Here is a 111332-nt window from a genome sequence, read left to right on the forward strand (position 1 = left end):
CAGTTCTTATGCGGTGCCAAGGACCACGCCACACCGCATCGCGCCTGTGATCGCAGGTCGTGCTCCACATAAAACGACGCTCGAGATAATGCGCCAAGCAGCCGGCCTCGGTGACACCGAGCTCGAAGCAGGCCTTGTAGCCCGAGAAGTCATCGCACACCAGGGTGCCGCGCCAGCCGTTCTCGCCGCCAAGCCCAAGGAAGGCCCGGGCGTGCTGCCCGCCGCGGCTGTCGGCGAAGTCGAACACCACTGCGGACAGTGCGTCGTAGGCCGTCGTGCAGTAGCTCCAGAGGTACGCCCGGTGCGTCTTGCCGTGGCCGGGCTTGAGCATGGCCACGGGGGTCTCGTCCGCATGGAGCACCTGGCTGCGAAGCATCTCGCTCCTGAGCGCATCCACCAGCGGCTGCAGGTGAACGCCGCACTGGCCCACCCAAGCGGCCAGCGTCGAGCGAGGGATCGCGAGGCCCGCTCGGCCGAAGATGGCTTCCTGCCTGTACAGCGGCAGGTGATCAAGGTACTTCGCCACCAGCACCTGCGCGAGTAGCCCGGCTGTCGGAATGCCCTTGTCGATGATGTGGGGCGCCACCGGCGCCTGGATCAGTGTCTCGCATCGGGCACACAACTTGCCCTACGACCCTCATAAGGAACTTCTGCCGATTTCCGAATTCGCGGCTGCGCCCTTCGTCTGGATCGTCAATGCGCAAGTGCCAGTGAAGACATTTCCGGAACTCGTGGCGTATGCGAAGTCACAGCCCGGCAAGCTCGCGATGGGCGCCACCGGGTTTGCGTCTGCAGCCTACCTCGGGTCGCAACTCCTGGCCTACCAGACCGGCGCGGAGGTTCTGCCGGTGAACTACGCCGGCAATTTCAGCGCCGACCTGATCTCCAACGTGGTCCAGCTGTCGATGAGTCCTGCCGCGCAGGTGCCCGCCTTGGTGGCGAGCGGCAAGGTTCGTGCTCTGGCGCAGACGGGCAAGCGGAGGGCAGAGGGACTGAAGGACATTCCGACTGTCAGCGAGACCGTGCCTGGCTATGTCGTCGATGCCTGGTACGGCGTCTGGGCGCCGGCTGGGACACCAAAAGACATCGTTGCGACCTTGACCGAAGCCTGGCGCTCCGTTGCTTCGAAGCCGGAGATCAGAGAGCGCCTCGCGGCCCTGTCGGCCGTCGCCGTCGGCAGCACGGCCGAAGAACTCGACGCGCTGATCCGCAATGAGACGAAGATGTGGGGCGACGTCGTCAAGGCCCGGAAGATCACGCCTGCGCAGTAAGCCCAGACGCACCGCGAACCCACCGATCAAGAAAGCAACAAAGCCCACGGATTTCCAGAAGGAAATCGCGTGGGCAAACCCATGGCTAGCCCAAGACGCCCCGCGTATCACTCGAGCCGAATGTTCGATCTCTGTACCACCGCCTTCCATTTCGCAGACTCGCTCGCCATGAACCGGCGCATTTCCTCGGGGGTGCTGCCCCAAGGGTCGATGTCGAACTCAAGAAGCCGGCGGCGGGTTTCGTCGCCCTTCGCGATTGTCGCGACGGCTCGTGACAGCCGGCTGATGATCGCCGCGTCCGTTGACTTCGGCGCCACCAGCCCGAACCATACGAGAACTTCGATGTCCTTGAACCCCTCTTCTGCAAGCGTCGGCACCTGAGGAAACAGTGCGCTGCGCCGCGCGCCCGTCACCGCCAGCGCCCGGATCGTGCCCGCGCGGGCGTGCTGCACCGCGGTCGTGGTGTTGTCGAACATTGCAGAGATGCGCCCCGAAAGAAGGTCCGTGTACGCGGGCGCCGTTCCGCGATAGGGAACGTGAAGCATCTCCGCACCAGTCCGGTACTTGAACAGCTCCCCTGCCAGATGAAGGGGCGACCCCGCACCGGCGGATGCATACGAATACTGCCCCGGCGACGACCGCAGAAGTTGCACGAACTCCGCCACATTCCTGGCAGGCACCTTGCTGTTCACCACGAGCACCAGCGACGAACCGCCCACAACGCTGATCGGCTCGAAGTCGCGCTGTGGGTCGTAGCGCAGATTCGGGTAGACGCTCTGGTTGATGGCGAGGCTCGCCGTGTTGCCCAGCAGAAGCGTGTACCCGTCTGGCCTTGCAGCGGCTACCGCCTGCGCTCCTACCGAGCCCGCCGCGCCGCCGGCGCGATTGTCGATCACGAAATTGCCTGGCATTCGCTCGCCAAGGCTCTGAGCCATCACGCGCGCAAGGAGGTCGTTGGTGCCGCCTGGTGGAAACGGCACGACAATCTGAACGGATTTTGACGGGTAACTTTCGGCACGAGCGACCGGCTCGAAGGCCGACCAGGCGCAAAGCGCGCCTGCTTGGAGGAGGTGGCGCCGCCTCATGCCGAATGCACCGTGTCGGCGAGGTCAAGCCCGAGGACCCGTGCGGCGTTTTTCCAGGCAAGCTTCTCTCGCAGGGCACCGCGCAGATCGAGCGCATTGAAGAACCTGGTGCCGACCGCATTGGACTCATACGGCCAGTCCACCGAGAACAGGATGTTGTCTTCGCCCATGATGTCGAGCGCACACTGGAAGGCCGGCGCGGAGAATGCGCCGCTCGTAGTGATCAGGAGGTTCTCGCGGAAGCAATCGCGCGGACTCTTCTTCAGGCCACGGCGACTAACGACATAGGGCGTGTGATCCTCCATCCGTTCGAAGCCGAAGGGCAAACCTTCGCCCATGTGTCCCAGGATGATTCGCAAGCGCGGGAACTCGTCGAAGACGCCCCCAAATAGCATTCGCAGGAAATGCATACTCGCATCCATCGCGAATCCCCATGCCGGTCGCGCCAGGTCCTCGTAACCCTTGAAGTAGCTTCCCATCAGCCCGGGGTGTGGCGTGCCGGGATGCACGTAGATGGGAACGTCGCGCGACTGCGCCATGTCCAGCAGCGGCCACAAGGCTTTGTCATCGAGGAAGCGCCCCGACGTGTGCCCATTGATCATCGCCCCAACGAATCCTTGGTCGAGGCGGGTCTCGAACTCTGTGAGGGCAGCGCGTATGTCCGCCGTCGGCAAGGCGGCAAACGCACGGAAGCGATCAGGATGCGCGGCGACGGCTGCAGCCATTCTGTCGTTCGCGTCCCTCGCCATCGAGATCGCCTGATCGCCGGCGAAGGCCTGGCACCCTGGGGTGGTCAGCGACAGAACCTGCAGGCTGATGCCGGTCGCGTCCATGCTCGCCAAGCGGCTGCTACCGACATCGAGCAGTTCCCTCTCGATGTCGTGGCCCACATGGGCGCTACGAGCAGCGTACCAAGTCTGGCGCACCGCATCGAAGGACGCATCCTTGTGCATGGGGGTTGTGATGTGCTCCTCGAGGGTGATGACTCTCATCTTTTTGTCTCCTTTTGATGCGCAATTAGGCCGTTGTGCAGTGGAGCCGGTAAAGTTCAACTTTTCGAATGTTTCTTCAGAAATCTTGATGACGCGGATCAAGCTTCGGCAGCTGTGCTGCTTTCTCGAGGTGTTTCAGCGCAGGAAGATCGCCCTGGCTGCCGAGCAGTTGCACATGACCCAGTCGGCGGTCAGCATGAGTCTCAAGCAGCTGGAGGAATCGGTCGGCGCGCCGCTGTTCGACCGGACCACACGTTCGTTGGTGCCGACCCTGGCGGCTATCGAACTTGCACCGGTCGCAGAACGCATGCTGCGGGACAGCCGCCACATGGAGAACATGTTCCGACACACACAGGCACGCGGCGGCAGGCTGTCGATCGTGACCACCCCAACGCTGGCCCAGACCTTGCTGCCCAGTCTCATCGCAGGCTTTGCGGCGTCATACAAAGAGGTCCGCGTCGATGTCATCGACGTGACGCCGGAGCACTTCGCCGTGACGCTCGCTTCGGGGCAGGCAGACATTGGCTTCGGCTTCCTCGGCCATGACGACACCGAATTCAAGCAGCATCGCGTCTTCGAGGATCAGCTGTGCCTCGTCATGCCATCGACGATGCCCGGGATCGAGCGTGATCACGTGACCTGGCGGGGTCTGCAGCGCATCCCGGTGGCACTCACGCGCCCGGGCTACGGCATCCGAGAGATCATCGACAAGACGACGCTTGCCGCCGGCATCTCGCTGCAGCTCTCCCATGAGGTTGGACTGCTGACTACCGCGCTCGCCCTGACCTCGCAGGGGCTCACCAACACGATTGCCCCTCGCCAAATTGCCCGCCTGCCATTCTTCGCAGGTTTGTCGGTGTGCCGCATCCGGGCACCAGTGGTACGGCGGGATGTGAGCGTCGTGTTCCAGGCGCGTCGCACCCCTTCCCCCGCGGCACAGAGATTTCTCGACTATGCGATGGAGTTCTCGAAAACTGCTAAATCCGGAGACGACCTGCGGAAGGTCTGAACGAGCCCGCAAATCATGCTGGGGGATGTTGTATCGAGCAAAGGAATCTGGACAATCCGGACGATGAGCAACTGAGCTTCTCGGACGCGGCGTCCACCTGCAAGAGGAAGAAGACGAGAAGCCATTTGCGTCTGAGACGTTGACCAATTCCTCATCGCTCGCTGCCAACAAGCAGACTTCCATTCTGGACGCTGCAACGGTATGTCTCCTACACTCTTGATCAAGGACACCAATAGGCGTCCTAACAATAAGAGACGCTGTGGCCAACATTGACGGTACCGGCGTTCCAGCCGTGGACACGGCTGGGGCGCGCAGGCAGGATTCAAGGTGACCTGGTAAGCCCCGGAGTATCCGGACGGAGGTTGAGAGAGCATCGCATGAAGCCCTATTCGCCACGCTGGGCTTCGGTGGTGACCACCGCGCGGTTCGGAGACCGGCGTTGGCGTACCTGCGCGTGTCCTAACCTTTTAGAGACCAGTGACTGTGATTGAATCGCCCCGGGATTCGCGGAGGCCGTTTGGTTTAAGGCTACGCTGAAGTAGCCACCCTTTTTCGGCATTGAGCGTGCTGCAGGCTTTGCATTGCGCTGATCGTCATTCAGGATGGCGGGGTTTCCCCTTTGTTGCGCATCGGCGGGCCGCGTTGCGAGGCCCCGGACGTTTCACGGGCGCACGCGCACCAGCAGCAGCCCTCGGCTCATGTAGATGTTGGCCAGCGCAAGGGCCGTGAATGCCCTGGTCGCGTTCTTGTGAAGTCCACGATACCGGACCTTGCTGAAGCCCCACAGCCTCTTGATGACACCGAACACGTGCTCGACCTGCGCGCGCACCTTGGACTTCTTGCGGTTGCTCAGCCGCTGGCTCTCATCGGGCTCGCCATCGACCTTGCGCATACGCTCGTTGGTGCAGTCCAGCGCCGCAGGCGCCTTGCTGGTGATCAACTCCTGCTGGCCCGCATAGGCGCAATCTCCGTAGACCTTCAACTCTTCGCCGTGCAGCAGTTCGGGCAACGGGTGCTTGTCGTGCACGTTGGCCGCCGTGACCACCGCGCTGTGGGCCAGCCCCGTGCGGCTGTCCACGCCAATGTGCAGCTTCATGCCGAAGAACCAGTTCTTGCCCTTGGCCACCTGGTGCATCTCTGGATCTCGCTTCTTGTCAGCGTTCTTCGTGGAACTGGGCGCGCTGATGATCGTCACATCTACGATCGTGCCGGTGCCTACCTTCAGCCCTTGGCCTTGCAACACTTCGCCCACCTTGGCGAACAGCGCCTGCCCAAGGTGGTGCTTCTCGAGCAATCGGCGAAATCTCAGCAGCGTCGTTGCATCGGGAACACGCTCACGGCCCAGGTCGATGCCCACGAAGCTGCGCAGGCTTGCACTGTCATACAACGCCTCTTCGCACGCCTCGTCCGCCAGATTGAACCAATGCTGCACGAACAACATGCGCAGCATCCGCTCCAGTCCGACGGGCGGGCGCCCGCCTTCGCCCTTGGGGTAGTGCGGCTGCACCACCGCGCAAAGCTCCTGCCAGGGCAGGATCTTGTCCATCATGTTGAGGAACACGTCCCGCTTCGTCGGGCGGCGGAATTGCTCAAAGCCTTTGTCTGCAGCCATCGCCAAGGTCTGTTGCTTCATGTTCGGATCAACGAATCAGCCGAGGTGGCCGTGGACCTTTTTCAGCGTAGCCTTAAGTCAGGCCACCACGTCGGTGTTCTGACTGGCGAGTTGCCGGTAGTAGTTTGCCTCGGCTTCTGCTGGCGGGATATACCTGATGGGTTCGAGCAGGCGATGGTGGTTGAACCACGACACCCATTCGAGCGTTGCGAACTCCACGGCCTCCTTGGTTTTCCAGCGCGCTCGACGATGAATTAGTTCGGCCTTGTAGAGCCCGTTGATGGTCTCGGCCAAGGCGTTGTCATAGCTGTCGCCCGTGCTGCCCACCGACGGCTCGATACCTGCTTCTGCAAGCCGCTCGGTGTAACGAATGCTGACGTACTGCGAGCCCCTGTCGGAGTGACAGACCAGTCCTCCATCGCGTTCGGGCTGCCGGGCGTACAGAGCTTGCTCCAGCGCATCGAGCACGAAGTCTGTTCGCATCGAACTGCTCACCCGCCGGCCGACGATGCGCCTGGCAAACACATCGATGACGAAGGCCACGTACAGCCAACCCTGCCAGGTCGAGACGTACGTGAAGTCGCTGACCCACAACTGGTTCGGCCGCTCGGCACAGAACTGCCGGTTGACCCGGTCCAGCGGGCATGGCGCCTTCGCATCACCGACCGTAGTGCGCACGATCTTGCCGCGCATCGCACCACGCAGGCCCAGCCTAGGCATCAGTCGCTCGACCGTGCAGCGGGTCACGACAACGCCTTCGCGTGCCAGTTGCCGCCACACCTTGTCGGCGCCGTAGACCTGCATATTGGCCTGCCAGACACGTTCAATCTGCGGCATCAGCATCTCGTCGCGATGAGCCCGGACGCAGCGCTTGTGGGGCTCTCGAAGCAGCACCGCATGCCTTCGATATGCCGATGGGGCGACCTGCAAGACCTTGCAGAGCGGCTCGACCCCGAAGGCATCGCGATGCTTGTCGATGAAGTCCTTCAGGACTTGAGCCGGCGGTCGAGCTCCGCCTGGGCGAAAAACGCGCTGGCCAGCTTCAGTATCTCGTCGGCTCAGCGCAGTTCCTTGTTCTCGCGCTCCAGTTCCTTCATCCGCTGAGCCTCACTGGTCGTGACGCCTTCGCGTACGCCGGCATCGACTTCGGCACGCTTGACCCATTCGTTCAAGGTCTGGGGAACGCATCCAATCTTCGGCGCGATGGACTCGATGGCGGCCGTTGTCTAGCAGCGTGCGTGCCTAGTTTCGGGCGTAGAACAGGGCCAGAGGCGCGAATCCGCGCTGATTTGCTGTGAGAACAGACGTGCGAGGGAGCAACAACGCCGCTGAGGCGCAGACTCATACAGATAGTTCAGGCTTTCGTATGGTCGCGCACGATTTTCACAAACTCAGTGACTAAGGCGCTAACGTTTCGCTGTTCGAGGATGCGATCGTCGCTACCTTGTTCGCCGATTTCGTGGAAAGCGCAAAACTGCGCAGGCCCCTCCTTCTCGAAGCCCTCAATGCCCTGTTCGTCGCAGAATTTCCTCTCCAAGGCTCGTAGGCCTTGCTCTAGGGCCTCGTGGTGCTTGCCCTCTTTCAGTCGATCGGCATATTGCACGGCCAGCTTCTCGGTCGAGTCCGCATAGCGCATCACGTGGACGAGATCCGCGGCGTCCTTGTTCGTCTTCCTGTCATCGAAAGCGAGTGCCTTCAGCAGGATGAACGCCACAGCATCGGCATAACGGATCTGGACCTTTGTCTTGCCGTTGCCGTCCGGTAGTTCGACGATGACTTCCCGCTCGAGGTACATTTCGTGGACCACGCCAGCGTGCAGGATCTGCATCGCCGAGACACCTTCGTCGACAACCGATTCCGCGCGCGCATTCTTGGCGGGGTCGTCGGTGTGCTGGAGGAACTCCACGACGATTGTTTGCCCGTCGACCTTCCTCTCCCAGCGCCAGGAACTGGGATTGCCATCCTTGTTGAGCACGCGCGAAAACCCGTTGGCCTTCAGTTGCGCGCTCAGTTTGTTGTACTTGCCCTTCTCGGCGAGAACCTCGATTGCCAGGACGATGTCGACGTCAGTCGTGCCTGCGTGCTTAGGCACGTCCGGTGGTGCTTCAGGTGTGAGGTAGCGCGGCACAAGTCCGCCGACCAGGCGCAAAGTCGACGCGAGCGTGCCGAAGGCACGCAGCAACATTCCCAAGGCCGCCTCGCAGGCGCGCGTCAGCTCGTCATCGTACTCCGCGAACGTCTTGTGCTTCATGCTCACGCCTTCGCGCCCATGTGCAGTGCGCGATGCCGAAATTCTTCCGCCAGTTCCTTGTCACGCCCATAGCCGCTCAGCAGGTCCAGGTATTGGATGAACCTGCTGGCAAATCGCGAGCCGAGTCGCTCGGCGTGGCTTTCAAGAAACATGAGCGAGGCGCCCTCGCGTTCAATGAAAACCACGTTCGCCCCTTTCTCGGCATGCTTGAACTGCAGTTGGTCCGCCCAGGTCTGGGCTTGGCCAGGGGGCACGATCACCTGCACGCGGTCCACCGATGTCAGGTGCGGCACGGCTGCGTTGGCGGCGGCCGCACCAGTGAGTGCCCAGCCATCGTAGTCCTGCAGTTTGGAGAGCACCGTATCGACCGGGTTCGATCGAGCCAGCACATACCAACGCGACCGCTTTTCTTTGCGAGAAACCCAGTCGTCGGCCCAGGCGTCAAGAAGCCCTTCGGGTTTAACGAGCCGCCGTCGAAGGTGTGGGCCGGCGCCTATCGTCTCGACCCATCCCTCCCGTTCGAGTTCTTGCATCGTGGTCGACACCGTGTACGTCGACGCCTCCGCTTCGATCGAAAGGTCTGCCCCGGTGGGAAGTTCACCGCTCTCCGTCCTGCGCCACTGCTCCAGCAGCGCATGCACGACCTTTTCACGAGCCCCGGAGAACAGACGAACCGGCCGCCGGGGCTTGTGCTGCGTGCCGATCATCTCTCGCACCACCATGTACGTTCTGTGTCGGAAGTACATGGAGCCGGAAGCGTCGAAATAATTGATGCCGGCGTGCTTCAGGTCCTGCCTTGCGCCCGGGCTGATGTGTTCCGCCACGACGGCGAGTTCGACGGGTTGGGGGCCACCGGACGCCACCTCCCTATACGTTCTCAGCTGGTGTACGGCCTGCAGGATATCCCGGGGGTAGGCCTGACCAAGAACTTCGATCGCCACATCGACTTTGCCCCCGATTGGCAGTTGCAGGCGAACAAGAGCATCGAGTCGAGGGCGCCGTAACTGATCGCCGAAAGGAACCTCCTCTTTCAGGAAAAGCTCTTCCGCGCCCGTAAGGATTACGAGCTCGTCAATGAACGACCGGAGCGGTTGAGAAGAGATATTTGGCCTATAGAGGATATTAGCTGCGCAGCTAGTTTAGCTCATTTTCGGGCTATTTTCTCTTATTTGCTGTACAGCAAATAAACCAATAATACAAAATATTGGACCGTCCGCGAGTACCTCGCAACGGCGCATCGAGGCCGACGGCTGGGTCCCGGGCACCGTGGGCAGCTCGCTGCCTACATCGCGCGGCGCGAGCCGAACAGGCGCGGCTTCTCGGCCCAGAATCTGTGGCGCATGCGGCAGTTCTTCCAAGCCTATCCGCCGGACTCGAAACTCTCAACGCTGTTGAGAGAAGTCTCCTAGTCGTCGCACCTGCACATCCTCAGCCGCGCCAAACGCGAGGAGGAGCGCGAGTTTTACCTGCGCATGACGGCGCAACAGGGCTGGCCGGTGCGCGAGTTGGCCCGGCAAATCGAAAGCGGCCTGTTCGAGCGCGCCCTGCTGCACCCGCCCCGGCGGCAGCACCAGCACCAGCACCAGCACCAGCACCAGCAACGGCAACGGCAACGGCAACGGCAACGGCAACGGGCAACGAAACGAGGGCGTGCCTTTCATAACTCCGGCGCACCTCATTTCGCCTCGTGCCACAGGAGTCGTCAGGCCGCGATTTCAGCCTCCACGCCGCGGCCTATCCCGCCTTCCCCGAAATAGAAAGACTGAATGTCCGCGCGCTGCTGCAGCACCTGCGCGTCGCCACTCAATACCGTGCGCCCCGCCTCGAGCACGGTCGCGCGGTCGGCGTACTGCAGTGCAACGGTCGAGTTCTGCTCCGCAACGAGGATCGACAGCCCCTCTTCCCGATTGAGCTGCCGCAGCTGCTCGAAGATGTCGCGCACTACCAGCGGCGCGAGCCCCATCGAGGGCTCGTCAAGCACCAGCAGCCGTGGCCGCGACATCAGCGCACGGCCGATGGCCGCCATCTGCTGCTCGCCGCCCGAGCACAGGCCGGCGAGCGTGCGCCGCCTGTCCTTGAGCTTCGGAAAAATCCCATAGACCCGCGCGAGGTCCCCGGCGATCTCAGCGCGCCGTGCACCGCGGCCAAGTGCGCCGGTCAGCAGGTTCTCTTCCACGGTGAGCGCACGGAAACAGTGGCGGCCCTCCAGCACCTGCACCAGGCCCAGGCGGACGAGATCGGCCGGGCTGGTGCGCCCCGTGTCGTGCCCGTCGAAGACGATGCGCCCGGCCGTCACCTGCCCGCGCTCGGCCGGCAGCAGATTCGACACCGCCTTGAGCGTCGTCGACTTGCCCGCGCCGTTGGCGCCGAGCAGCGCATGGATCTCGCCCGCGCGCACGTCCAGGCTCACGCCATGCAGCGCGACGATGGAGCCCTGGTACGCCGCCTCGACCGCCTCGACGCGCAGCAAGGGTGTCGTCATCGCCTCAGCTCCAGGCGTGGAACGGCGGCTTCACGCCGTTGAGGAAGTAGTTTCCGACGATGGCGTACTTCCAGCGCACCGGGTCGTGCAGCGTGTGCGTGCGTGCATTGCGCCAGTGCCGGTCGAGGTTGTACTGGCCCAGCGTCGAGCGCGTGCCCGCCAGCTCGAAGAGCTTGTTGGTCGCGAAGATCGCGATCTCGGTGGAGAGCACCTTGGCTTCCGCCGTCGCGATCTGCGCCGCGGCCACGCTGTCGGCATCGGGCGCGGCCACCGCGCGGTCGATGGCGCGGCCGGCGCGCTCCAGCAGCGCCTCGCTCGCATGAAGGCGGATCTGCAGGTCGCCCACTGCCTGGATCGAGTACGGGTCTTCCCACGCATGGTCGCGCTGGCTGTCGATCCAGGGGCGCGTCTTGGTGCGGATGAAGTCGACCGTCTCCGCGATGGTGCCACGCGCGATACCCACGTCGACCGCCGCCTGAATGATCTGGAAGATCGCGCCGTCGGCCGAGGGCGCGTCGTAGCCCTTGTAGGCCGGGATCAGGTGGGTCTTCAGCACCTTCACGCGATCGATGATCACCGTGCCGCTGAGCGTGGTGCGCTGGCCGAAGGCCGACCAGTCGTCGATCACCGTGAGGCCCGGCGCATTGCGCTCGGCCACCACGTACCAGGTCCTGCCCTGCTCGTCGTTGGCCACGATGGGCACGTAGTGCGCAAGCAGCGCGCCGGTCGAATAGAACTTCTTGCCAGTCACCACCACGTGGTCGCCCGCATCGGTGAAGCGCGTCTCGAAGTCGGCCGCGCGCTTGGAACCCGACTCCGAGAACGCATTGCCCCAGCGCACGCCGCGCAGGAAGTCCGCGAAGAAGAGCTTCTGCTGCGCGGCATCGGACACCGTGCGCACCGCGGCGACGAAGCCCAGGTGGTTCTGGGTGATCTGCCCGAGCGAGGGATCGGCCGCCGAGATGATCGCGATCACCTCGGCCAGGGTGGCATACGACACCTCGGCGCCGCCGAAGGCCTTCGGCACGTTGATGGCCCACAGGCCGCTCTGCGAATAGGCATCGATCTCCTCGACCGGCCAGCGGCGCAGGCGGTCGCGCTCGGAGGCGCCGACGATCAGCCTGGCGGCCAATGCGTGCGCCACGGCAATGGCTTCGGCATCGTCGCGGATCACGTGCGCGGGTCGAGCCGGCAGCGGCAGGCCGGGCACGGGGTCGTTGGCGGCCGACTGGATGGATACGGGCGGTTGAGGAACGGCGGACATGGACGTGGCTTTCAAATCTTGGTCGGTGGGGTATCAAGCCAGGAACACCGCGGAACCGGCTTTGCCGGGCCGCTGGTGTTGCCCCCGGCAGGGGGTTGGCGAAGACACGGAGTGCGTAGCCTGGGGGGCGAGCCAGGTTCTAGTCGTCGATGCTCTTGCGCACCTTCACGTTCTTCTCCTTGGCATAGGCCAGCGAAGACTTCTCGATGATCGGTCGTAGCAGCTTCCAGTCGGGCGCGATCCAGTCGGACACCACGTTCCACTTGCTGCCGTCCCACTGCTGAAAGGCCACGCGGCCATCGCCTTCGTGGTTGTCCCAGGTCACGTTGATCGAATGGAACAGGCCCTTGGCGCCAAGCGCGGCCGCGCGCGCCTCGTCGATCTTCAGGTTCTCCAGGCCCCAGCGAACTTCGTCGCCGGTGAGCGTGCGCTTGCCGAACTTGGCCTGCGCGATACGGATGGCCTCCACGTTCAGGATGCCGTTGAGCACGCCGAGGTTGTGATAGACGCTGCCGATGCGCTTGGGGTCCTGCAGGTTGCCCTTGCCCGCGCCGTAGACGGTCTTGGTGATCTCTTGCAGCACCGGGTACTGGGCGCCCGCGGCCACGGTGGTGATGGCCACGTAGCCCTTGGCGGCATCGCCCGCGGGGATCACGTCTTCCTCGGAGTTGGACCAGACGTTGCCCACGATGTGGTCGACCGGAAAGCCCGTCTTCTGCGCGGTCTTCAGCGCCACCGGGTTCATCACGCCCCAGCCGCGCAGCACCACGTAGTCGGGCTTGGCGCGGCGGATGGCGAGCCACTGCGACTGCTGCTCGTTGCCGGGGTGCGGCACCTCGATCTGCTGCAGCGAGAAGCCGTATTTCTTGGACAGCAGTTCATAGATCGGGATGGTCTCCTTGCCGTAGGGCGAGCCGTGGTAGAGCACCACGATCTTCTTGCCCTTGAGCTTGTCGACACCGCCCTCCTTGCCCGCGATGTAGTTCACGATGCCGGAGGTCTCGCTGTACGGGTTCAGCAGTAGCGGGAAGATGTACTTGAACACGCGCCCGTCGGTGGTGTCGGTGCGGCCGTGGTTGATGGTGAGCAGCGGCACCTTGTCGGCGGTGACGCGGTCGATCAGCGCGTAAGCGATGCCGACCGACAGCGGGTTCCAGGCCGCGATGCCGGGGCGCTGCTTGAGGCGCTCATACACCTCCACGCCGCGCTCCACCTCGTACTGCGTCTCGCCCTCCTCCCAGGTCAGCTTCACGCCGCCCACGCCGCCGTCGCGTGTGTTCACCAGGTTCAGATAGTCGATGAAGCCGCCGAAGAAGCCAGTACCGCCCGCCGCATAGGGGCCGACGCGATAACTCTGCAGCGGGAAGAACTGCTCGTTCGCGTCGGCATGCGCGAGCTGCAGGCCGCTCGCGGCCAGGGTGACGGCCACGGCCGCGGTTTTCAGGTGCTTGATGAAGGACATGTGATGAAGGCTCTCGGGGTGCGAAGGAAAAGAAAAAGTTGTCGTGCGCTCAGGCTGCGGAAGGGCCCGCCAGCCGCCTGCGCGTGCGGTCCCACAGGGCGGCCAGTCCCTGCGGTTCCACGACGAGGAAGAAGATGATCAAGGCGCCCAGCACGATGCGCTGGCTCATGTCGAGCACGCCGGAGTCAAACCAGCCGCCGAACAGGAGGCTGCCCGCACGCGAAAGCAGCAGCGGAAACACCACGATCAGCGCAGCGCCGAGAAAGGCGCCGCGGATCGTCGCGAGCCCGCCGATGATCACGATGAAGAGGATCTGGAACGAACGGTCGAGGTTGAAGCCCGCGGGCTCCACCGTGCGCAGGTAGACGAAGCCCCACAGCACGCCGGCCACGCCGACGATGAACGACGACACCGCGAACGCCAGCAGCTTGGTGCGCAGCACCGGCACGCCGATCACGCGCGCCGCCAGTTCGTTGTCGCGCACGGCGATGAAGTGGTGGCCCGTCTGCGTGCGCACCAGCCGCCATGCCAGCAGGGTGAGCACCGTCACCACGCCCAGCGAGAAGATGTAGCGCCGCACGGGCGTGTCGAACACGATCCCCGCCACTTCGAGCACCGGCGCATCGATCACGCCCGAAGGGTTGTCGTTGCTGAACCAGCCGAACTTGGTCAGCGCCCATTGCACGAAGAACTGCGCGGCCAGCGTCGACACCGCCAGGTAGAAGCCGCGCAGCCGCAGGCTCGGCAGGCCGAACACCAGCCCGACGACGGTGGCGGCAAGGCCCGCGAGCCCGATGCTCGCGAGCAGCGGCAAGCCTTCGATGCGCAGGTTGAAGTTGTAGGCGGCGAAGGCACCGACCGCCATGAAGGCGGCCGTGCCCAGCGACAGCTGGCCCGCATAGCCGGTCAGCAGGTTGAGCCCCACCGCGGCCAGCGACAGCGCCAAGAACGGGATCAGCAGTGCATCGAACACATAGCCGGACGCGACGAACGGCACGATGCCGAAGGCGAAGACGAGCGCGGCCAGCGGCCAGGTCCAGAGAGGTACGGAAACATTGCGCATGGCTCAGGCACGCTCCACCAGTTTCTGCCCGAACAGCCCGCTGGGCCTGATCAGCAGGAAGGCCAGCGCCGCAACATAGGCGAACCAGCTCTCGATGCCGCCGCCCACGAAGGGGCCGATGTACACCTCGGCCAGCTTCTCGAGCGCGCCGATCACCAGTCCGCCGACGATCGCGCCGAGGATCGAGTCGAAGCCGCCGAGCACCAGCACCGGCAAAGCCTTGAGCACCACGAGCGAGAGCGAGAACTGCACGCCCAGTCGTGCGCCCCAGAGCAGGCCGGCCACCAGCGCGATGACGCCGGCCGCGGCCCACACGGTGGCCCAGATCCGCGGCAGCCGCAGGCCGACCGCGATGGCCGCGTAAGTGTCGTCCGCCACCGCACGGAACGCCAGGCCCACACGGGTGTAGCGGAAGAAGGCCGAGAGCAGCGCGACCATCACGGCGGCCGTGGCGGCGGCGAACAGGTCGAAGGTCGAGACCATGATGCCCAGGAACTGCAGCGGCTCGTCGGCGATGCCCAGCTCCAGCGCGTGCACCTGCGTGCCCCACACCAGCTGCGCCACGCCCTCGATCACGTAGGACAGGCCCAGCGTCGCCATGAACAGCGTGATCGGCGGCTGGTTCACCAGCGGGCGCAGCACCGTGCGCTCGATGACCAGCCCCAGCGCCACCATGAGCGCGAAGGTCAGCAGCAGCGCCAGCGCGAAAGGCACGCCGCGCTCGACCAGGCTCACGAAGGTGAGCGCCGCGAACAGCAGCTGCGCGCCCTGCGCGAAGTTCAGAACGCCCGATGTCTTGTAGATCAGCACGAAGCCGATGGCCACCAGCGAATACATCACGCCCGAGAGCAGGCCGCCGAGGAGGACTTCGGCGAAGAAACCGGCGTCGAAACCGTCCATCAGGCTGCCCCCTCGATGTCGTCGCCGTGTGCCACGCCAAGGTAGGCGTCGATCACCGCCGGGTCGCTGCGCACCTCGGCGGGCGTGCCGTCGGCGATCTTGCGGCCGTGGTCGAACACCGCCACGTGGTCCGACAGGCCCAGCACCACGCCGATGTCGTGCTCGATCAGCAGGATCGTGGTGCCGAACTCGTCGCGGGCGGCGCGCACGAAATGCGCGAGCTCGCTCTTCTCGGTGACCGTCATGCCGGCCATTGGCTCGTCGAGCAGCAGCAGTCGAGGCGATGCCACCAGCGCACGCGCCAGCTCGACACGCTTCTGCAGGCCGTAGGCCAGCGTGCCCGCGAGCCGCTCGCTCACGGCACCCAGCCCGAGGAAACCGATGATCGCGTCGGCCCGGGCACGCGCATCCTCGCGTTCCCGCCGTGCGCGGCCCAGCCCGATGAGCTGCTCGACGAAGGTGGAGCGTGCCGCATCGACGCGGCCGAGCACGATGTTGTCGCGCACGCTCAGGCCCTTGAAGAGCGCCAGGTTCTGGAAGGTGCGCGCGACGCCCAGCCGTGCCAGCCGCGCTGTAGGCACATGGCCGAAGCTGCGTCCGCCGATCCACACGCGCCCGCGGTCGGGCCGGTACAACCCGCTGATGACATTGACCAGCGAACTCTTGCCAGCTCCGTTGGGACCGATGACGGCGCGGATCTCCCCCTTGGCGATCGACAGGTCCACACCCGACAGCGCGGTCACGCCGCCGAAGGACAGATCGATGCCCTCCAGCCGCAGCACCGCCGACGTCGTGGCGTCTTCCCTCGCCGACGCGGTGCGGCCTGCGGGCACGAAAGCCACCGGGTCGACGCCCAATGGACCCGGTCCGGCCTCGAAGAAAAGATCGGGCATCACGGCGAGGCTCACGCCACGGCTTCCAGTGCCGCCTTGGCGGGCTGGCCTGCACGCGCGGCCTGCTCCGCTTCGAGCTTGCGCACCAGCGGCAGCACCTTCTCGCCGAAGTACTCCACCTCCTCGATGAAGTGCAGGAAGCCCGTGAGGATCAGGTCCACGCCGATGGCCTTGAGCGCCACGATGCGCTCGGCGATCTGCTGCGGCGTTCCGATGAGGTTGGTGCGGAAGCCATCGTTGTATTGCACCAGGTCCTCGAAGGTCGACTTGGCCCAGTTGCCCTCGCCCTCGGGCGATGCCTTGCCGGCCTGCTTGACTGCATCGCCGAAGGCATGTACCGCCTCGACGTGCGCGTGCTTGATGATGTCCGCCAGCACCGCCTTGGCTTCTTCCTCCGTGTCGCGGGCGATGACGAAGGCGTTCACGCCGATGCGCACCGTGTGGCCGTTCTGTGCCGCCTTGGCCTGGATGTCGTCGATCTGCGCCTTCAGGCCCTCGGGCGTGTTGCCGTTGGTGAAGTACCAGTCCGACACGCTGGCCGCGTTGTCGCGCGCGGCGCGCGAGCTGCCGCCCTGGAAGATCTCCGGGTGCGGCTTCTGCACCGGCTTCGGACTCAGCGTGTAGTCGCTGAAGCGGTAGAAGTCGCCCTTGAAGGTGAAGTTGTCCTGAGTCCAGATGCCCTTGAGCGCGCGGATGAATTCGTTCGAGCGGCGATAGCGCTCGTCGTGCTCGAGCCAGGGCTCGCCGATGGCCTGGAACTCGCCCTTGAACCAGCCGCTGACCACGTTGATGGCGATGCGGCCGTTGGAGATGTGGTCGATGGTGGCGATCTGCTTGGCGACCACGGCGGGGTTCCACGGTCCGGGCAGGATCGCGGCGAGCACCTTGAGCTTCGTGGTGGCATGCAGCAGCGCCTGGCTGAAGGACACCGACTCGTGCTGGTATTCCGCGCCATAGCCGGCCGTGAAGCGGATCTGGCTCAGCGCGTACTCGAAGCCGGCCTTCTCGGCCGCGACCGCGAGGCGCTGGTTGTATTCCAGGCTCCAGTCGGTGCGCTGCTCGATGGTGCTGACCACGAGGCCGCCGCTGACGTTGGGCACCCAGTAGGCGAACTTGACGGGGGCGGCGGTGGAGGACGACGGTTGGCTCATGGCAGGTTTCTCTCTGTGGGGACGATCGATCGGAACGAAGGCTTCTTCAGGCGGCCAGCGCGACCGGCGCGGGCTTGCGGATGGCGGGCGCGGTCGGTGTGGTGGACGTGGCGGCCGGCGAGGCATCGCGCAGCTGGGGCACGGCACGCGCCACGGTCAATGCGATGCGTTCACGCAGCGCGGGGCTGGCGATCTCGTAGCCTTCGAAGTCCTTCTCCACCGCATAGACGCCGATGGGCAGCGTGAGCGCCTGGAAGAAGCTGAAGAGCGGGCGCAGCTGGTGGTCGATGACCAGCGCATGGCGGTCGCTGCCGCCCGTGGCCGCGAGCAGCACCGGCTTGTCGATGAGTGCCTCGTGATGTACGAAGTCGAAGAGGTGCTTGAAGAGGCCGGTGTACGAGCCGCGATAGACCGGGCTCGCCACCAGCAGCAGGTCGGCCGACTCGATGGCCGCGATGCTTTCCTCGACCGCGGCGGGCAGCTGGTTGCGGTAGAGCACGCCGGCGAACTGCGGGCCGATGTCGCCCAGCGAGATCACGCGCGACTCGATGGCGATCTGCTCGCCAAGTGCGGCCAGGAGTTGATCGACCAGCACCAGCGTGCGCGACGGACGTTGCAGGCTGCCGGAGACGGCGACGACTTTCAGTTTTCGACTCATGTTGATATGACCTCTGTTTGGAAGCCACGAGCGATTCGCGGCACGCCTGATATATGCGAATGGCGTGCCACTTCCTTTTTCCTTATGAATCAATGAGTTAGAGCGAAATGGCTATTCGCGTGCGTGCTGAATTCGAAACAGGCTGCGGGTGAGCTGCTGATCAGCCAGCAGCTTTGCAGCCATAGTCGTTTGAGGCAGATCGGTATGCGGGCATCGAATGAACGCCAGGCAGCAACTGCTCGATGCAACTGCTTCCTGCGCAGCAGCGCGGAACAGCGGGAGCAGCGCTGAAAAGTACAACGGGCCTGCGACGCGAAGCCGCAGGCCCGTTGCATGGCGATGGCAGGTTCAGGAATAGAAGCTTGGTTGCGGCAGGCGCGCATTGAGCGCCCAGTGGCCCAGCTCGCGCACCTTGTAGTCCACAGGATCGTGCAGCGTGTGCACGCGCAGGTTGCGCCAGTAGCGGTCGAGGCGCAGCGCGGCGGTGGTGGCTCGCGCGCCTGTCACTTCGAACATGCGGTGCGCCACCTCGAGGCTTGCACGCGTGCTCGCGACCTTGGCCGCGGCGACGGCAATGGCCACCTCGCCACGCTCCTGCTCGTCGAGCGAAGTGCCGCGCAGCCATGCCTGATCGAAGGCCGCGGCGGCCTGGTCGAGCAGCAGTCGCGCGCCTTGCAGCGCGAGCCAGAAATCACCGTAATGCGTGAGCACGTACGGGTCTTCGTTCGCGGCCGGGGCCGTCGAGAACAGCCAGGGCCGGCTCTGCTGCAGCGTGAAGGCCTTCGCCTCCTCGAGCGCGCCCTCGCCCAGGCCCAGGTAGATGTTCGCGAGGATCAGCTGCGCCAACAGCGGGCGCAGGCAGGCGAACGGCGTCGACAGCGGGCCGGGATCGAGCAGCAGCTCGGTCGCCCCGACGCGCACGCCGTCGAACAGCACACTGCCGCTGTCGGTCTGGCGCTGCCCCATGTTGTCCCAGTCGCCGAGCACCGTGATGCCCGCGCGCCGCGTGGGCACGACGCCGATCAGCAGGCGGTCGTTCGCGTCGAGGGCCGAGGCGACCAGCATGTCCGAATCGCTGGCGCCGGAGCAGAAGCTCTTGCGGCCCGAGAACACATACCCGCCGTCGAAGGCTTCGGCGCGCGTGGACTTGTCGAGCGGGTTCAGCGCATTGCCCCAGAACCAGCGATGCGCGCCAGTCTGCTCGATCCACGGCTGCCACTGCGCGCGCTGCGCGAAGAGCTGCGTGGTTGCGAGCAGCAGGTGGTGGAAGGCGAAGAGGTGCGCCACCGAGCTGTCGACGCGCGCGAAGCCGCGCACCACGTCGAGTGTCTGCCGCCAGCTCGCGCCCAGGCCGCCGAGCTCGGCCGGCACGCTGAGCATCAGAAGGCCGCTGTCGCGCAGCAGGTCTCGCTCGGCCTTCGGCGTACCGCCGAGCTGGTCGCGTTCGACGGCGGTGCGGACCAGGGCCTGCGCAACGCGCTGCGCACTCGCATGCCACGGCACGACCTCGTCGCCGGCCTCCGCGGAGAAATGCTTCATGCGGCCGCCTTCTCGCGCGGGGCTCCCGGCGAAGCCTGCACGACCTGTGCAGAAGGCGGCACGATGTCATTGGCGATGACTTCGCCGAAGGGCCCGGTGATGTTGGCTTGCCCTGGCGGGCGCACATGGTCGAGCGGCAGCAGCGGAAACAGCAGCTCGGCCACGCGGTACGCCTCTTCGAGATGCGGGTAGCCCGAGAAGATGAAGGTCTCCACGCCGAGCGCCGCGTATTCCTCGATGCGCGCCGCCACCTCCTCGGGGCTGCCCACGAGCGCAGTACCCGCGCCGCCGCGCACGAGGCCCACGCCCGCCCACAGGTTGGGCGACACCTCGAGCCTGTCGCGCCGCCCGCCATGGAGCGCGGCCATGCGCTGCTGGCCCACGGAGTCGAAGCGAGAGAAGGCTTTCTGCGCGGCTGCGATGGTGTCGTCGGTCACGTAGGAAATGAGTTCGTCGGCGGCGCGCCAAGCCGCCTCGCTGGTCTCGCGCACGATCACATGCAGCCGGATGCCGAAGCGCAGCATGCGGCCATGCTTCGCCGCCGCGGCGCGGGCCTTCGCGATCTTTTCGGCCACGTCGGCCGGCGGCTCGCCCCAGGTGAGGTACACGTCGACCTGCTCGCCCGCGAGTGCGATCGCGGCGTCCGACGAGCCGCCGAACCACAGCGGCGGATAGGGCTTCTGCACCGGTGGATAGAGCGTCTTCGCGTTCTCCACGCGCAGGTGCCTGCCCGAGAAATTCACGGTCTCGCCGGCGGCCACGCCGCGCCAGATGCGCAGGAATTCATCGGTGACTTCATAGCGCTCGGCGTGCGTGAGGAAGCTGCCGTCGCCATGCTGTTCATCGGGATCGCCGCCGGTCACCACGTTGATGAGCAGTCGGCCGTCGGAGAAACGGTCGAGCGTCGCGGCCTGGCGCGCGGAGACCGTGGGCGAGATGATGCCGGGGCGGATCGCGACCAGGAACTTGAGCCGCTCGGTCTGCGCCGCGAGCGACGACGCGACCACCCACGAGTCCTCGCAGGAGCGCCCCGTCGGGATCAGCACGCCTTCGTAGCCCAGTTCGTCGGCGGCCTGCGCTACCTGCCGCAGATATCGATGGCTCACGGTACGCGCGCCGCGCGAGGTGCCGAGGTAGCGGCTGTCGCCGTGCGTGGGAAGAAACCAGAAAAGTTGCATGAGGCGATTCAGCAGTTAGCGTGCCAGTCGCCCTGCCTGCGCAAACGCGCCGAAGCACGCGATTTCTGCTGCTCCAGCAGCAGCCGAGCACCAGACCTGCTGCGTTCGGCGCATCGGCCTGGCTGCGCTGCTGCCATGGAAGCAAAACAAGGATCGATATACGGATCGCATCGTTGGCGGCGCGCAAGGCAGCCTCCAACATGCTGCTGGCGCAGCAACCCTGCTGCCTGCACATCACCGAGGGTCTGCGTGAGTTCAGTTCTTTCCATTCCGGTTTCCGAATCGCCTCGCGACATTGCCCGCGACCTGATGCAGCGCTTCGCGGCGACCGCCGTCGAGCGCGACGAGCGCGGCGGCACGCCCAAGGCCGAGCGGGATGCACTGCGCGAGAGCGGCCTGCTCGCGCTGAGCATTCCGCGCGAATTCGGCGGCGGCGGTGCGGACTGGCGGGAGACGCTCGACGTCGTGCGCCTGCTCGCGCAGGCCGACAGCTCGCTCGCGCACGTGTTCGGCTTCCATCACCTGATGCTTGCCACGGTGCGGCTCTTCGCGCGGCCCACGCAATGGCAGCCGTGGTTCGAGCAGACCGCGCGGCGGCGGTGGTTCTGGGGCAATGCGCTCAATCCGCTGGACGACCGCACGGTGTCGAGCGCGCACGAGGGCTGGCGCGAATTCACCGGGCAGAAGAGCTTCTGCTCGGGCGCGCTCGACTCCGAGATGCTGATCGCGTCGGCGCGCGAGGAAGGCAGCGGCGCCTTCATCGTCGCGGCAGTGCCCACCGGCCGCTCGGGCATCTTCGTCGCGCCCGATTGGAACAACATCGGGCAGCGCCAGACCGACAGCGGCAGCGTGACCTTCGAGAAGGTGCGCGTCGAGCATCACGAGGTGCTGGCCGATCCGGGCCCGCTCTCGACGCCATTCGCCTGCCTGCGGCCGCTGGTGTCGCAGCTCGTGCTGGCCAACATCTACCTCGGCATTGCGGAAGGAGCCTTCGACGATGCGAAGCACTACACGCTGCACGAGTCGCGCCCCTGGCATGCGGCCAAGGTGGCGCAGATGCACGAGGACCCCTACGTGCTCGGCCACTACGGCGACTTCTGGGTCGGCCTGGAGAGCGTGCGCGCGCTGGCCGATCGCGCGGCCGACCGGCTCGATGCGGCCTGGCGGCGTGGCCCCGCGCTGACCGAACCCGAGCGCGGCGAAGTCGCGGTGGCCGTGGCCACCGCCAAGGTCGCAGCGACGAACACGGGCCTGGACATCTGTACGCGCATGTTCGACGTGGCCGGCGCGCGCGCCACGCACGGCGGCCTGCGGCTGGACCGCCACTGGCGCAACCTGCGCACCCAGTCCCTGCACGACCCCGTGGCCTACAAGCTGCGCGAGCTCGGCGAATGGGCCCTCAAGCAGCAATACCCCGTACCGACCTTCTATTCATGACCGCCTACACCCGCCCTCTCGCAGTGCTGCCGCCGGCCGACGCATCCCCGGGCGAGGACTGGGATCCCACCGCGCCGTCCGCACCGTCCACGCTGCTCACGCTGCCCAACCCCCGCAAGCTCACCACCTCGATCCGCGCCACCGCTCAGGTGTTCCAGGACCCGCGCTCGGCCGCGCTGCTCGAACGCATCCGCATGGTGGCGCCCAGCGACGCCAACGTGCTCATCATCGGAGAGACAGGGACCGGCAAGGAACTGATCGCGCGGCACGTGCACGACCTCAGCCGGCGCAGCGGAAAGCCCTTCGTGGCCGTGAACTGCGGCGCCTTCTCCGAAAGCCTGGTCGAGAGCGAGCTCTTCGGCCACGAGAAGGGCGCGTTCACCGGCGCGTTCTCGGCCAAGGCGGGATGGTTCGAGGCCGCCAACGGCGGCACGCTCTTCCTCGACGAGATCGGCGACCTGCCGCTGTCGATCCAGGTGAAGCTGCTGCGCGTGCTGCAGGAACGCGAGGTGGTTCGGCTGGGCTCGCGCAGGAGCGTACCCATCGACGTCCGCGTGGTGGCCGCCACCAACGTGCGGCTGCAGGACGCGGTGGCCGCTGGCAACTTCCGCGAAGACCTGTTCTACCGGCTGCACGTGGTGCACCTCGCGCTGCCGACGCTGCGCGAGCGGCCCGGCGACATCCTGCCGCTGGCGCGGCACTTCATCGAGGAATACCGCCAGCGCCTGGGCTACGGACCGGTGCGCCTCGACGCGAGCGCCGAGCAGAAGCTGGGCGAACACGGCTGGCCCGGCAACATCCGCGAACTGGAGAACGTGATCCACCACGCGCTGCTGATCTGCCAGAACGGCGTGCTGGGTGCGGAGCATCTGCACCTGTCCTCGCTGAACATCCAGCGGCGCCCGCCCGACGACGAGCCCCCGGCGAGCGCCACGCCGCAGCAGGCGCTGGAGGCGGTGCTGCGAGACCTCTTCAACGAGCCGAACGAGCAGATGTTCGAACAGATCGAGGAGACCGTGATGCGCACCGCCTTCGAGTTCTGCCACCGCAACCAGGTGCAGGCTGCCAAGCTGCTGGGCATCAGCCGCAATGTGCTGCGCTCGCGGCTCATCAAGAGCCGGGAGATTTCAGCGTTGAAGTAGCCTCGGCGGATTCGCTGGCCGTCGTGCGCACAGGGCATCGCGAGGCCGCCAAGACGCGGTCCGCGGTGCCTTGTGCTGCCGAAGCGTCAGGGTCCCCTGTTGGCGGTAGCACCGTCGACTTCGGCCCTGGTCAGCTTCCCCCCGCTTCAGGCGCGGCGCGATTCGCTGTCCAGGCTCGCCATCTGTGCTGCGGCATAGCGGTCGCCGGCGGCGGCGCCCTTCGGCACCGCACGCTCGATGGCCGCGAAATCGTCGGGCCCCAGCTTCACGTTCAGCGCGCCGAGCGCCTCGTCAAGCCGCGAGCGCCGCCGCGCGCCGACCAGCGGCACGATATCGTCGCCCTGCGCGGCCACCCATGCGATGGCGATCTGCGCCACGGTCACGCCCTTCGCCTCGGCGATCTTGCGCAGCGCCTCGACTAGCGCGAGGTTGCGCTCCACGTTCTCGCCCTGGAAGCGCGGGCTGTGCGCGCGGAAATCCTTCTCGCCCGCGGCGTCCTTCTGCCAGTGCCCGCTGATCAGGCCGCGCGACAGCACGCCGTATGCGGTGATGCCGATGCCCAGCTCGCGGCAGGTCGCGAGGATGTCGTCCTCGATCCCGCGCGAGATCAGCGAATACTCGATCTGCAGGTCGCAGATCGGGTGTACCGCCGCCGCCTTGCGGATGTTGATCGAACCCACTTCCGAGAGGCCGATGTGACGCACGTAGCCCGCCTTCACCAGGTCGGCGATGGCGCCCACCGTCTCCTCGATCGGCACGTTCGGATCGAGCCGCGCGGGACGGTAGATGTCGATGTGGTCCACGCCCAGGCGTTGCAGCGAGTAGGTCGCGAAGTTCTTCACTGCCGCCGGCCGCGCGTCATAGCCGACCCAGCCGCCGGCCGGATCGCGCATGGCGCCGAACTTCACGCTGAGCAGCGCCGCGTCGCGCTGCGAGGGCTTCAGGCCCCTGAGCGCTTCGCCGATCAGCATCTCGTTATGGCCGCTGCCGTAGAAGTCGCCGGTATCGAGCAGCGTGATGCCCGCGTCCATGGCAGCGTGGATGGTGGCGATGCTTTCCACGCGGTCGGAGGGGCCGTACATGCCCGACATGCCCATGCAGCCGAGGCCGATGGCGGAAACCTTGGGGCCGGTGGCGCCGAGTTGGAGTGTGTTCATTGGTGCTGTCCTTTCAGGAGAGCCGGACGCGATGGCGAACGGCATGGCGGTAGTCTGGAAGCAAACGACCCGTTCGATAATCCGTCCTCCACCGCACGGGTTGTGCGGAAAACCGCACAATCTGGTGATGACCGAACCCGATCTCTCCGACCTGGGGGCCTTCGTGGCCGTCACCCGTGCGCGCGGTTTCCGGGGCGCGGCCGCCCTGCGAGGCGTGTCGCCCTCCTCGCTCAGCGAGGCGATGCGGCGGCTCGAAGCGCAACTGGGTGTGCGCCTGCTGAACCGCACCACGCGCAGCGTGACGCCGACCGAAGCGGGCCAGCGCCTGCTCGACCGCATCTCGCCCGCGCTGGACGACATCGCCGGTGCGCTCGACACGCTCAACAGCTTTCGCGACAGCCCCACCGGCACCCTGCGGCTCAACGTGCCGACCATCGTGGCCCAGCGCGTGCTGCCGCCGCTGGCCAGCCGCTTCCTGCGCGCGCACCCGGGCATCACGCTGGAGATCACGACCAACGACACCTTCATCGACGTGCTCGCGGCAGGCTTCGACGCGGGCGTGCGCTACGACGAGAGCATCGCCCGCGACATGATCGCCGTGCCCCTGGGCCCGCGCACGCAGCGCTTCGTGGCCGCGGCATCGCCGGGCTACCTCGCCGCGCACGGCGTGCCGAAGCACCCGACCGACCTGCTGCAGCACGCCTGCATCGGCCATCGCTTTCCGAGCGGCGTGCTCGCGGCCTGGGGCTTCGTGCGCAAAGGAAAGGCGGTGAAGATCACGCCGAGCGGACCGCTGATCGCGTCGATGCTCGACCTGGAACTGCACGCCGCCGAGTCGGGCCTGGGCGTGATCTACACCTTCGACGAGTACCTGCGCCCTTCCATCGAACGGGGCACGCTGGCGCCTGTTCTGGAGGACTGGTGGCAGAGCTTTTCGGGGCCGTTCCTGTACTACCCGAGCCGCACGCACATGCCGGCGCCGCTGCGAGCCTTTGTCGATTTTCTGAAGAGCGAGAGCCAGTCCACCTGATGTCCGCCTGATATGTGCCAGCGGATCGTGCCCCGAGAAACTGCGCAGAGCGCTTCATCACGCAGCAGGAAAAGTAGAGGCGAGCGAGCTCAGGCGGCCCCTCAGAACGAATCTTCAGGCGAGCGGCACAACGCCAGCACCATCCCGCGCAGCCATCGATGCGCGGGGTCCCGGTCGAGGCGCGGGTGCCACATCTGCGAGATGGTGATCTGCTCCGCCGGCACGGGCAGCGGGAACGAACGCAGCGTGCTCTGCGCTCTCAGGCGCTCGAAGTACGAGGCCGGTATCAGCGCGACCAGATCGGTCGCCGCCGCGATCGACAACGCGGTGCCGAAGCTGGGCACGACCACCGCGGCGTTGCGCGCCAGTCCCATTGCCGCGAGAGCCACGTCTACGGGGCCCTCCGTGCGGCCATGGCGGGAAGTGACCACGTGGTCGCAGGCGGCGTAGCGCTCGGGGGTGATCTCGGCTTCGGCCAGCAGAGGATGGCCTTCGCGCACCGCCGCGATGAACCGGTCCCGGTAGAGCGCCTGGATGCGAACCTCCGGCCCCGACTCGCCCAGGACACCGACATCGAGATCGATCAGCCCCTCCCGCAACGGGCGCACGTCCTTGTCGGGCTTGGGCGCGAAGCGCAGGCGGACGCCCGGAGCCTCCTGTGCGATGCGTGCCACCAGCACATGGGCGAAGGCTTCGATGAAACCGTCGTTGGCCCGTATGGTGAAGAGGCGCTGGAGCGAGCGCGGGTCCACGCTCGCATCGGCGGGTTGGAGGACCGCATGCGACTCCTGCACCAGCTCCCTCACACGGTCGCGCAATGCGAGCGCATGCGGCGTGGGTACCATGCCGCGCCCCGCCCGCACCAGCAATTGATCCCCGGTCGCATCCCTCAGCCGCGCCAGGGTGCGGCTCATGGCCGATTCGCTCAGGCCCATGCGCTCGGCGGCCTTGGCGACGTTGCCTTCGGAAAGCAGTGCGTTCAACGCGGTCAGCAGGTTGAGGTCGGCGTCCGGCATGCCTGACGCTAGCACAGCCGCCCACACCCGAACAGGCGCGGCGTGCAGGAACAACCTGCGCGCGGCGCTCTGGGCCGATGCGTCATGGCGTCCTATTCTGAGCCGACGCAATCGAGCGTCTCTTCAGGCCACTCCCATGTTGCTCTCACCTCCTCTCCGCGCCAGCCAATCCTCTTCCATCGACCCGCGCTCCGCCGGACCCGATGCCGCGAACGATGCCGATGGCCTGCCGTTGCGGCAGCGCATCGCAGCCATCGCCGCCATCCTGGGTGCGGGTACTCTCGTCGTGCTCGACGGCGCGATCGCCAACGTCGCGCTGCCGAGCATCTCCCGGCAATTGCATGCGACGCCCGCAGATGCGGTGTGGATCATCACGGCCTATCAGCTGGCGGTCGTGATGTTTCTCCTGCCCGCCTCGGCCATCGGAGCAAGGCTGGGCTATCACCGCGTGTTCGCCGGAGGCGTCGCGCTGTTCACCGCGGCATCGGTGCTGTGCGCGCTGTCCCCATCGCTGCCGTGGCTCGTGGCCGCGAGATGCCTTCAGGGGCTGGGCGCCGCGGCGGTGATGCCGCTTGGCCTGGCGCTGCTGCGCTTCACCTATCCACGCCGGCTGCTGGCGCGCGCGATTGGCTGGAACGCGCTCACGATCGCAGGTGCCACCGCGGCGGGCCCCTCCGTGGGCGCCTTCATCCTCTCCACATCGAGCTGGCCGTGGCTCTTCGCGGTAAACCTTCCGATCGGCATCCTCGTGCTGGCGGCCTGCGCGAAATTGCCGCGCCCTGCACCGTCCCAGGACCGCATCGACCTCTGGAGCATCGCCCTCAACGCGATCATGTTCGCTTCCTTCGTGCTCGGAAGCGACCGGCTGCCTTCGAACCTGTTGCACGGCGGCGCGCTGCTCGGGCTGTCCATCGCCTGCATGCTGCTTCTGGTGCGCCGCGAGATGACGAAGAAGGCGCCCCTCGTACCGCTCGACCTGCTGCGCGTGCACTCCTTCCGCATCTCGGTCATCGCCTCTGTCTGCTGCTTCACCGGCCAGATGGCGAGCTACGTGGCACTGCCCTTCTACATCCAGCACGAGCTGGGTCAGAGCACCGCGACCACCGGCCTCCTGTTGACCCCCTGGCCCCTTGCTGTGATGCTGGCCGCACCACTGTCCGCGCGCCTGGCCCAGCGAGTACCGACGGCCTGGCTCTGCGCGGCCGGGGGCGCGTTCCTCGCGACCGGCTTGGCACTGTGCGCGCTGTGGCCGATCCACGGCAACCCCGCCCTGCCTATCGCGGTCTTCACGAGCCTCGCTGGCTTCGGCTTCGGACTCTTCCAGACACCCAACAACCAGAACATGCTGCTTTCAGCGCCCAAGGAGCGCAGCGGCGCAGCCGGCGGCGCGCAAGGGACAGCGCGGCTCACGGGGCTGACGCTCGGCAGCCTGGCGATGAGCCTGATGTTCGGGCTGCTGCCCTCGCACAGCGCCGTGCATCTTGGACTGGCAATGGCTGCGTTGGCGGCCATGGTTGGGAGCGTGGTGAGCCTGCTCAGGAGTCCGGGCAGGACCGCGGCTGTGTGATCGTCCGCAGGAGGGAGCCGGTGCGTCGGCCACGCGCTGCCTTGGTTGAGCCATAGTTCATGGAAATCGAGCCATATCGCCGAGCGCACTCCACCGCACCGATCAGCCGGCCCGCAATGTGTCGAGCGATTGCGGTCACCGCCGGCCCGCCCTGCTCGCGTGCTAGCTCTTCCTGGCCCAGGCGCTGCACCAGCCCTTCGCATTCACCTGTTTTCCGGCAAACAACGCGCAGTTTCCCTGCGCGTCCGCCGGCCTGGATTGCCAGAGTGCGCAGCCGTTGCACAGCTGTGCGTTCTCGTGCTTCGGGTACTTCTTTGCATCGGCCCTGGTCGAGTCGGCGACATAGCCGAGGGCCGCAGCCTGCGGATCCTTTTCATCGAGCACGGCCTGCGCGAAGGAACTGGAAACGCAAGCGGCAGCGCCGGAGGCGGCAAGGGTCAGCATGAAGATGCGACGGTTGGATTTCATCGTGGGTCTTTCATTGTTTGCGAGGTGGAGACCGAACTCCGGGACGCCGCATCGCGCTCGTTCAGACCCGCCAGCACGAGGACGACGGTGGCAAGAAGCGTCGCGATGCAGAAGCCAAGAACTTGCAAGACCGCGTTCGATGTGATGTTCATGGAAGCCTCGTGGGGATGGTTGGGACGGCCCGAAGTCATTCTTGAACGATCGGCTGCCCACGCCCTTGCGCAATATCAATTGCGCAAGATCCGCATGAACCAGGTGCCGCGTCGACAGGCCCGACTTCGTACAACAACTGCCCGTGAATGCCGGCCAGCGAAAGCGACTGCGTCAGCACCGCGACGAGGCTGGGCGCGCAGAGCTTCGGCAATTGCTCGAAGCAGGCCCAGCGGAATCCGTCCATCTCGGGCCGCCGCCGTCCATGCCGGTCGGTGTAGAAGCTGGAGCACACACAGGTCTTCGGCTCGAAGTGCCGCACCAGCACCGCGAAGAGCCGGAGCTTCTTGCCCTTGCGATACGGAAACAAACCGAGTTCCCTCAACTGCCCCGGCGACAGCGCAAGACCGCATTCCTCGGCGGCCTCTCGAGCCGCTGCCTGTGCCGCCTGCTCCAGCCCTTCCATCGCGCCCTTGGGGATGTCCCAGTAGCGGCTGTCGCTTGCGTGGCAGAGCAGCAGTTGCCCTGCCGTATCGAACACCAGGACGCCGCAACTGGTCGACTCGTTCATCATCACGGCAGCCTCAAGGAGTCGGCACGGCTTCATCGCCTGCGCGCCGAGCAACCGGGGCACGCGGCGCACTGCGCGGGAGAATCGGCACGTAGCTTCGAGCCGAACCGCGCAAGACCAGCAGCGCCACGGTGTCGCTCTCCCGCACGGAGCGGATCGCCGCGTCGAAGTCCGCCAGGCTGGCCACTTCCACGTCGTTGACCGCGATCAGCATGTCGCCATATCGCAGCCCCGCCAGCTGGGCCGAGCCCGAGACCGACTGCACGTAGAGTCCCGGAGAAGGCAGGCTGATGCCCAGCACCCCCTTGCGTTCCGCGAGTTCCAGTCCGAAGCGCGTTTCCTGCGCGGCGGAACGCCCGGCCGGCCTGGGCGAGACATCGGGTGGGTTCTCGGCCACGTCCACCTGCACCATCAGCGGCGCCCTGTGACGCCAGACCTTCAGCGTGATGCGGTTGCCCTTGTGCGCTGCCGCCACGTGGTTCTGTATGTCGGCGTAGCCCATTGGGACGTCGGCCCCGACGGCCAGCACCACGTCGCCGCTGCGAAGCCCCGCCTCCGCGGCCGGGCTGCCCGGGTCGACTCGTACAACCAACGCTCCCTGGGTGGAAGCAAGGCCGAAAGCCGGTGCCAGCTCTGGAGTCAGAGGCTGGGTACGGGCGCCAATGTGTCCCCGCCTCACGTGCCCGGTCGCGCGAAGTTCGTTGGCGACACGCATCACCGTATCGATGGGCAGGCTGAACGACATGCCGAAATACCCCCCGCCAGGGGAGTAGATCATCGAGTTCATGCCCACCACTTCACCCCGTTCGTCGAAAAGCGGCCCGCCCGAGTTGCCTGGATTGAGGGCCACATCGGTCTGGATCAACGGCACTCCGCTTCCCCCGGGTATGTAGCGTGGATTGGCGCTCACCACGCCGGCCGTCACGCTGCGCTCGAAGCCGAACGGTGCCCCCATCGCGGCCACCCGCTCGCCGGGACACAGGTCGCTGCCGCGGCCCAGGACGACGACCGGTAGGCCGGAAGCAGGGACTTTCAGCAAGGCAACATCGCTGACCCGATCGACTCCCACCACCTCGCCGTCGAAGCGACGCTGGTCGGCGGTGACGACGGAGATGGCCTGGGCGCCGGCCACGGCGTGCGCACTGGTCAGGATGTATCCGTCGTTGCCAATGATGAACCCCGACGCGAAGCCCCGCCCCCAACCTCTTTCCCATGGCATGGAAGGCCGCATCTCGCCGGCGACCGGCCGCTCGCTGCCGTTCTCCGTGACCATGATGCTCACCACCGCCGGCGACTGCCGCGCCGCGGCGGCCGCGAAATCGGCGGCCTGCGGCGCGGTCTGCACCCGCTCCAGGCATGACCGCGCCTGCGACCACGCCCCCGTTCCGCTGGCGAGCGCGAACGCGCCGAGGACGGCTGCGATCGCACTCCGCGTGACGGCGGCTTTCATCAGCCCACCAGCAAAACCGGCACGGAGCACGCCGCCAGCACCTTGGTGGCGACCGATCCCAGCACCAGGCTTGCCAGGGCGCCCTGGCCTCTCGATCCCATGATGACGAGATCAAACTGCCCCTTCTGCGCGAGCGAGGCGATTTCCTCCGCCGGATGTCCTACCCGGTGCTCGAAGTGCGCCTGGATGCCGTTGCGGGTCAGCAGCTCGCGCACGGGCTCGAGCACCATCCGCGCATCGTCTTCGTAGTAGCCATGCACGACCTCCGGTCCCGCGAAGGCCGCGGCGCGGTGCGGCACAGGCAGCACCGCGTGGAAGACCGTGAAGGCGTGGCCCGCATTCGACCATGCCTTGTGCGTGGTCAGGTAGGTCAGCATGCGGTCGGTGTAGTCGCTGCCGTCGACAGCGAGCAGGATCTTCATGATGGGTTCCTTCGGCGGGACGTTTCCCCCGTGCCCCGATGCTCGCCCCGACCTCCGTCCCCGCCCTTGATGCAGCGCAAGGCCGCGCCGGCCTAGAGGGCCGGCCCCAGCCCGATGGGCGCCGGAACGACGTTGACGATGCGCGTGAAGAGCGCGCTGTACTCGAGGTCCGGCACATGCCCGGTCATCGGATCACGGTTCTGCGCGAAGGCCTCGTCCAGGTCGCGCCAGTCGTCTTCCGTCAGCACGCGCTCGGCCAGCGGCAGGATCTCCCGCTCCTCCTGCGCCATGTGGTCCAGGTAGAAGTCGACGTACTCCTCCACCGTGCGCTCGAAGTCCTCGCGCCTCGATTCGCCGAGCATCTCGAACGCGAGCAGCGCGTGCTCCACGTTGCGGATCCTGCGCTCGCCTTTGGCATGGTCGCCGTCGAGCTTGTCGAGCAGGTCGCGCGAGATCGGCGTCCTGGCGCGCAGCTTCGGAAACAGCAACTCCGTTTCCTTGCGGTGATGGCGCTTCTCGGGAAATTCGTCCACGTAGAAGAGCATGGCCCTGAGCGTCGCGAAGTCGGGCAGCGTGCCTTTCCTGCGGTGCTGCTCGAGCAGCATGACGATGGAACGCAGCATGGCGGCGAGCGCCGCATGCTCCTGGCGGATGATGCGGATGGTGGCGTGGGGCATGAGGGTCTTCCTGTGCATGCACCGAGGGTCGCTCTTTCATGGCGCGCGGCCTTGTTCCAGATCAAACCCCAGCCAGCCACGGCTTGCGGGTTTGATCAATGTCAAGCCGCGCGCGCCGGCCCTCCGGATACTGGAGCGATCCAATCAACAGACCGGAGTCGTGCCATGTACCAGCGAATTCTTGTGCCCATCGACGGCAGTTCCACGTCCGCGCGCGGCCTGGCCGAGGCCATCGAGCTCGCGAAGCTCACGGGCGGATGCCTGCGGGTGGCGCATGTCATCGACGAACTGTCGTTCGCCCTCGCGATGGACGCCTATGCGGGCTACGCCGGCAACTGGCTCGAGGAGCTGCGCGGCAACGCCAGGAAACTGCTCGAGGACGCGCGCGCCAAGGCTGCGGCCGAAGCCGTGGAAGCAGACATCGTGCTGCTCGACAGCTTCAAGGGCACCGTGCACGACCAGCTCATTGCCGCAGCGCAGGCCTGGAAGGCCGAGCTGATCGTCATCGGCACCCACGGCCGCAGGGGCATCGGCCGCTGGGTCATGGGCAGCAGCGCGGAGCACATCCTGCGCATGTCGCCCGTGCCGGTGCTGCTGGTGCGCGCGCCCGAGAGCGCGAAGACGGAACATGAGCGCTTCACCCTGCCGAGCGGGGAACTGGCCAGCCAGTGAGCGAGGGGGCTGTCCGCCGGGGGATGCCGAAGCGCTGAAACCGCGAGATGGCGCCGCCGGCCCCCGGCGCGGCTCAATGCGCGACAAGAACCGGCACTGTCATCTGCGCGAGGATCTGCTGCGTCACGCCCCCCAGTATCTTTTCGCGCAGGCGCGAATGGCCGTAGCCGCCCATCACCAGAAGCGCGGCACCCAGCTCGGCGACCCTCGACAGCAGCGCATCGGCGATGCCGGTCTCCGTCACTTCCGACTCCGCGCGCGCCTGCACGCCGTGGCGCAGCAGGAACTGGATCACCTCGGGCAGCAGCAGCCGCTGCGCGTCTTCCTCGTCGCGCGGATGGCGCAGCGACAGGAGCGTGACTCGCGCGCCGCGCAGCGCCGGCAATGCCGCGTGCAGGGCCACGGCCGCCTCGCGCGAGCCGTCCCAGGCCACAACGACGCTCTTCGGCACGCCGGAGAACTCACCCGCCGACGGAACGACCAGCACCGGCCTGCCCACTTCCATCAGCACCTGCTCGGCAAGACCATGCACCGTGGTGTCTCCACGGTTCGAATCGTCGCTCTGGCCAAGCACCACCAGGTCGCTCGCATGCCCGTAGCGAACCACGGCGTCCACCGTGAGGCCGTCGACCAGCTGCACCTCGTACGACAGCGGCCCGGACGCGGCAATGCCCTGCCTGAACTCCCGCGCGATGCCCTCGGCGCGCCGTCGCAGGTAGTCGGCGGACTCGGCGATGTAGTCGGTCATGCCGGTGGCGATGGCACTGGCGGGAATCACGCCGTCGTGGAGGCCGGTGGGTATCAACCCGGTCAGGTGGCTCTCGTGCGAGCGCGCCCACCGTGCCGCCAACGCAGCGCGCTCGGGGCAGCGGGTCGATGGGTCCAGGTGGACGAGGATGGTTCTGAAGTTCATGAATGCCTCGCTGAGCGGCGCGCCGCATCCGGCGCGAAAGGACGATGTGGGTTGGACCGGGTGCTCTCTCGCCTAGCCATCCAGCGGCACGCCACCGCCGAACCGGCAGATCCATTGGTCCATGAGCTCGCGCTGGGCGGCTGCCGTTGCGCGCTGCCAGGCCGCGAACATTTCCCACTGAGCTCGTTGCGCGAGCAGAACGCTGCGGCCGACGGCGATCTGCCAGTCCATCGCCGCCTGGAGGTAGCGCGCGTCCAGGGGCGCCGGCGCCGGTGCCGTCGGGGTTCCGGAGAAGCTGTCCTTGGCCATGCGAGATGTCTCCTTGGGTCGGGTATCCGCGAGGGGTATTCCTGCACTCTTCATTCGCATCTCCTCGGCATGGCCTCGCTCAGGCATAGGAACGCAGGCGGCGCGAAAAATCGGCCAGGGGCGCGATGCCGCTCGCCTCCGCGCGCTGGCACCAGTCCTGCAGCTGCCTGGCGAGCTGGTCGCCGGTGGCCGCGGAACGGCTCCACAAGGCCGTGAGCTCCGCGCGCATCGCGTACATGGTGGCCAGCGCCTGCGATGCATTCAAGGCCTGCACCACCTGCCTGTAGCGGGACGGACCGAGCAGCGCCTGGTTCTTGCCGAGCCATGGCTTCACCGCCTTCAGCGCACGCGCGGCTTCCGGGGACATGCGGCGCAGGCGGCCGAGTTCGGCCACGCAGGCCTTCTTCAGCGAACGCGTGTAGTTCGACAGAACGTCGTAGTGGCAGCGGATGACGGCCTGCACCGTCGCGAGGTCGACGTTCGCCTTCGGCGCGACCAGGCGCGGCACGGGCGCCACGTGCTTCACCCTGGCGAGCCCCAAGGCCTGCAGCACGCGGATGTAGAGCCAGCCGATGTCGAACTCGAACCACCTGTTCGAGAGCTTGGCCGAGGCGGGAAAGGCATGGTGGTTGTTGTGCAGCTCCTCGCCGCCGATCAGGATGCCCACCGGGAAGATGTTCGTGCTGGCGTCGCGCGCGGGCCAGTTGCGGTAGCCCCAGTAATGGCCGATGCCGTTGACGACACCGGCCGCCCAGAACGGAATCCATGCGATCTGCACAAGCAGGACCAGCCCGCCCGGCACCACGCCGAAGAGCGCCATGTCCACGAGGCCCATCAGCACGATGCCGAGGATCTTGTGCTTCGAATAGAGCCTGCGCTCGAGCCAGTCGTCGGGCGTGCCGTGGCCGTAGCGTTCCAGCGTCTCGGCCTGCCTCGCCTCGCGCATGTAGAGGAGCACACCGCTCCACAGCACGCGGTTGAGCCCGTGTACCTGGGGGCTGTGCGGGTCTTCCGGGGTTTCGCATTTCGCGTGGTGCTTGCGGTGAACGGCGGCCCATTCCCGCGTGACCATGCCGGTGGTCAGCCACAGCCAGAAGCGGAAGAAATGGCTCGCCGCCGGATGCAGCTCGAGCGCGCGGTGCGCCTGGTGGCGGTGCAGGAAGATGGTGACCGAAGCGATCGTGACGTGCGTGAGCGCCAGCGCGGCCAGCGCCGTGCCCCACCATGGAAGATCGAGCGCGCCGGAATGAAGCAATGAGTACATGGATACCTCGTGAACTGTGCGCGCGATTCTGCGCAGCGCGCCCGGCAACGGCCTTGATGCACGTCAACATGCCGCGCTCACTCTTGCGCCATGGCCTGGCACCCTGCCCTCCACCGGGCTTCCAGGGGGGGCCGCGGCGCAGCGTGCGTGCTACGCTCCCGTTGATACAGGGTGCCCACGACACCCGCATTCCATTTTCTTCCCGCCATCGCATGAAACAAGCCTCCCACATTGCGGTGCTCGACGACGAGGTTGACATCACGCTGCTGCTGGCCAACTACCTCCAGAGCCACGGTTTCCGCGTCACCCAGGTCCACGACGGACGGGCGCTCATGTCGCTGATGGGCGCCGACCCGGCGGACCTCGTGCTGCTCGACCTGGGCCTGCCCGGCGAAGACGGCTTCTCCATCGCACGCCGGCTGCGCGAGAGCTTCCGCTGCGGCCTCGTCATCGTCACGGGCAGGGGCGATGCGGTGGACAAGGTCGTGGGCCTCGAGGTGGGCGCCGACGACTACGTGACCAAGCCCTTCGACCTGCGCGAACTGGTGGCTCGCGTGAAGGCGGTCCTGCGGCGGATCGCGCCCGAGGTGCCTGCCTCCGCCGCCACGGGCTCGTCCGGCAGGCTGCGCTTCGCCGGCTGGCAGCTCGACACGGCCGCGCGCAGCCTCAGGAATCCGCAAGGCGAGGAGGTGGCCCTGACCGGCGGCGAGTTCGACCTGCTGCAGGCCTTTGCCCGCCATCCGGGGCGCGTGCTCTCGCGCGACTTCCTGCTCGAGCAGACGCGCGGTCGCGAGGCGACGCCCTTCGATCGCACGATCGACGTGCAGGTCGGCCGCCTGCGCAGGAAGATCGAGACGGATGCGGAAGACCCGCAGCTCATCAAGTCGGTACGGGGCGCGGGCTACATCTTGGTGCCGCCGGTCTCCAATGGCTGAAGCCACCGGCAAGCCCCAGGATGCCGCCGCCGGCGCGCCCCCGCCGAGGGCGGCGACAGGCTTCGAGGGCTTCGACGAAGGCAGCGTGTTCCGCTCGCTCTTCGTCGCCTACCCCGATTCGCTGCTGGTGGTGGACCGCTCCGGCCGCATCATGCTGGCCAATCCCTCGGCGGCCGCGCTGCTGGGCTACGCGGTGGACGAGCTGGTGGGCCTGGATGTCGACGTGCTGGTGCCCGACAGCATCCGCCCGCGCCACGCCTCGTACCGCGAGGCTTACGGGCATGCTCCCCGCTCCCGCCCCATGGGCACCCACATGGAGCTCGTGGCCAAGCGCAAGGACGGCAGCGAGGTCATGGTCGAGATCGCGCTCAGCCCGCTGCAGAGCCACGGCCTGCCGTTCGTGGTGGCCGCCATCCGGGACATCGGCGCCTACCCCCGCGTGAAGCAGGCGCTGCAGCGGGCGCGCTACAGCGAGCACCTGGCGCAGCTGGGCCGGCTGGCGGTCGACACGCGCGACCTGCAGGTGGTGCTCGAGCACGTGCCGGCCATCATCACCACCGCGCTGCAGGCCGAGGTCGCGATGGTGTGGCTGCTCGACGGCGCCCGCCTCGAGTTCCGCGTGGCCAGCGGCGTCGGGCTGGTCGCCGAAGAGGAGATCGGCGCACGCATCGCCAACCGGCCCGACACGCCGCCGGGTTTCGTGTTCTCCCAGGGCCGGCCGGTCGTGGTGCAGGACTACGCCCGGGAAGACCGCTTCCACGTGCCGCCGGCCTACCTCGATGCCGGCCTGGTCAGCGCGCTCGCGGTGCCGCTGTCCGACCGGGGGCGCGTGATCGGCATGCTGTCGGTTCGCTCGAAGGAATCCAGGCGCTTCGGCGACGAGGAAGTGCGCTTCCTGGAGTCGCTCTCCAGCCTGCTCGCCACCAGCCTGCAGCGCGTGCAGACCGAGGAGGCCCTCAACCATTCGCAGCGGCTCGAAAGCGTCGGGCAGCTCACGGGCGGCATCGCGCACGACTTCAACAACCTGCTGACCGTGATCCAGGGCAATCTCCAGGTGCTCGAGGAACTGCCGGTGCTCGCGCAGGACGCCTATGCGCAGCAGCTGCTGGCGGCCGCGGCTCGTGCCACGCGACGCGGCGCAGAGCTCACCGGCAAGCTGCTGGCCTTCTCGCGCCGCCAGGTGCTGCAGCCGAGCGCGGTCGACACCCGCGCGCTGCTGCACTCGCTGGCCGACATGCTGCGCCGCACGCTCGACCAGCGCATCCGCATCGAGATCGACACTGCCGCCGGCTGTCCGCCCGTGGTGGCCGACCCGGGGCAGCTGGAGTCGGCGCTGCTCAACATCGCGATCAATGCGCGCGACGCCATGCCCGAGGGCGGCACGCTGCGCTTTCGCACCGAGCCGTGCGGGCCCTTGCCGGCGGCGCTGCGCGGCCAGCGCAACAACGAACCGCAGGGCGATGCATCGGCTGCTCCCGCGCGCTTCGTCGCCATCTCCATCGCCGATAGCGGCACGGGCATGTCCGAGGAAGTGAAGGAACGCGCATTCGAGCCCTTCTTCACCACCAAGGAGGCCGGCCGCGGCACCGGCCTGGGCCTGAGCACGGTGTACGGTTTCGTCAACCAGTCGCGCGGCGCGGTCGCGATCGACAGCAAGGCCGGCCAGGGCACCACGGTGACGCTCTATCTGCCGCAGCAGGAGGAGGCCCGGCCGGCCGTCATGGCGGAAGAGCCGACCGACGAGACCATTCCGGCCGGCCTTCGCGTGATGCTGGTCGAGGACGACGCGGAGGTCCGCAAGGTGGTGCACACCTTCCTTTCCACGCTGGGCTGCGAGGTCTTCACCGCCGCCACGGCCGAGCAGGCGCTGTCCGCGCTCGACGCGGGCGCCGGCCCCTTCGACTTGCTGTTGAGCGACATCGCGCTGGGTGCCGGCATGCGCGGCACCCGGCTGGCCGCCGAGATCCAGCAGCGTCTTCCGCAACTGGCGGTGCTGCTGATGTCGGGCTTTTCGTCGGAACTGCTGGACGCCGACCGCGAGGTGCCGCAGGGCTGGGAACTGCTGCGCAAGCCCTACACGCGCTCCGAACTCACGCGGGCCATGGCCAGGGTGCTGGCCGGCCGCGCCTGAGCGCGCAGGCGGCGGGCCTTACTGGAGCATGGCCGGCGCGGGCGCGAGGCAGCGCTGCACGAAGGCCGACAGGGCTCCCACGTCGGGGATCTGCACGTCGCGCCGCCCCTTGGTCGCGAATCCGATGACGTTGTCGCGCGCCAGCCGCGACAGCGCGCGGCTCACGCTCTCCAGCGTCATGCCCAGGTAGTTACCGATCTCGGCGCGGGTCATGCGCAGGGTGATCTCGTCGGTGCGCATGCCGCGCTCGGCGAGCGTTTCCGCCCAGTAGCGCAGAAAGTCGGCCACGCGGGCATCGGCCGGCAGCGTGCAGACCGACATCAGCGAATCGCGGTCATGCGCGATCTCGCGGCTCATGGCGGCGTGAAGCACCTGCAGCAAGGCGGGTTGCGCGGCGCAGGCCGCCAGCAGGGCTTCGTACGAGACAACCCAGATCTCGCCGGTGTCCATGGCCACCGCATCGCACGAGTAGCGCCCGCTGGCGATGCCGTCGAAGCCGAGCCAGTCGCCGCGGAACTTCAGGCCCACCACCTGCTCGCGTCCGTCGGCCGAGAGATTCACGATCTTGAAGAAGCCGGAGTTCAGGATGTAGAGGTTGCCGAAGCGCTCGCCCGCCTGGTAGATCGTGTCGCCCGTGTGCACGACGCGGCGCTGCGGCCTGAGCCGTTCGCCCAGCAGCTTGAGCGTGTCGGCGGTGCTTTGCTGTCCCATGCAGTCCCGGCCGATGCCGGCCGCAGCATAGCTGGGCGGGACCTTGGCGTTCTTCGAGGGGATGGCGGCGTTGAGCATCTGCGACTCCTTGGTGGTCTTCTCGTGTCGATGCAGGGATGCTAGGAAGCGTTGGGCAATGCAATGACAACGGCCGGAATCGGCGCGTAACGCTCGGTGAATGCAATGTGTCCGGCGTGTATCAACGGCCGGCGGCATGCGGCAGGTCACGCGCTCGCGCCCGCGCCTTTGACCTGCATCAAGTCCGGGGGCTCCGGTCGGCTTAGCCTCTGCAGGTCGCACATTGACCATTGCCATGCCTCCTTCCAACAACGCCTGCAGTCCCGAGGCCGAACTCCAGCTCTCCCCGTTGAACGTGGCGAGCCTGCTCGGCCACGCGCGCATCCTCCAGCGCGCGGCGCTGGACGGCACCACGCGCCAGCTGCTGCGCGGCAAGAACCTGGGCTTGCTGTGCGAGGCGCCGGCCGACGAGGCACAGGCGCTGTTCCGCCGGGCCGCCGAGGAACTGGGCGCCCACGTGGCGGTGATGCGCCCGAGCCTCTCCCGCGCGAGCACGCCGCAGGAGGTGCAGCACACGGCGCGCATGCTCGGCCGGCTCTACGAAGCCGTGGAGTGCCAGGGCCTCGACCCCGTGCTGGTGCGGCACATTGCCCTGCATGCGGGAATCCCGGTCTTCGACGGGGCCGCAACGCGGGGCCATCCGGCCGACCGGCTCGCGGAACTGCTCGGGAACGCGATGCCGCTGGCCGACAACCGGCGCTTCGTGCTCCAGGCGATGTTGCTGGACGCGATCGCCTGAGCCCGGCGGGCGCATGCCGCGCCGCTTCAATGTGGTGGCGAGCGATCTGCCCTTGGGTGCCCCTCGATGCGACGGGATCCGTTCAACGGCACCAGGCGTCGATCTGCCTGGCGAGATCCGCCCACAGGGCATGCACCGCCATGCCGGCCAGCAGCATGCCGGCCATCCTGGTACCCCAGCCCTGGCGCGTGCCGCCATTGCCGGCCAGGCGCAGGCGCTGCCAGAGCCATGGCCCGGCGATCAGCGAAACGCCGCTGCCGATCGCGAACAGCGCCATCAGCGCCGCCCCCTGCAGCGGTCCGTTGCCCAGCCCCGCCAGCATCAGCGCCGAATAGAGCAGCCCGCACGGCAGCGCCACCCACAGCAGTCCGGTGGCGAACACGCCCAGCCAGGTGCTGCCCGCATGGGGACGAAGACGCGCTTCGAGCGAACGGCCGATGCGCTGCGCCCACAGTGGCTGCCGCCCGGTGGCGGCCAGCATCGCGCCCCAGGTGAACACGAAGACGTGCAGCAGCACCCACAGAGGCCGCAGCGCGACGACATGGGTGCTGGCCAGCGCCAGGCTGTCGACGCTGGCTGCGGCGATGGCGCCCGCGACCGAATAGCTCGCGATGCGCCCCAGATGGAACGCGCCGGGCGCCGCGAATGCCGCCGCCGCGCCCTGCCCCGCCGGCGCGAGCGGCACGATCCGGATCACCGCCGACGAAGCCGCGCCGCACATCGCGACGCAGTGCGGCCCTCCCGCGAGGCCCATGAGCAGCGCGGCTGCGGCAAGCGCGAGCTGCATGCTCAGACCACGCGGGAAAAGCGCGTGCGGTTCGCTCGGCAGTAACGGTCGAACACCATGGCGACCGCGCGCACCAGGAACCAGCCCTGCTGCGTGACGACGAGGTCGTGGTCGCTCAGCCGCACCAGGCCGTTGGCGGCCAGCGGCCCGAGCGCCGCGAACTCGACGGCGAAGTAGCGCCGGAAATCGATGGCGAACGACTCTCCCATGGCGTCGAAGTCGATCCGGCCGCGGCACATCAGCGCCATGATCACCTCGCGCCGTAGCAGGTCGTCGCGTGAGAGCGCGAGGCCCCGCACCACAGGCAGGCGGCCCTGGTCCAGGAGATCGCGGTACTCGTCCAGGGTCTTGGCGTTCTGGCTGTAGGTGGCGCCGACACGACCGATGCCCGAGACGCCGAGCGCAATCAGGTCGCCCTCGGGCCGTGTGCCGTAGCCCTGGAAGTCGCGGTGCAGCCGCCCTTCCTTCTTCGCGACGGCAAGCGGATCGTCGGGCAGCGCGAAGTGGTCCATGCCGATGTAGACATAGCCCGCCTCGGTGAGCCGCGCTATCGCGCTTGCGAGCATGCGCACCCGCGCGGCGGCGTCCGGCAGCTCCGAGGCGGAAATGCGCCGCTGCGGCTTGAAGCGCTCTGGCAGGTGCGCATAGGCGTAGAGCGCGATGCGGTCGGGCCGCAGCTCGCGGACCTGCGCCAGCGACCGCTCGAACGAAGCGTCGTCCTGGCGCGGCAGGCCGTAGATCAGGTCGACGTTGATCGACTCGAAGCCGAGCTCGCGCGCGGCAGCCATCAACGAGAAGACCTGGCGCGCCGGCTGGATGCGGTGCACGGCCTGCTGCACCGCGGGGTCGAAGTCCTGCACGCCGAAGCTCAGGCGGTTGAAGCCCAGCACGGCAAGGTTCGAGAGGCGGCGGGCGTCCACCGTGCGCGGATCGATCTCGATGGAACGTTCGCCGCCCGGCACGAAGGCGAAGGAGCGGTGCAGCAGCGCCATGAGCTCGCCGAGCTCCGAGTCGTCCAGGAAGGTGGGCGAGCCTCCGCCGAGGTGCAGGTTGCTGACCGTGGCACCCCGGCCGAGCTGCGCGGCCTGCAGCTCGGCCTCGCGCGCCAGGTCGTTCAGGTACTGGCGGCCGCGCTCATGGTGCCTGGTGACGATCTTGTTGCACGCGCAGTAGTAGCACAGCGATTCGCAGAACGGGATGTGGACGTACAGCGACAGCGGCGGCGCCAGCGCGCCAGCCTCGCGCCGGCGGCGCAGCGCCTGCGCGTACTCGTCGGCGCCGAAGGCCTCCACGAAGCGGTCCGCCGTGGGGTAAGAGGTGTAGCGCGGTCCGGGAACATCGAACTGGCGCAGCAGGTCGACGGGCAGCGGCACGGGTCCGGTGTCGACAGTGGCAACGGTGGTTGCGGCGGCCACGGGAAGAGGAGCTGAAGCGGCGGGAGTCATTGCAGGGGCGTCCCCAGGGAAGCTTTGGAGCCTTCCGGCGCAAGCGGGCCGGCGAGCAGCGTCGTGCAGGCGCTCGACGCCGCCGCCATGAGCCAGAAGACGAAGAAGGCGCCGGTGTAGATGCCCTGCCGCGACATGCGCAGCGCGTCGGCGCCGCAGAAGGTGTTGACGGGATCGATGAGCGCGAACACCAGCACCTCCATGCCGCAGGCCACCAGGAAGGAGGGCCAGAGGACGGCCGCGAGCTGGCGGAAGCCGTTCATGGCGCCGCCTTCCGGGCCGGCGGCGGCACGTCTTCCGCCGGCGTGGTCGCATGGTTGCGTCCGGCCAGCGCGGGCATGAGCCTCTTCGCGGCCAGCGTCCTGTTGATCTCGACGCCCTCGCGGTAGTAGTCCTCGGACACCAGCGCGTCCGGGCTGCGCCATGCGAGCCAGAAGGTCGCGCAGCTCGCGACCATCACGGCCAGCGGGCCGCCGATCACCATCCAAAGCAGCGGATGGCGCCACCAGGGCTTGTCCACCAGCGCGTCCATCGATGAATCCGTCACTGCTGCGTTCATTTGCGACCTTTCAGCGCGGCACCAGGAAGGCCGCTTTCTCGGAAACCTGCGCTGCGCCGCCCTCCTCGCGGATGCGGAAATGCACCTCGTGAGAACCAGGGGGCACGGTGCCATACGGCACCTGCAGCCGCACGGCGACCCAGCGCGACTGGGCCGCATCGACACTCACCGGCTCGTCCGGCGACACGCTCAGCCCTTCCAGACCGACGGCCGCAATGCGGTAGCGCTGCGGCTGCTCGGTGGCGTTCATGATCTGCAGCCGGTAGACGTTCTCCAGCCGCCCGCCCTCGGCGATGCGCGCCAGCGAGGCGCGGTCCCGCACCACGTCGACCTTGAACGGCGTGCGAACGACGAGGCTCGCGAGCAGCCCGGCCACCAGCACCGCCAGGATCGCCGTGTAGACCAGCACCCGCGGCCTCAGCACGCGCCGCAGCAGCTGCCGGCGCGACCAGCCGGCTTCCATGCCGTTCTGCGTGTCGTAGCGGATCAACCCCGGCGCGTAGGCCATCTTCTCCATCACGGTGCCGCACGCATCCACGCAGAGACCGCAGCCGATGCACTCGTACTGCAGGCCCTGGCGGATGTCGATGCCCGTGGGACACACCTGCACGCACAGGCCGCAGTCGATGCAGTCGCCCAGCGCCAGCGTGCGCGGGTCGGGCCCCTTGCGGCGCGGCGCGCGCGGTTCGCCGCGCTTTGGGTCATAGCTCACGATCAGCGTGTCGCGGTCGAACATGGCGCTCTGGAAGCGCGCGTAGGGGCACATGTACTTGCAGACCTGCTCGCGCATGAAGCCCGCGTTGCCGTAGGTCGCGAAGCCGTAGAAGAACACCCAGAAGACCTCCCACGAACCCATCTGCGTCTGCAGGAAGGCCATGCCGAGCTCGCGGATGGGCGTGAAGTAGCCCACGAAGGTGAAGCCGGTCCACATCGCGATGCCGATCCAGACGATGTGCTTGAACCACTTCTTCACCAGCTTCTCGAGCGACATCGGCTCGGCGTCCAGCCGCATGCGCGCGACGCGGTTGCCTTCGATCTTCTGCTCCACCCACATGAAGATCTCGGTGTAGACCGTCTGCGGGCAGGCATAGCCGCACCACAGCCGCCCCGCCGCCGCGGTGAAGAGGAAGAGCGAGAGCGCGCTGATGACCAGCAGGCCCGAGAGATAGATCAGGTCCTGCGGATAGAGCACCAGCCCGAAGATATAGAAGCGCCGCGCCGCGAGGTCGAACAGCACCATCTGGCGCCCGCCCCACTCCACCCAGGGCATGCCATAGAACACGAACTGCGTGAGAAAGACCAGCGCCCAGCGCCAGCGCGCGAACACGCCGCGCACGGTGCGGGGATAGATCTTCTTCGAGGCCTCGTACAGGCCGACCTCCTCGCCTCCTCCCGGGTCGGCGTTTGCGATGGGAATGATCCTGCGGGTCATGGCGGTTCGCCGGCTTCAGGGCGTGGCCGCGGGCGCATTATTGGACAGCCCCCAGGCGTAGGACGCGACCATCCGGATCTGCGCCTCGGTGAGGCGGCCTTCCTGCGCGGGCATCTCGTTGTGCTTGCCCGAGTTGATCATCTGGACGATGGCGGCCTCGCCGTAGCCGTGCAGCCAGATCTTGTCGCTGAGGTTGGGCGCGCCCAGCGCCTGGTTGCCGACACCGCCGATGCCGTGGCAGGCGGCGCAGGCCGTGAACTTCGACTTCCCGAGGCCGGCGCGCACCGAATCGTGCGGCTCGCCGGACAGGCTCAGCACGTAGTTGGCGACGTTCTTCACGTCGTCGGGAGAGCCTACTGCAGCCGCCATGGGCGGCATCACGCCCACGCGCCCCTTGGTGATGGTCTCGATGATCTTCTCGGGCGTGCCGCCGTGCAGCCAGTCCTTGTCGGTCAGGTTGGGAAAGCCCTTGCTGCCGCGCGCATCGGAGCCGTGGCACTGGGCGCAGTTGCCCATGAAGAGCCGCTCGCCGATGGCCTTGGCCTGCGGGTCCCTGGAGATGTCCTCGACCGGCATGGCGGCGTACTTCGCGTAGACGGGTGCGAGCTCCTGCGTGGCCTTGGCGACTTCCGCGTCGTACTCGCCGCGCGAGGTCCAGTCGGACTGCCCTCGGAAACTTCCCAGCCCCGGAAAGACCGCCAGGTAGCCCAGCCCGAAGACGATGGTCAGCACGAACAGGCCCACCCACCACATCGGCAGCGGGTTGTTGGCCTCGCGCAGGTCCTCGTCCCAGACGTGGCCGGTGGTGTTGTCGGCACTGGCGGCGACGCGCTTGCGGGCAGTGAGCCACAACAGGACCACGCAGCCGAGGATGCTCAGCAGCGAGACCACGGCCACGTAGTCGGACCAGAAACGGCTGATGAAATCGCTCATCGTGCTTCTCCCTTCAGTCCTGCTCGAAGGGCAGGTGCGCCGCTTCATGGAAGCGGGGCGCGTTGCGGCGCGAATACGCCCAGATCACGATGCCGATGAACAGCGCGAAGCACACGACGGTGGCGGCGACGCGCAAGGTGGTGAGGTCGATCATGGTTTGTGTCCTTTGCCGCCGTGCCTACTTCAGCGCCAGGCCCAGCGACTGCAGGTAGGCCACCGTGGCCTCCATCTCGGTCTTGCCGCGGACGTCCTCCGCGGCGGCCGCGATCTCGGCGTCCGTGTAGGGCACCCCGACGCGGCGCAGCGCTCGCATGTGGGCCGGCAGCGCCTCGGCATCGACCGGCGTCTTCTCCAGCCAGGTGTAGGCCGGCATGTTCGACTCGGGCACCACGTCGCGCGGGTTGTTCAGGTGGATGCGGTGCCACTCGTCGCTGTACTTGCCGCCCACGCGGTGCAGGTCGGGCCCGGTGCGCTTGCTGCCCCACTGGAACGGATGGTCGTAGACGAACTCGCCCGCCACCGAGTAGTGGCCGTAGCGCAGCGTCTCCGAGCGGAAGGGCCGGATCATCTGCGAGTGGCAGTTGTAGCAACCCTCACGCAGGTAGACGTCGCGCCCGGCCAGTTGCAGCGGCGTGAGCGGCTTGACGCCCTGCACCGCCTCGGTGGTCGACTTCTGGAAGAACAGCGGCACGATCTCGACGAGGCCGCCGACGGCCACCACCACGAGGATCAGCACGATCATCAGCAGGTTGTTGGTCTCGATCTTCTCGTGCGTGAAGCCGCCGGAGCCGGAAGCCGGGCTGGAGTTGTTCTGGTTCATCGTGCGTCCTCAGGCGTGGGCCATGGCAGGGGGCGGGATCTCGGCGCGCACCGCGCGCCCGGAGATGACGGTCATCCAGACGTTCCAGGCCATCAGCAGCATCCCGCTCAGGTAGAGGACGCCGCCGATCACGCGCACCAGGTAGAACGGGAAGGTGGCCTTCACGCTCTCCACGAAGGTGTAGGTGAGCGTGCCGTCGGGGTTGATGGCGCGCCACATCAGGCCCTGCATCACGCCGGCGATCCACATCGCAGCGATGTACAGCACGATGCCGATGGTGGCGATCCAGAAGTGCGCCTCGATGGCTTTCACGCTGTACATGGCGGTGCGGCCGTACATGCGCGGGATCAGGTAGTAGAGCGAGCCCATCGTGATGAAGCCCACCCAGCCGAGCGCGCCGGAGTGCACGTGGCCGACGGTCCAGTCGGTGTAGTGGCTCAGGGCGTTTACGGTCTTGATGGACATCATCGGCCCCTCGAAGGTCGACATGCCGTAGAACGACAGCGCCACGATCAGGAAGCGCAGGATCGGGTCGGTGCGCAGCTTGTGCCAGGCGCCCGAGAGCGTCATCACGCCGTTGATCATGCCGCCCCAGCTCGGCGCCAGCAGGATCAACGAGAACACCATGCCCAGCGACTGCGTCCAGTCGGGCAGCGCCGTGTAGTGCAGGTGGTGCGGGCCCGCCCACATGTAGGTGAAGATCAGCGCCCAGAAGTGCACGATCGACAGCCGGTACGAATACACCGGCCGGCCCGCCTGCTTGGGGATGTAGTAGTACATCATCCCGAGGAAGCCGGCCGTGAGGAAGAAGCCGACCGCGTTGTGGCCGTACCACCACTGCACCATCGCGTCCTGCACGCCGGCGTAGGCCGAGTAGCTCTTCATCCAGCCTGCCGGGATTTCGGCGCTGTTGACGATGTGCAGCAGCGCCACCGCGATGATGAAGGCGCCGAAGAACCAGTTCGCCACGTAGATGTGGCGCACCTTGCGCATGCCGATGGTGCCGAAGAACACGATGGCGTACGCCACCCAGACCACCGCGATCAGCAGGTCGATGGGCCACTCCAGCTCGGCGTATTCCTTGCCGCTGGTGTAGCCCATCGGCAGGCTGATGGCCGCCGCCACGATCACCGCCTGCCAGCCCCAGAACACGAAGGACGCGAGCCTGGGCGCGAACAGGCGCACCTGGCAGGTGCGCTGGACCACGTGGAAGCTGGTGGCCATCAGCGCGCAGCCGCCGAACGCGAAGATCACCGCGTTGGTGTGCAGCGGCCGCAGGCGCCCATAGCTGAGCCACGGAATGCCGAGGTTGAGCTCGGGCCACGTCAGCTGGGAAGCGATGACCACGCCGACCAGCATGCCGACCACGCCCCAGACCACGGACATGAGCGCGAATTGCCGCACGACGGTGTCGTCGTATTCCGCGGCGGGTGGGTTCGGTGGTTGCATCGTGGCGCCCTTGATTGAGTTGCGGGCAGTTTCCGTGGGCACCCCGCCCCTCGGGTTGATGCAGATCAATCGCCGTGCAGGATGCGCTCGCCCTCGGCGTCGACGTCCTCGAACTGGCCACACTCGATGGCCCACCACAGGCCACCGAGGATCGCGAGGACCAGCGCCACCGACAGCGGCACGAGAAGAAAGAGGATGTCCATCAGTGCGCCTGTCTCGCGCCGGACGCCAGCCGCGCCGCGTTGAGGACCACCACGAGCGAACTCGCGGCCATGCCGAGCCCCGCGAGCCATGCCGGCAGCCAGCCGGCGACGGCCAGCGGCACGCACAGCGCGTTGTAGCCCGCGGCCCACAGGAGGTTCTGGCGCACCACGCGCAGCGTCCTGCGCGCCTGCGCGATGGCCTGCGGGATGGTGGCGAGCTTGTCGCCCAGCACCACGAAGTCGGCATGCGCGCGCGACAGCGGCACGGCGCGGCCGAAGGCGAACGAGGCGTCGGCGCGCGCCAGCGAAGGGCCGTCGTTGAGGCCGTCGCCCACCATCGCGATCCGGCGGCCCTCGGCTTGCAGGCGCCACAGCGCGTCGAGCTTGTCTTCCGGCGTGCAGCCGCCCCGCGCGAAGTCGATGCCGCAACGCGCGCCGATCTCCCGCGCGGCCGAATCCCTGTCGCCCGACAGCAGCCGCACCGTGAGGCCCTGCTCGCGCAGCGCGGCCACAGCGGCCGCCGCATCGGCGCGCAGTTCCTCGACCAGCACGAAGCTGGCGAGCCATCCCTGCCCGTCGGCGAGGTGGACCTGCGCGGCGTCGACATCCAGCGCCGCCACGCCGCAGAAAGCCGCGGAGCCGAGGCGCACAGGGCAGCCCGTATCGGCGGCCGCGCGCAGGCGCCGCATGAAGCCCTCGATGCCACGGCCCGCCGTCTCGGCGACCTTGTCGGTTGCCCAGTCGGGCGGAGCACGGAATTGGGCATTCCACGCATTCACCAGCGCCTGCGACACAGGATGCAGCGACTGCGCGCCGAGCGCGGCGGCCGTCTCCAGTGCGTCGCCGGGCCGGATGCCATGGCGGCAGTAGATGCGCTCCAGGCGCGGTATGTCGCCGGTCAGGGTTCCGGTCTTGTCGAACACAACGGTATCGACCGACGCGAGCGCCTCCAGGGCCTGGAGGTTGGATGTCATCACCCCGCCGCGCGCCAGCGCACCGGCGCTGGCGAGCATGGCGGCCGGCGTTGCGAGCGAGAGCGCGCATGGGCAGGTCACGATGAGCACCGCCACGGCAACCATCAGCGCCTTGCCAGGATCCGTCGGCCACCACAACGCCGCCGCCATTGCCGCCGCTGCGAGCACCGCGACGAGGAAAGGCCGCGCCACCCGGTCGGCCAGCAACGCGAGGCGCGGCTTGCGAGAGGCGGCACTCTCCATCAGCCGGACGATCTGCGTGAAGCGAGTGCCCTCGCCCACCGATTCGATCCGCACCCGGACCGGCGCGGAGAGATTGTGGCTGCCGGCCAGCACGCGGTCGCCGCAAGCACGCGGCACGGGCCGGGATTCGCCGGTGAGCAGGGCCTCGTCGGCGCTGGTGCCGCCATCGATGACGATGCCGTCCGCCGGGAAGGCTTCTCCGGGGCGCACGCGCACCACGTCGCCAGCAGCCAGGCGCCGCACCGCCACCCGGCGCCAGCTGCCGTCGGGCGCGAGCCGGTCGATGCCGTCGGGCAGCCGGTTCATCAAGGCGTCGAGGGAGCCGGCGGTGCGCTCGCGCAGGCGCGCCTCGAGCCAGCGGCCCGTGAGCAGGAAGAAGACGAACATCGTCAGCGAGTCGAAGTACACCTCGTGGCCGAGCGGTCCCGTGGCATCGAAGGTGGCGGCAGTGCTGACCGCAAAGGTCGCGAGCACGCCGAAGGCCACCGGTAGATCCATGCCGATGCGGCCCATGCGCAGGTCGCGCCAGGCGCTGCGAAAGAATGGCCCGCAGGAGAAGAGCACGACGGGCAGCGTTAGCACCCAGGAAGCCCAGCGCAGCAGCTGCGCCGAATCGGCGCCCATGTCGCCGGGACGTGCGACGTAGGCCGGGTAGGCGTACATCATCACCTGCATCATGCAAAAGCCCGAGACCAGCCAGCGCCACAGCGCCAGCCGCGATTCGCGCCGGCGCAGTTCACGGGCGGACCGGTCGCCGCCGGGAAGCAGCGGATGGCCGGCCTTCGCGCAGACCTCGAACCAGCGCGAAGGCCGGGTCTGCGCGGGCGACCAGACCACGCGCGCACGCCGGCTGGCCGCGTTGACCTGCGCCTCGATCACGCCCGGCACCTGCCGCAGCGCGGCCTCGACCGTGAAGGCGCAGGCCGCGCAGTGCATGCCCTCGACCATCACCTGCGACTCCCAGCAGCCCGCGCCGGCGGCATCCAGCTCGCGGCCGAAGACTGGCCATTCGGCCGGATCGTCCAGCAGCTGCCAGGCCTGGTCGCCGTCTACGGCGGGAAAGTCGGGGATCGCGGCGCGATCGGGGGCGAGCGTGGCATTCATCGGGCGAGCCTAAGAGGCGGGCCGCGCGAGCCGTTTGATCTGAATCAAGCCGTGTATTCCTGGCGCACCTAAGCTCTGCCGCAAACCACGCGGAGCCCCTCATGTTCAAACGCATCCTCGTCGCCACCGACGGCACCGCCCTTTCGAAGAAGGCCGTCGACAGCGCCATCGCTCTGGCGGTGCAGAACGACTCGGACCTGGTGGCATTGACCGTCGTTCCCCGCTACCCCAAGAGCTATTTCGAAGGCTCGATGTCCTTCTCCGCCGAGGAGGTCGGGCGCATCGAGAAGCAATGGGCGGAAAAGGCACAGTCGATGCTCGACAAGATTCACAACCGTGCGCGGGAACGCGGCGTGCGGATCAAGACTGCGCAAGCCAGCTCCGACCTGATCGCCGAATCGATCGTCGCCGCGGCGAAGAAGCACAAGAGCGATCTGATCGTGATGGCCTCGCATGGACGCAAGGGCCTCAAGCGCCTCCTGCTGGGAAGTGAGACACAGCAGGTTCTGGTTCGGTCATCGCTGCCGGTTCTGGTGCTGCGGTAGCTGGCCTGGCGTCGGTTCGGGTGCGCGGCCTCTCCTGAATCCGTGGATTGCAACCCTCCGGCGGCGTGACAGCGTGCGCGCGACTTTCGGAGGGGGCTGCACCTCAGGCTTGAGATGGGGCAGCGTCTGTCGCAGCAGGGGGAATGACGCAGGCGCACCGCTCCTCTCGCCATGCCACCCCAAAAGCCCGCGAAAGGCGCATCATCTTGGTTGACGAACCCACGGTGCAGACTGTTCGCGAGGCAGAGCATGGCATGGTTCAAGAAGCTCTTCTGGGTCGGCGCAGGGCTCGCCATGGGGGGAGCGCTTGCCGTGTTCGTGGCGGACGAGCTGAAGACCTCGCGGCTGCAATCGGCCCTGTGGCGCGACCTTGCCAGGGACGCGCGCTTCAGCGTCGACGCCGGTCCCAGCGACGCCATCCGCTTTCCAGGTACGGGGCCGTATGACGAGCGACTGGGCTACAGGCAGCTTCCTGACTTCATCGAGCGCCTGCAGCGCCAGGGCTATGCCGTCACCCGCCAGGCGCGCATGTCGCCGCGGCTGATCGAGCTGCAGGAACACGGGCTCTTCGCTCCCTACCGCGAGAAAAACCAGGCCGGCCTGAGCGTGCGCGACTGCCGCAACGAGGCGCTGCTGCACACGCGCGTACCCGGGCGCGCCTACGAGCGTTTCGAGGACGTGCCTCCGCTGCTGGTGAGCGCCCTGCTCTTCGTCGAGGACCGCCACCTGCTGGACGCGCAGCCGCCGCAGCGCAACCCCGCCATCGACCCGGAGCGCTTTGCGAAGGCGGTGCTCGAGCAAGCGCTGCGGACGGTCAGCCTGGGCCGCACGGCGAGCGGCGGCAGCACGCTGGCCACCCAGATCGAGAAATACCGCCATTCGCCGCAGGGCCGCACCGGGTCGGTCGGAGAGAAGCTGCGCCAGATGGCATCGGCCTCGCTGCGCGCCTACCAGGACGGCGAGGACACGCAGGCGCGGCGGCGCCAGATCGTCGTCGACTACCTCGACACCGTGCCCCTGGCCGCGCGCCCAGGCATCGGCGAGGTGCACGGCCTGGGCGACGGCCTGTGGGCCTGGTACGGGCGCGACGTCCGCGAAGTCAACCGCCTGCTGGCCGACGACGCCGAAGGCACCGCGCCCACGCCCGAGGCGCTCGAACGCCAGGCCGCGGCCTTCAAGGAGGCGCTGTCGCTGATGATCGCGCAGCGCCGCCCCTCGCAGCACCTGCTCGGCGACGGCGAGGGCCTGGCCCGGCTGACCGACAGCTACCTGCGGCTGATGGCCGAGGCCGGCCTGATCACGTCCTCCCTGCGCGATGCGGCATTGCCGCTTCCCCTGCACCTGCAGCCCGAGCTGCCGCCGACTCCCCGGCCGGACTTCGTGCAGCGCAAGGCCACGACCGCGCTGCGCACGCATATCTCCACGCTGCTCGACGTGCCGCGCGCCTACGACCTGGAACGCCTCGACCTCGAGGCCGAAACGAGCCTCGACAGCGAGGCGCAGGCTATGGCGGCCCGGGTGCTGGCCGGCCTGCGCATTCCAGCCGCGGCCAAGGCGGCGGGCCTGTTCGGCCCACACATGCTCGACCCTGGTGCGGACCCAGGCCCGCTGATCTACAGCTTCACGCTGTTCGAGCGCAGCGCCGGGGCCAACCTGCTGCGCGTGCAGGCCGACAGCATCGACCAGCCCTTCGACGTGAACCAGGGCGCCCGGCTGGACCTGGGATCGACCGCCAAGCTGCGCACCCTTGTGAGCTACCTGGAGATCGTGGCCGAGTTGCACGCGAACTGGTCCGGCCTGGGCGCGGCCGAGCTGTCGGCGCTGGCGCCGAGCCCACGCGACCCGCTGGGCATGTGGGCGCGCCAGTACCTGCTCGGAACCAAGGATCGCCGCCTCGCGCCGATGCTTGAGGCGGCCATGGAGCGGAAATACTCCGCGAGCCCGGGCGAGGCCTTCTTCACCGGCGGCGGGCTGCACCAGTTCGAGAACTTCGAGCGCTCGCGCAACGGCAGCTCGATGACCGTGCGCGAAGGCTTCAAGCACTCGGTCAACCTGGTGTTCATCCGCCTGATGCGCGACCTGGTCCGTCACCGCATGTTCGGCGGCGCGACAGACCCCGAGCGGTTGCTGAAGGACCCCGCCGACCCGCGCCGGCGCGAGCTGCTCTCGCGCTTTGCCGACCGCGAGGGTTCGGCCTTCCTCGCCCGTTTTCATCGCAAGTACCAGAACCGCAGCGCCGCGCAAGCCGAGGCGCTGCTGTTGCGCGGCCTCCGGTCGTCTGCGCCGCGCCTGGCGAGCGTGCTGTTCACGATCGAGCCGGATGCCAGCGACGCACGGCTCGACGAACTGCTCACGCGGCAGCTGGGTCGGGGCGCGGCCTCGCCGCGCGAATTGAAGGCGCTGCGCACCACCTACGCGAGCCTGTCGCTGGCCGATCGCGGCTATGTCGCCCGTGTGCATCCGCTGGAGCTCTGGCTGGTGGGCTTCCTGCGGCGCCACCCGGGCGCGACGCTGGCCGATGTGCTGGACGCGAGCGCGGGAGAGCGCCAGGAGGTCTTCGCCTGGCTCTTCAAGACGCGCCACAAGAGCGCGCAGGACAGGCGCCTGCGCGAGTTGCTCGAGCTCGACGCCTTCGCGCAGATCCATCGCTCATGGCAGCGCCAGGGATACCCCTTCGCCTCGCTGACGCCGTCGTACGCCAGCGCCATCGGCGCATCGGGCGACCGGCCGGCCGCCCTGGCCGAGCTGATGGGCATCATCGTGAACGACGGCGTCCGGCTGCCCACACAGCGGGTCGAGGCGCTGCACTTCGCTCGCGACACGCCCTACGAGACACGCCTGGAGCCGCGCAACGCGAAGCCCGAGCAGGTGCTGCCGGCGGAAGTGACGGCCACGCTGCGCCGGGCACTGCTCGAGGTGGTGAACGACGGCACGGCACGCCGCCTGAAGGGGGCACTCGAGGATGCGAACGGCCGCGCGATCGACATCGGCGGCAAGACCGGCACCGGCGACCACCGCTACGAGCGCACCGGCCGCGGCGGGCGGGTGATCTCCGAGCGCAAGATCGACCGCTCTGCCACCTTCGTGTTCATGATCGGCGAGCGCTACTTCGGCACCGTCATGGCCTACGTGCACGAACCCCATGCCGCCCGCTACAGGTTCACGAGCGCGCTGCCGACCCAGCTGTTGAAGTCGCTGGGGCCGCAACTGCTGCCGGTGCTCCAGCGCAGCGGATGCGCGGGCGACTGAGCAGTCAGTCGCCGGCGCGATGCCGGACATCATCGGCGACCCTTCTTCTGACGTAAAATCGTTTCATGAATCGTTTCTTGTATCGATCTTCCAAGAAGAGTTTTCCTATGAAAATTCCCTATATTTGGTCTTCATATATCGTTTCATATGACCGCTGACCCTGTTGCAATCCTCCGGGCCAGGGGACCACTTCAGGCGGGCGCCCTTGCCGATGCGATGAAGGTGAGCCGCCCTACCCTGAGTCGGGCCATCCGCGCCGCGGGGCCGGAAGTCATCGTTCGCGGAAACGCCAGGCGCACCAAGTACGCGGCACGCCGCGCACTGCGAGGGGACTTCAATCCCATCCCGCTCTTGCGGATCGACCGCGACGGCATCCCGCACGAGATCGCCATGCTGGACCTGCTGTATCCCGACGGGACTGCCGTTGAGTTCTCCGGAAAGCCCGGCTGGCCCCTGGACGACGAGATGAAGCAGGGTTGGTTCGAAGGGCTGCCCTACATGATGCAGGACATGCGGCCTCAAGGCTTCCTCGGGCGCAACTTCGCGCGACACCACGCAGCCTTGTTGAAAGTGAACGACGACCCGGCGTCCTGGTCGGACGATGACGTCCTGCATGCCCTGTCGCTGCTGGGCACCGATGTCCCCGGCGATCTGCTGGTTGGCGAGGCTGCGGCCAGGAAGTGGCTTGCACAGGTTCAGGCTCTCAGCGACGGGGCCGTCCCCCATGGCCTGGGCGACGATCAGCTGCAGCGGTCCTACCCACGGCTCGCCGCAGACATGCTGGAGCTCGGCGTGGCAGGCTCATCGGCGGGTGGTGAGTTTCCGAAGTTCACCGCCATGCGGCGCATGGCCGGACAGGACAGGCATGTCCTTGTGAAGTTCTCCGGCTCCGATGATTCTCCGGGCACTCGGCGTTGGGCCGACCTGCTGCTGTGCGAGCACCTCGCCGCTCGCGCGTTGGCCGCGCATGCGGGCATCGAGGTGGCCGAGTCCAGAATCCACCTCATCGCGGGCCGGACTTTTCTCGAAGTCGACCGATTCGACAGGCATGGCGCCATGGGCCGCTCGCCGGTCGTTTCCTGGAGCACGCTGAACTCGACCTTCGTCGGCGTCAGCGGCCGCCGATGGGCAGAAGGTGTCCAGCCCCTGGTCAACCGGGGTTGGGTCACCGACGAGGACCTCCGCCGCATCGATCTTGTCGGGCACTTCGGACAGCTCATCGGCAATACCGACATGCACGACGGCAACCTGTCGTTCCAGCCCGTTCAGGACGCCGACCAGGTGCTACTGCAACTGGCGCCGATCTACGACATGCTCCCGATGACTTACGCCCCCGTGCGGGGGGTGGAACTGCCCCCCAGGACCTATGCCCCGCAACTGCCCCTGCCCTCCGAGAAGGGCATCTGGCAGCAGGCTGCGCGTGCTGCGCTCGCATTCTGGGAAAGCGCGGCAGCCGATGAGCGAATCAGCACTGAATTTCGGGACACGTGCGCTCAGAACGCGCGGACACTTCGAAGGAGCAGTCGGGTCGGATAGCTCGCGGCCCGGCCTCAAGGAAATGGCCTCCCGGGCCCTCGCTCGGGAGATGGCCGGCGAACTCCCGACCCCGCGGCGAAGCTGCAAAGAAAGGTCTCAAGACCCGGCGAAGAGCTTCGCGGCTTCGTCGGCAGCCACGAAGCGCCTCTCGCGCATCCATTTCGTCACGACCCACTTCTCGCCCCGGGTCACCGGTGCGCTCGCGTGCAGGGAACGCGCGTCGACACGGCCTCGGTCATCGCCGTACTCGAAGTAGCAGGCATTGCCACGGATCGGCGAAACCGCGAGGCCGAGGCGCGGGAACACGGTCTGCCCGCCTTCCGGCACGTCGTTGAGATAGGTCACCAGGGTGCTCACCCGCTGGCCGCTGCGCGCAATGGATTCGCGGTTGGCGGCGTTGGTGGGCGCCAGATAGTCGTGGTGGGGCTCGCTGCCCGCGCCGGTCGGGTAATGGAGCACCTGCAGTCCCTCGCCGTTTTCCAGCGGCAGGTTCATGAGCGCCGAGAGGCGCCGGTCGAATCTGGCGATCAGGTCGTTCTCGCACAGGCGGAAGAACATGCCCCAGCTCGCGCGCTTGTCGCTCACCACGTCGCGGCCGCTCATGGGGTCGACCAGGGTGGAAGGTCTCAGGCGCGGCCGTGCCATCTCGATGATGGCCTGGCATTCATCGGCGTCCACCACGTTGCCGAGAGTGGCGAGGACCGGGTCGTCGCCACGCGAGTGGACGGCGATCTCGCGGTCGGCCGCCAGGATGCGGGTGCCCGGCGCGAGCCTTGCGGTCGGCCTGGATGGCGCATCGTCATGAAGTTCGACGACGCCATCCGGCATCGCCGCGCCCTGCTGCCGCGCATCGACGAACGCCGCGACGATGGCGTGCGCGGCACGCTCGTTCATTCCCTGCTTCAGCATCGCGGCCACCAGCGCCGGCGGCAGCTGACCGGCATCGAGCTTGTGCTTGAGCCAGCGGCCCAGGTCGGGCGAGAAGCGGACGACGGTGCTCATGGCGACCTGTGGGCACTATGCGATGCGGCACTATGCAATGAGCCGCGCATCAGACCGGCCCCGTCTGGGCGACCCAGCCCTTCTCGCCGCGCGTGAAGCCCTGACGCAGTTGCAGCGCGCCGCCCGCGCCGTTCATGATGCGCGCGATCATCGGGAACACGCGCTGCGCGTCGGCGTCCTGCATCCACGGCGCCGACTCAGCTTGGTAGGTGTAGCTCACCACCGCCAGCGGACGCCCGGCGCCGGAGCTGCCGACCTTGACGTCGACGATCTTCTCGCGCTTGAGATGAACCACGCAGAAGTCGCTGGCGTGCTCGCCATCGCGGCCTGCGTGAGACTTGTAGAACTTGCGGCCGGCCTCGGTCAGCTCGAAGCGCTTGACCGCGCCGTCCGGGTTCTCGCTGCTCTTCGGCGCGGCGACGATGGTGCTGCGTACCAGGCCCAGTTGCTCCATCACGGGGAACTGGAGCGCATGGCGCGCGCCCGCGCCGGCCTCGGCTTCGGTCAGGTCGATCGGCCAGTTGGACATGGCCAGGCAGATATCGCCGCGCTGGGCCAGGTAGTCGTCGAGCGGGGCCGCGAGATTCTCGGCGGTGGGCGCGTCGGCATCGCGGCCGACGCTGCAGGCGGCCAGGGCGCAGATCGCGGCGATGCCCGCCAGGGTCTTGAGCGAATTCAGGGTGTGCCGGCTCGGGCGGATGAAGCGGGTATTCATGGGGTTTGTGCTTGGTCTTGCTGGAGATCGGTGGCGGACGCGGACTCAGTGCTCGTCGAGCTCGTCGGCAACCCAGCCGTGCCGCGTCAGGTGAACGCCGAGGCGTACCTGCATCGTTCCCTCGCGCTGGATGGCGCGCGCCAGCAGCGGAAAGGCCTGCAGCACTTCGGGTGCCGCGGCCCAGGGCTCGGGTGCGATTCGGTATGTGAAGAGCAGCGAGGTCGCGGTGCGGCCATCGCGTGTCTGCGGCGGATCCCAGCCGATCAGGCGATCGAGGCTCAGGGTGGCCGCGCAGAAGTCGCCCGAGTGTGTGATCGTCTGCGTCGTCGTGCGGACCACCACGGGCACGTGCAGGTAGTACTTGCGCCCCGCCTCGGTCAGTGCGTATTCGCGGGCTGGCGGCTGCGCGGCGGCGGAGACGACATCCCTGCCGGTCACGAGCCCCAGCTTCTCGAGCACCGGCATCTGCTGCGCATCGGGCTCGCGCGATCCGGCCGCCACCGTGATCGGCCAGGCGTACTTGGCCAGGCACACATGCCCGCGCTGCGCGAGGTAGTCGTTGGTCGTCGCGGTGAAGTTGTCGCGGCTGGGAAAGCGCGCCTCCTCGTTGCCGCAACCGGTCAGGCAGGCCAGCGACACCGTCAGCAGCAGCACGGCGGTGCGCATCGAACCTCGCCCCGCCTTCATTTCGTGCACCTGTCGGTGGTGGATGGCTTTGCGGAGGGCTGGTAGCCGTCGCTCAGCGTGCCGAGGAAGCAGACCAGGTCGGCGATCTGCTGCGGCGTCATGGCCGGAGGGGACCCGGGCGCGCGGGGTTTCGTGCCGCTGGCCAGGGTCTTGTCGCCGCCCTCGCCCGTGCCCATGGGCACCTCTTCGTCGAGGCTGCCTTGCTGCGATGGCGGCAGGTCGTTGTATTTGTCGACCGTCGCGCCCGGCACATGGGTGGGCTGCAGCGCCCAGGCAGGATTCGCCTGCGGTACACCGGCGCCGTCGTTGCTGGCGGGATACCAGTACTCGGGGTTGGTGTCCCGCGTGTTGTAGAAGTTGACGACCTGCTCCAGCGAATGGAAGACGCCGTTGTGGAACAACGCTCCCCGCGTCGCCACGTTGCGCAAGCCAGGAACCTTGAACATGCCGCAGTACGGGCTCGCCGTGTCCGGCGTGGCGGGCGCGTGGTCGGTTCGGAAGGGACCGCACAGACCCATGTCGTAGTACTTCGGGTCGTCGTTGGCCGGAATCGGGTCGGGGTTGTTCGGAATCGACCTGTCGTTGCGCGGCGCGCCCAGGGCCTGGTAGGTGAAGTCGGTCATCAGGCCGGTGGTGCCGTTGAAGTTGGCGCCCGTGTAGTGGCAGCCCGAGCAGTTGGCGACGCCAGTGCTGTGAAACACGATCTCGCCCCGTCGCTCGGCCGGTGTCAGCGTGCCGCCGATCTTGTTGAAGACATGCAGGTCGTACTTGCTGCTGTATGGATGAAAGCTCAGGTCTTCCGTCTCCAGCGCCTGTATTGCGTTGCCAAGGGCGGTGAAAGCCGCATCGGTGTCGTTGAACACATCGGCGCCGAAGGCCTGCCTGAACAAGCCCGCGTAGGTGCTGGCCTGGACGACCTTCACGACCGCTTCCTTCGAGCTGTTGTTCATCTCGACCGGATTGAGCAGCGGCATGCCGGCCTGTATCGCCAGCGTCGCTGCGCGGCCGTCCCACATGAGGCCGCCACCTGGCGAGCTGGACGTCACTCCGTCGGGGTTGGGTGCGTCGTCGCTGTAGGGTGGCGTCGATTCCCTGTAGCGCAGCGATGGGACGGCGCGCGCGCCGGTCTGCGTGATGTCGGAGCCCAGCTGCACCGAGATGCTGTTGGGCGGACCATAGGCATATTGCGGGTCGTGGCAGCTCGCACACGACATGTTCCTGCCGCTCGAGAGGTTCTTGTCGAAGAAGGCCATCTGACCGACCTGGGCGCGAAGACTCAAGGCGGATCCGCCGGGGCGGGTGTTGCTCGTGGTCCTTGCCGTGCCCTTGCTATCGCAGGCCGCCACTATCGACAGCAGCGCGGACACGAGCACCATGCCGAGCGGGACCCACCTGTCCTTTGCCAGATTCATCATTGACCGTTGCATCTCCGAAGAGCCGCCAGGGCAGCCTTCGATTCGTTCTCTTCCTTGCCTTCGCGCGAACCCGCAGTCCAGGAGCGGTCGTCCGCAAGGGGCTCGGGGGCTGGAGGTCCCCCTGCCCTCATGCGCACGCCGGTTTACCTGGTCGCCCAGACGTTGTTCTGGCTCGCGTCGGCGCCGGTCTGCGGGGTGATCTGGCCTTCCAGCTTGCCCGTGAGGGCGTCCTGCACGCCGACGATGTCGTTCGCGTACAGCTTCTGGGTGTAGTTGGCCGGGATCACGTAGGCATGGTTGATCGGTCGCACCGAGTCGAAATGCGTGTCCGCGCTGGCCTGGTATTCAGGCAGTGCAAGGATGTTGGCCGTGATGAACGCTTCCGTGTATTTGGTGCGGTTCAGATACGACGCATCGACGCCCGGGTCGGCAATCTGGAACATGTCCTGCAGCGTGCGCAGGAAGGAGAAGTGGCTGTACGAGTCGGAGTCGGCAACCTGCTTCTTCGCCGTGCCCACGTCCTGCTGATTGGTCATGATGCCGAAGATCGAGTTGCCGTGGCCGAAGTTGCCTCCCGCATAGTTGGGCGGCGGCGTGGTGGCCGTCGCCTTGCCGCTCGCATCCACCGTCACCGGCGCCGCGCCCGAATTCGGGCCGCCGGCGTTCCAGCCGCAGCAGGAGCCGTTGCTGCCGCCTTCGCCTTCGTCGTACATCACGACGATGGCCACGCGCTTGTGCGGGTTCTTCCACAGCGCCGAGTTGCGGATCTTGTTGACCACCATGCCCAGGTAGATGTCAGCGCGGATGGTACCGGCGGCCTGGCCGTCGTTGTTGGTGTTCGCGCAACTGGTGTCAGAGCCGACGCCGTGCATGTCGTCGCACTGGTCCGGAACGATGAAGTTGATATTGCCCACGTCGCCCGTGTCCAGGTCCTTGCCGAACTGGTCGTAGATCCAGCCGGTCGGCACCGGGAAGATCGAGGAATTGAGCCAGTCGGCTTCCTGGTACTGCGTGCCGAAGATGGTGCGGTTGTTGGCCACGAAGTCGGGCAGGCTGCGGGCGCCCTGGAAGGCGATCGAGGGGCCGTGCTTGACCTTGTAGAGGCCGCCTTGCGCGGGGAAGCTGGGCGAGCCGACCAGGGTGGGCGGCGCCGAGCCGTCGAGGTTGGTGGCGCCCTTGAGCTTGCTCGAGTCGTATGTGGCGGTCACGGCGTTGTCGAGGATGCTGTCGGCGCGCACGTCCTGCCCAGGGTTCATCGATTCGCTGTAGGTGCGGATGGTGAGGCCCGCCTTGGACATCGCCGTGAACAGGTTGCTGCCCGGGACGTTGTGCACGGTGCCGCCGGTCGGGTGGTCGCCGCAGGTCGCGTCCGTCGGGACATATTGGGAGCGGCTCTGTTTGTTCGCCGGCGGGAGCGCGCCCTGCGCGGGCATGACCTGGCCGTCGGAGGCCGTGCCGCCCGCGAATGCGACGTCCTTGATGTCGTAGGGGGCGACGGCGCCGCAGCCGAACCAGTTGTCGTCGTGGATGCCGAAGTCGTCGCCGCCGCCCAGCGCGGTGTAGTTGGGCTCGGAGGGGTTGCCGGTCGAGTAGTACGTCTTGAGCTGGTTGTAGTTGTTCAGGATGTAGTTGATGTTCGCCGCGCGCGGATTGCCGACGATCACGTCGGTCGACTTGTTCTCCTCGACGATGATGAAGATGTTGTCGTAGGCCGGCACGCCTTCCACGTTGAAGGCGGCCTGCTGCGCCTGCGCGAAGGTGATGGGCGCCTGCTTCTGCGTCGGCACGGTGGGGGTGGCCTTGCTGCCGTCCGTGTTGGTGAGCGTCACGCCCGACAGGCCGACGAGCCGGAGATCGCCGCCGGCAACGGCCAGGTTGTCGGGGAACAGGTCCTTGCGGTCGAGCTTGGTCGTCGCGTAGGTGTAGCGGTTGGTCAGCTGGTTGTCTTCGTACAGCGCGGCGTACTGGGTGGCGCCGCTCAGGGCGTTGACGTCGGCCAGCGGGTCGATGAACGCGGCCGAGCCGAGGTTGAAGGTCGGCCCGTTGAGGCGAGCAATCAAGTTGGCCTTCTCGGCCGCGTAGCTGCTGCCGTTGGCTTCCACCAGGCGCTGGGCTTCGCTCGACAGCGGGCTGATGACGATCTTGTCCACGCCCTGGTCGGCGATCTGGGCGGCGGAGGCACGCAGGATCAGGTGGCCGGCGACGGGGGCGCCGGTCGCGGTATTGGTTGCGGAAGTGCCGATGTCGGCCACCATTTGGCCGGCCTGGCTGGTCGTCAGCGTGAATTTGCCGTTGGCATCGGTGAGCGTCGAGGCTTCGCCGCTGTCGAGCACGCCGTTGCCGTTGGCGTCGACGAAGACCGTCGCCTTCTGGTAGTAGCCGGCCTTCAGTGTCGGATTGCCCGTGCCGCTGCCTGGCACGTAGCCACTGGCGGCCACCACGCCGCTGAAGGTCGTGCTGGTGGAACTGGTGGGGCCGGTCGTGCTGGTGGGTGGGGTGGTGATCGGGAAGAAGCCGCTGCTTGCGCCGCCCCCTCCTCCTCCGCACGCAGCGAGCACGCAGGCCGCAACCGTCGTCAACGACGTGAGCAGGACTTTCTTGTCGAAGATGGTCATATATCTTGGGGCGATGAGTTATTGATGGTTTTGATCAACCTGAAGGAAACAACGGCGGCGTGCTTTTTCATTAAGCAAACCGCAACGTGGAGAAATGTAGAAATCGTCAATGACATTCATGTGTCAATAACGATTTCCAAATCCTTTGATTTCGCAGGCGCCAGGTCGCCATTAAATTTCCGATTTGATTGGAACTGACCGCAGGCTGACCGGAGAATTAGATGGAAATTAGGAATGCTTATTTCCGGTGAAATATTCAGGAAAAATTCCCTTGCTTTCAGCACGAACCTGTCTCCCTCGCAAGCTCGGCGGAGTGCGGCAAGAGGAGTTTTCCTAACGGGACGACAGAGCCAGCCCCCTTCATTCGTCGAGAAAAATCGACGGCGCCTTGCCGTACTCGGTACGTCGAAGCTGCGCGGCGTGAAATTAATTGCGACGCGACGGATGCACTGCCAAGCCACGCCACGGAGGGTCGACCGGCGATCCCGGCATGCGCCAACTCACGCGACCAGGCAATTGCCACCCGTCGGCACGACTCATCGATCAAACCCCTGTTCCCGAGAATTCGCGCGGCGCACATGGTGCGAATCGCGCCTCCGAAAAATTCACATCAATGCCGCGGATGATTGCGCGGCATTGATCATCCGGCCGGAGGCCAAGGGCGCGCAGCCGTCGAGGTGGCTCGTTCGACCTGTGGCTCCGTGACGCTCACAAGCCGTCCGGCAGCAGGGCGGCGAGCGCGTCGCGCATCAGCCGTGCGATCAACTGCTGGCGTTCGCGCGGCATCCGCTCGAGGGTCGAAGCCACGCTGATGGCGGCCGAGGGCTCGCCAGCGGCATTGCGCACCGCCATGCCGACTGCCAGCACGCCGTCGGTGGCGTGGTTGCCAATGACGGACCAGCCACGCTGGCGCGTCGCCTGCACCAGCAGCGCCATGCGCTCGGGCGTCATTCCACCGTAGCGCGCCAGGTTCGGCGCATTGGCGGCGATGGCGGCCTTCATCTGTTCGTCCGGCAGCGCCGACAACAGCGCCAGTCCCGCCGCCCCCACGCCGAGCGGCTGGAGCGTCCCCACCTGGATGACGAGGATCTGGATCGGATGTGTGCCAACGTGCCGTGCGATGCAGCGCGAGGCGGCGCCTTCGCGCACGATGGCGAAGGCGGCGTCGCCACATGCGGCACTCACCTGCTCCAGCACGGGGCGCAGCCGCGCCGCCATGTTGGGCGTTGCATCGTGCAATGCCATGGCCGCCAGCCGTGGCCCTGCGACGTAGCGAAAGCGTCCGCGCTGCGCCACGTGGCCGGTGTCCAGCAAGGTGGCCAGCAGCCGGTGGACCGTCGCGCGCTCCAGTTGCGCGATCCGGCACAGGTCCACCACACGCAGCCCCTCTCGGTCGCTGGCCAGTACCGCATCCAGCAGTTGCAGGCCTCGCCGCAGCGTGCGGCCGCTGCTGTCCCTGTCCCCGCCGGGCTCGGTGTCCGCCGGACCGGGCGGCGCCACGCTCGGGGCGCTTGCCTGGTGGGCGGCTCGAGGGATGCGGCGAGTCGGCATGCGAGGGGGTTCGGAAGTCGAGGGGACGAGCCCTCCAGTGTGCCCAAAAACGTCCGTCTGGTGGACGTTCCGATTGGTGCGATGGACGGGGCTGCCAAAGAATTCCTGCCTGACGGACGCGCTTGCCGTGCGGTGCCAGGCCTTCGGGCAGGCACCGCCGCCGTCACCGAAATACTGAAGGAGACAACAGAACATGCTATGCCCGACCGCATCCCGCCGGCGTTTGCTGGCCCTTGCCACTGCGCTGGTCTGCAGCACCGCGCTGCCCTCGCATGCACAGCCCGCCCCCTGGCCGTCCAAGCCGGTGAAGCTCGTGGTCGGCTATGCCGCGGGAGGGGCCACGGACGTGATCGCGCGCCTGGTCGCCATCAGGCTGGGCGAACAGCTGGGCCAGCCCGTGCTGGTGGACAACCGCACCGGCGCCAACAGCAACGTGGGCGCCGAAGCCGTGGCCCGCGCCCCCGCCGACGGCTACACGCTCTACGTCTACACCATCGCCAACACGATCAACGCGTCGCTCTATGCCCGGCTCGGCTACGACCCGATCAAGGATTTCGAGCCCATCGGACTGATCGCCAAGATTCCCAACATCCTGGTGGTCGACCCGAAGCTGCCGGTGAAGAGCGTGGCCGACTACGTGCGCTTCGCCAGGGAGCAGCCCGACGGCATCACCTTCGCATCCTCGGGCAGCGGCTCATCCATCCACCTCTCGGGCGAGATGTTCAAGATGAAAGCCGGCTTGAAGATGCTGCATGTGCCCTACCGGGGCAGCGCTCCCGCGATCACGGACTTGCTGGGCGGGCAGGTGCAGTCGATGTTCGACAACGCGCCCTCGGCGCTGCCGCATGTGCAGGGCGGAAGGTTGCGCGCCATCGCGATCACCGGTCCCCGGCGCTCGCCGCTGCTGCCCGACGTGCCCACCGTGGCCGAGTCGGGCTATCCGGGCTTCGACGTCCAGTCCTGGTTCGGCCTGGCCGCCCCCGCCGGAACGCCGCGCCCCGTGATCGACCGGCTCAATGCCGCGCTGGGCAAGGTCCTGGCCGCGCCGGAAGTACGCCAGCGGCTGCAGGACATGGCAGCCACGCCCGAGGCCGGCACGCCCGAGCAGATGCGCGCGTTCGCTGCCGCGGAGATCAAGCGCTGGCGCGACGTGGTCAAGGCGTCGGGCGCCACGGCCGAATAAGGAAAAAAAGGAGCCTGCCCCATGTTTCCCATCGACTTCTTCTGGCGCGCGGCCGAACGCTGGCCCGACCGCATCGCCATCGACGCCCCCGAGGGCACGACCCGCTACGACGCACTGGCCGCCCAGGTGGCCGCGCTGGCCTCGGCCCTGCGCGCACTCGACCCCGAGCCGCAAAGCCGCGTGGGCATCTGCGCGAGCAACAGCGCCGGGCACATCGTGGCGCTTCTGGCCGCGCTGGCCTGCGGCAAGGTCTGGGTGCCGCTCAACCCCAAGAGCACCCGCCCCGAGATTCGCCGGATCGTCGATGCGACCGAGCCCTCGATCCTTGTGGTCGACCCCGCCTGCGCCGGCCTGCTCGAAGGCGCGCCGGGTGCGCGCATCTACAGCGGCACAACCGGGGAAAGCGGGGACAGCAAACCCACCATCGCCACGTTGATCGCGCGCCACTCCGGGGCTGCACGGCCCACCTTCGCCCTGCCGCCCGAGGCAGCGCAGGCGATCAAGTTCACCGGCGGCACCACCGGCGCGCCCAAGGGGGTGATCCAGCCATATCGCGCCTGGATGGCCACGATCGTCAACCAGATCCATGCCTGGGGATTCGAGCCGCGTGATCGCTACATCATGGCCGCCCCGATCACCCACGGCACTTCGACCTATCTCCTGCCCATCCTGGCGCAGGGCGGCTGCCACGTCGTGCTGGCCGAGAGCGGCGCCGAGGCCGTGCGCACGGCCTTTCGCGAGCGCGGCGGCACGGTGTGCTTCATGCCCCCCACGCTGGTCTACATGCTGATGGCACTGCCGGGCGCTTCGCGCGCGGACTTTCCGCAGCTGCGCCGCCTGATCTACGGCGGGGCGCCGATGCCGCCCGAGAAGATCCGCCAGGTGCGCGACTTCTTCGGCCCGGTGCTCGGCACCACCTATGGCCAGACCGAGGCGCCGCAGATCCTGACGGTGATGCGCCCCGAGGACTTCGAGGAAGAGCGCAACTGGGCAGCCGTGGGCCGCACCACGTGGTTCAGCGACGTGGCCATCATGGCGCCCAATGGCCGACTCCTGCCCGCGGGCGAGGTCGGCGAGGTGGTGGCGCGCGGCGACCTGGTGATGAGCGGCTACTGGCGCCTGCCCGACAAGACGGCAGAGACGCTGGTGGGCGACTGGCTGCACACCGGCGACCGCGGCCTGATCGACGAACGGGGCTACCTGTACCTCAAGGATCGCCTGAAGGACCTGGTCATCACGGGCGGCTTCAACGTCTACCCGGTGGACGTTGAGAACGCGTTGGGCCAGCACCCCGCGGTGCACGAATGCGCGGTGTTCGGCATTCCCGACGACAAGTGGGGCGAGGCCGTACAGGCTGCCGTCCAGTTGCGCCCGGGCGCTCGGGCCTCCGAGGCCGAGCTGATCGCGTTCGTGCGCGAACGCCTGGGCCCCGTGCAGACACCCAAGCACATCCATTTCTATGAGAGCTTGCCGCGCTCTCCGGTGGGCAAGGTGCTCAAGGCGACCGTGCGCGAACGCGCGATGGTTTCCGCCATCGCCCCCCGCCATCGCCACAGCCCAATGAAAGACCACACCATGCCCAACTCTCCCGCCACGCCCGTCACGGGCCTTTGCACCCACACGCTCACCAGCCTGCACTACCGCGACGAGGATCTGGTCGAGGATCTGCTCGGCAAGAAGACCTTCACCGAGGCGATGCTGAAGCAGATCCTGAATCGCACGCCGCGCGGCGTGGACCTGCGCATCACCGACGCCGTGCTGATCGTCCTGATGGAACACGGCCTCACGCCCAGCGCCATCGCCACGCGCCTGGTCTACATGAGCGCGCCCGAGAACCTGCAGGGCGCCGTCTCGGCGGGCCTGCTGGCGGTGGGCAGCTCCTTCGTCGGCACGATGGAGAACTGCTCGGGCCTGCTCGATCGCATCGGCGCGGCAGCGGATCCGGACGCCGAGGCGCTGGAGATCGCGCGCCACCACAAGGCGCTCAAGACCCCGGTGCCCGGGTTCGGCCATCATCTGCACAAGCCGGTGGATCCGCGTGCCTACAAGCTGCTCGACATCGCGCGCGCGGAGCCCGAATTGCCAGGAGACAAGGTGCGCGCGCTCGAGAGACTCTCGGCCGCCGTGGACGCGGTGGCGCAGCGCCCCATCACGATCAACGCGACCGGCGCCGTGGCGGCGCTGCTCGGCGAGATCGGAGTGCCCACTGCCGTGATGCGCGGCTTCGCGGTCATCTCGCGCGCGGCGGGCCTGGTGGCCCACATCGTCGAAGAGCAGCAGAGCCCTTCGGGTCGTTTCATCTGGGACACCGTCGAGCAGGCCATCCCGTTCGTGGACGGGCTCGGGAAATCCCGATGACCGCGGCGGGGGCCGCATCCCTGCGCCCCCGCTGCCGAGCTCGTTGAGAGCCCGCTCGGCAAGCTCCTGTTGCCGGCGCGCCGTCCGGGCAGCCCGATGCCGCGGCAGGCCGGCGGCCGTCCCCGGCGCGCAACAGGCGGCGCTCCCGCACGCCGCCACCCGGCGTTCCTGTGCCATGATGAAGTTCCCTGATCCACTTCCCCCGCACCCGGGCGCTGCCCCGCCCTGGCTGGCACGACGTCACCTTGGCCTACCTCGTCGCACTTCTGATGTTCGTCGCATCGCTGTGCCATGCACAGACCGCGCCTGTGCAGCGCCTGCGCATCGTTGGAGGACTGGCCGGGGTCACGCAGTACACGGGGCAGGAGGAACAGTTCTGGACGCGTGATCTCGCCGCGCTGTCCGGCGGCCGCTACACCGCCAGCATCGTGCCCTTCGACCGTGCCGGCGTGCCCGGCCAGGAAATGCTGAATCTGATGCAGCTGGGCGTCGTGCCCTTCGGCACGGCGCTGATGAGCCAGGTATCCACCCAGTTTCCGGAGCTTGGTGCGCCCGACATGGCCGGCCTGAATCCCGACATCGCCACGCTGCGGCGGGTGGTCGGCGCATTCCGTCCCTATCTGTCGCAGGCCCTGCGCGAGCGCTACGACGTGGAGCTGCTGGCGGTCTACATCTATCCGGCGCAGGTGGTGTTCTGCAACAAGCCGATGCAGCAGCTCGGCGACCTCGCGGGCAGGCGCACGCGCGTGTCGAGCCCGACACAGGCCGACTTTGTCGCGGCGCTCGGCGGTACGCCGGTGTACACCGAGTTCTCGCAGATCATGGCGAACATGAAATCGGGCAACACCGACTGCGTCATCACCGGCACCATGTCCGGGCACACGCTGGGCCTGCACGAGGTGACCAGCGTGCTCTATGCCATGCCGCTGAACTGGGGCGTGGCCGTCTTCGCCGCCAACCGCGAGAGCTTCAATGCACTGCCGCCGGACCTGCAGGCGCTGCTGCGCAAGGAACTGCCGCGGCTGGAGGCCGCGGTGTGGGCCCAGTCGGAGCGCGAGACCGAGGAGGGCATCGCCTGCAACACGGGTGCGGCAGGCTGCGGCAGGGCAACCAGGGGGCGCATGCTGGCGGTGCGGCCCTCGCCGCGCGACGAGGCCCGCCGCCGCGACATCTTCGCGACCCAGGTGCTGCCCGGATGGATTCAGCGCTGCGGCCCGGTGTGCGCCACGGTATGGAACCAGACGGTCGCCCCGGTGGTCGGCATCCAGGCCCGGGCCACGGCACGGTGACGTTACGGTTTCCCCGCCGCATCGCCGCCATCGTCTACGGCGTGGCGCTGGTCTTCCTCGCCACCGTGGGGACGGTGGCCTCCTTCATCGTCTGGGAAGCCAGGCTGAAGGCCATCACCGATCACGAGAACCAGACGGTCCGCTTCGTGACCGGCTCCGAGGCCGCGCTCAATCGCGCGCTGCTGAGCGTCGACATGCTGCTCGCGGGCGCCAACGAACTGCTGCGCGGCTCGAAGGCCGGCAGCGCCGGCCGAGACGCTGCCAGCGCCGGGCCGCACCAGTTGCTCGACAACATGGTGCGGCAGAACCTGCTGGTGCGCCACGTGGCCTTCGTCGATGCGCGCGGCACCGTGGTGGCCTCGTCGGACCGGCGCGGCGAATACCTGCCGCTGGCCCTGCCGCCGGGCTTCGTCGACGGCGTGCTGGCGAAGCCCGTGTCGACGCTGGAGATCAGCGCGCCGGCCATCAGCCTGGTGACCTCGCAGAAGGTGCTGTACTTCGCCCGCGCCGTCACGCTCGCCGACGGCTCGCGCATGCTGGCGGTGGCGGAGGTGCAGCTGTCGCTGCTCGCGACGATCATGACGCAGGGTGCCGGCCTGCGCGGCCTGGAGGTCACGCTGGAACGCGATGCCGGTTCACTCCTGGCGAGCGTGCCACCACGCGACGACCTCGCCGGCAGGCCGATCGAGCCGCCGCTGCACGAGCAGACCAGCGACGGCAAGCCGCAGCGCATGGCCGCACGCCTGAGCGGCGAACCGGCCATCGTGGTGGCCCGGCCTACGCTGCACCGAAATCTGCTGATCGTCGCGAGCATGCCGCTGACCTCCGCGCTGATGGACTGGAGCCGCGAGCGCGACCTGATCGCATGGACCGGCGCAGCCGTCGCGCTGATGATCCTGTCGGTGGCGTGCTTCACGCATGTCCAGCTGCGCCGCCAATGGCGTGCCCGCATGGAGCTGGTGCAGTCCAAGGCCACGCTGGACCAGGCGCTGGAGTCCATGATCGACGGCTTCATCCTGCTTGACGCCGAGCACCGCGTGCTCACCTGGAACCGCAGCTTCGTCGCGATGTTCCCGTGGGTCGGATCGATGATCGCGCCGGGGCTGCCCTTTCGGCGCATCATGGACGAGACCGCTCAGCACGTGGTGCACGGCCGTGGGCCCGCCGGCTGGTTGGCGCTGAATGCGCCGCAGATGGCACAGGCGCACTCCGAACAGGAGGCGCTGCTGCAGAACGGCCAGGTGATCCGTGCCACGCGCAGCCGGACACCGGATGGCGGCATGGTCTGCGTCTACCACGACATCACCGAGAAGCGTCGCCACACGGCCGCCATCATCGAGAGCAAGGCGCAGCTGCAGGCCACGCTGGACGCCCTGCCCGACCTGCTGCTCGAGGTGGGCCTGGACGGCCGCTGCCACGGCCACCACACGCCGCGCGTGCCCTTTCCCGCCGCCGGTCTCGAGAACCCCGTGGGCCGCACCCTGCAGGAGTTGCTGCCGCCCGAGGCGGCCTCGCAGGTGATGGCGGCGCTGCGCGAAGCCAACGCCAAGGGCTACTCGGCCGGCCGCCAGTTCGAGCGGCGCGACCAGGGCGAGCGCAACTGGTTCGAGATTTCCGCGTCGCGCAAGGCGGTCGACGAGGCGGCCGATGCGACCGTCGATGCCACTGCCGGCGACCCGGCCGAAGACCTGGCCGGCAGGGCCGAGGAGCGCGGTGCGCGCTTCATCGTGATCCTGCGCGACATCACCCAGAGCAAGCGCGCGGCGCGCGAGATCGAGCACCTGGCCTTCTACGACACGCTCACCGGCCTGCCCAACCGGCGGCAGCTGCTCGACCGCCTTCACCAGGCCATTGGCGACGCGGCACGCCGCCCGGGACTGTGCGCGCTGCTCTTTCTCGATCTGGACAACTTCAAGACGCTGAACGACGCGCTGGGGCACGACGTCGGCGACGTGCTGCTTAAGCAGGTGGCACAGCGGCTGAAGAGCTGCCTTCGCGAGGGCGACATCGTCGCGCGCCTGGGCGGCGACGAATTCGTGGTGATCCTCGAAAACCTGAGCGACCAGGTCCCGGTGGCCACCTCGCAGACCGAAACCGTCGGCGCGGCCATCCTCGCGCACCTGAACCAGCCCTACCAGCTCGGCGCGCAGCACCACCACGGCACGTGCAGCATCGGAGCCGCCCTGTTCGACGCCCGCACGGCCTTGATCGAGGAAGTCCTCAAACAGGCCGACATCGCCATGTACCGCGCCAAGACCGACGGCGGCAACGCGCTGCGCTTCTTCGAAGCGGACATGCAGACCCGCATCACCACGCGCGCCGCGCTGGAAAACGAACTGCACGCCGCCATTGCGGCGCAGCAGTTCGTGCTGCACTACCAGAGCCAGGTCACCAGCGACAACCGGGTGCTGGGCGCGGAGGTGCTGGTGCGCTGGCACCATCCCGTGCGCGGGCTGCTGCTGCCGGGCCAGTTCATCGACGTGGCGGAGGACACCGGGCTCATCATCCCGCTGGGCCTGTGGGTGCTGGAGACGGCCTGCAGCCAGCTCGCGGCATGGAGCGGCGATCCGTTGCGGCAACGGATGCAGCTCTCGGTCAACGTGAGCGCCCGGCAGTTCCGCGAAGCGGACTTCGTCGACCAGGTGGGCCGCGTGCTGGCGCGCACCGGTGCCGACCCGCAGAAGCTCAAGCTGGAGCTCACCGAGAGCCTGCTGCACGAGAAGGTGGCCGACGCCGTCGGCAAGATGCAGGCGCTGGCGGCGCTGGGCATCCGTTTCTCCATGGACGACTTCGGCACCGGCTACTCGTCGCTGTCCTACATGACCCAGCTGCCGCTGAGCCAGGTGAAGGTCGACAAGTTCTTCGTGCACCGCATCGGGCTCGATCCGAAGGTGGAATCGATCATCCTGGCCATCATCGGCATGGCGCGCAGCCTGGAACTGGAGATCGTGGCCGAAGGCGTGGAAACGCCCGCGCAGCGCGACTTCCTGGTGCGCCACGGCTGCGGCCTGTGCCAGGGCTATCTGTTCGGCGTGCCGCAGCCACTGGAAATCTATGAGCGCGAGCTCGATGGAAAGCTCGATCGCCCGGATCCTGTCTTCTCGTGAAGACATGAACCGTCTCCCGGTCGTCCGGATCTTCGTCAGCATCCCCAGGGCATCGGCCCGCGTCGGGACGCCTGTTGGTGCCGAAAGAAAGCACCGTCGTGCAGCCGCCGGCAACACGCTGTCACTTTTTCGCATGCCGATTTCGCAAAACTCTGGAAACAAAAGGGCTACACTGCAGCCGGGACAGCCAATCTCTCCCTCTACCCTCCTCCTATGGCTGTCCATTTAACCCGCTTCGGCGGGTTTTCTTTTGGCAGGTCGGCCCGGTGCGCCACAGCCCCGGCAGCGCGCGCCCGGGGGGATTCGCCTCGGTCGCGGCGCTAGAAAAGGTGTTGCTGCGAGCTCGTCAGGGCCGCGAAGCTCGCTCCCATGGGCTGCAGGATGGCGTCGGCGATCGGCTGCAGCTGCCGGCTCAGGTAGTGGTCGTAGTCGATCCGGGAGTGAAGGGCCTCCATCGGTTCCGGGCCGTTGCGGGTCATGACGTAGCGGATCCAGCCGCCGTTCTGGTACTGCCTGGGCCGATGGAGCCGGTCATTGTGCTCGTCGGCGAGGCGCGCGGCGCGCACCTGCGGCGGCACGTTGACGAGGTAGGCATCCAGCCGATGGCGCAGGCGCTTCCTGTAGACGAGCAGTTCGTCCTGGCCGCCGCACAGCGTCGAGCGCACGTACTCCCTCACGAACTCCTCGTAGGGCTCGCCACGGAAGATGCGCGAGAGCAGCCCCTCCTGGAACTGCCGCGCCAACGGGGTCCAGTCGCTGCGGGCCATCTCCAGGCCGCGGTAGATCATTTCCTCCTTGCCCGCGGCGTCCTTGCTCAGGCCGGCATAGCGCTTCTTGCTGCCCACGTCCGAGCCGCGGATGGTGGGCATGAAGAACTTGCTGTAGTGGGTGTCGAACTCGATCTCGAGCAGATTCTCGAGGCCGTGCGTCTCGCGCAGGGTGCGTGTCCACCAGCCGTTGATGTCTTTCACGAGGCCTGCCGCGACGGCATGCGCCTCCTCGTTGGTGTGGGTGCGCCCGAGCCAGATGAAGATGGAGTCGGTGTCGCCGTAGATGGCCTCGTAGCCCCGGCGCTCCACGAATTCGCGCGTGAGCTTCATCATCTCGTGCCCCCGAAGGGTGATGGCCGACACCAGCTTGGGATTGAAGAAGCGGCATTCGGACGCGCCCAGCACGCCGGCGAACGAGTTCATCAGCAGCTTGAGTGCTTGCGACAGCGGTTCGTTCCCGGCCCGCTTGGCCTCGTCCCGCGCGCGCCAGAGCGTGGTCACGATCTCCGGCAGGCAGTGCCTGGTGCGGGAGAAGGTCGTTCCCTGGGGCCCCTGGACGACCGCGGCCGGATCGCTCGCGCCGGCGCCTTCCACGAGGCCCACGGGATCGACGAGGAAGGTGCGGATGATCGAGGGATAGAGGCTCTTGTAGTCCAGCACCACGACCGAGTCGTAGAACCCCGGCTTCGAGTCCATCACGTAGCCCCCGGGGAAGGCCTTGCTCGGTATCTCGCCCACGTTCGGCGCCACGTAGCCCAGTCGATGCATGCGCGGCAGGTAGTGGTGGCTGAACGCCGCGATGGAGCCGCCGAAGTGGTCGATCTGCAGGCCGGTGGTCTGCGCCCGCTCCAGCACGAACTGCAGCAGCTTCGCCTTCTCGAAGATGCGCAGGACGAGCTCACAATCCCGGATGTTGTAGTGCGCGAGCGCGGGCTTGTCCTCCTGGTAGCGCCGCTCGATCTCGGCCATCTTGTCGTACTCGTCGCCGATGGCCTTGCCCTCGCCCAGCAGCGCCTGCGAGACGCTCTCCAGGCTGAAGGAAGGAAAGCTCCACATCGCGGCCCGCAGTGCCTCGATGCCGTCGACGATCACCCGCCCGGGCACGGAGGCGAACAGATAGCCCTGCTTGCCCGGGTGGGTGCGCCAGTCGATGGTGCCTCGCTCCCGTCCCAGAAGCAGTTGCGCCCCGCAGTCGTTGGCCGTCTTCTGCAGTACCCGCAGGTCGAACTGGATGACGCTCCAGCCGACGATGACGTCCGGATCGTTCCTCTCGAACCACTCGTTGAGCTTCTCGATCATGGCCCTGCGGGTCGGGCAATAGACGAGCGAGAAGTCCGGATGCGCCTGCGGCCCGCCCGGCACGACTGGCGGTTCGCCCAGCATGAAGACGGTCCGGTCCTGCGCCGCGTCCAGCGCAATGGAATAGAGTGCCTCGTACTGGCTGGTCTCGATGTCCAGCGACACCATCTTCAGCGCCGGGCGGTATTCGGGCGCGGGCCTGAGCCTGCAGTCGACGAGCGCCGAGCGGTCCGTGCACCCTCCTTCCACCTGCACGCCGGCGGTGATGAAGCGCTCCATGAGGTGGCGGTCGTGCGGGCGCACGTCGGCCTCGAGCAGCGGAACGTCCTGTGCACGGAGTGCGCGCGCCAGCCGGCCGATCTGCCGGAAGTGCTTCGCATAGACACCGACGACGGGCTCCCGCTGGAAGGTCTTCAGGTCGAGCTCGCGAAGCTCCATCCCCGGCATGGCGGCAAGCTGCGCCTGCACTGCCGCGCGGTGCCGGGCCGCGACGAACGCGACGGACGCCTGGGAGGTGAGCACGACCTTCATCGGCCCCGCATCCGTGGCCAGCCAGTATTCGATCTCCGTGCCCGCCGGGGCATCCCGCCAGTGGCGGGTGAGGATGAAGCCCTTGAGTTCGATGGGTGCCACGAGAGCCTGAAGAAATGGGGACGCGAAGTAGACGTGCTTGGGCGGCACGGATTTTCGCCCAGTCCATTGCATCCCGCCCTCGAGTGAGCGGCTGATTCGATTCCTGCTGGCGGGATTTCGAGACGCTTCAGGAGCCACGCCCGTTCCGCTCTGCACGCCAGCGCAGCAACCTGACTTCAGTCGATCCCAGGCCCCGCACGGAGTTCGTCGACGAGTGCACGCGGCGTCACGCCGGCAATCGCCCGGAACTCGGCGATGAGGTGCGCCTGGTCGTAGTAACCGGCGGCAGCGGCGATCCCCGCCCAGTCCACGCGGCCGTCCTGACGCGCATCGCGCAGCGCGCGGTGGAAGCGCGTGAGCCTGGCGAATGCCTTGGGGCTGGTGCCCAGTGCTTCGCGAAACACACGACGCAGGTGTCGGGCGCTTACGCCGAGGTCTGCGGCGACAACGTCCACGCTGGCGCTCTGCAGCCTCCTGGCGGCTTCGAGCGCGAAACGCGGATGGACATTGCGCTCTTGCGCGGTGCCGATGCGCTCGGAGATTGCGCCCTCCAGCGCCGCGGCCGCCTCGGCCATGTTGCGCGCGTCGACGAACCGATCGAACAGCCGCGCGCTGTCGCCCCACAGATCCTCGAGTGCGATGGTGTGCCCGGCGATGGCGGAAGCGGGCGCGCCGAGAACCGCCTCGTGCGTGCCCAGGCGAAGACGCGCCACCACGATCCGCTGGCCGCCGAAAACCAGCTTGCGGTGCACTTGCTGCCGCGCACCGAGCACATGCGCATCGAGTCCGCCCCGTGCCATCGACCCGAAGCGAACGACGATCTGGGTTTCCATGCGCGGCACCAGGGTGCCGCGCATGTCGCGGTCGATCTCGTGCAGAGAGAGTGCGGCCAGGCAGGACGCGGCCGACGCACCCTGCGTCGGGTGACCGTGGGGAACGTTGTAGACACGCATGGCCCGATTATTCAGCCGCGCGGCAAGGGATGGGGTTTCACCTTCGCATGTCCGTTTCTTCCAATTCGCGTCGAGGGCCCACCGCTACGCTGCGGGCCATGAAAATCCTGATCACTGGAGCGACCGGAAAGGTCGGAAGCCGACTCGCCAAGCGACTTGCCCTGCGGGGTGACCACGTGCGAGCCCTCGTGCGCGATCCGGCGCGCGCTGCCCCTCTGCGTGAGGCCGGTGTCGAGGTCGTCCAGGGCGACCTGCAGAACGCTGACTCGCTGGCAGCCGCAGTGCACGGCATCGAGGCCGTGGTCCACTGTGCCGCCTTCTTCCGCGGCGCGACGCCCGAGCAGGCGCACGCGGTCAATGACCTCGGTACGCAGCGTCTCGCGCACGCCGCGCGCAACGGCTCGGTGCGGCGCTTCCTCTTCGCCAGCACAGGTCTTGTCTACGGCGCGAACGGTGGGCAGCCCGCTTTTGAGGACGACCCTTGTGCGCCGACGACCGCCTATCCGGTGAGCAAGTTGGCCGCCGAGCGCTTCCTCCTGGGGATGCAAGGCTTGGACGTGCGTGTGCTTCGCCTGCCGTTCGTGTACGGCGATGGCGATCCGCATATCGAGGAGGTGATTCCGGTAATGCGCGGATTTCCTCCGGCGCAACGCATGTCGATCGCCCACCACGTGGACGTCGCGCAGGCCGTCGCTCTGTTGCTCGATGCCCTGTCGCCTAAGCACCGCATCTACAACGTGGTCGGCGACGAAGCGCCCACGCTGGCCGCGCTCTTTGCCTCGGTGGGCGCCCCGCCGCCGGACAGCTCGAACGCCGAGTTCGCGCGCGCCTTCGATGCGCTGATGGACGGCCGCCGCATCCGCGAGGAGTTGGGCTTCATGCCGAGATTCCCTCGCCTTTGACGCGCGCAGCAAGCGAATCGAGCTTGGCTGCAGGAGAAGGCCGTCGAAACGCTCACACTGCCCCCGGCAGCTGTCACGCCCCGCGCACTCACCGAAACTCGCTTTCGCAGCACTACGCGAACGTTGGGCTCGCGCGCATGGCACCGAACTTCCGAAAGCCTTCTCGATGTGCCGCTGCTTTGGGTGCACGGTCACACACAAGCGCACCCGCCCTCCTCTCAAACGAGGGAATCCAGCTACTTATGGGGCTGTCTTGTATTCCCGCTGCTCGGTTCAGGAGTCGGCAAGGGACTCGCATCCTGAGGATTGCGGCGCGTCAGCCCGCCCGTGGCCGAGCCTCCGCCCGGCCGCTCGCTGCGCCGGGTGCGTACATCCGGCGGCCCTTTGCTCTCGTTCAAGGGGTCCGATCTGCCGGTATCTACGTTGCGCGCGGGATTCGCCGGTGTCTTGGCCGGATTGCCCTGAGTACTAGGTGCGACCGATCCTTTCGGATTGCCGGTAGGTTGCGCCTGCACTCCGTGCAGCGTAATTGCCGCGTACAGGGCCACCAGGGAGATCGTGGTGCGGATCATGAGCGCCCCTTTCGGTTGGCCGGAGCGCTGGGCCCGTTGCTGTCGGACAGCTGTTCCACAGGAGGTCCGAGCCTTCCGCTGTCCCCGCCTCGCGCGCGGGTGGTACCGGCGTCCCGCGTGCCGTTGCGTCCTGAGTAGATCTCCTCGTCGTCGAAATCCAAGGAGGGCTCGCCGGGGCCTCCTCCGCTTTGCACAATGTCATGTCTGCGGTCACCGCCATGGGGTTTTCTGTTGGATGCCATCGAAGGTCTCCTTCGCGAAAGAAAAAGCCATGCTTTTGCTCTCGGGCCACCCCGCCCGTGAGAGTGACGGGACATTCCGTGTAGGTCTGCACGCATCTCCATGCGCGCGCCCCTGGGCGACCATGTTCAAGCACAGGGCAGGCACGTCGGTTGCCGTGAGGAAACCCGTGACCTGTCAACCCGAACGGGAAGCTCCATCCATGAGGCGAAAAAAAACCTACCGGGCGCCGCCGAATGTTCTCGCCATATGTCCGCGGGCGGAGCGGAACATTCCTACAGCCCAAGCCGCGCACCGCCGATGAACTGCGAGCCCGATAAGAGCGAGACCAGCGTCCTGGGCTTTGAAACGAGCGAGCGCCGATGTCTCCCGGGTGCATCGGCAAGGATGCGTGATGCCGCTGGAGCCATGCGCCACGGTCTTCGGCATCGCGACCACTTCCGGCTCCCGCGTCCACCTGCCCGCCGCGCGGGCGGGCAAGCCCTGAATCCCCTGTTCTGTTCCTGATTGGAGAAACCATGACACATCCCATGCATTCCGCCCCGAACCCGCCCTTCGACACGCCCCGCCAGGCACCGCCCGGCCTCGAATCGCGGATGGACCCAGCGCCGGATTTCGGCGAATCCTCGTATGTCGGCTCCGGCAAGCTGGTCGGCAAGGCGGCGCTCATCACTGGCGGCGACAGCGGCATCGGCCGCGCCGTGGCGCTGGCCTTCGCGCGCGAGGGCGCGGACGTGCTGATCTCGTACCTCGCCGAGGAGGAATCGGACGCGCAGCGCACCGCGCAGCTCATCGAGAAGGAGGGCCGCACCTGCGTCGCCGTGCCGGGCGACATCCGCGAGGAACCCCATTGCAGGCATCTGGTGGACACCGCCATGGAGCGCTTCGGCAAGCTCGACGTCCTGGTGAACAACGCTGCCTTCCAGATGGCACACAAGGACCTGGCCGACATCACGCCCGAGGAGTTCGACCGCACCTTCCGCACCAACGTCTACGCCAACTTCTTCCTATGCAAGGCGGCGGCGGCCTGCATGAAGCCGGGCAGCGCGATCATCAGCACCGCATCGGTCAATGCCGACAAGCCCAACGCCACGCTCGTGGCCTACGCCGCGACCAAGGGCGCGATCCAGAACATGTCCGGCGGCATGGCGCAATTGCTGGCCGAAAAGGGCATCCGCGTGAACTGCGTGGCGCCAGGCCCGTTCTGGACGCCGCTGATCCCCTCGACGCTGCCGCCCGACAAGGTGAAGAACTTCGGCATGCAGACGCCCATGAAGCGGCCCGGCCAGCCGGCGGAGTTGCAGGCGGTGTACGTGATGCTCGCCTCCGACCAGGCGAGCTACATCTCCGGAGCCACCGTGGCGGTGACCGGGGGCGTGCCATTCATCTGAGAAGCGGGCAACGCCAGGCTACGAGGGTACGAACGCCATGTACGCACACATCCAGCTCGGCGCCCGGGACCTGGTCCTCATGTGCGCCTTCTACGACCGCGTGCTCGCGCACCTCGGGCTGCAGCGGATCGTGGCACTGGAGAGCATCGGGCCCGCAGGCGTCTATTGGCGACGTCCGGGCCGGCGCTGGCCGCAGTTCGTGATCAATCGCCCGTTCAACGGCCTGGAGGCCGGCGCCGGGAACGGCACCCAGGTCAGCTTCCTGGCTGACAGGCGCGGCACGGTCGATACGCTGTGGATCACCGCCCTCGCCCACGGGGGCAGCGACGAAGGCGCTCCAGGCTTGCGTCCGCGCTACGCACCGGATTTCTATGCGGCCTACTGCCGCGACCCGGAGGGAAACAAGCTCTGCTTCGTTCATACGGACTCGTAGTTCCGCGCACCCGCTCGAAGCGCTGCTGCTGCACCTACTTCGACGTGGGCGGACTTCCGTTGTCCTGCAGCGGCTTCGCGGCCCCTTGGGCCGGAACGTTGCCCGGCCCGCGCTCCGGCTTTCGCACGCCGTAGAAGAAGAGCATGCCGACCACGATGATCGCGATGACGGCCAACAATGCGGCCATCAATCTGCGGCCGGCGCGGCCGCCCTTGTCTCGAGCCTTGTCCATGAGAACTCCTTATTGAACCGCCGGCCTGCGCGCTGCACGGCTCGCGCGGCGCAGGCCGGAGCGGGTCCATGGCCTACTTCTTGGCCATGCTGGCTTCGAGGGTGCGCGCGTGTTGCAGGTGCGACTGCACTACCGGCAACATCTTGCCGGCCAGGGCCTTGAGATCGGCGTCCTTCGCCTGGGACTGGGTCCTCTTCAGCAGCTTCTCGGTGGCTTCGTGGTCGCCGACGCCCGCCTGCTTCACATAGCGGCTGTCGAACATGCCGCCCGAGAGTGCCTTGAATTCGAGAGCCGTGGCCTTGTGCTTGACGTCCGGCGAGTCGGGCAGCTCGGTGCCCTTGGCGGCAGCCAGCGTCTTCACATCGCCGAGCCCCTTGGAATGGTCGTCGACCATCATCTGCGCGAACTTCTTGATTTCGGCGTCCGAGCTTTTCTCCAGCGCCATCTGGCCGGTCTCGATCTCGGCGATGTTGGCCTGCGCGATGTCCTTGAGCATCGCCGCATCGGCGGCCGCGAGCTTGTCGGCGGCCCATGCCGAAGAGAAGGCGAGCAACGAGGAAACGACGGCGACGCGGGCCGCGAGGTGAAGAGGAAATCGGGTCATGGGATGCACTCCTGGGTTGATCAAGCATCGAAGACTCTCGCCCTCTCGCCGCTCGCCGTGTAGGAGAAGAATCAAATCCACATGCTCCAAACTCCTTCCTGGCACCTGGAGCGATAGGACGTTCGTTTGACGACCAGGTCGCCGGTCCGAGGCCGGCCAAGGCGTTCGTCAATACGCACGGGCTCCGACAGGCATGCCGATTGCCACAACCAGGAACTCCATTCCGGACGCAATCCATGGGCCGCCATTTCCTCGACATCGCTACGCGCGGCGCAATGCTGATGATCGCCCTTGCGCTTACAGGCTGCGGCGACGGGACCAGCCCTTCCAGCGTCCAGGCGCCGGGCGCTCAGAAACGCCAGGACACAGCGGCGCTGGAGGCGGGTGCCGTCGTGCTGCAGGACAAGCCGCCCGTGGAAGCGCTCAACGCCTATCTCGACGGCTTCCACTTCTATAGCGGCCGGATGGACGCGCAGATGGAAGCACACCACTACTGCACGATCCTCAACGAGGAACTGATCCAGTGCGTGATCTTCGATGGCAACACCAGGCAGTCCAAGCTCATGGGCGTGGAGTACATCCGTGAGCGAAGCCCTTTTCAAGGGGCTGCCCGACGCGGAGAAGGCGCTCTGGCACAGCCATGCGCACGAGGTGAAATCGGGCCAGCTGATCGCGCCGGGAATTCCGCAGCTTGCGGAGCACGCGCTGATGAAGAAGCTCGTCGGCACCTACGGCAAGACCTTTCACACCTGGCACACAGACCAGCACAAGGAACTGCCCTTGGGCGTGCCGCAACTCATGATGGGCTTCACTTCGGACGGCCAAGCCGACACGGCGATGATCGAGGAGCGGGACCGGCGCTTCGGCGTGCGCAGCGCTGACAAGCGAAGGGACCGTGAAGACATCCTCGCGCCTGCAGTGGCGCCCGGCGCCGATGCCTGGCAGGCCGGCCGCGCCGTGCAGCTGCCGGATCCGACCGGCACGCCGCACGCGCCTGCAACGGCCGGAGGCACGCCGCTCAGGCGTCCGAGGGCGGGAGCTTCTCTCCCGCCTCCTCTTTCTGGGCGGCGTTGGTGCCGATGTCGGGCGAGCCGGGGTAGCCGCGCTTCTTGTTGGCCTCGCGCCCCATGCGGCTGCCCTCGGTTGGGCTGTCCTGCCCCACCGCGCGGTTCTGGTCGATGTTCACCGGCGACTGCCGAGGCGGTTGCCGGACGGTCTTTTGCGGATGAGCCGGGCATCACGGCTCCCTCAGGCCCTTGCGCGCATCTGGTCGCGCAATGCCTTGATCTGGTCGTGATTGCGCTGCGCCCCTTGTGCCTGCCGCTCCACCACAGAGCGCACGTCCGCTGGAATCGGCGCCTTGAGTGCCTTGCGGTAGCGGGCCACCGCTGCGTCCTCGCCGCGCTCGCACTCCTCTAGCATCGACAGCGCACTGTCGGCGCCGAGCGATCCTTTCATGGACCCAGCCGCGATGCATTGCGAAGCACGGTCCTGGAAGACCTGCTTGAGCTGAGGCGAATTGACTTCGTCCGCGCAGGCCTTGAAGCCGTACTCGCCGTCGCGTGCGTTCTCTAGGAGGTCGTCGAGTACGTCGACCACTTCTTCGGATCCAGTGGCGCCGGGGCTGCCGGCTGTCGTGTAGTCAGGCATGGAAAGCTCCTTCAAGGGAATGGCTAGGCCGAACGCGGGGGCTCGCGCCTGCGTCCGGCCGACGGGCCGGAATGGCTCGCTGCAATCCATGGTGCGCGCGTGCCGCGAGGGCGGTGTCATCCACTCTGCAGGCACGCTGTCAGTCATTTGCCGGCCAGGACCTGCGCGGGCCAGGCGACGAGCAGATCGTCAAGCCGCGAGGCGCCACTGCTCGGCAGCACGGAATTCCTTTTCGGCGGATTGGCAAAACTTGCGGCAAAACTGCCCGCAAGCCCCTGTGGAGCACCGATTCGCAGCGAACGAAGAAAGCAGTGCAGAGGCACGCGGGGCGCATGCAACCGCCCTCCTGCTCCTCGCCCCCGGTTCCTCGTCCCCCTTCGAGCGGCATGCCGCTTGCCACGACACATGACCCGCGCCGGGCACGCGCCATTCGTCGCATCGCAGAAGCACGCGCCAGCCCGAACGCAATGCCGATCCTTTCCCTCCAACCAACCAGGAGCCATCTTCATGTTCTCTCACAACAAGCGACTTCAGTACACCGTTCGCGTGAGCGAGTCCAACCCCGGCCTCGCCAACCTCATGCTCGAGCAGTTCGGCGGGCCCCAGGGCGAACTCGCCGCGGCCTGCCGCTACTTCACGCAGGCCCTCGGGGAGGACGACCCGGGCCGCAAGGACATGCTGTTCGACATCTCCACCGAGGAACTCAGCCATCTCGAGATCATCGGCACCATCGTCGGCATGCTCAACAAGGGCGCCAAGGGGCGGCTGGCCGAAGGCGTCGAGGAACAGGGCGAGCTCTACCGCAGCATCACCGGCGCAGGCAACGACAGCCATCTCACGCAGGTGCTCTACGGCGGCGGCCCGGCCCTGGTGAACTCTGCGGGCGTCCCTTGGACGGCCGCCTATATCGACAGCATCGGCGAGCCGACTGCCGACCTGCGCTCCAACATCGCGGCCGAAGCGCGCGCCAAGATCGTCTACGAGCGCCTCATCAACCTGACCGACGACCCCGGGGTGAAGGAGGCACTGGGCTTTCTCATGACGCGCGAGATCGCGCCCCAGAAGTCCTTCGAGAAGGCGCTGTACGCGATCACACCCAACTTTCCGCCGGGCAAGCTGCCGGGCGACCCGCGCTTCACCAGCGTCTACTTCCGCATGTCCAAGGGCGAGCCGGAGTTGCGCGGCCCCTGGAACCAGGGCGGGAAATGGGACTTCATGCCGATGACACAGGACTCCGCGCCCGTCGGCGGCGGCGACGGCCTGGCCACAGTCGAACTCTCGGCCGAAGAAGCGCCGGTGGTCGCCCAGATGGCCGCGCGCACGCAGTCGGCGCGCGACGGCGATCCACTCACGGGCGCCGAGCTCGGTATAGGCGGGGAAGACGGCCTTGCGCCCGACGCGGACCTCGTGGGTCCCGATCCCGAAGGCCTCGTGCGCAAGCCGCTCAAGTGAACAAGGATGCCGTCGTCGACCCGCTCGATCAGCGTTTCAACGCACTGTTGTGCGGCTACCGCCCAACCGGCGGCCTCGCGCGCGACAGCGAGATCGCAGCGCGGGTGGCCGCCAGGAACCCCGGTGGCTTCGCCTGGCTCGCCCGCCGGATCGCACATCGCGAGCTGTTGTTCTTCACCTGGCGGGAGGTGTTGTGGTTCCCGGTCTTCCAGTTCGAGCGCAGCGACATGTCGCAGCGCCGAGGCGTGGCCTGCGTAGTGGCCGAACTCGCGGGCTGGACCGAAGACTGGGAGCGTGCCGACTGGTTCCTGCGGCCTCAGCGAGAGCTCGGTCATCGCGCGCCGATCGCCCTCATCGACAGCCAGCCGCAGCGCATCGTGGAGGTGGCGCGCATGGAACGCTACCTGCACAACGTCTAGCGGGCCCGGCCCCCGATGGCGCATGCGGAACTGCAGGAAGTGCGGCGCCTGCAGCGACTGCGCGATAGAGCGCGCACCGTCCATCTGCATGAGACCAGTATCGAGATAGTCCAGGGCGACCTGCAGGACACTGACTCCGTGGCAGCCGCAGTGCATGGCATCAAGGCCGTGGTCAGCGAGCCGCCCTTTTTCCGTGGGGCGACTGCCCGCAGATTGCGGAGGTGACTCCAGCGATGCGCGGACTGGCAGCGTCCGCTGCGGCGGATAGAGGAAGAATTCCTACACAGCCATCTGCAGCAACCTTCTACGACAGTATTCCGGAGGTTAGCCAGATGTTTGAGGCGGGATCGCGTAGCTGTTTGCAAGATTGGCTGGAGGCCGAACGTGAAGCTAACGAGGCGCGAGAGCAACTGACCCGATGCATCGACGATAGGGAACATGGCCCCGATCTACAACAAGCGTTGTCGCGCGCGACTGAAGCCAGCGACAAGGCTGCGAAGTACTTCGAGTCCTTGATGGAGTCCTTGAGCGCTCGACTCAAGACGGCTTCACGCCGCCCTCCCCTTCTCACCGACTGGTTGAAACGGCGTCCGACATGAACATCGTTTCGGCGCAAGGGTCGATCAACTTCGCAGCTTTGGGCTGCGCCAGCGTGTGCCCACAAGCATCTCGCGAAGAAAAGCGGCGAGCCGTGGCTCACCCGTCCCGGCTAGTGCCCGGCGGGTCAAAGCGTACACCGATGCGAGCGATCACCGCTTGATGATGTCGCTCAGCGAGCCACAGCTGACCCGGAGGAGTTCGGTGCTGCGAATTTCCAGCGTCGAATCGTTGCGCCCGGTGCCGCAATAGATCGTCTCCATTTCCGCCACTCCCGAGTCGATCACCACTTGCGCGTTGTTGATCGGCAAGGGGGCCACGCCGCCTGAAACCATGGACAGAAACTGCGCCAGTTCTTCGTCGGTCGCCATCTGCAGATCCGCGCGCCTCACGCCCAACGCGTCGGCGATCTTCTTGTAGTCTGCCCGTTCAGCCGCACGCATGGCCGCAATCGCATGGCGATCGCCCGGCAGGCGGAAGGCCAGGCTTTTCACCATCGCATCGGGATCGAAGGAAAGCGAGAGCTTCGCCTCCCGGAAGCTGATCACAGGGCCGTGCTCATGAACCTTGAAGACGGCATCGCGCAATGTCAGGAAGGAAAGTATTGCAGGGCTCATCAGATCCTCGTTCATGGAACGCCAAGCGCACCGAGCCCAAGACGCAGCACAGCCACCGCAAGAACGCCCACCAGGATCGTTCCCAGCAGCGGGAGGCGAGCCGACGCTACTGCAGCCAGCAGGCCCGCCAGAGTTTCGGGCCATCCGGTGACAAGCAGGGTCGGAGCGATGATCGTCACGAACATGACGGGTGGGATGGCATCCAGGACCGCTTTCGTCCGGCTTCGGGAGGGAAATCGACCTCGACGCACCATCAGAATTCCGACGACGCGGGTGAGGTAGGTGACGAAGGCCATCGCCGTGATCGCCTCGAGGGTTGTCGCGTGGAATGTTGTCATGGAGCCTTCGGTTCCTCCGGCTGCGCCGTGAAGTACGCAACCGCGATGCCGGCCATGGCGCCGGCAATCACATGCCACGGAGCGCCCAGGGTGCAGAACACGGCCGCCGACGACAAGCCGCTGGCGGCAATGGCGAAACCGGTACGCCGCCACCCAGCCCAGAACCTGGCCGTCATGCCGATGAACAGCGCTGCCAGGGCGAAGTCCGCGCCGATCTGCCGCGGGTCGCTGATGAGCGCCCCGAGCCACGCGCCGACGATGGTGGCACCAGTCCACGCCGCCGTGAAAGTGAGCGCAAGGCCCATCCAGTAGGACCAGGTGATGGACCGGCCTGCGCGTGCACGCTGCTCTGCGAATCCCCACGTCGGATCGGTGAGAAAAGCCAGCGCAACGAGCATGCGCATGCGCGACATGCCCGCGTCGGCCAGCTTCGGCACGAGAGACAGGCTCATGAGTGCATGGCGCAGGTTGATCAGCAAGGTGGACAGCAGGATCGGCCCCAGTCGCGGCCCGTCGTGCGCCCACAGCTGAACCGCCGCGAACTGTGATGCGCCCGCGTTGACGAGCAGCGACATCCATCCGGCTTCCGAAGCCAGGATGCCACTGGACTTGCACAGGGCACCGAGCAGCAGGCCGATGGGTATCGCGACCATCGCCGCAGGCAGGATGTCTGTGCCTCCTGCGACAGCATCTGCCCAAGGCGAGGCACAGGAGTCTCGCGCCGGCGGACAGGACACGGGCCCGCCGGGCCCCTTCACTTCGACACCCCATTCCGATAGGCGCCAGGGGTCACGCCGACCCTGGCCTTGAAGACTCGCGTCAGATGCGCCTGGTCCGCGAAGCCGGTCGTCGCCGCGACGCGGACAGGAGCCTCTCCCTGGCGCAGCCGACACTTCGCTGCCTCGATGCGGCGGCCGATCAGGTAGGCGTGCGGTGTCGTCCCCGCTTCGCTGTGAAACATGCGGATCAGATGGTAGCGGCTAACGCCGACCTCGTCGGCGATGTCGGCCAGGCTGACATCGCTAGATGTTGCCCGCTCGTTCAGAAGCGACTTGATCCTGGCCACTCTCCGTTGCTCTCGCCCTCTTGGGATTTCAGGGCTGAATCCCTTGGCATGTCGTTCGAGGCAGCAGGCGTATGCCAGCAGGAGGGACTCCTCCGTGGCCAGCGACCAGCCGGACGTCTCCAATGCCCGGTGCGCGGCCACCAGGCGATTGGCCGCAGCAGGATCCTTGACCACGCGGCATTGAAAATACGGCTGGGTCTCGCGACCCGTGATCTCGGCCGTCAGGCTGCGAACGAGCGATGCTGAAGGGTAGGTCACCCGGTAGCTGTAGCCCTTGGCGTCATGCGGCACCCCGTCGTGCAGATCCTCCGGATTGAGCAGTGTCAGGTCTCCCGGGGCAGCGAGGTGCCGCGCGCCTTGAAGCCACAGTGTGCCGCGGCCCGACGTGATCGCCCCGATGACGAAGGTCTCATGCGCATGCATGGCGTACCGGTGCGTCCTGAAAGTAGCGCTGAGGCAATCCACCCGCTCACCGCCTGCAACATGCCCGGAGGTGAAGAAGTGCGCGTCATCCCGGACCCTGCTCCCGATCGGATGGCCGGCGGCCTTCGACACTTCTTCACGACGTCCGTCTTCTCGCATGAAGCCATTCTTGCAGCACGGAAAGCGCCTGTCTTGAAGAAAATTGACATGCCGTACCTGCACCGTTGCGATGGTTCATGACGGGGGACGGCAACAGCAACGCGTTCGATTCTTCGGGCTCGTCAGAGAAGTCCGCAACCATTCGAACTCCACGCATACCGACACGGATGGCGAGAGTCACTTTCTCATCGCTTGTCATGCCCCCACTGTTCCGCCCAAGCTGACAGCGGCTTCAGCGCCTTCGAAAGCCGCCGCCCCTCGTCCGTTAGTCGATAGCCGCCCTCGGCATGCTCGACAAGGCCGGCTTCCCTCAACTCCGTGAGCCTCGTGTTGAGCAAACGCGTGTTTGTCTCGCACGCATCTTGCAGTGCCCGGAAGGTCAACGGGTCTCCACGAAGTTCCCAGAGCACGCGCAGCGCCGTGCGCCTTCCCAGCAGGTCCAGGGCGACCATGATGGGGCGGCCTGTGGTGGAACCGCGAACTGGTTGGCCGATGCGAGGTGTCGTCATGCTTTACTTTATACAGCAACGCGCCTAGGATGGCGCGACCCTTGAATCAGGAACCAGCATGCCCGCACGCATCGAGCCAGCAACTGCGCCATTTGATGAAGACATTTCCAGGCCGCTCGACAGGCTGATGAAGGGACAGCCACCCTTGCGGCTGTTCACGACGTTGGCACGCGACTCACGTCTATTTCAGAAGTTCTTTGCCGGCGGGTTGCTGGACAAAGGCAACTTGAGCATTCGACAGCGCGAGATCGTGATTCATCGCACGACGGCATTGTGCAAGTCCGAATACGAATGGGGTGTCCACGTCGCGACCTTCTCAAGGCTTGCCGGCCTGACGCCAGAGCAGGTTCAGGCGACGGTCACGGGTTCGGCGAACGAAGCGTGCTGGTCAGCCGAGGAGCAGGTCCTCCTGCGCCTGTGCGACTCCCTGCACGCGCGCTCCGACATCGACGACGAGCTATGGAACGGGTTGCGGAAGTACTTTGCCGAGGAAGCCATCATCGAGCTGCTGATGCTGGCAGGCTTCTATCGCACCGTCAGCTACCTCACGAACGGGCTGCGCATGCCCTTGGAAGAGACGGGCGCACGATTCCCGGCTTGAGACCGCTGCTGGCCGTATCGCTGCCGTATTGACTACCGTGCAACACCAGGAGAAATCTCGATGATCAAAGTCAGTGTCATGTACCCGTACGCCGTGGGCGCGCGGTTCGATCACGCTTACTACCGCGAGAGGCATATGCCAATGATGAAGCGGCTGCTCGGCGCTGCTTGTCTTTACTACTCGGTGGACAAGGGCCTCTCAGGGCGTGCCCCGGGGACTGATCCTGTTTACGCAGCCAAATGCGATTTCTTCTGTACTTCTGTCGAAGCTTACCGAGCGGCCTCTGGCCAGCACCAGCAAGAGATCAGGGGTGACATCGCCAACTACACGGATATCCAGCCCATCGTGCAAATCAGCGAGGTGGTAGTCGAGCGTTCGGAAGCCTGACCAGGGCCGCGTGCTGGCGCCCCGCAGCACAGGCGCTTGCTCGTTTCACCGTAAAGCACTGCGCTTGGGAACTCTTTTTTTGAGCCAGCCAGTAGTCCAGATGACCTGGTCCAAGAGCTCCCACACGCGCACCAACTGCACCGCCACGCCAATCATCCGCCCCTGGTTCGAGCAGGTCCGCTCGATCACCGAGCGGGATCGACTTCCCATACGGTGCCTGATCACGGTCGCGGCCTTCAGCGAAGAGACGTCCGAGCGACTCTGCGCATAAGCGAAGCGCTTCGAGTCTCGGGAGCCGAGTGCGACGCCCTCTCCGGCTCGGCCCAGACTATGCCGACGCAGACTCCTGTGCCGTGCCGCGCAGGCCCGCGATCAAGAGCTCAAGGCCATCCTGGAAATCCGCCTGGGCGCAACTGGCCGTCGCGGCCTCGGCGATCTCGATCAGATGCGCGAACCGTTCCGGAGGCAGGGATCGAAAGCGCGCGATCGTGTCCACAGCCGATTCCCCGGCCTGCAGGTTGAGCGGACCGGCCAAGTCTGCCTGCACGGTCCCCATGATCAATGCGGTCACCGCGCGGAACGCGACCAGAAGCGCCTGCCCTTTGCGCCCGCTTCGCGCCAGCGCCGTCAACATCGCCTCGGCGACGGCAAGCATCGCGGGCGAGCGGCTTCGCCGTGTGAGCAGCAGCGGGACGGTGTTGGGATGAGCGTGCACCGCGTGCCACAACGCCATCGCGATGTCGCGCAGTGCCTCCTCCCAGGGTCCCTGGTCCGGCGGCGGCCAGCCGACCTCGCCGAGCACCGCATCCACCACCAGCACATCCAGTTCTTCGCGCTGCGAGACATAGTTGTAGAGCGTCATCGGCCCGGTTTCCAACGCCGCCGCGAGGGACCGCATCGAGAGCCCGCCCAGTCCGTTCGCGTCGACAAGCGCCAGTGCCACCGATTGAAGTTGCGCGCGCGTGAATCTGGCTGAGCGTCCCATGGCGTCCTTGACCGTGCTGTGGAACCGCAAGTATAGTCAATGCGTACTTCGTACGTTTATTGCCTTACTCCTCTCATACTCCCTGCCCGCACCCTCATCCGAAAGGCCCATACCATGAAGTTCGAAATCGGCCAGAGCGCACCATCCGCGCTGCTGGAGACCATCCTCGGGCAGCGCGTCACGATTCCCGACTCTGGCTCGGCGTGGGTGCATCTGCAATTCAGGCGCTTCGCCGGCTGTCCGGTGTGCAATTTCCACCTGATGGGCCTGACCCGGCGCCACGAGGAAGTTCGGGCAGCGGGAGTAAGGCAGGTGGTGGTGTTCCATTCGACGCGCGAGGAAATGCTCGGCTACCAGGCACAGCTCCCTTTCGATTGCGTCGCGGACCCACACAAGCGGCTCTACCGGCAGTACGGCGTGGAAACCTCCATCCGCGCGTTGCTCCACCCTTCTGTCTTCTGGAGCGGCATGCGCTGGGTGCTGGCGACGCGGCGCTTCTACCGTCGGGCCGAGAACGGCATCCTTGGACTGCCGGCGGACTTCCTGATCGACGCGCGGGGCCGGATCGCCGCGGCCCACTACGGCTCCCACGCCGACGATCAATGGGACAGCGACCATGTCCTGCGCCTGGTCGGGACAGCCGCCAGGTCTGGAGACCTGTCGCAGCCGAGCCCTCGGGGCTCCGCTTCCTAGCGGGTGGCCGGCTCCTGGTCTCGCCGCTCGGTAAGAACGGACTCGGTGATCGAACTGCTGGCGCGTGCGGCCACGTACACGCACCGCCGGTCGAAATGCAAGGCCACGCTCACGCAGGCCGGTGCCCGTGGTTTGTTGAATGCCCCCGCGGCGACGCCAATGGCCCCGAAGCACAGTCGAGGGACTATATTTGCCCGGTGCCATCCTCCCCCGCCCCCACCCTGTTCGACTATCCCCGCTTCGTCGAAGACCTGAAACGCCGCATCGACGATGCGCGACTGTCGGCCGCGCGCGCCGTCAACCGCGAGCTGGTGGGCCTGTACTGGGACATCGGGCAAGCCATCCGCGAGCAGCAGGCGCGCCGCGGCTGGGGCGACGCGGTGGTCGATCGGCTCGCTCGCGACCTCAAGGCATCCTTCCCCGGGACAGCCGGTTTTTCCGCGGCGAGCCTCTGGCGCATGCGCCAGTTCCACGAGACCTACAACGCGCCGGAATTTCTCGCACAGCTTGTGCGAGAAAGCGGGCTCGGCACACCGCGCCCACGGGGCTCCAGAGCGCTCGCGGCAACCAGCCAGCCGGAACTCGCACAGGCTGTGCGAGAAATGGTCGAGGCCGTGCCATGGGGTCACCACGTCAACCTGCTGTCCAAGCTCGAAGAGCCGGCCCAACGCCTGTTCTACCTGAAGGCCACCGCACGCTTCGGCTGGAGCCGCAACGTGCTGCTCAACCAGATCAAGGCGCAGGCCTACGAGCGTTCGCTGGCCGAGGGCAAGGTGCACAACTTCGCGCTCGCGCTGCCCGGCCACCTGGCCGAGCAAGCCGAGGAGGCGCTCAAGAGCAGCTACAACCTGGAGTTCCTCGGCATCCGTCGTGAGATCCGCGAGCGAGAACTCGAAGACCACCTGATCGACCGGCTGCGCGACTTCATCCTCGAGCTCGGCTATGGCTTCTGCTTCGTCGGGCGCCAGTACCGGCTCACGCTCGGGCGTAAGGAGTACTTTATCGACTTGCTCTTCTATCACCGCTTTCTCAAGGCGCTGGTGGCGATCGAGTTGAAGATCGGCCCATTCGAGCCGGAGTTCGCCGGCAAGATGGACTTCTATCTCAACCTCCTGAACGAGAAAGAGCGCGCGCCCGACGATGCCCCGTCCATCGGGATCATCCTGTGCGCCGAGAAGGACAACCTCGAGGTGGAGTTCGCGCTCAAGAGCAAGTCCAACCCGATCGGCGTGGCCGAGTACCAGCTTCAGGGCAAGCTGCCGGCCGAGATGAAGGGCAAGCTGCCCTCCGCACGACAGCTTCAGGAAGTCCTGCGGTCCAGCTACCCGCGGACGATCCCTACGGACCGCACCGCCCGATAGGGGAAGAAGTGCCGCCTCGCACCTGGCAAGGCGGCACATCGGAGCCCTCGCGCAGCCTCGATCCGCCGGCCTCGCCATCACCAGCAGTGGCTCGGTCTCGTTTGCAAGAACGCAAGGCTTTCAGATAAATCGATATCGCGTTTCACAATCCATTAAGCTATGAAACATAACCAATCCTGAGCGCTTGCTTGTTCGCTAGAGGGGCAAACCGAAGCAATGGCAGATTTCGAATTCGCCCAAAAAGACGTCGCGCTGATGGAGCATGCGCTCAGGCTCACCTCAGGTTTTGGTTCCTGGCCCCCAGCACCGATGCAGCGGCTACTCGCAGAGTCTCGAGTCAGGCGCTTCGCCAGGCACGAGCTTGTCGGCGTCGAGGCCGGCGAACCTTGGACCTTCACGATCATTTCGGGCCACGTCATCGTCAGCCGCACGCCGCCCAGAGGACCGCGCGCGCCGGTGACGCTGCTTGGCCCCGGGAGCCTCATCGGTCTGGTGCGCCTGCTCGAGAACACGCAAGACATGGAGAGTCCCGAACCGGACCAGCGAGTTCTCTACGACTTCAGTGCCTGCCTCAATACCACCGTCGTCCAGATGCCGACGGCGCTGATCCTTCAACTTCTCGACGAGCAGCCAGCGCTGTGGAGAGACGTGGCGGTCATGCTGATGAAGCAACACCGGCAGGTGCTGGACACCTTGCTCGGTGCCTGGATGGGCTCCTTTTCCCAGCGCCTGGCGTCGACACTCGAAAGACTGGCAATGCTCTACGGAAGCAAGGACGGAACGGCCATCAAGATCGGCCTGCGGATCACGCAGGAAGACCTCGCGGCCCTTTTGCAGGTCACGAGGCAGTCCGTCAACAAGGCGCTTCGCAAGCTGGAAGAAAGCGGCGCGATCGACATCAGCTACAACGCGATCAGCGTGCTCGATCTGGAAGTCCTTCGAAATCATTCGAATGCAGTCCTATAGGCTCGCGGAAAATCCGTGCCCTTGGACTGAACGGGTTCGAAGCCCGCAGCTGAGCGCTACCGGCCGAACTCCTTCGGACGGCAGCACATTCGCTTCACTCAGTTCTTCTTGTACGCCTGTCCGATGATGTCCACCACGACACGGCGGTCCGGCTGCAGACAGGCAATCAGGCGCGGCGTGCGCTGTGTGCCCACGCAATCGCGCGTCACCGGCTCACGCTCACCCATCGATCGCACGTCCATGGGCACGCCGACGCCCGCCCCCTTGAGGTAATCGCGCACCGTGTTGGCGCGGCGCAGCCCCAGCTGCTCGTTGTAGGCCTTGTCCCCGAGCCGATCGGTATGGCCCGTGATCGTCAGGCTTTGCACCTGCATCTCCTGGCCCTGCAGTGCGCGAGCCAAGGCGTCAAGTTCGCCACGGCCCTTCGGCAGCATGTCGGGCGCGCTCGAGCGATCGAAGGCGAAGAGTGCATCCGCGCTGAGGGTCACACGGCGCATCACGCGCGCGGGGGGCGCCGGAACGGGAGCTGGTGCCGGTGTTGCGACAGGCGCGGGCGCGCAGCTTTGGCCCTGGCACCAGTAATAGCGTTCGTCATGCAGGCTGCCGCAGCCCGCGAGTACGAGCGCGGCAAGGGCCGCGGCACCGAGGCTGAGGAGATTCGTCATGTTCGTTTTCTTCGTGTGCATGGAGGTTTTCCTTGTCGTTGTCGAGGGTTGTGTCGCGCTCACCATGCCGCCCTCACACCGAGCTGTCCCGAAAAGCCCTCGCGATGAGCACCGCTGAGCGATCGCTGGTACTGCAGCCCGCCGTAGAGATAGGTCGTCCTGGTCAGCGGCAGCTGTGCCCCGACGCCCACTTCTGCCCAGGTCTGCTTGCCCCATTCACTCACCGCGGTGCTGCCGATGGTCACCGCCTTCGGATCCTTGAACTCATGCAGCAGATTGGCCGTGAAGTAGAACGTGTTGGTGCGCGTGAGGTTGTCGCTGCGCTCGGCTTTGTCGTTCCAGGCCAGACGGGCACCGACCCGGCCGCGAAGGCTCTGACTGGTGAACCCGTCCACGTTGGAGATGTTGTCCGCGAAGCCGCGGTAGCGCGTGACCTGGTAGGTCAGTTGCGCCTGCGGCTCGATCAGCCATTGGCTCTCGCCGATCTGCCACGGACGGCCCACTTCGACGCTCAACCCCAGCCCGGTACCCTTTTGCTTGCCTTCGCCGCCGTACTTGTCGGTGTATTTGTTGCGCACCGAATGCAGCTGGCCGACGAGGTCGAGGTAGCTGCCGTTGTCGGCATAGCGCGTGTGGTACGCGCCAAGTGTGAGCATCTCGCCTTTCATCTTGCCGGTGTCGTAGCCCATGCCCGCGTCACCGCGGCGGCGGTCGTTGAAGTTGACGTTGGTGCGCCCGTAGCCCACGCTGATGCCCGTATGGTTGCGCGACTTGTCGCCAGCGTCACCGCTGTAGTTGATCGCCAGGTCCTTGCCGATCTGGAAGTACTGCATTTCCTGCTCGAACCCGAACTGGCGCTTGCCATCCGAATCCAGGCGTTGGGCGTGCAGGCGCATCCAGGCCTGGTCATCGGGCGCCTTGGCATCGCAGCCGCAGTAATCCCACTTGAGCGTCTGCTGCTCACCGACGCGCTTGTGCAGGCTGCCCAGCAGGCCCAGGCCGAGTTCGTTCGTGGCCACCTGCCCCATCACGTAGCCCGGCACCGCGGGGCGGTACACCTCGGGAGCGGGCACCGGTGCGGGGCTGGACGTGGGAACCACTGCGGGAATGGGCACGGGGTTGTACACGCTGCTCAGATAGAAGCTGTTGGCGTCGCCATCGGTGCGGCCGCCGCGGTGCAGTCCGTATTCGTAGGCGCCGGCCTGCACCGGAGCGGCCAGGGTGAAGTTGCCTTCCGAGGAGGTGCCGTTGACCTTGACCACCTGGATGCCGTTGATCGTCGCAGCGCCGGCGCCGCCCGCATTGTTCACGAACACGCGCGTGGTCCCGCTGGTGTTGCCATTGACGACCAGTTTGTCGGTGGCGCTCGCGTCACCGCCCAGAGCGGTGTTCAACTGCACGATGCCGTTCGCGCCGGCATAGTTGCCGAAGATGCTCAGCGCATTGCCCGGCGCGCCGGAGGCGCTGCGCAGGTTGATCAGGCCTGCGTTGTGCACGTCGCCGTTCACGGTGAAGGCGGACTGTCCGAGCGACACGCTGCTGGTGGGCTGGATGAACAGCCCCAGCGGGTTGCCACTGGCATCCGCACCCGCGCCCACGGTCAGCGGCGCGCCGGCCAGGGTCAAGCGGGTGTTGTCCAGCGTGATGGACTCCCAGTTGCGCAGGGTGTCGCCGCCCGCGGTGGCCGTGACGCCCTGCAGGGTCAGTCTGTCCACCCAGCCATCGGCGGCCGAAACGTCGTCGCCGCCGTCCAGGATCTGGCTGCCGTTGTAGCTGGCCGCGGACACCAGGGCCGTGTCGGAGCCGTTCTGGCCGAAGAAGCCGCCCGACAAGGTGCCGCCCGACCAGATGAAGCGGTCGTCGTCGGCGCCCGCATCGATCTTGCCCTTGACCGATCCTCCGACCAGGTTGATCGTGTCGTTGCCGGCATTGGTAAGGATGTCGCCAGTCAGTGCACCTGACGTCGTTACCGTGACGGCGCCGGTTTCGTCCAGCACGGCAATGCCTGAGCGGGAGCCGTCGAGCACCGCGCTCGGGGCGATGTCGATGGTGCCGCCGCCAACGCCCGAGGTGTGCACCGCCGCGGCGTTGCTGCCCGATCCGCCGATCACCGAACCTGCAACCAAGACGGCATATCGCCCCGTGCCTCGCGCCAGGGCAAAAATGCCGTTGCTGTTGGCGCCCGTGGTGGACGCCGTAAGGCCCGCGGCCTGCGTGACCGACGCATTGCCGGCGCCGTCGGTAAGAGCGAGAAGCCCCGTTGCATTGCTTCCGTTGGCTGTCACGCTACCGCCACTTTGCACGGTCGTGGCATTGCCACTACCACTCGCAATCGCGCCGACGGCGCCACCCTGGCTGTAGGTGACGATCGTGCCGCCGCTTTGCGTGGCATGTGCGTCGCCAGTGCCTATGGTCTGCGCGACGATGCCGGCATTGACGAAGGTCGAGGACAAAGCGGTGATCGATCCTCCGGTCTGCGTCACGGCGGCACTGCCGTTGCCGCGTGCGAGCGCATAGGCCGCGTGTGAGCCGTTGGTGGTCATCGTGCCGCCGTTCTGTGTGACGATCGCCGCGCCCGAGCCGTAGGTCTCTGAAAAGAGCGCGACGCCGGCGCCGCCCGTGCCTGTCGTCGAGAGGGTGCCGCCGTTCTGGATCGCGGTCGCCGAGCCCGTGCCGTCCGTGCGCGCGGAGATGCCGAAGGCGTTCTGGCCGACGGCATTGATCGTGCCGCCATTTTGGATGACCAGGGCGTTGCCCCCTTGCTGCTGGTACGCCTGTACGGCAATGGTCGGGCCTCCGGCCGTACCTGCCATGGTCGTGATGCGCACGTCACCGTTGATCTGCACTTCGCGCGTGGCAGCGCCCGCGCCGCCGCGGTTCGCGACCGCGATGATGGGCGTGGCGGGCGTGACCGTCAGGGTGCCCCCGGTGCCGTCCACGACCAGCTTCACATCGGGCGTCGAATAGAAGATGCCGCTGGCGTAAGGTGCGACATCCGTCGCGGGCGAACCGTCGCCGTTGCAGGTGATGGTGCCGCCCGCCGCGACGGTGCCGCACTCGCTGACTGCCCATGCGGGTGATGCGCCACCGAAAGCTGCCGCAGCCAGGAAGGCCGCGCCGAGCACAGCGCCTGAAGATCTCTTGCCGCGCACGGCACCAACTTCGCTCGCCGCAACCCAAGCGCCGAGCGCTTCGTTGTAGACACTCCGAAATGTCCTGTTCATCTTGTTCCCTCGTACTCCATGTAGATCGGTCGCTGAATGCGCAGCCGTGCTGGATGGATGGCCCGAAGGCAGAAGCTCGCTGCAATCGAGAACCCCAGGCCGGCCGCGATTTCGAGGCCGTGCGACCGTGCAAGGCCTCGAAGTGGCGCGGAATCTATCGATGCGAAGGAGCGCGAGGGAAACTGATTGGCTTCGAATGTCTGGCACCCGACATTCAATGCGTTCTTTCTTGCTGAATTGTGAACAATGTCCAGTCGTCGGACGCACCACCAACCCGCGAACGCACGGTGGTACGGGGAAGCGCCTGCGGCGTGGCCGCGTCGAACCTGAGCACTGCGCTGCGCAGCGAGCAGTCAAGAAAGAGCGCAGGGTCCGCGTCCAGCAATTCGACCTTTTTGTGCGACAGGTGAAGTGAACTTCTGAAGCAAGAGTCACGGGAGGCAGGCGTGAGATCTTGCTGAACGGCTCCCCGTGCGTGCACCGCTCACCCCCTCCACCATGGCGTCCGTTGGCGAGCCCGCCGAGCCTTTGACGGGACAGAAGATCGCCCGCACGACGCGCCCGTGGGCCGTCTTCAACCCGCGCCAGGATTCCAGCTTTTCGTCGAATCCCTTCTCAAGTCCATCGCCCACCGTGAAGAAGACGGCGGCCATGATGAGCCGCTGTCACGGCACATCGGGCCGTCCTCCGTCTTGCGTCAGCCGCCACCGGCTCGTTCCGACCGCCTGCGCGATGTCCTCGTCATGCGTCACCAGGATCAGCGCCGCCCCGCGCTTGTCCAGCGCATCGAGCAGAACGGCCATGGCTTCCTGCTGGGAAACGGGATCCAGGCGCGACGTCGGCTCATCGGCAAAGACCAATGCCGGCTTTGCCGCAAGGATGCGCGCGAGCGCGATGCGCTGCAGTTCGCCGCCGGACACTTGGGAAGGCCGGCGTTGCAGCATATCGGGCGCCACCCCCAGTTTTTGAAGCTGTTGCAGCACCTGCGGCCAGGGGCAGCGATGGCGCACCGCCACGTCCTTCAGTGATCGCGCCAGGCTGACCCGGGGCGCGAACGATGCGACCGGGTCCTGATAGAGCTTCTGGCATGCCGTGGAACCCAGGCCTTCGGCACGATGCACCACGCCCCTGTCTGCCGGCAACAATCCCAGGAGCACATTGCCCAGCGTGCTCTTGCCGGTGCCGCTGGGGCCTTGCACCACGAACCGGTCGCCCGCGCGAATCTGCAGGTCGAGGTCTTCGAAGAGCGGCTTGCCGCCGAAGCCTTTCGACAGACCGCGAGCGCTGAGCACAGGGGCTCCCGGCGCGGCAGCCTGGCGCCTCGGCCAATGAGCCGGATCGGCTGCCACCAGGCGTCGCGTGAATGCATGCTGGGGGTTCGCCAGAACCGCATGCGTGTCGCCCTGCTCCACGACTTCGCCCGCGCGCAGCACGATCAGCTGTCCGCCGAGCGCCTGCGCCACGCGCAGATCGTGCGTGATGACCACCACGCAGCCGCCGCTGCGCTGCACGTCCTGCAGCATCGCCACGGCATGGTCGCGCCAATGCCGGTCGAGGCCCTTGGTGGGCTCATCCGCGAGCAGCACCCGTGCACCGCCCGCACGCGCCACCATGGCCGCGGCGCGTTGCGCCATGCCCCCGGAAAGCTGCCACGGGTAGCGCCGCGCGGAAGACGCGAGTCCCGTGCTCTCCAGGTCGCCGAGCGCCGCGGCTTGCGCCGCCTCGAAGGCTGCGCCCCGAACGAGCTCGTGCGTTTCGGACAGCTGGGGCGCAATGCGCATCAGCGGATCCAATGCCAGGGCCGGCTCCTGGGGCAGCAATGCGAGCGTCCGGCCCCAATGAGGACGGCGCGCGCGGGTGTCGGCGGCGCGGCTTTCGGTGCCCGCCAGCGCAATGCGGCCTTCCGCTCGCAGCGGTGCCGGAAGGTTGCCCATCACCGCCTGCGCCAGCAGCGACTTGCCGGCGCCGCTTTCGCCGAGCAGCGTCAGCGCCTCGCCCGCGCGAAGCCGGAAAGACACGTCGCGCAGCAGCGGCCTGGCGCCCACATACACGCCAAGATGCTCGACCGCGAGCAGGAACGGGGTCGTCATGGCGCGTCCTCCTCGGCGACCAGCAGCATCATGCCGAGCACCAGCAGCATCAGCAGCGAGACAGGGGCCGCGATGAGCCACGGCGCCTCTTCGTAGTGCGGAAGGAATTCGATCATCATCAGTCCGAGCTCGGGTGTCGGCGGCTGCAGGCCCACGCCGATGAAGCCCAGCGCGGCCAGTGCGAGCACGGCCTGCGCGGTGCTGAACGCCAGCAGCGTCCCCAGCACGGGCGCCAGTGCCGGCATCAGGTGCCTGCGCAGGATGTAGGCGGCCCCAAAGCCCAGCAGTCGCGACGCCTGCACCGCGTCGCCTGCCAGCACCGGCCGGCTCGCCACCCGGGCCACGCGAAAGTACTCGACCCACAGCGACAAGGACAGGCCGATGTACAGCGCCCAGTAACGCCCCGGTGCGAGCGCGGCGAACAGCAGCACGAGCAGCAGACCGGGCACCGAGAGCACCGCGTCGGCCAGCATGACCAGCGCTCGCTCGACGCGTCCGCCCCGCCAACTGGCGAGGACACCCAGCAGCACGCCGGGGACGGCCGCACTCAGCGCCGCAACGCACGCGAGCCCCAGCGAGAGCCGGGCCGCATGGGCCAGGCGCGCGAGTACGCTGCGCCCGAACAGGTCGGTGCCCAGCCAGTGGGCCGCGCCGGGCGGCATCAGCGTATCGGCCAGGGTCTGGCGCGCCGGGTCGATGCCGATCGCGAACGGCCCCGCCAGCGCGAACACCGCCACCAGCGCAAGGATCGCGAAACCCGCACGGCGGCGCACCGCGACGCGCCGCGATGCACGACGGGCGAGCGCCGGAATGTCCATCAGGTTGGCGTTCATGCCGTGCTCCCCGTGCGCCGGCGCGGGTCGAGCGCCAGGCATGCTGCATCCACCAGCAGATTGAAAGTGACGAACACGCCACCCATGCACAGCGCGGTGCCCTGGATCATCGGCACGTCGCGACCGAAGACCGCATGCACCAGCGCGTGGCCGATCCCCGGCCAGGCGAACAGCGTCTCGACCACGACCGCGCCTTCCACCAGGAAAACAGCCTGAACGCCCAGATAGGCCACCACGGGCGTCGCCGCCTGGCGCAGGCCATGGCGCACCAGCGCCTGCCGGTCCGAGAGCCCCTTGGTTCGGGCGAACTCGTAGGACGGGGACGCAGCCGCTTCGCGCATCGCGGCGCGGGTCACCCGCGCGAGCCCTGCGGCCAGCCCCAGGCCCAGCGTGAGCGCGGGCAGCAGCAGGCTGCCCGCATGGTCGTCCCCCGCGACGGGCAGCGCGCCGAGTTGCACGGCGACCAGCACCATCAGCAGGACAGCGAGCAGGAACGACGGAATGGCGCGCAGCACCACCGCCGACACCAGCGTGAGGCGGTCGATCCAGCCGCCCGGATGCAACCCCGACCAGATGCCCAGCGGAAGGCCGGCGGTGACGGCGATGAGCATCGAAGCCACCGCCAGGTCGACGGTGGCTCCCAACTGGTGTGCCACTTCGCGCCACACCGCATTGCCGGTGACCAGCGACGTGCCCAGATCGAAGCGGGCGATCTGCCCCCACCATTGCAGCAGGGCCAGCCACATGGGCCGGTCCAGCCCGAGCTCGCCGCGCACCGCGTCGGCCGCCGCGTTGTTCACCAGGTCGTAGCCATAGCGCCCTGCCGCGATGCGGGTCGCCATGTCGCCCGGCAGGAAGCGGGCCATGAAGAAGCAGACCGTGCCCACCAGGAGCCCCAGTGCGACGATCTGCATGCAGCGACGCAGCAAGATGCCGGTCCAGGCGGTCGTGGTCGCGCCTGCCTTGTCGTTCGTGAGGTTGTTCATGCGCGCCACCTCATGGCGGTGAGTCGGTAGGACCGTTCCAGCGGATCGAGGCTCACGCCGGCCAGCCGTGGGCCGACTGCGACCTGCTGTCGATACCAGGCGATCGGAACGACCGGCAAGTTCGACTGGAGCTCGGCGGTGACCTGGGCCCACAGGCCGGCAGCGCGCTCCGGCGACGACGCGCCGTGCGTGAGTTCGGCGAGCGCTTCGACCAGCGCATCGCTGGTCCACCCCATCGCGCCCCAGTCGCCGCCCGCGGCACCGAAGTCTTGCATCAATGTGCCTGTGGGGTCCGGCACCGTCGCATAGTTGCGCGCGGCCAGGCCCAGCTGCAGGCTTCCGTCACGGTGACCCAGCGGAATGTCGCCCGAGTTGCCGATGTTGACCTGCACCGCAATGCCGGCCTGGCGCCACTGCTCCTGCAGCGCGGTGGCGATGAGAGGGAGTTCGGGCCGATCGGGAAAGGTGCGCAGCGACAACCGCAGCGGCCGCCCTGCGGCATCGCGCAGGCCATCGGCACCGCGCTGCCAGCCGGCCTCGGACAACAGCCTTGCCGCGGTGGCCGGGTCGTGTGCGAGGGGCGCCAGCGCAAGGTTGTGCCAAGTCCCGAGCGTGGGGGGAAAGAGTTGCGTCGCCGCCAGTTCGGGGTCGCGCAACAGAGCCTTCGCGATGCCGGCGCGATCGATCGACAGGCTCAGCGCCTGTCGCACGCGCAGGTCTTTCAGCGCAGGCAGGCCGGCGTTGACCTTGAGGATTACCGTGCGCGGCAGCATCACGGTATCGATGCCGACCTTGCCACGCTTGCGCAGCCGCACGAGGCTGGCGGGATCGAGCCCGTAGGCCAGGTCGGCCTGCCCGCCTTCCGCCATCAGCGCACGGGTTTCGGGACGGCCGGCCGTCAGGTAGCGCACGCGCTCGATGGCCGGCTTCGCACCGTCGTAGCCTTCGAACGCCACGGCCTCCACCTGCTGCGGCGGGGCGAGCGATGCCACGCGGTAGGGACCGGTGCCGACGATGGCGCGCACGGCGCCATCGGGGCCATAGCTCGCGGGCGCGAGCACCATGGTGCTGCTGTGCGCGAGCAGCGCCGGCAAGCTCCCATGGGACGATACCAGGCGGATCACGACAATGCCCGTGCCCTCGGCCTCCACCGACTTCACGGGCGCCACGCTCAGCAGCGCCGGTGCCATGCGCGCCGCCTGAAGGCAGCGCACGACCGCCGCGGCAGTCACCGGCGTGCCGTCGTGGAACCGTGCCGCCGGACGCAGCCAGAAACGCCATGCCAGGCCATCGGCCGAAACCCGCCAGCGCTCGGCCAGGCCCGGCAACGGCGCACCGTCTTCGCGTGCCTCCATCAGCGTTTCCGTGATCTGCATGCGCGTGAAGATGTAGCCGCTGCTGGCCGGCGCGAGACCGCCGATCTCCCAGGGACCGACGATCTGCAGCGGCGCGCCTGCCGGTTGCGCCGGCGAGCCGGCCGAAGCCATGGCCGCCGGGCCGGCCAGACAGAGTTGGAGCGCTCGGCGGCGCGTGGGATGGATGGGCAATGTCATCTCAGAACTTGGCCTGCAGGCCGACGGTGATGGTGCGCGGCGTGCCGGGCGTGACCCAGACACGGCTGTACGAACTGCTGTAGTAGGTCTTGTCGAACAGGTTGTCGACGTCAAGGGTCGCGCGCAGGGTCGGGTTGATCCGCCAGTACGCAACCAGCTTGGCGGTGGCGTAGGCCGGCAGGTCGAATGCGGGCGTGCCGGCTGAAGCTTCGGCCTGCGTGCGGGCTTGCCCGAGGCGCTTGCCCACGTAGGTCAGGCCGCCGCCGACGCCGTAGCGCTGGCCGTTGGCAAAGCTGTCTTCGTAGACCGCGAGCACGCTGCCGTTGACGCGCGGCACGTTGAGCAGCCGGCCGCCAACCTCGAGGGTGTTGTCCTTCGTGACCTCCACGTCGTTGACCACCAGGCTCGCATTGACGCGCCAGTTCTTCGTGACCTGGCCCGAGAGGTCGAACTCCAGGCCCCGGCTGCGGACTTCTCCCGCGGCCGAGGAGTAGCCAGGGTTGAGGGGGTCGGCGGTCAGCACATTGCGCTTGCGGATGTCGAACAGCGCCGCGGTCGCACCCATGCGCTGGTCCGCGCTCTCCCACTTAGCGCCCAGTTCCAGCGCGCGGCCCTTCTCCGGCGCGAAACCGTTCGAGGCGACGTCGGAGCCGGTATTCGGCCTGAACGAGCGGCCCGCATTGGCATAGAAGGTCCATTGCGGCGCCGGCAGCCAGCTCACGCCGACGCGCGGCGATGTCGACGACGGCTCCTGGTCCGTCATGACGCCGTTCCTGCGGTTGAGCAGCGACTGGCGGTAGTTGTCCGCGCGCACGCCCGCAACGAGCCGCCATTCGGGCGAGAGCTTGATCGCGTCCTGCACGTAGAAGGCATGGTTGTGCTGGCGCTCCAGCGTGTCGGTGTTGGCCGTGGGCACCGGCTGAAGCTGGCCATAGACGGGGTTGTAGATGTTGATCGCATAAGGCCGTGCGGTCGTCGGGTTCGCCCGCAGCATCAGCGTGTCCATGTCGAAGCGGAAGCTTTCCACGCCGAACAGGAGCTCGTGCTCGATGGCGCCCGTCTTCACATTGCCCTGCAGTTCGGCCTGCAGTGCCATGTCGTTCGAGCTGAAGTCGCGATAGCGCCGCTGGCGGGTCAGGTTGCCGCTGGCCAGCAGGGCCGTCGGCTCGGTGGAAAAGCCGTCGAGCGAAGTCTCGCGATACGACAGGCCCAGCCGGCTGCGCCATGCGGAACTCCATTCATGGGACAGGATGAACTGGTGCGTCTGGTTCTTGACGGTCACGTCGCCGTCCGCCGGCTCCCCCAGAAAGCGGCTGCGCGGGATGGCGCCCAGCCGGTTGCCGACCGCCACCACGCCACGGTCGAGCGGCGTGGCATGGCGCAGGTATTCGCCCGAATACTCCAGCACCGTGTCGCGCCCGAGCTTCCAGGTGAAGGCCGGAGCGATGACCTCTCGCTTGGCGCTCACGAAGTCGCGAAAGCTGTGGCGGTCTTCCACCGCCACGTTGAGCCGGTAGGCGAAGTCCTCGCCGATCGGCCCGGTGCTGTCGAAGGCGCCGCGCTTCAGGCCCTGGCTTCCCGCGTAGGCCTCGACCGAATTGGCGGATCTCCACAAGGGCCGCTTGGACACGATGTTCAGCGTGCCGCCAGGCTCGCTGCTGCCGTAGAGCGCGGCCGCGGTGCCCTTGAGGAACTCGATGCGTTCCACGCCGGCCAGGTCGCGTGGCGCGTTGAAACCCCGGTTCGAGGAAAAGCCGTTGAACAGCGTCGCCATGCCGGTGTTCTCGTTGCCGGAAAGTCCGCGGATGGCGATGTTGTCCCAGAGACCGCCGAAGTTGTTCTGGCGCGAGACACCGCCGACATAATCGAGCGTGTCGTCGAGCTTGGTGGCGCCCAGGTCATCGATGGCCTGGCGCGTGACGATGCGCACTGACTGCGGCAGTTCGCGCAGCGGCAGATCGCTCTTGGCGCCCGCGGCTTCCTCCGCATGGTAGGCGCCCGATTCGCTGCGGCCGACCACGTCGATGGGTTTGAGTTCGCCCTCGGCGGCAGGGCTGGCGCTGGAAGGCTGCGCGATGGCGGGACCCGCCACCAAAGCCGAAGCGGCCAGCGTGAGGGAAAGACGACGAACAAGGAGCGCGCGCGCGAATGCGCGCCCGGATGGAAAGGGAATCATGATGGCACTCGACAAGACACTGCCGCCGTGCGCTCAGCGGGCTCGGCAGCAGAATGACAAAGAGAAAAACGAGTCACGGCCCCGGCGGCGGGGCGTCAGGTCGATGCGTGCGGAGGATCCCGTGAGGCGAAGGGCCAGCTCTGAGGCCCGGGGACGAAGGTCAGTTCCCGCGCAGGCCGCAGCAAGGCCGCTGGCTGCACCGCTTCGAGGGCGAACGACAGCCGCGCCGGGGTGACCGCGTGGTGCACGTAGGCAAGGCACCACGCGCACAAGCCGCGGGCTTCCTCCTCATGCTCCGGAGATGCGGCGTCCAGGCCGGCTTCGGGAGCGGCACTCTGCGCCACGTCCACCATCGCCTGTCGAAGATGACCGGCCTCGTGCGCAGGCATCCCGATGGCCGCGTTGAAGAACACGGCCAGCAGCAGGAGCCGAAGGAAGCGCTGGAGTTGGAGGGGACGAAGGTGCATGGCGAGGGCGAAGGATCATACCGTTGCGGTGCGATCGCACGGGCGGGACGCATGCGGTCCTCGGCATGAAGCGCGGACGGAGTATGGAGATTTCCGCATGGCCTTCCATACGCCATCGGCCGTATCGGATCGTGGGAGCCTCTGGGCTGCGTCGTGCGAATCAGGATCGAGGCGGCGCCGGCCGCTGGATTCCGCAATCGATGCCGGCACCGCGATCAGACCGGGTTAACGGCGCGGATCCAATCGATCCGATGCGGCATCCCACATCCCCATGGCGTCGGTCACGGCGTTCTCGATGACCGAGTAGCGGACGCGATCGCGCGCGAGGACCGAGATGCCCAGAAAGAAGCTGTCGAACGCTGCGGCCAGCGCAGTCGCGTTCGTGGACTCGCGCAGTTCCCCGCTCTCGATGCCTCGTTCCACGCACGAACGGAATCCGGTGCGGGTGCGGGTGCGCACATTTCGGAGCAGCTCGGTGATGGCCTCGCTGCCTGAGGAGCATGCGCCCATGACGCCCAGCGCGACCATGCAGCCTCTGGGATGCCCGGCCTCGCATTGCATCTTGGCCGACCGCTGCAGTGCAAGGTACACCGCCTCTCGCGGCGCAATCGAAGGATCGTGGAGGCTCCGGGTCACATGGCCATAGAACTTCATGTAGCGCTCGAGCGCTTCCTTGTACAACGCCTCCTTGGACTCGAATGCCGCATAGAAGCTCGGCGCGGCGATTCCCCCGCCGATGGCAGCCTTCAGCTGCGACAGCGAAGTCGATTCGAAGCCGTGCTCCCAGAACAGGTGCATGGCCGAGGTGAGTGCCGCATCGCGGTCGAACGTGCGTGGCCGGCCTCTTTGAGCCATGAACATCTCCGCCAGTCGAAAATTTACATACTAATCGATACATAAATTCCGGACAAGGCACGGTCTTCTGCGCTCGCTGATGCGCAACGCCGTTGACACGCATCCTCAGTCTCCCTATATTTGTACCGATCGATATTTAATTCGCGCGATGCGGAGACAGTGGGACCGGGCCGGTCGAAGACGGGCCTCAGGACCTCTGCGCCGTCCGCGAGAGACCCCGATCCTCCCGCAGCACGAGCTGCTCTTTTTTCCGCTATTTATGTACCGATTGGTATATTTATTTGGTGCGATCACGGACGGTCCGCGCCAACCACTCATGGAGAACCTACATGTCAAAAGATCTTGAAGCTCGCCTGGATGCCATCGAAAGTCGCTTTGCCATCGATGCACTGATCGCCAACTACGCGGAGGCTTTCGACACCATGAACGAGGAGCTGCTCGCGACCCTGTGGCACCCCGACTCGCGGCTGCTGCTCGGTGCGAACGGAGACGCGGAGGGGCTCGATGCCATCCTGGCGCAAGCGCGCGTCAACATGAGGCGCATGCCGCACATGCACCATTGGATGGCGAATGCACTGATCACGTTGGACGGCGACCGCGGCCACGGCGTGGTCGCGGCGAACTGCCTCTTCTACGACATCGAAAAGGGCCCTTTGCAGGTCAGCGGCCAGTACAGGGACATCTATGAACGAAGAAGCGGCCGGTGGGCCTTCCGCGAGCGCGTATTCGAGACGCATTTCGCCACGCCGTTGCAGAACTGGGTTCCGGTCGCGGGCACCGAACGCTTTGGCCGTCCCGCCTGATGGGCGCTCCAGGAGCTCGAACCATGCAGACGAAGAACCCGGATACGCGCCGCTGGCTGGCCTTCGCGGTGTTGCTGGTGGGGGCATTTCTGCCTCCACTGGATTTCTTCATCGTCAACGTCGCCCTGCCGTCCATCCGCGGCGACCTCGGTACAAGCGCGGCAGAACTGCAACTGGTGATTTCCGGGTATGCCGCAGCCTACGCGGTGTTCCTCATCACCGGCGGCCGGCTGGGAGACCTCTTCGGCCGGCGGCGAGTGTTCCTGGCGGGGATCACCGGCTTCGGGCTGACGTCGCTGCTGTGCGGCCTCGCGAGCTCGCCTTCGATGCTGATCGTCGGGCGGGTGCTTCAGGGCCTGAGCGCCGCGGCCATGGCGCCCCAGGGGCTGGCGTCCATCCACGCCCTGTTTCCGGTGCAGGAGCGCTCGCGCGCGCTGGGGCTCTACGGCGCCGCCGTCGGGTTCGCGGCAGTGGTCGCGCAGGCACTGGGCGGCGCGTTGATCTCCGCAGACATCCTGGACCTTCAATGGCGCATCATCTTCCTCATCAACCTGCCGGTGGTGGCCGCCGTCCTGATCGGTGGACTGCCGTTGCTGCCCGATGCCCGCGGCGACAGTCCGGCGCCGATCGACTGGGGCGGCGTGCTGCTGTGCGCGCTCACGCTGGGTCTGCTGATCGTGCCCCTGGTGGAAGGACGCGAGCGCGGCTGGCCATGGTGGGCATGCGCGATGCTCCTCGCGATGCCTGTGGCCGGCCTCTGCTTCTGGCGCTACGAAAGGGCATTCGCCCGACGAGGCGGAGTGCCCCTCGTCAGCGTGGACCTGGTGCGCATGCCCGGCCTGATGAGCGGTCTGGCCGGCGTTCTCTTCTTCTACGTGGTCTCCGCGTTCTTCCTGGTGTTCTCCGTCTACCTTCAATCGGCGCTCGGCCTGGATCCCCTGGCGACCGGACTGGTGTTCCTGCCGTTCGGCGTCGGCTTCTTCATCGGGCCGTTGACGACGCCGCTGGCCGTCCGCATCTTCGGCGGCTGGGTTCCGGCGATCGGGATGCTGTTCGAGGTGGCGGGTTGCCTGTACCTCGCCGCGCTGGTGGCGCAGGCGCCCGCGCAAATGCCTGCTCAACTGCCGTTGATGGTTGCGGTCGGCCTCCTCGGCTTTGGCCAGGGCTGGGCGCTGCCGACCCTCGTACGCTCCGTCATCGATCGTGCGCCGGCGACCGGCTCGGGGATGATCGCCGGCCTCACGAATTCGGCCTTGCAGATCAGTGCGGCCTTGGGCGTGGCCGTCATCGGCGGGGTCTTCTTCAGCATCGCAGGTGATTCACCCGACCCGATGTCCATGGCGAAGGCATTGATCGCGGCCATGCTGTGCACCGGGGCCAGCCTGGCCCTCGCGGCCGTGCTCTCCGTGGTGGCTTCGAAGTCGAGCATCCAGGCCGCTCCACGGCCCATGCCGCGTTGAGGCTCGGCCGTTGTCGGCTGCACAAAGGAATTCCAATGCTTTCTTCTCGCGACGGCTGCGCCACTGCGTTTCGCTGCTTGCAGCCGCATCAGGCATCGCCGCATCTTCGCCCGCGCCATGGGCTTCGCGGCCCTTGACTTGTCGACCAACTAGTAGATAGACTGAAGCCATGAACCTTCCAGACCTCTCTCCCAAGGCAGCCGAGATCGCCAACTGCGCTCAGGGGCTCCTTGCGACCAAGGGGTACAACGGCTTCAGCTACGCCGACATCTCGGAGGCCGTGCACATCAGCAAGGCGAGCATCCACCACCACTTCCCGAGCAAAGCCGAACTCGTGCAAACCGTGCTGCGAAGATACCGTGAACAAGGTCGAGAGGGCCTGGCCGCGCTGGCGAAGCAGGTCGCCGATCCGCTGGCCCGCATCCGCGCGTACACCGGCTACTGGGAGACGTGCATCCGCGACGAGACGGCGCCGTTCTGCATCTGCGCGATGCTGGGGTCGGAATTGCCTGCGATCCCCAAGGAAGTCGCCGATGAGGTTCGAGGGCACTTCAGCGACCTCGCCACTTGGTTGGCGGGTGTCTTGAAGGACGGTGCCGCCCAGGGGACCTTCAAGCTGCGAAGCGATGCGCAGTCCGAGGCCATGGCCCTCATGGCCACCGTGCACGGCGGAATGCTGGCAGCCCGCGTCTACGGGGATCCGGCGGCATTCGCGGCCGTGGTGCAGCAGGGCGTCGAGCAGTTGCTGGCGCCGAAATCTCGACGCTGACCGCCAGGCCTCAAGTCTCGGCACGGTCATTTTTTAACCGCTTTGTCTATCAACTAGTAGATAGATGAAAGTTTCATCGGAAGCCTCTGTGGCGCGGCTTTCGATGCCATCCACAACGCGCCCTTCACCCGCGACGCACGTCGCACAGGAAATCACCATGCAATTCCCCAAAGCTTCCAAGCTCCTCGCCGCAGGCGCAACCAGCGTGCTGCTTGCGATCGGCACCCTCACGGCGGCCGTCGCCGCAGGGCCTGGCGACCAGGTACGCATCCGCGGCACCATCGTCTCGCTCAGCGGCGACCGCCTGCAGGTCAACTCACGCGAAGGAAAGCCGGTCACCGTGACGCTCAAGGCCGGCTGGAAGGCATCTGCGGTCGTAAAGGCCAACATGAGCGATATCAAGCCGGGAGATTTCGTGGGCATCGCCTCGCTTCCCCGCTCCGAAGGCGGCGACGGCGCTCTGGAAGTTCTCATCCTGCCGCCGCAACTCAAAGGCATGGGCGAAGGCAGCTATGGGTGGGACCTGAAGCCCAACAGCACCATGACCAATGCCACAGTCGCCGACGCAGTCAAGTCGGTCAACGGGAGCACTGTCACGGTGAACTACCACGGCAAGGAAAAGAAGATCTCGATCCCCGAGGGCACCCCGATCGTCACGCTAGTGCCGGCGACGCCCGAGGACGTCAAGCCGGGCGCAGTCGTGTTCATTCCCGCGGAAAAAGGCGGCGACGGCCTGTCGGCAGGCCAGCTGATCGTCGGCAAGGACGGTGTCGTTCCTCCCATGTAAGGAGTCCCGCGCCGGCCAGCCTTCGCGCTTGGCCGGCCGGGATGTTTCATGAGCACATCCTCCATCCCCAACACCATGCCACCCGCCGCACGTCAACGCTTCATAAGGCGGCATTCGCCCACCGTGAGAGCGACGCACTGGCTCAACGTGCTGTGCCTTTCGTTCCTGCTGCTGAGCGGGCTGCAGATCTTCAATGCCCATCCGCGACTGTATTGGGGGCAGTACGGCGCTGACCCGGATGCGGCCTTCCTGTCCATCGGCACGAGACAGACGGGCAGCGCGTCCCAAGGGTTCCTGCAGGTCGGCCCGCTCCACATCGAGACCACCGGCTTTCTCGGTGTCTCCGACGAAGGCGGCAGTGCGACCCCGAGAGCCTTTCCCGCATGGCTCACGATTCCTTCGTACCACGACCTGGGGGCCGGCAGACGCTGGCACTTCTTCTTTGCATGGCTGCTCGTCCTCAACGGCCTGCTCTATCTGGCCCACGGGTTCTGGCGAGGCCATTTCCGCCGCGACCTCGTACCCAGCAGCGGCCAGCTTGCACCCCGGCACTTGTGGCACGAGGTTCTCGACCATGCCCGTTTGCGCTTCGCGCGCGGTGAAGAGGCACGCCGGTACAACGCCCTGCAGAAGCTCAGCTACCTCGTGGTGGTGTTCGGCCTGCTGCCGCTGATGGTGCTGACCGGCCTGACGATGTCACCCGGCCTGGACGCCGCCTTCCACTTCCTGCCCGATCTTTTCGGCGGGCGCGCTTCGGCTCGCACGATCCACTTCGTCACCGCATTCCTGCTGGTGTCGTTCGTCGTCGTTCATGTCGTGATGGTCATCGCGTCGGGCCTCTGGAACAACCTGCGCTCGATGCTCACCGGCCAATATGCCATCACCGATGAAGGAACCAGACCATGACGACACGGCAGTCTTCGCGCCGAAACTTCCTTGCGCGCCTTGCCGCCGGGGCGGGCGCACTCGCATTGACCGGCTGCGACCGCCTGGTTCAAGACGACAACGTGGATGCGTTGCTGCGCCAGACCGAGAAACTGACGCTGGCAGGTCAGAGAGCCCTCCTTTCCAGGCACGCCCTGGCGCGGGAGTACTCCGAAGCGGACCTCTCCCCGGTCTTTCGCGCCAACGGCACGCAGATGCCCGACTCGAACGAGTACGCACGGCTTCTGGAAGGAAGCTTCATGGACTGGCGGCTGCAGGTGGACGGCCTGGTCGAACGCCCCCAGAGCCTGTCGCTCACCGAGCTCAAACGCTTTCCTTCCCGAACCCAGATCACGCGCCACGATTGCGTCGAGGGATGGAGCGCCATCGGCAAGTGGCACGGCGTGCCGCTTGCCCATGTTCTCGACGCCGCAGGGTTGAAGCCCGGCGCTCGCTACGTGGTGCTCCACTGCGCGGACGATCTCGAAAAGGCGCTCGACGGCAGCGGACGCTACTACGAGAGCATCGACCTGATCGATGCCTACCACCCTCAGACGATCCTGGCCTACGGCATGAATGGAAGGGACCTCCCTGTCCGGCATGGCGCACCGCTCAGACTGCGGGTCGAACGGCAGCTCGGCTACAAGCAGGCGAAGTATCTGATGCGCATCGAGGTTGTCGATGGGTTCTCGACGCTGTTCGGCGGCAAGGGCGGCTTCTGGGAAGACCGCGGGTATGAGTGGTATGCCGGGATCTGACCCATCTCCCGCGATCCGGTGCGTACGCCCTATGCCTTTGCATGAGGTACCGTGCCCGTTTCCACAGAACCAGGAGGCAAGATGAATGCCGATGCGCTCGCCAGTCTTTACAGGGACTACATCGCCTGCCTGAACAGGCGCGACCTCGACGACCTCAAGACCTACGTTCACGACGACGTCCGACACAACGGGCAGCGGCTTGGGGTCGAGGGCTATCGGCTGATGCTGCAGAAGGATTTCACCGACATTCCCGACCTCCGCTTCGACATCGAACTGCTGGTCTGCCAGCCGCCTCTCGTGGCAAGCCGGCTTCGCTTCGATTGCACGCCAAAGGCGAATTTCCTCGGTCTTGCCGTGGACGGTGTGAAGGTCTCATTCTCGGAAAACGTCTTCTACGAATTCCAGGACGCAAAGATCATCACTGTGTGGTCTGTCATCGACAAGACGGCCATCGAGGTTCAGCTGCGGCAGGCGGGAGCGGCCGGCCATCCTTAGCACCGAAGAAGAACTTCGAGCCTCCCGGGAGGCTTCGACCTAGCGCGCGGCACATGGCGCCGGATCTCGCGTCGAGGCGGCGCTGCGCGACCCTCACGCATGATCCGTGGACCGCGTCACCGTCTCCCATGCATCGATCTCGCTGGACAGCGCGGCGAGCTTGGCCCGCACGAGCTCCAGCGCATCCGTGCCCAGAAGCAGGTGCGCCGGCGGGCTCGGCGCGTCGACGATCGCCAGGAGCGCCCGTGCCGCCTTGGCCGGGTCGCCGGCCTGCGAACCGCTCTTGGCCTGTCTGGCCTGCCGGATCGGATCGAAGAGCGCGTCGTAGTCCTCGACGGTGCGCGCCGACCGCACCATCGAACGGCCGGCCCAGTCCGTGCGGAAGGACCCGGGTGCGATTGCAGTGACTTTGATCCCGAAGCCCGCGACTTCCTTGCCGAGCACCTCGGAAATGCCTTCCAGCGCGAACTTGCTGCCGCAGTAGTACGCGATCCCCGGCATCGTGATGAAGCCGCCCATGGACGTGATGTTGATGATGTGCCCGCGGCGACGCGTGCGCATCGAGGGCAGTACGGCCTTGATCATCGCGACGGCGCCGAAGACATTCACGTCGAACTGCCGCTTCATTTCTTCGAGGCTGGACTCTTCGAGCGTTCCCTCGTGGCCATAGCCAGCGTTGTTGACCAGCACGTCGATCTGCCCGTGCCTGGCAAGCAATGGGGGAACGAGTCTTTCGATCGCGTCGAAGTCGGTCACGTCGAGCACGACGGCATGCGCCCTTCCGGGAGCGCTTCGCTCGAATGCCGCCACGCTGTACTTGTTCCTCACGGTTCCGAGGACCGTGTGCCCCTCGGCAAGAGCGGCGGCGGCGAATGCCTTTCCGAACCCCGAAGTGACGCCCGTGACGAGGAAGGTTTTCTGTGAGGTCTGGCCCATGATCGGCTCCTTGAAAGTGATGGATCGATCCTAGGAGCCGGTAGGCAGACTCGAAATGCCAGGTCGCACGCTTGACTTGCCTAAAACCACAAACCCATGGACTGGCAGGCTGCACCATGGCAGATTGGCAACCGAAATGAACGACGCTCGAACACCAGGAAAGACGCCGAACAAGGCACCGAACGAATCGCCGCAGATCCCAGACATGCAGCGTCGGATGGTCGAGCTGGCAAAGCCGCTGTCGCCCCTGGAGGGCTACAACCTCACCGCACTTCCCGATGTCCGGCTTTTGAGGTCCGATCGGCCGCTGGCCCGCGCGCCGGTGCTCTATGAGCCCGGCATCGTCATCGTTCTCCAGGGCCGCAAGCGCGGGTTCCTCGGCGACGAGGTCTATCTCTACGACGCGCAGCACTACCTGGCCGTGTCCGTGCCCGTTCCCTTCTCGATGG

101 protein-coding genes, 6 pseudogenes and 1 other annotated feature (1 of these 108 running past the window's edge) are annotated in these 111332 nt (G+C 66.9%); of the genes and pseudogenes, 39 read left to right on the forward strand and 68 right to left on the reverse strand.

Annotated elements, in window-relative coordinates; all coding sequences use genetic code 11:
- Positions 1-70 precede the first annotated feature (70 nt).
- Positions 71-619: pseudogene (locus tag FHT32_RS18605) on the reverse strand (IS66 family transposase); the annotation flags it as partial.
- A 4-nt stretch (positions 620-623) separates the two neighbouring features.
- On the opposite strand from FHT32_RS18605, the gene FHT32_RS18610 reads away from it, so the two are divergent.
- Positions 624-1271, forward strand: a complete 648-nt coding sequence (locus tag FHT32_RS18610) for a Bug family tripartite tricarboxylate transporter substrate binding protein (protein WP_371132198.1) — start codon at positions 624-626, stop codon at positions 1269-1271.
- A 107-nt stretch (positions 1272-1378) separates the two neighbouring features.
- On the opposite strand, the gene FHT32_RS18615 is transcribed toward FHT32_RS18610, so the two are convergent.
- Both FHT32_RS18615 and FHT32_RS18620 read right to left on the reverse strand, forming a co-directional pair.
- A complete protein-coding gene (locus FHT32_RS18615; protein WP_176666103.1) occupies positions 1379-2356 on the reverse strand; it encodes a tripartite tricarboxylate transporter substrate binding protein in 978 nt (325 codons plus the stop codon).
- Positions 2353-3348, reverse strand: a complete 996-nt coding sequence (locus FHT32_RS18620; RefSeq protein WP_176666104.1) for an amidohydrolase family protein — start codon at positions 3346-3348, stop codon at positions 2353-2355. Before FHT32_RS18620 ends, FHT32_RS18615 begins: the two co-directional genes overlap by 4 nt.
- Here FHT32_RS18620 and FHT32_RS18625 point away from each other — a divergent pair.
- Complete coding sequence (locus FHT32_RS18625; protein WP_176666105.1) at positions 3338-4357, forward strand: LysR family transcriptional regulator; 1020 nt, start codon at positions 3338-3340, stop codon at positions 4355-4357. The two genes, FHT32_RS18620 and FHT32_RS18625, sit on opposite strands and share 11 nt — an antisense overlap.
- Before the next feature lie 661 nt (positions 4358-5018).
- Here the strand turns inward: FHT32_RS18625 and FHT32_RS18630 are convergent.
- The 4 genes and pseudogenes from FHT32_RS18630 to FHT32_RS35430 form a co-directional block, all read right to left on the reverse strand.
- Positions 5019-5990, reverse strand: a complete 972-nt coding sequence (locus FHT32_RS18630) for an IS5 family transposase (RefSeq protein ID WP_176666106.1) — start codon at positions 5988-5990, stop codon at positions 5019-5021.
- A 57-nt stretch (positions 5991-6047) separates the two neighbouring features.
- A pseudogene (locus FHT32_RS18635) lies at positions 6048-7189 on the reverse strand (IS3 family transposase); the annotation flags it as partial.
- Positions 6885-7001 (reverse strand) — a sequence feature (AL1L pseudoknot). Its footprint overlaps the pseudogene before it by 117 nt.
- Positions 7190-7323: 134 nt before the next feature.
- Entirely contained in the window at positions 7324-8220 is an 897-nt protein-coding gene (locus FHT32_RS18640) for a hypothetical protein (RefSeq protein ID WP_176666107.1), read from the reverse strand.
- A gap of 2 nt (positions 8221-8222) precedes the next feature.
- The gene (locus FHT32_RS35430; RefSeq protein WP_176666108.1) at positions 8223-9161 is read right to left on the reverse strand and encodes a type IV toxin-antitoxin system AbiEi family antitoxin; all 939 of its coding nucleotides are present in this window, start codon (positions 9159-9161) and stop codon (positions 8223-8225) included.
- A 309-nt stretch (positions 9162-9470) separates the two neighbouring features.
- Here FHT32_RS35430 and FHT32_RS35435 point away from each other — a divergent pair.
- Positions 9471-9977 (forward strand): annotated as a pseudogene (locus FHT32_RS35435) (DUF1016 N-terminal domain-containing protein).
- On the opposite strand, the gene FHT32_RS18660 reads toward FHT32_RS35435, so the two are convergent.
- From FHT32_RS18660 to ssuD, 10 genes are all read right to left on the reverse strand, one after another.
- Complete coding sequence (locus tag FHT32_RS18660; protein ID WP_176666109.1) at positions 9923-10702, reverse strand: ABC transporter ATP-binding protein; 780 nt, start codon at positions 10700-10702, stop codon at positions 9923-9925. The pseudogene FHT32_RS35435 and the gene FHT32_RS18660 sit on opposite strands and share 55 nt — an antisense overlap.
- 4 nt (positions 10703-10706) lie before the next feature.
- On the reverse strand, positions 10707-11966 hold the full coding sequence (locus FHT32_RS18665) for an SfnB family sulfur acquisition oxidoreductase (protein WP_176666110.1): 1260 nt from the start codon (positions 11964-11966) through the stop codon (positions 10707-10709).
- Between the two features lie 139 nt (positions 11967-12105).
- Positions 12106-13428 (reverse strand): ABC transporter substrate-binding protein, encoded by a 1323-nt coding sequence (locus FHT32_RS18670; protein ID WP_176666111.1) that lies wholly within the window; start codon positions 13426-13428, stop codon positions 12106-12108.
- A gap of 49 nt (positions 13429-13477) precedes the next feature.
- Positions 13478-14491 (reverse strand): branched-chain amino acid ABC transporter permease, encoded by a 1014-nt coding sequence (locus FHT32_RS18675; protein WP_176666112.1) that lies wholly within the window; start codon positions 14489-14491, stop codon positions 13478-13480.
- Positions 14492-14494: 3 nt separating this feature from the next.
- On the reverse strand, positions 14495-15391 hold the full coding sequence (locus FHT32_RS18680; protein ID WP_176666113.1) for a branched-chain amino acid ABC transporter permease: 897 nt from the start codon (positions 15389-15391) through the stop codon (positions 14495-14497).
- Positions 15391-16284 carry an ABC transporter ATP-binding protein gene (locus FHT32_RS18685; protein WP_176666534.1) on the reverse strand — a complete coding sequence of 298 codons (894 nt, stop codon included), beginning with the start codon at positions 16282-16284 and terminating at the stop codon, positions 15391-15393. Before FHT32_RS18685 ends, FHT32_RS18680 begins: the two co-directional genes overlap by 1 nt.
- An 11-nt stretch (positions 16285-16295) precedes the next feature.
- Positions 16296-17435, reverse strand: a complete 1140-nt coding sequence (gene sfnG, locus FHT32_RS18690) for a dimethylsulfone monooxygenase SfnG (RefSeq protein ID WP_176666114.1) — start codon at positions 17433-17435, stop codon at positions 16296-16298.
- Positions 17436-17481: 46 nt separating this feature from the next.
- Positions 17482-18093 (reverse strand): FMN reductase, encoded by a 612-nt coding sequence (gene msuE, locus FHT32_RS18695; RefSeq protein WP_176666115.1) that lies wholly within the window; start codon positions 18091-18093, stop codon positions 17482-17484.
- 348 nt (positions 18094-18441) lie between these two features.
- A complete protein-coding gene (locus FHT32_RS18700) occupies positions 18442-19632 on the reverse strand; it encodes an acyl-CoA dehydrogenase family protein (RefSeq protein ID WP_176666116.1) in 1191 nt (396 codons plus the stop codon).
- Entirely contained in the window at positions 19629-20810 is a 1182-nt protein-coding gene (gene ssuD / locus FHT32_RS18705; RefSeq protein WP_176666117.1) for an FMNH2-dependent alkanesulfonate monooxygenase, read from the reverse strand. The genes FHT32_RS18700 and ssuD overlap by 4 nt, the downstream gene beginning before the upstream one ends.
- A gap of 309 nt (positions 20811-21119) precedes the next feature.
- Here ssuD and FHT32_RS18710 point away from each other — a divergent pair, with 309 nt between their 5' ends.
- Both FHT32_RS18710 and FHT32_RS18715 read left to right on the forward strand, forming a co-directional pair.
- The gene (locus FHT32_RS18710; protein ID WP_218088322.1) at positions 21120-22247 is read left to right on the forward strand and encodes an acyl-CoA dehydrogenase family protein; all 1128 of its coding nucleotides are present in this window, start codon (positions 21120-21122) and stop codon (positions 22245-22247) included.
- Positions 22244-23389, forward strand: coding sequence for a sigma-54-dependent Fis family transcriptional regulator (locus FHT32_RS18715; protein ID WP_176666119.1), 1146 nt, complete (start codon positions 22244-22246; stop codon positions 23387-23389). The genes FHT32_RS18710 and FHT32_RS18715 overlap by 4 nt, the downstream gene beginning before the upstream one ends.
- Positions 23390-23535: 146 nt before the next feature.
- On the opposite strand, the gene FHT32_RS18720 is transcribed toward FHT32_RS18715, so the two are convergent.
- Positions 23536-24546, reverse strand: coding sequence for an aldo/keto reductase (locus FHT32_RS18720; RefSeq protein ID WP_176666120.1), 1011 nt, complete (start codon positions 24544-24546; stop codon positions 23536-23538).
- Between the two features lie 127 nt (positions 24547-24673).
- Between FHT32_RS18720 and FHT32_RS18725 the strand changes: the two genes are divergently transcribed.
- Positions 24674-25576, forward strand: coding sequence for a LysR family transcriptional regulator (locus FHT32_RS18725; RefSeq protein WP_176666121.1), 903 nt, complete (start codon positions 24674-24676; stop codon positions 25574-25576).
- Between the two features lie 101 nt (positions 25577-25677).
- Here the strand turns inward: FHT32_RS18725 and FHT32_RS18730 are convergent, their stop codons facing one another.
- The gene (locus FHT32_RS18730) at positions 25678-26592 is read right to left on the reverse strand and encodes a LysR family transcriptional regulator (protein WP_176666122.1); all 915 of its coding nucleotides are present in this window, start codon (positions 26590-26592) and stop codon (positions 25678-25680) included.
- A gap of 136 nt (positions 26593-26728) precedes the next feature.
- Here FHT32_RS18730 and FHT32_RS18735 point away from each other — a divergent pair, with 136 nt between their 5' ends.
- Positions 26729-28159: an MFS transporter gene (locus FHT32_RS18735; protein WP_176666123.1), complete on the forward strand. Its 1431-nt coding sequence runs from the start codon at positions 26729-26731 to the stop codon at positions 28157-28159.
- A 162-nt stretch (positions 28160-28321) separates the two neighbouring features.
- Here the strand turns inward: FHT32_RS18735 and FHT32_RS18740 are convergent, their stop codons facing one another.
- The 6 genes from FHT32_RS18740 to FHT32_RS18765 all read right to left on the reverse strand — a co-directional run bounded on the left by FHT32_RS18740 (position 28322) and on the right by FHT32_RS18765 (position 31897).
- A complete protein-coding gene (locus FHT32_RS18740) occupies positions 28322-28603 on the reverse strand; it encodes a high-potential iron-sulfur protein (RefSeq protein WP_256099056.1) in 282 nt (93 codons plus the stop codon).
- A gap of 20 nt (positions 28604-28623) precedes the next feature.
- A complete protein-coding gene (locus FHT32_RS18745; RefSeq protein WP_176666125.1) occupies positions 28624-28779 on the reverse strand; it encodes a hypothetical protein in 156 nt (51 codons plus the stop codon).
- Between the two features lie 35 nt (positions 28780-28814).
- Positions 28815-29351 carry an NUDIX domain-containing protein gene (locus tag FHT32_RS18750; protein ID WP_256099057.1) on the reverse strand — a complete coding sequence of 179 codons (537 nt, stop codon included), beginning with the start codon at positions 29349-29351 and terminating at the stop codon, positions 28815-28817.
- 10 nt (positions 29352-29361) lie between these two features.
- On the reverse strand, positions 29362-30798 hold the full coding sequence (locus tag FHT32_RS18755) for a trypsin-like peptidase domain-containing protein (RefSeq protein ID WP_176666126.1): 1437 nt from the start codon (positions 30796-30798) through the stop codon (positions 29362-29364).
- The gene (locus tag FHT32_RS18760) at positions 30798-31220 is read right to left on the reverse strand and encodes a universal stress protein (RefSeq protein ID WP_176666127.1); all 423 of its coding nucleotides are present in this window, start codon (positions 31218-31220) and stop codon (positions 30798-30800) included. The genes FHT32_RS18755 and FHT32_RS18760 overlap by 1 nt, the downstream gene beginning before the upstream one ends.
- Positions 31221-31312: 92 nt before the next feature.
- Positions 31313-31897, reverse strand: a complete 585-nt coding sequence (locus FHT32_RS18765; RefSeq protein WP_176666128.1) for a hemerythrin domain-containing protein — start codon at positions 31895-31897, stop codon at positions 31313-31315.
- Between the two features lie 165 nt (positions 31898-32062).
- Here FHT32_RS18765 and FHT32_RS18770 point away from each other — a divergent pair, with 165 nt between their 5' ends.
- On the forward strand, positions 32063-32569 hold the full coding sequence (locus tag FHT32_RS18770; RefSeq protein WP_176666129.1) for a universal stress protein: 507 nt from the start codon (positions 32063-32065) through the stop codon (positions 32567-32569).
- Between the two features lie 73 nt (positions 32570-32642).
- On the opposite strand, the gene FHT32_RS18775 is transcribed toward FHT32_RS18770, so the two are convergent.
- The 3 genes from FHT32_RS18775 to FHT32_RS18785 all read right to left on the reverse strand — a co-directional run bounded on the left by FHT32_RS18775 (position 32643) and on the right by FHT32_RS18785 (position 35055).
- Positions 32643-33482, reverse strand: a complete 840-nt coding sequence (locus tag FHT32_RS18775; RefSeq protein ID WP_176666130.1) for a universal stress protein — start codon at positions 33480-33482, stop codon at positions 32643-32645.
- Between the two features lie 72 nt (positions 33483-33554).
- Positions 33555-33791, reverse strand: a complete 237-nt coding sequence (locus tag FHT32_RS18780) for a hypothetical protein (RefSeq protein WP_176666131.1) — start codon at positions 33789-33791, stop codon at positions 33555-33557.
- A gap of 79 nt (positions 33792-33870) precedes the next feature.
- Positions 33871-35055 carry a fatty acid desaturase gene (locus FHT32_RS18785; protein WP_176666132.1) on the reverse strand — a complete coding sequence of 395 codons (1185 nt, stop codon included), beginning with the start codon at positions 35053-35055 and terminating at the stop codon, positions 33871-33873.
- A 212-nt stretch (positions 35056-35267) separates the two neighbouring features.
- On the opposite strand from FHT32_RS18785, the gene FHT32_RS18790 reads away from it, so the two are divergent.
- Together FHT32_RS18790 and FHT32_RS18795 are read left to right on the forward strand one after the other, a co-directional pair.
- The gene (locus tag FHT32_RS18790; protein WP_176666133.1) at positions 35268-35990 is read left to right on the forward strand and encodes a winged helix-turn-helix domain-containing protein; all 723 of its coding nucleotides are present in this window, start codon (positions 35268-35270) and stop codon (positions 35988-35990) included.
- Positions 35983-38121 carry a GAF domain-containing protein gene (locus FHT32_RS18795; RefSeq protein ID WP_176666134.1) on the forward strand — a complete coding sequence of 713 codons (2139 nt, stop codon included), beginning with the start codon at positions 35983-35985 and terminating at the stop codon, positions 38119-38121. Before FHT32_RS18790 ends, FHT32_RS18795 begins: the two co-directional genes overlap by 8 nt.
- An 18-nt stretch (positions 38122-38139) precedes the next feature.
- Here FHT32_RS18795 and FHT32_RS18800 read toward each other — a convergent pair whose 3' ends face one another.
- Positions 38140-38910, reverse strand: a complete 771-nt coding sequence (locus FHT32_RS18800; protein WP_176666135.1) for a Crp/Fnr family transcriptional regulator — start codon at positions 38908-38910, stop codon at positions 38140-38142.
- Positions 38911-39145: 235 nt separating this feature from the next.
- Here FHT32_RS18800 and FHT32_RS18805 point away from each other — a divergent pair, with 235 nt between their 5' ends.
- Positions 39146-39649, forward strand: coding sequence for an ornithine carbamoyltransferase (locus tag FHT32_RS18805; protein ID WP_176666136.1), 504 nt, complete (start codon positions 39146-39148; stop codon positions 39647-39649).
- 82 nt (positions 39650-39731) lie between these two features.
- Here the strand turns inward: FHT32_RS18805 and FHT32_RS18810 are convergent, their stop codons facing one another.
- The 11 genes from FHT32_RS18810 to FHT32_RS18860 all read right to left on the reverse strand — a co-directional run bounded on the left by FHT32_RS18810 (position 39732) and on the right by FHT32_RS18860 (position 49598).
- Entirely contained in the window at positions 39732-40436 is a 705-nt protein-coding gene (locus FHT32_RS18810) for a sulfite exporter TauE/SafE family protein (RefSeq protein ID WP_176666137.1), read from the reverse strand.
- A gap of 2 nt (positions 40437-40438) precedes the next feature.
- On the reverse strand, positions 40439-41881 hold the full coding sequence (gene hemN / locus FHT32_RS18815) for an oxygen-independent coproporphyrinogen III oxidase (RefSeq protein WP_176666138.1): 1443 nt from the start codon (positions 41879-41881) through the stop codon (positions 40439-40441).
- Positions 41878-42144 (reverse strand): hypothetical protein, encoded by a 267-nt coding sequence (locus tag FHT32_RS18820; protein ID WP_176666139.1) that lies wholly within the window; start codon positions 42142-42144, stop codon positions 41878-41880. Before FHT32_RS18820 ends, hemN begins: the two co-directional genes overlap by 4 nt.
- Positions 42141-42440 (reverse strand): FixH family protein, encoded by a 300-nt coding sequence (locus FHT32_RS18825; RefSeq protein WP_176666140.1) that lies wholly within the window; start codon positions 42438-42440, stop codon positions 42141-42143. Before FHT32_RS18825 ends, FHT32_RS18820 begins: the two co-directional genes overlap by 4 nt.
- 10 nt (positions 42441-42450) lie before the next feature.
- Positions 42451-43872 (reverse strand): cytochrome c oxidase accessory protein CcoG, encoded by a 1422-nt coding sequence (ccoG, locus tag FHT32_RS18830; RefSeq protein WP_176666141.1) that lies wholly within the window; start codon positions 43870-43872, stop codon positions 42451-42453.
- A gap of 15 nt (positions 43873-43887) precedes the next feature.
- On the reverse strand, positions 43888-44805 hold the full coding sequence (gene ccoP / locus FHT32_RS18835) for a cytochrome-c oxidase, cbb3-type subunit III (RefSeq protein ID WP_176666142.1): 918 nt from the start codon (positions 44803-44805) through the stop codon (positions 43888-43890).
- A 13-nt stretch (positions 44806-44818) separates the two neighbouring features.
- Positions 44819-44959 (reverse strand): cbb3-type cytochrome c oxidase subunit 3, encoded by a 141-nt coding sequence (locus FHT32_RS18840; RefSeq protein ID WP_176666143.1) that lies wholly within the window; start codon positions 44957-44959, stop codon positions 44819-44821.
- Between the two features lie 24 nt (positions 44960-44983).
- Complete coding sequence (gene ccoO, locus FHT32_RS18845) at positions 44984-45625, reverse strand: cytochrome-c oxidase, cbb3-type subunit II (protein WP_176666144.1); 642 nt, start codon at positions 45623-45625, stop codon at positions 44984-44986.
- Positions 45626-45634: 9 nt separating this feature from the next.
- The gene (gene ccoN / locus FHT32_RS18850; RefSeq protein WP_176666145.1) at positions 45635-47074 is read right to left on the reverse strand and encodes a cytochrome-c oxidase, cbb3-type subunit I; all 1440 of its coding nucleotides are present in this window, start codon (positions 47072-47074) and stop codon (positions 45635-45637) included.
- 65 nt (positions 47075-47139) lie between these two features.
- Complete coding sequence (ccoS, locus tag FHT32_RS18855) at positions 47140-47277, reverse strand: cbb3-type cytochrome oxidase assembly protein CcoS (protein ID WP_176666146.1); 138 nt, start codon at positions 47275-47277, stop codon at positions 47140-47142.
- Positions 47277-49598 (reverse strand): cation-translocating P-type ATPase, encoded by a 2322-nt coding sequence (locus tag FHT32_RS18860; RefSeq protein WP_176666147.1) that lies wholly within the window; start codon positions 49596-49598, stop codon positions 47277-47279. The genes ccoS and FHT32_RS18860 overlap by 1 nt, the downstream gene beginning before the upstream one ends.
- A gap of 101 nt (positions 49599-49699) precedes the next feature.
- Here FHT32_RS18860 and FHT32_RS18865 point away from each other — a divergent pair, with 101 nt between their 5' ends.
- The 3 genes from FHT32_RS18865 to yjjJ all read left to right on the forward strand — a co-directional run bounded on the left by FHT32_RS18865 (position 49700) and on the right by yjjJ (position 54928).
- Complete coding sequence (locus FHT32_RS18865; protein WP_176666148.1) at positions 49700-50143, forward strand: universal stress protein; 444 nt, start codon at positions 49700-49702, stop codon at positions 50141-50143.
- 249 nt (positions 50144-50392) lie between these two features.
- Positions 50393-53392 carry a transglycosylase domain-containing protein gene (locus FHT32_RS18870; protein ID WP_176666149.1) on the forward strand — a complete coding sequence of 1000 codons (3000 nt, stop codon included), beginning with the start codon at positions 50393-50395 and terminating at the stop codon, positions 53390-53392.
- A gap of 147 nt (positions 53393-53539) precedes the next feature.
- The gene (yjjJ, locus tag FHT32_RS18875) at positions 53540-54928 is read left to right on the forward strand and encodes a type II toxin-antitoxin system HipA family toxin YjjJ (protein WP_176666150.1); all 1389 of its coding nucleotides are present in this window, start codon (positions 53540-53542) and stop codon (positions 54926-54928) included.
- A 96-nt stretch (positions 54929-55024) separates the two neighbouring features.
- Here the strand turns inward: yjjJ and FHT32_RS18880 are convergent, their stop codons facing one another.
- The 6 genes from FHT32_RS18880 to FHT32_RS18905 form a co-directional block, all read right to left on the reverse strand.
- Entirely contained in the window at positions 55025-55930 is a 906-nt protein-coding gene (locus FHT32_RS18880) for a 2OG-Fe(II) oxygenase (protein WP_176666151.1), read from the reverse strand.
- Positions 55931-55979: 49 nt separating this feature from the next.
- Entirely contained in the window at positions 55980-56645 is a 666-nt protein-coding gene (locus FHT32_RS18885; protein WP_176666152.1) for a hypothetical protein, read from the reverse strand.
- Positions 56646-56690: 45 nt separating this feature from the next.
- A complete protein-coding gene (locus tag FHT32_RS18890) occupies positions 56691-57332 on the reverse strand; it encodes a PadR family transcriptional regulator (RefSeq protein WP_256099058.1) in 642 nt (213 codons plus the stop codon).
- Complete coding sequence (locus tag FHT32_RS18895; protein ID WP_371132199.1) at positions 57329-58747, reverse strand: cytochrome-c peroxidase; 1419 nt, start codon at positions 58745-58747, stop codon at positions 57329-57331. The genes FHT32_RS18890 and FHT32_RS18895 overlap by 4 nt, the downstream gene beginning before the upstream one ends.
- 143 nt (positions 58748-58890) lie before the next feature.
- Complete coding sequence (locus FHT32_RS18900) at positions 58891-61362, reverse strand: phosphoesterase (RefSeq protein WP_176666153.1); 2472 nt, start codon at positions 61360-61362, stop codon at positions 58891-58893.
- 708 nt (positions 61363-62070) lie between these two features.
- Positions 62071-62913 (reverse strand): IclR family transcriptional regulator, encoded by an 843-nt coding sequence (locus tag FHT32_RS18905; RefSeq protein ID WP_176666154.1) that lies wholly within the window; start codon positions 62911-62913, stop codon positions 62071-62073.
- A gap of 193 nt (positions 62914-63106) precedes the next feature.
- On the opposite strand from FHT32_RS18905, the gene FHT32_RS18910 reads away from it, so the two are divergent.
- The 5 genes and pseudogenes from FHT32_RS18910 (at position 63107) to FHT32_RS18930 (ending at position 70850) form a co-directional block, all read left to right on the forward strand.
- On the forward strand, positions 63107-64096 hold the full coding sequence (locus FHT32_RS18910) for a tripartite tricarboxylate transporter substrate binding protein (RefSeq protein ID WP_176666155.1): 990 nt from the start codon (positions 63107-63109) through the stop codon (positions 64094-64096).
- Positions 64097-64117: 21 nt separating this feature from the next.
- Positions 64118-65629, forward strand: a pseudogene (locus tag FHT32_RS18915) (class I adenylate-forming enzyme family protein); the annotation flags it as partial.
- Between the two features lie 42 nt (positions 65630-65671).
- Positions 65672-66454, forward strand: a complete 783-nt coding sequence (locus FHT32_RS18920) for a citryl-CoA lyase (RefSeq protein WP_176666538.1) — start codon at positions 65672-65674, stop codon at positions 66452-66454.
- A gap of 245 nt (positions 66455-66699) precedes the next feature.
- Positions 66700-67743 (forward strand): TRAP transporter substrate-binding protein, encoded by a 1044-nt coding sequence (locus FHT32_RS18925; RefSeq protein WP_371132200.1) that lies wholly within the window; start codon positions 66700-66702, stop codon positions 67741-67743.
- A complete protein-coding gene (locus FHT32_RS18930) occupies positions 67740-70850 on the forward strand; it encodes an EAL domain-containing protein (protein ID WP_176666156.1) in 3111 nt (1036 codons plus the stop codon). The genes FHT32_RS18925 and FHT32_RS18930 overlap by 4 nt, the downstream gene beginning before the upstream one ends.
- Positions 70851-71170: 320 nt before the next feature.
- Here the strand turns inward: FHT32_RS18930 and FHT32_RS18935 are convergent, their stop codons facing one another.
- Together FHT32_RS18935 and FHT32_RS18940 are read right to left on the reverse strand one after the other, a co-directional pair.
- A complete protein-coding gene (locus tag FHT32_RS18935; RefSeq protein ID WP_176666157.1) occupies positions 71171-73552 on the reverse strand; it encodes a DNA polymerase II in 2382 nt (793 codons plus the stop codon).
- 176 nt (positions 73553-73728) lie between these two features.
- Positions 73729-74505, reverse strand: coding sequence for an AraC family transcriptional regulator (locus tag FHT32_RS18940; protein WP_176666158.1), 777 nt, complete (start codon positions 74503-74505; stop codon positions 73729-73731).
- Positions 74506-74603: 98 nt separating this feature from the next.
- On the opposite strand from FHT32_RS18940, the gene FHT32_RS18945 reads away from it, so the two are divergent.
- From FHT32_RS18945 to FHT32_RS18955, 3 genes are all read left to right on the forward strand, one after another.
- A complete protein-coding gene (locus tag FHT32_RS18945) occupies positions 74604-75407 on the forward strand; it encodes an NAD(P)-dependent oxidoreductase (RefSeq protein ID WP_176666159.1) in 804 nt (267 codons plus the stop codon).
- Positions 75408-76749: 1342 nt separating this feature from the next.
- The gene (locus tag FHT32_RS18950) at positions 76750-77610 is read left to right on the forward strand and encodes a glucose 1-dehydrogenase (protein ID WP_371132201.1); all 861 of its coding nucleotides are present in this window, start codon (positions 76750-76752) and stop codon (positions 77608-77610) included.
- A 37-nt stretch (positions 77611-77647) separates the two neighbouring features.
- Positions 77648-78043 (forward strand): VOC family protein, encoded by a 396-nt coding sequence (locus FHT32_RS18955; RefSeq protein WP_176666161.1) that lies wholly within the window; start codon positions 77648-77650, stop codon positions 78041-78043.
- A gap of 34 nt (positions 78044-78077) precedes the next feature.
- On the opposite strand, the gene FHT32_RS18960 is transcribed toward FHT32_RS18955, so the two are convergent.
- Together FHT32_RS18960 and FHT32_RS18965 are read right to left on the reverse strand one after the other, a co-directional pair.
- Entirely contained in the window at positions 78078-78275 is a 198-nt protein-coding gene (locus tag FHT32_RS18960) for a hypothetical protein (protein ID WP_176666162.1), read from the reverse strand.
- A gap of 73 nt (positions 78276-78348) precedes the next feature.
- Positions 78349-78879 (reverse strand): DUF4142 domain-containing protein, encoded by a 531-nt coding sequence (locus tag FHT32_RS18965; protein ID WP_176666163.1) that lies wholly within the window; start codon positions 78877-78879, stop codon positions 78349-78351.
- A 464-nt stretch (positions 78880-79343) separates the two neighbouring features.
- Here FHT32_RS18965 and FHT32_RS35045 point away from each other — a divergent pair.
- Positions 79344-79400 (forward strand): annotated as a pseudogene (locus FHT32_RS35045) (hypothetical protein); the annotation flags it as partial.
- A 16-nt stretch (positions 79401-79416) separates the two neighbouring features.
- Positions 79417-79725, forward strand: a pseudogene (locus FHT32_RS35050) (DUF1264 domain-containing protein); the annotation flags it as partial.
- 172 nt (positions 79726-79897) lie between these two features.
- Here FHT32_RS35050 and FHT32_RS18975 read toward each other — a convergent pair.
- The gene (locus tag FHT32_RS18975) at positions 79898-80065 is read right to left on the reverse strand and encodes a hypothetical protein (RefSeq protein ID WP_176666100.1); all 168 of its coding nucleotides are present in this window, start codon (positions 80063-80065) and stop codon (positions 79898-79900) included.
- Between the two features lie 62 nt (positions 80066-80127).
- Entirely contained in the window at positions 80128-80529 is a 402-nt protein-coding gene (locus FHT32_RS18980) for a PA2169 family four-helix-bundle protein (protein WP_176666540.1), read from the reverse strand.
- Positions 80530-81036: 507 nt separating this feature from the next.
- Between FHT32_RS18980 and FHT32_RS18985 the strand changes: the two genes are divergently transcribed.
- Positions 81037-81981: a manganese catalase family protein gene (locus FHT32_RS18985; protein ID WP_176666164.1), complete on the forward strand. Its 945-nt coding sequence runs from the start codon at positions 81037-81039 to the stop codon at positions 81979-81981.
- Entirely contained in the window at positions 81978-82400 is a 423-nt protein-coding gene (locus tag FHT32_RS18990) for a hypothetical protein (protein WP_176666165.1), read from the forward strand. The genes FHT32_RS18985 and FHT32_RS18990 overlap by 4 nt, the downstream gene beginning before the upstream one ends.
- A 749-nt stretch (positions 82401-83149) precedes the next feature.
- Here FHT32_RS18990 and FHT32_RS18995 read toward each other — a convergent pair.
- The 5 genes from FHT32_RS18995 to FHT32_RS19015 all read right to left on the reverse strand — a co-directional run bounded on the left by FHT32_RS18995 (position 83150) and on the right by FHT32_RS19015 (position 86052).
- Positions 83150-83629, reverse strand: a complete 480-nt coding sequence (locus FHT32_RS18995; protein ID WP_176666166.1) for a YbaK/EbsC family protein — start codon at positions 83627-83629, stop codon at positions 83150-83152.
- Positions 83626-83952: an AzlD family protein gene (locus FHT32_RS19000; RefSeq protein WP_176666167.1), complete on the reverse strand. Its 327-nt coding sequence runs from the start codon at positions 83950-83952 to the stop codon at positions 83626-83628. Before FHT32_RS19000 ends, FHT32_RS18995 begins: the two co-directional genes overlap by 4 nt.
- Positions 83949-84605 (reverse strand): AzlC family ABC transporter permease, encoded by a 657-nt coding sequence (locus FHT32_RS19005; RefSeq protein ID WP_176666168.1) that lies wholly within the window; start codon positions 84603-84605, stop codon positions 83949-83951. Before FHT32_RS19005 ends, FHT32_RS19000 begins: the two co-directional genes overlap by 4 nt.
- Positions 84606-84706: 101 nt before the next feature.
- Positions 84707-85600 (reverse strand): AraC family transcriptional regulator, encoded by an 894-nt coding sequence (locus tag FHT32_RS19010; protein ID WP_176666169.1) that lies wholly within the window; start codon positions 85598-85600, stop codon positions 84707-84709.
- Positions 85601-85785: 185 nt separating this feature from the next.
- Positions 85786-86052 carry a winged helix-turn-helix transcriptional regulator gene (locus FHT32_RS19015; protein ID WP_371132202.1) on the reverse strand — a complete coding sequence of 89 codons (267 nt, stop codon included), beginning with the start codon at positions 86050-86052 and terminating at the stop codon, positions 85786-85788.
- Between the two features lie 115 nt (positions 86053-86167).
- Between FHT32_RS19015 and FHT32_RS19020 the strand changes: the two genes are divergently transcribed.
- Together FHT32_RS19020 and FHT32_RS19025 are read left to right on the forward strand one after the other, a co-directional pair.
- Entirely contained in the window at positions 86168-86710 is a 543-nt protein-coding gene (locus tag FHT32_RS19020; protein WP_176666171.1) for a carboxymuconolactone decarboxylase family protein, read from the forward strand.
- Between the two features lie 60 nt (positions 86711-86770).
- The gene (locus tag FHT32_RS19025; RefSeq protein ID WP_176666172.1) at positions 86771-87097 is read left to right on the forward strand and encodes an EthD family reductase; all 327 of its coding nucleotides are present in this window, start codon (positions 86771-86773) and stop codon (positions 87095-87097) included.
- A 328-nt stretch (positions 87098-87425) separates the two neighbouring features.
- Here the strand turns inward: FHT32_RS19025 and FHT32_RS19030 are convergent, their stop codons facing one another.
- On the reverse strand, positions 87426-88082 hold the full coding sequence (locus tag FHT32_RS19030) for a TetR/AcrR family transcriptional regulator (protein ID WP_176666173.1): 657 nt from the start codon (positions 88080-88082) through the stop codon (positions 87426-87428).
- Between the two features lie 114 nt (positions 88083-88196).
- Between FHT32_RS19030 and FHT32_RS19035 the strand changes: the two genes are divergently transcribed.
- The 3 genes from FHT32_RS19035 (at position 88197) to FHT32_RS19045 (ending at position 91102) form a co-directional block, all read left to right on the forward strand.
- On the forward strand, positions 88197-88775 hold the full coding sequence (locus FHT32_RS19035) for a peroxiredoxin-like family protein (protein WP_176666174.1): 579 nt from the start codon (positions 88197-88199) through the stop codon (positions 88773-88775).
- A gap of 197 nt (positions 88776-88972) precedes the next feature.
- Entirely contained in the window at positions 88973-90136 is a 1164-nt protein-coding gene (locus FHT32_RS19040; protein WP_371132203.1) for a YhcG family protein, read from the forward strand.
- A gap of 216 nt (positions 90137-90352) precedes the next feature.
- On the forward strand, positions 90353-91102 hold the full coding sequence (locus FHT32_RS19045) for a Crp/Fnr family transcriptional regulator (protein ID WP_176666176.1): 750 nt from the start codon (positions 90353-90355) through the stop codon (positions 91100-91102).
- Positions 91103-91200: 98 nt separating this feature from the next.
- Here FHT32_RS19045 and FHT32_RS19050 read toward each other — a convergent pair whose 3' ends face one another.
- From FHT32_RS19050 to FHT32_RS19090, 9 genes are all read right to left on the reverse strand, one after another.
- Positions 91201-91788, reverse strand: coding sequence for an OmpA family protein (locus FHT32_RS19050; protein ID WP_176666177.1), 588 nt, complete (start codon positions 91786-91788; stop codon positions 91201-91203).
- A gap of 38 nt (positions 91789-91826) precedes the next feature.
- Positions 91827-94991 (reverse strand): autotransporter outer membrane beta-barrel domain-containing protein, encoded by a 3165-nt coding sequence (locus FHT32_RS19055; protein WP_176666541.1) that lies wholly within the window; start codon positions 94989-94991, stop codon positions 91827-91829.
- A gap of 665 nt (positions 94992-95656) precedes the next feature.
- Positions 95657-97081, reverse strand: a complete 1425-nt coding sequence (locus FHT32_RS19060) for an ABC transporter ATP-binding protein (RefSeq protein WP_176666178.1) — start codon at positions 97079-97081, stop codon at positions 95657-95659.
- Positions 97078-97914, reverse strand: coding sequence for an ABC transporter permease (locus tag FHT32_RS19065; RefSeq protein WP_176666179.1), 837 nt, complete (start codon positions 97912-97914; stop codon positions 97078-97080). The genes FHT32_RS19060 and FHT32_RS19065 overlap by 4 nt, the downstream gene beginning before the upstream one ends.
- Complete coding sequence (locus tag FHT32_RS19070; RefSeq protein ID WP_176666180.1) at positions 97911-98900, reverse strand: ABC transporter permease; 990 nt, start codon at positions 98898-98900, stop codon at positions 97911-97913. The genes FHT32_RS19065 and FHT32_RS19070 overlap by 4 nt, the downstream gene beginning before the upstream one ends.
- Entirely contained in the window at positions 98897-100453 is a 1557-nt protein-coding gene (locus FHT32_RS19075) for an ABC transporter substrate-binding protein (protein WP_176666181.1), read from the reverse strand. The genes FHT32_RS19070 and FHT32_RS19075 overlap by 4 nt, the downstream gene beginning before the upstream one ends.
- A gap of 1 nt (position 100454) precedes the next feature.
- Complete coding sequence (locus FHT32_RS19080; RefSeq protein ID WP_176666182.1) at positions 100455-102629, reverse strand: TonB-dependent siderophore receptor; 2175 nt, start codon at positions 102627-102629, stop codon at positions 100455-100457.
- 95 nt (positions 102630-102724) lie between these two features.
- Positions 102725-103096: a DUF2946 family protein gene (locus tag FHT32_RS19085; protein ID WP_176666183.1), complete on the reverse strand. Its 372-nt coding sequence runs from the start codon at positions 103094-103096 to the stop codon at positions 102725-102727.
- A 225-nt stretch (positions 103097-103321) separates the two neighbouring features.
- On the reverse strand, positions 103322-103951 hold the full coding sequence (locus FHT32_RS19090) for a TetR/AcrR family transcriptional regulator (protein WP_176666184.1): 630 nt from the start codon (positions 103949-103951) through the stop codon (positions 103322-103324).
- A 329-nt stretch (positions 103952-104280) separates the two neighbouring features.
- Between FHT32_RS19090 and FHT32_RS19095 the strand changes: the two genes are divergently transcribed.
- The 7 genes from FHT32_RS19095 (at position 104281) to FHT32_RS19125 (ending at position 109947) form a co-directional block, all read left to right on the forward strand.
- Entirely contained in the window at positions 104281-104754 is a 474-nt protein-coding gene (locus FHT32_RS19095) for a nuclear transport factor 2 family protein (RefSeq protein WP_176666185.1), read from the forward strand.
- A gap of 23 nt (positions 104755-104777) precedes the next feature.
- On the forward strand, positions 104778-106214 hold the full coding sequence (locus FHT32_RS19100; protein WP_176666186.1) for an MFS transporter: 1437 nt from the start codon (positions 104778-104780) through the stop codon (positions 106212-106214).
- Between the two features lie 169 nt (positions 106215-106383).
- Positions 106384-106983, forward strand: a complete 600-nt coding sequence (locus FHT32_RS19105) for a TetR/AcrR family transcriptional regulator (protein ID WP_176666187.1) — start codon at positions 106384-106386, stop codon at positions 106981-106983.
- Between the two features lie 64 nt (positions 106984-107047).
- Positions 107048-107770, forward strand: a complete 723-nt coding sequence (locus tag FHT32_RS19110; RefSeq protein ID WP_256099059.1) for a hypothetical protein — start codon at positions 107048-107050, stop codon at positions 107768-107770.
- Between the two features lie 48 nt (positions 107771-107818).
- Complete coding sequence (locus tag FHT32_RS19115) at positions 107819-108676, forward strand: cytochrome b/b6 domain-containing protein (RefSeq protein WP_256099060.1); 858 nt, start codon at positions 107819-107821, stop codon at positions 108674-108676.
- A complete protein-coding gene (locus FHT32_RS19120; protein ID WP_176666188.1) occupies positions 108673-109452 on the forward strand; it encodes a molybdopterin-binding protein in 780 nt (259 codons plus the stop codon). The genes FHT32_RS19115 and FHT32_RS19120 overlap by 4 nt, the downstream gene beginning before the upstream one ends.
- A gap of 81 nt (positions 109453-109533) precedes the next feature.
- A complete protein-coding gene (locus FHT32_RS19125) occupies positions 109534-109947 on the forward strand; it encodes an ester cyclase (RefSeq protein ID WP_176666189.1) in 414 nt (137 codons plus the stop codon).
- Between the two features lie 93 nt (positions 109948-110040).
- On the opposite strand, the gene FHT32_RS19130 is transcribed toward FHT32_RS19125, so the two are convergent.
- Positions 110041-110883: an oxidoreductase gene (locus tag FHT32_RS19130; RefSeq protein WP_176666190.1), complete on the reverse strand. Its 843-nt coding sequence runs from the start codon at positions 110881-110883 to the stop codon at positions 110041-110043.
- Between the two features lie 205 nt (positions 110884-111088).
- Here FHT32_RS19130 and FHT32_RS19135 point away from each other — a divergent pair, with 205 nt between their 5' ends.
- Positions 111089-111332, forward strand: partial view of an AraC family transcriptional regulator gene (locus FHT32_RS19135; protein ID WP_176666544.1) — the 5' portion only. The gene runs 677 nt beyond the window's last position; only the first 244 of its 921 coding nucleotides appear in the window; its start codon is at positions 111089-111091; its stop codon lies off the right edge, out of view.

Source organism: Variovorax sp. SG517 (assembly GCF_013376045.1).
In the GTDB taxonomy this organism is placed as follows: domain Bacteria; phylum Pseudomonadota; class Gammaproteobacteria; order Burkholderiales; family Burkholderiaceae_C; genus Variovorax.

Bases quoted from the DNA above. Each gene is read 5' to 3' on its own strand.
- FHT32_RS18995 (WP_176666166.1), bottom strand. From the start codon at position 83,629: ATGAACGAGGATCTGATGAGCCCTGCAATACTTTCCTTCCTGACATTG.
- FHT32_RS19035 (WP_176666174.1), top strand. From the start codon at position 88,197: ATGAAGTTCGAAATCGGCCAGAGCGCACCATCCGCGCTGCTGGAGACC.
- FHT32_RS19085 (WP_176666183.1), bottom strand. From the start codon at position 103,096: ATGCACCTTCGTCCCCTCCAACTCCAGCGCTTCCTTCGGCTCCTGCTG.
- msuE (WP_176666115.1), bottom strand. From the start codon at position 18,093: ATGAGTCGAAAACTGAAAGTCGTCGCCGTCTCCGGCAGCCTGCAACGT.
- FHT32_RS18745 (WP_176666125.1), bottom strand. From the start codon at position 28,779: ATGAACATCACATCGAACGCGGTCTTGCAAGTTCTTGGCTTCTGCATC.
- FHT32_RS19115 (WP_256099060.1), top strand. From the start codon at position 107,819: ATGAGCACATCCTCCATCCCCAACACCATGCCACCCGCCGCACGTCAA.
- FHT32_RS18770 (WP_176666129.1), top strand. From the start codon at position 32,063: ATGTACCAGCGAATTCTTGTGCCCATCGACGGCAGTTCCACGTCCGCG.
- FHT32_RS19045 (WP_176666176.1), top strand. From the start codon at position 90,353: ATGGCAGATTTCGAATTCGCCCAAAAAGACGTCGCGCTGATGGAGCAT.
- ccoP (WP_176666142.1), bottom strand. From the start codon at position 44,805: ATGAGCGATTTCATCAGCCGTTTCTGGTCCGACTACGTGGCCGTGGTC.
- FHT32_RS18785 (WP_176666132.1), bottom strand. From the start codon at position 35,055: ATGTACTCATTGCTTCATTCCGGCGCGCTCGATCTTCCATGGTGGGGC.
- FHT32_RS18630 (WP_176666106.1), bottom strand. From the start codon at position 5,990: ATGAAGCAACAGACCTTGGCGATGGCTGCAGACAAAGGCTTTGAGCAA.
- FHT32_RS18780 (WP_176666131.1), bottom strand. From the start codon at position 33,791: ATGGCCAAGGACAGCTTCTCCGGAACCCCGACGGCACCGGCGCCGGCG.
- FHT32_RS18685 (WP_176666534.1), bottom strand. From the start codon at position 16,284: ATGCCCGATCTTTTCTTCGAGGCCGGACCGGGTCCATTGGGCGTCGAC.
- FHT32_RS18860 (WP_176666147.1), bottom strand. From the start codon at position 49,598: ATGAATGCCACGCTCGCCCCCGATCGCGCCGCGATCCCCGACTTTCCC.
- FHT32_RS18980 (WP_176666540.1), bottom strand. From the start codon at position 80,529: ATGCCTGACTACACGACAGCCGGCAGCCCCGGCGCCACTGGATCCGAA.
- FHT32_RS19120 (WP_176666188.1), top strand. From the start codon at position 108,673: ATGACGACACGGCAGTCTTCGCGCCGAAACTTCCTTGCGCGCCTTGCC.
- FHT32_RS19050 (WP_176666177.1), bottom strand. From the start codon at position 91,788: ATGCACACGAAGAAAACGAACATGACGAATCTCCTCAGCCTCGGTGCC.
- FHT32_RS18955 (WP_176666161.1), top strand. From the start codon at position 77,648: ATGTACGCACACATCCAGCTCGGCGCCCGGGACCTGGTCCTCATGTGC.
- ccoN (WP_176666145.1), bottom strand. From the start codon at position 47,074: ATGCAACCACCGAACCCACCCGCCGCGGAATACGACGACACCGTCGTG.
- hemN (WP_176666138.1), bottom strand. From the start codon at position 41,881: ATGACTCCCGCCGCTTCAGCTCCTCTTCCCGTGGCCGCCGCAACCACC.
- FHT32_RS19110 (WP_256099059.1), top strand. From the start codon at position 107,048: ATGAAAGTTTCATCGGAAGCCTCTGTGGCGCGGCTTTCGATGCCATCC.
- FHT32_RS18725 (WP_176666121.1), top strand. From the start codon at position 24,674: ATGACCGAACCCGATCTCTCCGACCTGGGGGCCTTCGTGGCCGTCACC.
- FHT32_RS19080 (WP_176666182.1), bottom strand. From the start codon at position 102,629: ATGATTCCCTTTCCATCCGGGCGCGCATTCGCGCGCGCGCTCCTTGTT.
- ccoG (WP_176666141.1), bottom strand. From the start codon at position 43,872: ATGACCCGCAGGATCATTCCCATCGCAAACGCCGACCCGGGAGGAGGC.
- FHT32_RS19100 (WP_176666186.1), top strand. From the start codon at position 104,778: ATGCAGACGAAGAACCCGGATACGCGCCGCTGGCTGGCCTTCGCGGTG.
- FHT32_RS18870 (WP_176666149.1), top strand. From the start codon at position 50,393: ATGGCATGGTTCAAGAAGCTCTTCTGGGTCGGCGCAGGGCTCGCCATG.
- FHT32_RS18795 (WP_176666134.1), top strand. From the start codon at position 35,983: ATGGCTGAAGCCACCGGCAAGCCCCAGGATGCCGCCGCCGGCGCGCCC.
- FHT32_RS19005 (WP_176666168.1), bottom strand. From the start codon at position 84,605: ATGGTCGCGATACCCATCGGCCTGCTGCTCGGTGCCCTGTGCAAGTCC.
- FHT32_RS18620 (WP_176666104.1), bottom strand. From the start codon at position 3,348: ATGAGAGTCATCACCCTCGAGGAGCACATCACAACCCCCATGCACAAG.
- FHT32_RS19070 (WP_176666180.1), bottom strand. From the start codon at position 98,900: ATGAACAACCTCACGAACGACAAGGCAGGCGCGACCACGACCGCCTGG.
- FHT32_RS18670 (WP_176666111.1), bottom strand. From the start codon at position 13,428: ATGTCCTTCATCAAGCACCTGAAAACCGCGGCCGTGGCCGTCACCCTG.
- FHT32_RS18700 (WP_176666116.1), bottom strand. From the start codon at position 19,632: ATGAAGCATTTCTCCGCGGAGGCCGGCGACGAGGTCGTGCCGTGGCAT.
- FHT32_RS18900 (WP_176666153.1), bottom strand. From the start codon at position 61,362: ATGACCATCTTCGACAAGAAAGTCCTGCTCACGTCGTTGACGACGGTT.
- FHT32_RS18750 (WP_256099057.1), bottom strand. From the start codon at position 29,351: ATGATGAACGAGTCGACCAGTTGCGGCGTCCTGGTGTTCGATACGGCA.
- FHT32_RS18840 (WP_176666143.1), bottom strand. From the start codon at position 44,959: ATGATCGACCTCACCACCTTGCGCGTCGCCGCCACCGTCGTGTGCTTC.
- FHT32_RS18940 (WP_176666158.1), bottom strand. From the start codon at position 74,505: ATGCGTGTCTACAACGTTCCCCACGGTCACCCGACGCAGGGTGCGTCG.
- FHT32_RS18890 (WP_256099058.1), bottom strand. From the start codon at position 57,332: ATGAAGGCGGGGCGAGGTTCGATGCGCACCGCCGTGCTGCTGCTGACG.
- FHT32_RS18825 (WP_176666140.1), bottom strand. From the start codon at position 42,440: ATGAACGCAGCAGTGACGGATTCATCGATGGACGCGCTGGTGGACAAG.
- FHT32_RS18720 (WP_176666120.1), bottom strand. From the start codon at position 24,546: ATGAACACACTCCAACTCGGCGCCACCGGCCCCAAGGTTTCCGCCATC.
- ccoO (WP_176666144.1), bottom strand. From the start codon at position 45,625: ATGAACCAGAACAACTCCAGCCCGGCTTCCGGCTCCGGCGGCTTCACG.
- FHT32_RS19065 (WP_176666179.1), bottom strand. From the start codon at position 97,914: ATGAACGCCAACCTGATGGACATTCCGGCGCTCGCCCGTCGTGCATCG.
- FHT32_RS18800 (WP_176666135.1), bottom strand. From the start codon at position 38,910: ATGCTCAACGCCGCCATCCCCTCGAAGAACGCCAAGGTCCCGCCCAGC.
- FHT32_RS18680 (WP_176666113.1), bottom strand. From the start codon at position 15,391: ATGGACGGTTTCGACGCCGGTTTCTTCGCCGAAGTCCTCCTCGGCGGC.
- FHT32_RS18950 (WP_371132201.1), top strand. From the start codon at position 76,750: ATGCATTCCGCCCCGAACCCGCCCTTCGACACGCCCCGCCAGGCACCG.
- FHT32_RS18755 (WP_176666126.1), bottom strand. From the start codon at position 30,798: ATGAAAGCCGCCGTCACGCGGAGTGCGATCGCAGCCGTCCTCGGCGCG.
- FHT32_RS19015 (WP_371132202.1), bottom strand. From the start codon at position 86,052: ATGGTCGCCCTGGACCTGCTGGGAAGGCGCACGGCGCTGCGCGTGCTC.
- FHT32_RS18640 (WP_176666107.1), bottom strand. From the start codon at position 8,220: ATGAAGCACAAGACGTTCGCGGAGTACGATGACGAGCTGACGCGCGCC.
- FHT32_RS19055 (WP_176666541.1), bottom strand. From the start codon at position 94,991: ATGAACAGGACATTTCGGAGTGTCTACAACGAAGCGCTCGGCGCTTGG.
- FHT32_RS18735 (WP_176666123.1), top strand. From the start codon at position 26,729: ATGTTGCTCTCACCTCCTCTCCGCGCCAGCCAATCCTCTTCCATCGAC.
- FHT32_RS19025 (WP_176666172.1), top strand. From the start codon at position 86,771: ATGATCAAAGTCAGTGTCATGTACCCGTACGCCGTGGGCGCGCGGTTC.
- FHT32_RS19125 (WP_176666189.1), top strand. From the start codon at position 109,534: ATGAATGCCGATGCGCTCGCCAGTCTTTACAGGGACTACATCGCCTGC.
- FHT32_RS18665 (WP_176666110.1), bottom strand. From the start codon at position 11,966: ATGTCCGCCGTTCCTCAACCGCCCGTATCCATCCAGTCGGCCGCCAAC.
- FHT32_RS18960 (WP_176666162.1), bottom strand. From the start codon at position 78,275: ATGGACAAGGCTCGAGACAAGGGCGGCCGCGCCGGCCGCAGATTGATG.
- FHT32_RS19105 (WP_176666187.1), top strand. From the start codon at position 106,384: ATGAACCTTCCAGACCTCTCTCCCAAGGCAGCCGAGATCGCCAACTGC.
- FHT32_RS19130 (WP_176666190.1), bottom strand. From the start codon at position 110,883: ATGGGCCAGACCTCACAGAAAACCTTCCTCGTCACGGGCGTCACTTCG.
- FHT32_RS18985 (WP_176666164.1), top strand. From the start codon at position 81,037: ATGTTCTCTCACAACAAGCGACTTCAGTACACCGTTCGCGTGAGCGAG.
- FHT32_RS19010 (WP_176666169.1), bottom strand. From the start codon at position 85,600: ATGCGAGAAGACGGACGTCGTGAAGAAGTGTCGAAGGCCGCCGGCCAT.
- FHT32_RS18765 (WP_176666128.1), bottom strand. From the start codon at position 31,897: ATGCCCCACGCCACCATCCGCATCATCCGCCAGGAGCATGCGGCGCTC.
- FHT32_RS19000 (WP_176666167.1), bottom strand. From the start codon at position 83,952: ATGACAACATTCCACGCGACAACCCTCGAGGCGATCACGGCGATGGCC.
- ssuD (WP_176666117.1), bottom strand. From the start codon at position 20,810: ATGCAACTTTTCTGGTTTCTTCCCACGCACGGCGACAGCCGCTACCTC.
- ccoS (WP_176666146.1), bottom strand. From the start codon at position 47,277: ATGGACATCCTCTTTCTTCTCGTGCCGCTGTCGGTGGCGCTGGTCCTC.
- FHT32_RS18810 (WP_176666137.1), bottom strand. From the start codon at position 40,436: ATGCAGCTCGCGCTTGCCGCAGCCGCGCTGCTCATGGGCCTCGCGGGA.
- FHT32_RS18775 (WP_176666130.1), bottom strand. From the start codon at position 33,482: ATGAACTTCAGAACCATCCTCGTCCACCTGGACCCATCGACCCGCTGC.
- FHT32_RS18760 (WP_176666127.1), bottom strand. From the start codon at position 31,220: ATGAAGATCCTGCTCGCTGTCGACGGCAGCGACTACACCGACCGCATG.
- FHT32_RS19060 (WP_176666178.1), bottom strand. From the start codon at position 97,081: ATGACGACCCCGTTCCTGCTCGCGGTCGAGCATCTTGGCGTGTATGTG.
- FHT32_RS18715 (WP_176666119.1), top strand. From the start codon at position 22,244: ATGACCGCCTACACCCGCCCTCTCGCAGTGCTGCCGCCGGCCGACGCA.
- FHT32_RS19075 (WP_176666181.1), bottom strand. From the start codon at position 100,453: ATGACATTGCCCATCCATCCCACGCGCCGCCGAGCGCTCCAACTCTGT.
- FHT32_RS18710 (WP_218088322.1), top strand. From the start codon at position 21,120: ATGCAGCGCTTCGCGGCGACCGCCGTCGAGCGCGACGAGCGCGGCGGC.
- FHT32_RS18740 (WP_256099056.1), bottom strand. From the start codon at position 28,603: ATGCTGACCCTTGCCGCCTCCGGCGCTGCCGCTTGCGTTTCCAGTTCC.
- FHT32_RS18675 (WP_176666112.1), bottom strand. From the start codon at position 14,491: ATGCGCAATGTTTCCGTACCTCTCTGGACCTGGCCGCTGGCCGCGCTC.
- FHT32_RS18880 (WP_176666151.1), bottom strand. From the start codon at position 55,930: ATGAGCACCGTCGTCCGCTTCTCGCCCGACCTGGGCCGCTGGCTCAAG.
- FHT32_RS18615 (WP_176666103.1), bottom strand. From the start codon at position 2,356: ATGAGGCGGCGCCACCTCCTCCAAGCAGGCGCGCTTTGCGCCTGGTCG.
- FHT32_RS18730 (WP_176666122.1), bottom strand. From the start codon at position 26,592: ATGCCGGACGCCGACCTCAACCTGCTGACCGCGTTGAACGCACTGCTT.
- FHT32_RS18910 (WP_176666155.1), top strand. From the start codon at position 63,107: ATGCTATGCCCGACCGCATCCCGCCGGCGTTTGCTGGCCCTTGCCACT.
- FHT32_RS18945 (WP_176666159.1), top strand. From the start codon at position 74,604: ATGAAAATCCTGATCACTGGAGCGACCGGAAAGGTCGGAAGCCGACTC.
- FHT32_RS18790 (WP_176666133.1), top strand. From the start codon at position 35,268: ATGAAACAAGCCTCCCACATTGCGGTGCTCGACGACGAGGTTGACATC.
- FHT32_RS18625 (WP_176666105.1), top strand. From the start codon at position 3,338: ATGACTCTCATCTTTTTGTCTCCTTTTGATGCGCAATTAGGCCGTTGT.
- FHT32_RS19090 (WP_176666184.1), bottom strand. From the start codon at position 103,951: ATGGCTCAAAGAGGCCGGCCACGCACGTTCGACCGCGATGCGGCACTC.
- FHT32_RS19095 (WP_176666185.1), top strand. From the start codon at position 104,281: ATGTCAAAAGATCTTGAAGCTCGCCTGGATGCCATCGAAAGTCGCTTT.
- yjjJ (WP_176666150.1), top strand. From the start codon at position 53,540: ATGACCGCTGACCCTGTTGCAATCCTCCGGGCCAGGGGACCACTTCAG.
- FHT32_RS19020 (WP_176666171.1), top strand. From the start codon at position 86,168: ATGCCCGCACGCATCGAGCCAGCAACTGCGCCATTTGATGAAGACATT.
- FHT32_RS18820 (WP_176666139.1), bottom strand. From the start codon at position 42,144: ATGAACGGCTTCCGCCAGCTCGCGGCCGTCCTCTGGCCCTCCTTCCTG.
- FHT32_RS18865 (WP_176666148.1), top strand. From the start codon at position 49,700: ATGTTCAAACGCATCCTCGTCGCCACCGACGGCACCGCCCTTTCGAAG.
- FHT32_RS18905 (WP_176666154.1), bottom strand. From the start codon at position 62,913: ATGCCGACTCGCCGCATCCCTCGAGCCGCCCACCAGGCAAGCGCCCCG.
- FHT32_RS18805 (WP_176666136.1), top strand. From the start codon at position 39,146: ATGCCTCCTTCCAACAACGCCTGCAGTCCCGAGGCCGAACTCCAGCTC.
- FHT32_RS18660 (WP_176666109.1), bottom strand. From the start codon at position 10,702: ATGACGACACCCTTGCTGCGCGTCGAGGCGGTCGAGGCGGCGTACCAG.
- FHT32_RS18920 (WP_176666538.1), top strand. From the start codon at position 65,672: ATGCCCAACTCTCCCGCCACGCCCGTCACGGGCCTTTGCACCCACACG.
- FHT32_RS18885 (WP_176666152.1), bottom strand. From the start codon at position 56,645: ATGAATACCCGCTTCATCCGCCCGAGCCGGCACACCCTGAATTCGCTC.
- FHT32_RS18895 (WP_371132199.1), bottom strand. From the start codon at position 58,747: ATGATGAATCTGGCAAAGGACAGGTGGGTCCCGCTCGGCATGGTGCTC.
- FHT32_RS18965 (WP_176666163.1), bottom strand. From the start codon at position 78,879: ATGACCCGATTTCCTCTTCACCTCGCGGCCCGCGTCGCCGTCGTTTCC.
- sfnG (WP_176666114.1), bottom strand. From the start codon at position 17,435: ATGAGCCAACCGTCGTCCTCCACCGCCGCCCCCGTCAAGTTCGCCTAC.
- FHT32_RS19030 (WP_176666173.1), bottom strand. From the start codon at position 88,082: ATGGGACGCTCAGCCAGATTCACGCGCGCGCAACTTCAATCGGTGGCA.